The 115,343-nt window shown below is 56.3% G+C and carries 103 protein-coding genes and 1 pseudogene (2 of these 104 only partly in view); 29 read left to right on the plus strand and 75 right to left on the minus strand.

The features are described from left to right. From VXJ35_RS20180 to VXJ35_RS20260, 17 genes are all read right to left on the minus strand, one after another. A protein-coding gene (locus VXJ35_RS20180; RefSeq protein WP_064022940.1) for a nuclease-related domain-containing protein crosses the window boundary here: on the minus strand, positions 1-812 show its start. The gene continues 1,498 nt to the left of window position 1, outside the view; only the first 812 of its 2,310 coding nucleotides appear in the window; its start codon is at positions 810-812; the stop codon falls past the left edge of the window. 338 nt (positions 813-1,150) lie between these two features. Then, positions 1,151-1,408, minus strand: a complete 258-nt coding sequence (locus VXJ35_RS20185) for a hypothetical protein (RefSeq protein ID WP_157198241.1) — start codon at positions 1,406-1,408, stop codon at positions 1,151-1,153. 305 nt (positions 1,409-1,713) lie between these two features. Then, on the minus strand, positions 1,714-2,841 hold the full coding sequence (locus VXJ35_RS20190; RefSeq protein ID WP_231914794.1) for a sialidase family protein: 1,128 nt from the start codon (positions 2,839-2,841) through the stop codon (positions 1,714-1,716). 352 nt (positions 2,842-3,193) lie between these two features. Next, positions 3,194-5,971: a glycosyltransferase gene (locus VXJ35_RS20195; RefSeq protein WP_064022942.1), complete on the minus strand. Its 2,778-nt coding sequence runs from the start codon at positions 5,969-5,971 to the stop codon at positions 3,194-3,196. 307 nt (positions 5,972-6,278) lie between these two features. Next, entirely contained in the window at positions 6,279-6,476 is a 198-nt protein-coding gene (locus VXJ35_RS20200; protein WP_054761389.1) for a winged helix-turn-helix domain-containing protein, read from the minus strand. Between the two features lie 90 nt (positions 6,477-6,566). Continuing rightward, on the minus strand, positions 6,567-6,821 hold the full coding sequence (minE, locus tag VXJ35_RS20205; protein ID WP_054761388.1) for a cell division topological specificity factor MinE: 255 nt from the start codon (positions 6,819-6,821) through the stop codon (positions 6,567-6,569). Next, positions 6,821-7,633, minus strand: coding sequence for a septum site-determining protein MinD (minD, locus tag VXJ35_RS20210; protein ID WP_054761387.1), 813 nt, complete (start codon positions 7,631-7,633; stop codon positions 6,821-6,823). The genes minE and minD overlap by 1 nt, the downstream gene beginning before the upstream one ends. Before the next feature lie 21 nt (positions 7,634-7,654). Next, complete coding sequence (minC, locus tag VXJ35_RS20215; protein ID WP_331711081.1) at positions 7,655-8,362, minus strand: septum site-determining protein MinC; 708 nt, start codon at positions 8,360-8,362, stop codon at positions 7,655-7,657. Positions 8,363-8,466: 104 nt separating this feature from the next. Next, on the minus strand, positions 8,467-9,825 hold the full coding sequence (mgtE, locus tag VXJ35_RS20220) for a magnesium transporter (protein ID WP_064022944.1): 1,359 nt from the start codon (positions 9,823-9,825) through the stop codon (positions 8,467-8,469). Positions 9,826-9,859: 34 nt separating this feature from the next. Next, positions 9,860-10,717, minus strand: a complete 858-nt coding sequence (gene rapZ / locus VXJ35_RS20225) for an RNase adapter RapZ (protein ID WP_054761378.1) — start codon at positions 10,715-10,717, stop codon at positions 9,860-9,862. Between the two features lie 55 nt (positions 10,718-10,772). Beyond that, entirely contained in the window at positions 10,773-11,063 is a 291-nt protein-coding gene (gene hpf / locus VXJ35_RS20230) for a ribosome hibernation-promoting factor, HPF/YfiA family (protein WP_054761376.1), read from the minus strand. A gap of 39 nt (positions 11,064-11,102) precedes the next feature. Further along, on the minus strand, positions 11,103-12,539 hold the full coding sequence (locus VXJ35_RS20235) for an RNA polymerase factor sigma-54 (protein WP_064022945.1): 1,437 nt from the start codon (positions 12,537-12,539) through the stop codon (positions 11,103-11,105). Between the two features lie 13 nt (positions 12,540-12,552). After that, positions 12,553-13,278, minus strand: a complete 726-nt coding sequence (gene lptB / locus VXJ35_RS20240) for an LPS export ABC transporter ATP-binding protein (RefSeq protein ID WP_054761372.1) — start codon at positions 13,276-13,278, stop codon at positions 12,553-12,555. Next, positions 13,278-13,778: a lipopolysaccharide transport periplasmic protein LptA gene (gene lptA / locus VXJ35_RS20245; RefSeq protein WP_054761371.1), complete on the minus strand. Its 501-nt coding sequence runs from the start codon at positions 13,776-13,778 to the stop codon at positions 13,278-13,280. The genes lptB and lptA overlap by 1 nt, the downstream gene beginning before the upstream one ends. After that, positions 13,765-14,388 (minus strand): LPS export ABC transporter periplasmic protein LptC, encoded by a 624-nt coding sequence (lptC, locus tag VXJ35_RS20250; protein WP_231914795.1) that lies wholly within the window; start codon positions 14,386-14,388, stop codon positions 13,765-13,767. Before lptC ends, lptA begins: the two co-directional genes overlap by 14 nt. Beyond that, positions 14,328-14,861: an HAD family hydrolase gene (locus VXJ35_RS20255; RefSeq protein ID WP_064022946.1), complete on the minus strand. Its 534-nt coding sequence runs from the start codon at positions 14,859-14,861 to the stop codon at positions 14,328-14,330. Before VXJ35_RS20255 ends, lptC begins: the two co-directional genes overlap by 61 nt. Positions 14,862-14,874: 13 nt before the next feature. Further along, positions 14,875-15,795, minus strand: coding sequence for a KpsF/GutQ family sugar-phosphate isomerase (locus VXJ35_RS20260; protein ID WP_197496103.1), 921 nt, complete (start codon positions 15,793-15,795; stop codon positions 14,875-14,877). A 199-nt stretch (positions 15,796-15,994) separates the two neighbouring features. On the opposite strand from VXJ35_RS20260, the gene VXJ35_RS20265 reads away from it, so the two are divergent. From VXJ35_RS20265 to hisD, 7 genes are read left to right on the plus strand one after another with little or no spacing between them, the layout of a single operon-like run. Continuing rightward, positions 15,995-16,813, plus strand: coding sequence for an ABC transporter ATP-binding protein (locus tag VXJ35_RS20265; protein ID WP_064022948.1), 819 nt, complete (start codon positions 15,995-15,997; stop codon positions 16,811-16,813). Positions 16,814-16,831: 18 nt separating this feature from the next. Then, positions 16,832-17,614, plus strand: coding sequence for a lipid asymmetry maintenance ABC transporter permease subunit MlaE (mlaE, locus tag VXJ35_RS20270; RefSeq protein WP_064022949.1), 783 nt, complete (start codon positions 16,832-16,834; stop codon positions 17,612-17,614). Between the two features lies 1 nt (position 17,615). Continuing rightward, positions 17,616-18,080 carry an outer membrane lipid asymmetry maintenance protein MlaD gene (gene mlaD, locus VXJ35_RS20275; protein ID WP_064022950.1) on the plus strand — a complete coding sequence of 155 codons (465 nt, stop codon included), beginning with the start codon at positions 17,616-17,618 and terminating at the stop codon, positions 18,078-18,080. Further along, positions 18,081-18,392 (plus strand): lipid asymmetry maintenance protein MlaB, encoded by a 312-nt coding sequence (locus tag VXJ35_RS20280; RefSeq protein WP_064022951.1) that lies wholly within the window; start codon positions 18,081-18,083, stop codon positions 18,390-18,392. It begins immediately after the preceding gene. A 34-nt stretch (positions 18,393-18,426) separates the two neighbouring features. Next, entirely contained in the window at positions 18,427-19,692 is a 1,266-nt protein-coding gene (murA, locus tag VXJ35_RS20285; RefSeq protein WP_064022952.1) for a UDP-N-acetylglucosamine 1-carboxyvinyltransferase, read from the plus strand. A gap of 16 nt (positions 19,693-19,708) precedes the next feature. Then, on the plus strand, positions 19,709-20,335 hold the full coding sequence (gene hisG, locus VXJ35_RS20290) for an ATP phosphoribosyltransferase (RefSeq protein WP_064022953.1): 627 nt from the start codon (positions 19,709-19,711) through the stop codon (positions 20,333-20,335). Between the two features lie 5 nt (positions 20,336-20,340). Further along, positions 20,341-21,642 (plus strand): histidinol dehydrogenase, encoded by a 1,302-nt coding sequence (gene hisD / locus VXJ35_RS20295; protein ID WP_064022954.1) that lies wholly within the window; start codon positions 20,341-20,343, stop codon positions 21,640-21,642. 175 nt (positions 21,643-21,817) lie between these two features. Here the strand turns inward: hisD and aceF are convergent, their stop codons facing one another. Together aceF and aceE are read right to left on the minus strand one after the other, a co-directional pair. Next, complete coding sequence (gene aceF, locus VXJ35_RS20300) at positions 21,818-23,122, minus strand: dihydrolipoyllysine-residue acetyltransferase (protein ID WP_064022955.1); 1,305 nt, start codon at positions 23,120-23,122, stop codon at positions 21,818-21,820. Positions 23,123-23,147: 25 nt separating this feature from the next. Beyond that, positions 23,148-25,820, minus strand: coding sequence for a pyruvate dehydrogenase (acetyl-transferring), homodimeric type (gene aceE, locus VXJ35_RS20305; protein ID WP_064022956.1), 2,673 nt, complete (start codon positions 25,818-25,820; stop codon positions 23,148-23,150). Between the two features lie 246 nt (positions 25,821-26,066). On the opposite strand from aceE, the gene VXJ35_RS20310 reads away from it, so the two are divergent. Further along, positions 26,067-26,654: a hypothetical protein gene (locus VXJ35_RS20310; protein ID WP_064022957.1), complete on the plus strand. Its 588-nt coding sequence runs from the start codon at positions 26,067-26,069 to the stop codon at positions 26,652-26,654. 73 nt (positions 26,655-26,727) lie between these two features. Here VXJ35_RS20310 and VXJ35_RS20315 read toward each other — a convergent pair whose 3' ends face one another. Further along, positions 26,728-28,926, minus strand: a complete 2,199-nt coding sequence (locus tag VXJ35_RS20315; protein WP_064022958.1) for a retention module-containing protein — start codon at positions 28,924-28,926, stop codon at positions 26,728-26,730. 94 nt (positions 28,927-29,020) lie between these two features. Beyond that, a complete protein-coding gene (locus VXJ35_RS20320) occupies positions 29,021-30,625 on the minus strand; it encodes a YdiU family protein (RefSeq protein ID WP_064022959.1) in 1,605 nt (534 codons plus the stop codon). Positions 30,626-30,734: 109 nt separating this feature from the next. Here VXJ35_RS20320 and bamE point away from each other — a divergent pair, with 109 nt between their 5' ends. After that, the gene (bamE, locus tag VXJ35_RS20325) at positions 30,735-31,079 is read left to right on the plus strand and encodes an outer membrane protein assembly factor BamE (protein WP_054760962.1); all 345 of its coding nucleotides are present in this window, start codon (positions 30,735-30,737) and stop codon (positions 31,077-31,079) included. A gap of 50 nt (positions 31,080-31,129) precedes the next feature. On the opposite strand, the gene VXJ35_RS20330 is transcribed toward bamE, so the two are convergent. Beyond that, entirely contained in the window at positions 31,130-31,582 is a 453-nt protein-coding gene (locus tag VXJ35_RS20330; RefSeq protein ID WP_082881019.1) for a diguanylate cyclase domain-containing protein, read from the minus strand. 56 nt (positions 31,583-31,638) lie between these two features. Between VXJ35_RS20330 and VXJ35_RS20335 the strand changes: the two genes are divergently transcribed. Together VXJ35_RS20335 and VXJ35_RS20340 are read left to right on the plus strand one after the other, a co-directional pair. Further along, positions 31,639-31,830 (plus strand): hypothetical protein, encoded by a 192-nt coding sequence (locus VXJ35_RS20335; RefSeq protein WP_157198242.1) that lies wholly within the window; start codon positions 31,639-31,641, stop codon positions 31,828-31,830. A gap of 89 nt (positions 31,831-31,919) precedes the next feature. Beyond that, entirely contained in the window at positions 31,920-32,069 is a 150-nt protein-coding gene (locus tag VXJ35_RS20340; RefSeq protein ID WP_157198243.1) for a hypothetical protein, read from the plus strand. Positions 32,070-32,402: 333 nt separating this feature from the next. Here VXJ35_RS20340 and VXJ35_RS20345 read toward each other — a convergent pair whose 3' ends face one another. Next, on the minus strand, positions 32,403-33,602 hold the full coding sequence (locus VXJ35_RS20345; protein WP_064022962.1) for an MFS transporter: 1,200 nt from the start codon (positions 33,600-33,602) through the stop codon (positions 32,403-32,405). Between the two features lie 120 nt (positions 33,603-33,722). Between VXJ35_RS20345 and VXJ35_RS20350 the strand changes: the two genes are divergently transcribed. Beyond that, on the plus strand, positions 33,723-34,508 hold the full coding sequence (locus VXJ35_RS20350) for a dienelactone hydrolase family protein (protein ID WP_064022963.1): 786 nt from the start codon (positions 33,723-33,725) through the stop codon (positions 34,506-34,508). Between the two features lie 15 nt (positions 34,509-34,523). Here the strand turns inward: VXJ35_RS20350 and VXJ35_RS20355 are convergent, their stop codons facing one another. Beyond that, positions 34,524-37,415: an EAL domain-containing protein gene (locus tag VXJ35_RS20355; protein WP_082881020.1), complete on the minus strand. Its 2,892-nt coding sequence runs from the start codon at positions 37,413-37,415 to the stop codon at positions 34,524-34,526. Positions 37,416-37,742: 327 nt separating this feature from the next. Here VXJ35_RS20355 and VXJ35_RS20360 point away from each other — a divergent pair, with 327 nt between their 5' ends. Then, entirely contained in the window at positions 37,743-38,840 is a 1,098-nt protein-coding gene (locus VXJ35_RS20360; protein ID WP_064020044.1) for an IS5 family transposase, read from the plus strand. 201 nt (positions 38,841-39,041) lie between these two features. Here the strand turns inward: VXJ35_RS20360 and crp are convergent, their stop codons facing one another. Further along, positions 39,042-39,695 carry a cAMP-activated global transcriptional regulator CRP gene (crp, locus tag VXJ35_RS20365; RefSeq protein WP_054760982.1) on the minus strand — a complete coding sequence of 218 codons (654 nt, stop codon included), beginning with the start codon at positions 39,693-39,695 and terminating at the stop codon, positions 39,042-39,044. 128 nt (positions 39,696-39,823) lie between these two features. Here crp and VXJ35_RS20370 point away from each other — a divergent pair, with 128 nt between their 5' ends. Then, entirely contained in the window at positions 39,824-40,243 is a 420-nt protein-coding gene (locus VXJ35_RS20370; RefSeq protein ID WP_054760985.1) for an OsmC family protein, read from the plus strand. Between the two features lie 4 nt (positions 40,244-40,247). Then, on the plus strand, positions 40,248-41,027 hold the full coding sequence (gene speD / locus VXJ35_RS20375; RefSeq protein WP_064022964.1) for an adenosylmethionine decarboxylase: 780 nt from the start codon (positions 40,248-40,250) through the stop codon (positions 41,025-41,027). A gap of 54 nt (positions 41,028-41,081) precedes the next feature. Here speD and VXJ35_RS20380 read toward each other — a convergent pair whose 3' ends face one another. The 3 genes from VXJ35_RS20380 to apaG form a co-directional block, all read right to left on the minus strand. Continuing rightward, positions 41,082-41,399 carry a hypothetical protein gene (locus VXJ35_RS20380; RefSeq protein ID WP_064022965.1) on the minus strand — a complete coding sequence of 106 codons (318 nt, stop codon included), beginning with the start codon at positions 41,397-41,399 and terminating at the stop codon, positions 41,082-41,084. Positions 41,400-41,466: 67 nt separating this feature from the next. Further along, entirely contained in the window at positions 41,467-42,294 is an 828-nt protein-coding gene (locus VXJ35_RS20385) for a symmetrical bis(5'-nucleosyl)-tetraphosphatase (protein WP_064022966.1), read from the minus strand. Further along, positions 42,294-42,671 carry a Co2+/Mg2+ efflux protein ApaG gene (gene apaG / locus VXJ35_RS20390; protein WP_064022967.1) on the minus strand — a complete coding sequence of 126 codons (378 nt, stop codon included), beginning with the start codon at positions 42,669-42,671 and terminating at the stop codon, positions 42,294-42,296. The genes VXJ35_RS20385 and apaG overlap by 1 nt, the downstream gene beginning before the upstream one ends. A 67-nt stretch (positions 42,672-42,738) precedes the next feature. Between apaG and VXJ35_RS20395 the strand changes: the two genes are divergently transcribed. The 4 genes from VXJ35_RS20395 to VXJ35_RS20410 all read left to right on the plus strand — a co-directional run bounded on the left by VXJ35_RS20395 (position 42,739) and on the right by VXJ35_RS20410 (position 46,019). After that, positions 42,739-43,248: an ankyrin repeat domain-containing protein gene (locus VXJ35_RS20395; protein WP_064022968.1), complete on the plus strand. Its 510-nt coding sequence runs from the start codon at positions 42,739-42,741 to the stop codon at positions 43,246-43,248. A 14-nt stretch (positions 43,249-43,262) separates the two neighbouring features. Beyond that, a complete protein-coding gene (mpl, locus tag VXJ35_RS20400; RefSeq protein WP_064023621.1) occupies positions 43,263-44,612 on the plus strand; it encodes a UDP-N-acetylmuramate:L-alanyl-gamma-D-glutamyl-meso-diaminopimelate ligase in 1,350 nt (449 codons plus the stop codon). A gap of 6 nt (positions 44,613-44,618) precedes the next feature. Next, the gene (locus tag VXJ35_RS20405; protein ID WP_064022969.1) at positions 44,619-44,909 is read left to right on the plus strand and encodes a SelT/SelW/SelH family protein; all 291 of its coding nucleotides are present in this window, start codon (positions 44,619-44,621) and stop codon (positions 44,907-44,909) included. A gap of 333 nt (positions 44,910-45,242) precedes the next feature. Beyond that, positions 45,243-46,019, plus strand: a complete 777-nt coding sequence (locus tag VXJ35_RS20410; protein ID WP_064022970.1) for an N-acetylmuramidase domain-containing protein — start codon at positions 45,243-45,245, stop codon at positions 46,017-46,019. A gap of 214 nt (positions 46,020-46,233) precedes the next feature. On the opposite strand, the gene VXJ35_RS20415 is transcribed toward VXJ35_RS20410, so the two are convergent. Continuing rightward, positions 46,234-48,750 carry a hypothetical protein gene (locus VXJ35_RS20415; RefSeq protein ID WP_064022971.1) on the minus strand — a complete coding sequence of 839 codons (2,517 nt, stop codon included), beginning with the start codon at positions 48,748-48,750 and terminating at the stop codon, positions 46,234-46,236. A gap of 58 nt (positions 48,751-48,808) precedes the next feature. Continuing rightward, positions 48,809-51,688 carry a hypothetical protein gene (locus tag VXJ35_RS20420; protein WP_064022972.1) on the minus strand — a complete coding sequence of 960 codons (2,880 nt, stop codon included), beginning with the start codon at positions 51,686-51,688 and terminating at the stop codon, positions 48,809-48,811. A gap of 646 nt (positions 51,689-52,334) precedes the next feature. Between VXJ35_RS20420 and VXJ35_RS20425 the strand changes: the two genes are divergently transcribed. Next, positions 52,335-53,366 carry an IS5 family transposase gene (locus VXJ35_RS20425; RefSeq protein WP_064022973.1) on the plus strand — a complete coding sequence of 344 codons (1,032 nt, stop codon included), beginning with the start codon at positions 52,335-52,337 and terminating at the stop codon, positions 53,364-53,366. A 163-nt stretch (positions 53,367-53,529) separates the two neighbouring features. Here VXJ35_RS20425 and VXJ35_RS20430 read toward each other — a convergent pair whose 3' ends face one another. The 5 genes from VXJ35_RS20430 to VXJ35_RS20450 form a co-directional block, all read right to left on the minus strand. Next, complete coding sequence (locus tag VXJ35_RS20430; RefSeq protein ID WP_157198244.1) at positions 53,530-53,922, minus strand: hypothetical protein; 393 nt, start codon at positions 53,920-53,922, stop codon at positions 53,530-53,532. A gap of 13 nt (positions 53,923-53,935) precedes the next feature. After that, a complete protein-coding gene (locus VXJ35_RS20435) occupies positions 53,936-54,385 on the minus strand; it encodes a hypothetical protein (protein ID WP_157198245.1) in 450 nt (149 codons plus the stop codon). A 105-nt stretch (positions 54,386-54,490) separates the two neighbouring features. Next, complete coding sequence (locus VXJ35_RS20440) at positions 54,491-55,066, minus strand: hypothetical protein (RefSeq protein WP_157198246.1); 576 nt, start codon at positions 55,064-55,066, stop codon at positions 54,491-54,493. 1 nt (position 55,067) lies between these two features. Further along, positions 55,068-55,571 carry a DUF5675 family protein gene (locus VXJ35_RS20445; RefSeq protein ID WP_157198247.1) on the minus strand — a complete coding sequence of 168 codons (504 nt, stop codon included), beginning with the start codon at positions 55,569-55,571 and terminating at the stop codon, positions 55,068-55,070. Continuing rightward, positions 55,546-56,289 carry an RHS repeat domain-containing protein gene (locus VXJ35_RS20450; RefSeq protein WP_064022975.1) on the minus strand — a complete coding sequence of 248 codons (744 nt, stop codon included), beginning with the start codon at positions 56,287-56,289 and terminating at the stop codon, positions 55,546-55,548. The genes VXJ35_RS20445 and VXJ35_RS20450 overlap by 26 nt, the downstream gene beginning before the upstream one ends. A 119-nt stretch (positions 56,290-56,408) precedes the next feature. On the opposite strand from VXJ35_RS20450, the gene VXJ35_RS20455 reads away from it, so the two are divergent. After that, entirely contained in the window at positions 56,409-56,687 is a 279-nt protein-coding gene (locus tag VXJ35_RS20455; RefSeq protein WP_064022976.1) for a hypothetical protein, read from the plus strand. A 51-nt stretch (positions 56,688-56,738) separates the two neighbouring features. Here VXJ35_RS20455 and VXJ35_RS20460 read toward each other — a convergent pair whose 3' ends face one another. The 8 genes and pseudogenes from VXJ35_RS20460 to VXJ35_RS20495 all read right to left on the minus strand — a co-directional run bounded on the left by VXJ35_RS20460 (position 56,739) and on the right by VXJ35_RS20495 (position 66,377). Further along, positions 56,739-57,005 (minus strand): hypothetical protein, encoded by a 267-nt coding sequence (locus tag VXJ35_RS20460; RefSeq protein ID WP_064022977.1) that lies wholly within the window; start codon positions 57,003-57,005, stop codon positions 56,739-56,741. Beyond that, positions 57,005-58,564, minus strand: coding sequence for an RHS repeat-associated core domain-containing protein (locus VXJ35_RS20465; RefSeq protein WP_064022978.1), 1,560 nt, complete (start codon positions 58,562-58,564; stop codon positions 57,005-57,007). The genes VXJ35_RS20460 and VXJ35_RS20465 overlap by 1 nt, the downstream gene beginning before the upstream one ends. 182 nt (positions 58,565-58,746) lie before the next feature. Then, entirely contained in the window at positions 58,747-59,169 is a 423-nt protein-coding gene (locus VXJ35_RS20470; RefSeq protein WP_157198248.1) for a hypothetical protein, read from the minus strand. 147 nt (positions 59,170-59,316) lie between these two features. Continuing rightward, positions 59,317-59,751 (minus strand): RHS repeat-associated core domain-containing protein, encoded by a 435-nt coding sequence (locus VXJ35_RS20475; protein ID WP_082881021.1) that lies wholly within the window; start codon positions 59,749-59,751, stop codon positions 59,317-59,319. Between the two features lie 207 nt (positions 59,752-59,958). After that, positions 59,959-60,486 carry a hypothetical protein gene (locus VXJ35_RS20480; RefSeq protein ID WP_157198249.1) on the minus strand — a complete coding sequence of 176 codons (528 nt, stop codon included), beginning with the start codon at positions 60,484-60,486 and terminating at the stop codon, positions 59,959-59,961. A gap of 342 nt (positions 60,487-60,828) precedes the next feature. Next, positions 60,829-63,759 (minus strand): RHS repeat-associated core domain-containing protein, encoded by a 2,931-nt coding sequence (locus VXJ35_RS20485; RefSeq protein ID WP_231914796.1) that lies wholly within the window; start codon positions 63,757-63,759, stop codon positions 60,829-60,831. 702 nt (positions 63,760-64,461) lie between these two features. Further along, a pseudogene (locus tag VXJ35_RS20490) lies at positions 64,462-65,190 on the minus strand (DUF6531 domain-containing protein); the annotation flags it as partial. An 89-nt stretch (positions 65,191-65,279) separates the two neighbouring features. Further along, the gene (locus VXJ35_RS20495) at positions 65,280-66,377 is read right to left on the minus strand and encodes an IS5 family transposase (protein WP_064022980.1); all 1,098 of its coding nucleotides are present in this window, start codon (positions 66,375-66,377) and stop codon (positions 65,280-65,282) included. A gap of 786 nt (positions 66,378-67,163) precedes the next feature. On the opposite strand from VXJ35_RS20495, the gene VXJ35_RS20500 reads away from it, so the two are divergent. Together VXJ35_RS20500 and VXJ35_RS20505 are read left to right on the plus strand one after the other, a co-directional pair. Further along, positions 67,164-69,113, plus strand: coding sequence for a serine/threonine protein kinase (locus VXJ35_RS20500; protein WP_157198250.1), 1,950 nt, complete (start codon positions 67,164-67,166; stop codon positions 69,111-69,113). An 83-nt stretch (positions 69,114-69,196) separates the two neighbouring features. Beyond that, a complete protein-coding gene (locus tag VXJ35_RS20505) occupies positions 69,197-69,751 on the plus strand; it encodes a C40 family peptidase (RefSeq protein WP_054761025.1) in 555 nt (184 codons plus the stop codon). A 28-nt stretch (positions 69,752-69,779) separates the two neighbouring features. On the opposite strand, the gene VXJ35_RS20510 is transcribed toward VXJ35_RS20505, so the two are convergent. From VXJ35_RS20510 to VXJ35_RS20540, 7 genes are all read right to left on the minus strand, one after another. Continuing rightward, positions 69,780-74,219 (minus strand): EAL domain-containing protein, encoded by a 4,440-nt coding sequence (locus tag VXJ35_RS20510; protein WP_064022982.1) that lies wholly within the window; start codon positions 74,217-74,219, stop codon positions 69,780-69,782. Between the two features lie 5 nt (positions 74,220-74,224). Then, positions 74,225-75,154 carry an ABC transporter substrate binding protein gene (locus VXJ35_RS20515; RefSeq protein ID WP_064023623.1) on the minus strand — a complete coding sequence of 310 codons (930 nt, stop codon included), beginning with the start codon at positions 75,152-75,154 and terminating at the stop codon, positions 74,225-74,227. Between the two features lie 60 nt (positions 75,155-75,214). Next, positions 75,215-77,365 carry a TonB-dependent siderophore receptor gene (locus VXJ35_RS20520; protein ID WP_064022983.1) on the minus strand — a complete coding sequence of 717 codons (2,151 nt, stop codon included), beginning with the start codon at positions 77,363-77,365 and terminating at the stop codon, positions 75,215-75,217. Between the two features lie 253 nt (positions 77,366-77,618). Continuing rightward, a complete protein-coding gene (locus VXJ35_RS20525; RefSeq protein ID WP_054763479.1) occupies positions 77,619-78,290 on the minus strand; it encodes an NAD(P)H-dependent oxidoreductase in 672 nt (223 codons plus the stop codon). A gap of 3 nt (positions 78,291-78,293) precedes the next feature. Further along, positions 78,294-79,046, minus strand: coding sequence for a DUF5765 domain-containing protein (locus tag VXJ35_RS20530; protein WP_054763480.1), 753 nt, complete (start codon positions 79,044-79,046; stop codon positions 78,294-78,296). A 174-nt stretch (positions 79,047-79,220) separates the two neighbouring features. After that, a complete protein-coding gene (locus tag VXJ35_RS20535; RefSeq protein ID WP_064022984.1) occupies positions 79,221-81,422 on the minus strand; it encodes a primosomal protein N' in 2,202 nt (733 codons plus the stop codon). Between the two features lie 353 nt (positions 81,423-81,775). Continuing rightward, a complete protein-coding gene (locus tag VXJ35_RS20540) occupies positions 81,776-82,282 on the minus strand; it encodes a disulfide bond formation protein B (RefSeq protein ID WP_064023624.1) in 507 nt (168 codons plus the stop codon). A 300-nt stretch (positions 82,283-82,582) separates the two neighbouring features. Here VXJ35_RS20540 and VXJ35_RS20545 point away from each other — a divergent pair, with 300 nt between their 5' ends. Beyond that, positions 82,583-83,803 (plus strand): potassium/proton antiporter, encoded by a 1,221-nt coding sequence (locus tag VXJ35_RS20545; protein ID WP_064022985.1) that lies wholly within the window; start codon positions 82,583-82,585, stop codon positions 83,801-83,803. Positions 83,804-83,817: 14 nt separating this feature from the next. Here the strand turns inward: VXJ35_RS20545 and VXJ35_RS20550 are convergent, their stop codons facing one another. From VXJ35_RS20550 to VXJ35_RS20565, 4 genes are read right to left on the minus strand one after another with little or no spacing between them, the layout of a single operon-like run. Then, positions 83,818-84,531, minus strand: a complete 714-nt coding sequence (locus VXJ35_RS20550) for a TrkA family potassium uptake protein (protein ID WP_064022986.1) — start codon at positions 84,529-84,531, stop codon at positions 83,818-83,820. Next, on the minus strand, positions 84,528-86,129 hold the full coding sequence (locus tag VXJ35_RS20555) for an NAD-binding protein (RefSeq protein ID WP_064022987.1): 1,602 nt from the start codon (positions 86,127-86,129) through the stop codon (positions 84,528-84,530). The genes VXJ35_RS20550 and VXJ35_RS20555 overlap by 4 nt, the downstream gene beginning before the upstream one ends. Before the next feature lie 2 nt (positions 86,130-86,131). Next, complete coding sequence (locus VXJ35_RS20560) at positions 86,132-86,845, minus strand: SDR family oxidoreductase (RefSeq protein WP_064022988.1); 714 nt, start codon at positions 86,843-86,845, stop codon at positions 86,132-86,134. After that, the gene (locus VXJ35_RS20565; protein WP_064023625.1) at positions 86,833-87,825 is read right to left on the minus strand and encodes a spore photoproduct lyase family protein; all 993 of its coding nucleotides are present in this window, start codon (positions 87,823-87,825) and stop codon (positions 86,833-86,835) included. The genes VXJ35_RS20560 and VXJ35_RS20565 overlap by 13 nt, the downstream gene beginning before the upstream one ends. 433 nt (positions 87,826-88,258) lie before the next feature. On the opposite strand from VXJ35_RS20565, the gene VXJ35_RS20570 reads away from it, so the two are divergent. Beyond that, entirely contained in the window at positions 88,259-88,417 is a 159-nt protein-coding gene (locus VXJ35_RS20570) for a hypothetical protein (RefSeq protein WP_197488498.1), read from the plus strand. Between the two features lie 167 nt (positions 88,418-88,584). Here the strand turns inward: VXJ35_RS20570 and VXJ35_RS20575 are convergent, their stop codons facing one another. The 5 genes from VXJ35_RS20575 to VXJ35_RS20595 all read right to left on the minus strand — a co-directional run bounded on the left by VXJ35_RS20575 (position 88,585) and on the right by VXJ35_RS20595 (position 94,987). Then, positions 88,585-91,209 (minus strand): EAL domain-containing protein, encoded by a 2,625-nt coding sequence (locus VXJ35_RS20575; RefSeq protein WP_064022989.1) that lies wholly within the window; start codon positions 91,207-91,209, stop codon positions 88,585-88,587. Continuing rightward, positions 91,202-91,660, minus strand: a complete 459-nt coding sequence (locus VXJ35_RS20580; RefSeq protein WP_064022990.1) for a hydrogenase maturation protease — start codon at positions 91,658-91,660, stop codon at positions 91,202-91,204. The genes VXJ35_RS20575 and VXJ35_RS20580 overlap by 8 nt, the downstream gene beginning before the upstream one ends. Before the next feature lie 18 nt (positions 91,661-91,678). After that, a complete protein-coding gene (locus VXJ35_RS20585; RefSeq protein WP_064022991.1) occupies positions 91,679-93,196 on the minus strand; it encodes a nickel-dependent hydrogenase large subunit in 1,518 nt (505 codons plus the stop codon). Next, the gene (locus tag VXJ35_RS20590; protein ID WP_064022992.1) at positions 93,196-94,137 is read right to left on the minus strand and encodes an NADH:ubiquinone oxidoreductase; all 942 of its coding nucleotides are present in this window, start codon (positions 94,135-94,137) and stop codon (positions 93,196-93,198) included. The genes VXJ35_RS20585 and VXJ35_RS20590 overlap by 1 nt, the downstream gene beginning before the upstream one ends. A gap of 232 nt (positions 94,138-94,369) precedes the next feature. Beyond that, entirely contained in the window at positions 94,370-94,987 is a 618-nt protein-coding gene (locus VXJ35_RS20595) for a hypothetical protein (RefSeq protein WP_064022993.1), read from the minus strand. Positions 94,988-95,152: 165 nt separating this feature from the next. Between VXJ35_RS20595 and ribF the strand changes: the two genes are divergently transcribed. From ribF to VXJ35_RS20610, 3 genes are read left to right on the plus strand one after another with little or no spacing between them, the layout of a single operon-like run. After that, a complete protein-coding gene (gene ribF, locus VXJ35_RS20600) occupies positions 95,153-96,079 on the plus strand; it encodes a bifunctional riboflavin kinase/FAD synthetase (RefSeq protein ID WP_064022994.1) in 927 nt (308 codons plus the stop codon). Positions 96,080-96,090: 11 nt separating this feature from the next. Then, positions 96,091-96,309: a DUF1289 domain-containing protein gene (locus VXJ35_RS20605; protein WP_197495912.1), complete on the plus strand. Its 219-nt coding sequence runs from the start codon at positions 96,091-96,093 to the stop codon at positions 96,307-96,309. Continuing rightward, complete coding sequence (locus VXJ35_RS20610) at positions 96,306-97,169, plus strand: HDOD domain-containing protein (protein WP_064022996.1); 864 nt, start codon at positions 96,306-96,308, stop codon at positions 97,167-97,169. The genes VXJ35_RS20605 and VXJ35_RS20610 overlap by 4 nt, the downstream gene beginning before the upstream one ends. Here VXJ35_RS20610 and VXJ35_RS20615 read toward each other — a convergent pair. Beyond that, on the minus strand, positions 97,166-98,641 hold the full coding sequence (locus tag VXJ35_RS20615) for a polysaccharide biosynthesis C-terminal domain-containing protein (protein WP_064022997.1): 1,476 nt from the start codon (positions 98,639-98,641) through the stop codon (positions 97,166-97,168). The two genes, VXJ35_RS20610 and VXJ35_RS20615, sit on opposite strands and share 4 nt — an antisense overlap. A 55-nt stretch (positions 98,642-98,696) precedes the next feature. Continuing rightward, positions 98,697-99,284 (minus strand): TetR/AcrR family transcriptional regulator, encoded by a 588-nt coding sequence (locus VXJ35_RS20620; RefSeq protein WP_064022998.1) that lies wholly within the window; start codon positions 99,282-99,284, stop codon positions 98,697-98,699. 108 nt (positions 99,285-99,392) lie between these two features. Between VXJ35_RS20620 and VXJ35_RS20625 the strand changes: the two genes are divergently transcribed. Then, positions 99,393-100,043 carry a glutathione S-transferase family protein gene (locus VXJ35_RS20625; RefSeq protein ID WP_064022999.1) on the plus strand — a complete coding sequence of 217 codons (651 nt, stop codon included), beginning with the start codon at positions 99,393-99,395 and terminating at the stop codon, positions 100,041-100,043. Positions 100,044-100,496: 453 nt separating this feature from the next. On the opposite strand, the gene sodB is transcribed toward VXJ35_RS20625, so the two are convergent. The 14 genes from sodB to tssB all read right to left on the minus strand — a co-directional run. Next, positions 100,497-101,078: a superoxide dismutase [Fe] gene (gene sodB, locus VXJ35_RS20630; protein WP_054761057.1), complete on the minus strand. Its 582-nt coding sequence runs from the start codon at positions 101,076-101,078 to the stop codon at positions 100,497-100,499. A 250-nt stretch (positions 101,079-101,328) separates the two neighbouring features. Continuing rightward, a complete protein-coding gene (locus VXJ35_RS20635) occupies positions 101,329-103,323 on the minus strand; it encodes a type VI secretion system Vgr family protein (protein ID WP_064023000.1) in 1,995 nt (664 codons plus the stop codon). Between the two features lie 44 nt (positions 103,324-103,367). Next, positions 103,368-103,658, minus strand: coding sequence for a PAAR domain-containing protein (locus VXJ35_RS20640; protein ID WP_054761055.1), 291 nt, complete (start codon positions 103,656-103,658; stop codon positions 103,368-103,370). Positions 103,659-103,666: 8 nt separating this feature from the next. Then, the gene (locus VXJ35_RS20645; RefSeq protein WP_054761069.1) at positions 103,667-104,260 is read right to left on the minus strand and encodes a DUF6931 family protein; all 594 of its coding nucleotides are present in this window, start codon (positions 104,258-104,260) and stop codon (positions 103,667-103,669) included. A gap of 105 nt (positions 104,261-104,365) precedes the next feature. After that, positions 104,366-105,067: a hypothetical protein gene (locus VXJ35_RS20650; RefSeq protein ID WP_054761053.1), complete on the minus strand. Its 702-nt coding sequence runs from the start codon at positions 105,065-105,067 to the stop codon at positions 104,366-104,368. Between the two features lie 200 nt (positions 105,068-105,267). Then, complete coding sequence (locus VXJ35_RS20655; protein WP_157198251.1) at positions 105,268-105,870, minus strand: hypothetical protein; 603 nt, start codon at positions 105,868-105,870, stop codon at positions 105,268-105,270. Positions 105,871-105,985: 115 nt separating this feature from the next. Continuing rightward, on the minus strand, positions 105,986-108,676 hold the full coding sequence (gene tssH / locus VXJ35_RS20660) for a type VI secretion system ATPase TssH (protein ID WP_064023002.1): 2,691 nt from the start codon (positions 108,674-108,676) through the stop codon (positions 105,986-105,988). Between the two features lie 33 nt (positions 108,677-108,709). After that, positions 108,710-109,765, minus strand: a complete 1,056-nt coding sequence (tssG, locus tag VXJ35_RS20665; protein ID WP_231914797.1) for a type VI secretion system baseplate subunit TssG — start codon at positions 109,763-109,765, stop codon at positions 108,710-108,712. Next, positions 109,747-111,633 carry a type VI secretion system baseplate subunit TssF gene (gene tssF, locus VXJ35_RS20670; RefSeq protein WP_064023004.1) on the minus strand — a complete coding sequence of 629 codons (1,887 nt, stop codon included), beginning with the start codon at positions 111,631-111,633 and terminating at the stop codon, positions 109,747-109,749. The genes tssG and tssF overlap by 19 nt, the downstream gene beginning before the upstream one ends. Before the next feature lie 6 nt (positions 111,634-111,639). Then, positions 111,640-112,140 (minus strand): type VI secretion system baseplate subunit TssE, encoded by a 501-nt coding sequence (tssE, locus tag VXJ35_RS20675; protein ID WP_064023005.1) that lies wholly within the window; start codon positions 112,138-112,140, stop codon positions 111,640-111,642. After that, positions 112,140-112,946 (minus strand): type VI secretion system accessory protein TagJ, encoded by an 807-nt coding sequence (locus VXJ35_RS20680; protein WP_064023006.1) that lies wholly within the window; start codon positions 112,944-112,946, stop codon positions 112,140-112,142. The genes tssE and VXJ35_RS20680 overlap by 1 nt, the downstream gene beginning before the upstream one ends. Before the next feature lie 60 nt (positions 112,947-113,006). After that, positions 113,007-113,489: a type VI secretion system tube protein Hcp gene (locus tag VXJ35_RS20685; protein WP_054761039.1), complete on the minus strand. Its 483-nt coding sequence runs from the start codon at positions 113,487-113,489 to the stop codon at positions 113,007-113,009. A 165-nt stretch (positions 113,490-113,654) separates the two neighbouring features. Then, on the minus strand, positions 113,655-115,142 hold the full coding sequence (gene tssC / locus VXJ35_RS20690; protein ID WP_064023007.1) for a type VI secretion system contractile sheath large subunit: 1,488 nt from the start codon (positions 115,140-115,142) through the stop codon (positions 113,655-113,657). A gap of 3 nt (positions 115,143-115,145) precedes the next feature. Next, positions 115,146-115,343, minus strand: the end of a protein-coding gene (gene tssB, locus VXJ35_RS20695) for a type VI secretion system contractile sheath small subunit (protein ID WP_064023008.1). Its footprint extends 333 nt past the window's final position; the window shows 198 of its 531 coding nt (coding positions 334-531); its start codon lies off the right edge, out of view; its stop codon occupies positions 115,146-115,148.

A 115,343-nucleotide genomic window follows, 5' to 3' on the forward strand; every position in this document is an offset into this window, starting at 1 on the left:
AGGTATAAAAGACATTTCTCGGCAGCCCTCGCCGTGGATGCTGATGGAAATAATAGTGATGCCATATGCTTTTGAAGCGACTCACCGATGATACGCTCTGAAATAAAAAAATCGCTATGTGTGCTAGTTTTGAGCTTCGAAATAAGAATCTGATTTATGGCGTCGGTGATGTCCTGAAAATACTCAGCATTTACATCTGCGCGTTCCTTGTTAAATAACTCTGGCCTCAATTCTTGCTGACCGTGCCTGTATACGACATTTTTAAACGCAAATAAGCTGGCATAAGTCAACGTTTCCATTGGCGTCAACCGTTTCAGCTTTGCCTCTATTGACTGAATCGCGCTTTTAAATTTTTTATATTCATCCTGAAGAATTTCACAAGCTTTAATAAACTCGATGAGACCCACGGTATTTGCCAGCTCAAGGCCGATTATTTCCTTCCAGCGTATTTCAGTTGGTGACAAAAATACCTGGGAATATCGAATTGCTCGCCTGAGTGCATCTGGTGCGGTTGCAACTAAGTGTTGAAGCCAATCTGACCGGGTAGTTTTATTTTGCTGAAGGTAACGAGCCAACGCAAATGCAAACGCATCGCTTTCGAAAACTTCGGCGCTAACATCGTCCCAAAAACTTGCCAACCAAAAATCAGAATCTCGATCAACAGAGTTTAAATTTCGCTTACCTGCTTTTATTGGTTTTCCGTCTAGGTATCGGTGTATCAAACTTATGGCTGCATCATTAGCCGATAAGTCTTTCTCCAATAACAGTAAATATCTATCTTGGTAAGCATTGCTGGTGGGTTCTATTGCCATATTTCAGTTAATTAACTTATTCAGCCTGAGCGGAAATCCATTGTAACGATCATGAAGCCTGTGCAACACCCCGGCAAATGAAAGTCGCCATAATTTTGGTGTTATCTTTGCATCGTTTGATTGATGACTTTCAGAGTAAGCTGATTAAATAAACTGTCAGGAATAAAACCACAACCGGACCATCAAGTAGGACAAACAACGATTGTTCAAATGTCTCAAGTTGGCCGATCTGCACCACTGGCGGTTTCGATTGCAATACCCGTTGGTTTTGAGATTGGAACCGATGACCGATTTCACCGGAATGCGCGGCCGGCGTCTGCATTAGCAGCGGAGTCGGGTCAGAAGGAGATCAGCGACAAATTTAAAACGATACAAACGGCATTGGACAACGCGCCGTAAATCGCCAGCGAACTATTTAGTTTGGTTTTAACCATCGCAAATAGCGCCATGCAAAGTCCGCCGATATCCAATGCCAAAAACACAATAACGAAAATCATAACCCCGTCGAACAGATTAGTTCCGGGTGACGAGGCGGCTAGAGTGGCAGGCATTAAAATCAATAACCAAACAGCGCAACTCGAAGCCGAGATGATCAATGAAGCTCGGGCAAAGCCGTAGCTGCGGCGCCGGCTTTGCCGGCGATCGCCGCCCGGCCATTGCGATATAGGCTGGTTCAATTCATGCTCCCTGTTTCAGAAATTGTATCGGGACGTCACGATAAGCCAAAATCTATCCAGCGAGCTATTGCGCAACGTAGGATTTGTCCGACATAGCACAAAAAACCACGCGTCGGCCGGAATCAGGCTCCGTCAAGTGCACTACCGCGGCATTCCCGCCGGCACCGCCATCGCCTGCGCCACGAAGCACGCCGATTCGGCCTGCCCCCTTGGCAGATCGACGCTTAAAGCGCCCGAAACCGGTAGCCGCCGGCGGTTTGCCATGACAAATAAATTTTGCCGCCATGGCTCAACAAAAAGGCATCGTCGGCAGCGACCAGACTCGATTCCGCAGTTTCGGGTTCAGACCAGCGGCTACCGCCGTCGTCCGACTGGATCAATTTGACCAGATTATGGCTGCCGTCGAACTCGGACCAGACCACTACCACTCGTTGGCCCTCCGCCAAAACCTGGGGATGTTTGGCCCCGGGATTGCCGAAGCGGTGCGGGGCGGAAAATCCGGCCGCCGCATCCGACGCATGCCCGTAAAACAAACCTTGCCGGTCGGGCGCACCACTGAACCAAACGCCATGCACGCGCCCGTCGTCAGCGATCGACAACCCCGGCCCGTGATGCGGGCAGGCATCGATTTGCCAATTCTCGCTGCTGACCCGCTGCGCCGGCCCGGGCGTATTCCAGTCGCGGAATCGGGATAGCGCGTGGTCGCGAATGTTGCCGTCGTAAACATGTCGCCACATCACGACCGGCAAATTGTTTTGATCTATTTCGACGCCCAAGCGGCAACATTCGCAACTGTGCGGGGCGACGATCCGGTTGGGGTGGAAGCTCGCGCCGCCGTCGCCGGACCAGGCGTAATACACGGCAGTACCGTTAAACTCCTGCTTGGCGGCTTTAGCCTTTTCCTTATCGCGCGCATCCAGCCAGGCGATAAATACTTCGCCGTTTTTACCCACGGCCAAAGCATCGAAGCGATGGCTGATAACGTCGACGTTATCGTTCACCGTTACCGGCCGGGAAAAGCTTTTGCCGCCGTCGGTGGAGCGGCTGAAACGGATATGGCCGGTGTGGCGTTTTTCCAGACTTTGCGTCCAAGTCAGGTAGATATTGCCCTCCGGGCCGATTTTGATTTTCGGCCGGTATTCGCCGTGGGCGGCAACTGCCTCGGCTTCGGCATTGACCATGACCGGCGCGGAAAAATGCCGGCCGGCATCATCCGACGCTTGCAGATAAATATGCTGTTGCTGCACCCACACGATCCAGAGCTTGCCGTTATGGTCGAAGCTGGCGGTAACGGTATCCGAACAGTTTATCTGCGGCAAAGCTTGCGGACTGGCGCAATCGGCTGCGCTCACGGTAGCTTGCTGCAGCAAGGCGGAAGGCCGGCTCTGATCGAGCGGGACGGGATCGGTCGCACAAGCCGTGACGAATAAAGTTCCGATTACGGCCGAAAAAAGCTTGGATAGTTTCATAGGTCATCCGGCAGGTTGAAAGGTTACGGCCGGTTTGCGCCGTAAGCGTTGAATTGTTGTGGTTTGGACGATTAGCGCCTGCGTAAGCGCAGCGCGCGAATCGGGCGTCATGATACTGAAAAATCGCGGCTACGGAAGCCGATTTCGAGCGCCCCACCCCGCCGCTGCCGATCGCGCATAAAAAAGCCCCGGCCGTTGCCGGCCGAGGCTGCGCGTGCTCACTGGCTAAAAACCGCTATTCCGCATCCAATTCGTCGGCCGACAGTTTTTTTCCGGGAAAATAATTGGGCGCAACGCTGATCAAAATCGTGACGAAAGTAGCGATGTAAGGCACGGACTGTACCGCCAATACCGCAACCCATAACCGGCCGCTCAAATTATCGAAATATTCGATGGAGCGCATGGCGACGATACCGGCAACCAGCAGCGTCAGCAACAGCAACTCTTGCCAGATGATCAGCAGACCGGCAACCAACGGACCTTGCTGTTCGTATTTCGGCGTACGCATGAAGGGCTTGCCGGACGTAAACAAGCCCTGCAAGGTTCCGCGCGCCACGGTATGGGTCAGCGACAGGCCGGCCAGAGCCGCGCCCAAGGCCTGCAACATCGAACAAGCCACCCGCGCCTTGTACAACCATAAGCCACGCACGATCTTGAAGGCGAACAATCCTATCGTCGGCAGCAGGAAGGCGTTTACCGGCAACTCGCTGTGCTTGGGATCGGCGACGATCAAAGCTGTCAAAATCAAACTGGTGCCGGTAAACAGCAAGGCCAACGCATCGGAAAACCACGGCAACCAACCTGCGACAAAGTAGTAGCGTTGCGCCGACGTCAGCGAAGACCTCTTGTTAGGCAGGAAATGCCGCCAATGCTTTTTGATGATCTGCATCGCGCCGTACACCCAACGGAAGCGTTGCGTCATATAGCCGGAGAAGGTATCCGGCATCAAGCCGCGGCCGAACGATTCTTTGCAATACACCGAATCGTAACCGGCCTCGTACAAACGCAGGCCCAGTTCGCTGTCCTCGCAAATGCACCATTCGCCCCACGGGCCGACTTTTTCGAACGCCGATTTGCGCACCATCGTCATCGTGCCGTGCTGGATGATGGCATTGTATTCGTTACGCTGCACCATGCCGATGTTGAAGAAACCGGCATACTCCCAATAACACATATTTTTGAACGAACCTTGGTGGGCGTCGCGGTAGTCTTGGGGTGACTGGACGAAGCCGACATTTTCCTGGTCGAAGTACGGCACCATGGCTTTCAGCCAATCCGGCGACAAAATGTAATCGCTATCGATGACCGCAATAATTTCGGCGTCCTCTGCGGTATTTTCCAGCGCATAGTTGATCGCGCCGGCTTTGTACCCGGGCCAGTTATCCAAATGGAAGAAGCGAAACTTCTCGCCCAAGCGGTCGCAATCGTCGCGCACCGGTTGCCATACGGCCGGGTCCTTGGTGTTGTTGTCCATTACCAAGACTTCGTAATTGGGGTAGTCGACCTTGGCCAGGGCATTCAAGGTCTTGCGTACCATTTCCGGCGGCTCGTTATGAATCGGCAGATGGATCGAGACTTTCGGGTAACGGAAATCGGCCGACGGCGTCAACGGCTGGAAGGTGCGGCGGCCTTTTCTGTGCCAAATGACTTCCGCTATTTCCAAGCTTTCGGTCAATAGCACCAAAATCGCCATGGCCTGCATCATCAACAATATCGCCCAAAACACCACGGAAAAACCGGTTTGGTATTGGGCGGCGGCAATCGAGGCCGACCAGAACAATACCGAGGCCGCCAAGTTGGCGACGATGCCGAAAAAGAATTTACCGGGCAGTTTCAAGCTTTTCCGCGTGAACAGGAAGGCAGCCATCAGAATGATACTGAGTATGGCCGCGCCGCTGGCCCAGTTACGCCAGGTCGGATTGGCCAACACGTCGCCTTCCATAGGGAATTTGGGCTGGCGGTCGGCATTGAACAAGCCCCAGTAAGCGCCGGCGGTACCTTCCAGCTTGATTTTCCAAGGTTGGTCGAAGGCCTCGACCACGTAGTAAATCACGTTCTCTGCGGTGGCTCGGTTCAGGAATTCGCGTAAAAACTTGGCCTGATTCGCCAGCGATGCGGTAGCGGCTTTTTGCGGCGGACCGTCGGAAGGCCAACCCACCTCGGTAATGACGATGGTTTTATCGGGATACAGTTTTTGCAATTCGTAATAACGTTTGAACACGTATTCGACGGCGGTATCTCCTGCCGCGCCCTGGGGCAGTTCGACCGGAATGCCTTCCCAATAAGGCAGGATATGCACCGCGATATAGTCTACTTCGGCAGCCAATTCCGGATGGTCCACCCAAATATCCCAGGTCTCGGCGGTGCTGACCGGCTTCCAGGTGCGCTTTTTGACTTCGCGGATATATTCGATCAACTCGTTAGCTTTATTGGTAACTTCAAGATTGATCTCGGCCTTAATTTTGTCCTGCAGTTCCTGCTCGGACATCTGGCCGGCAAACTCGTCGCGCACGCGTTTGGCCACCGGTTCGCTGACCTTGTTTCGGACCCGCAACAGCGATTCGTTGCCCACCAGAGTCCGAATGATCGTTTTCGGATATTGGTTGGCCAGATTGATCAGACTCTCGACTTCGCGCTGGTTCTTATCCAACCGTTTTTGCCGGTTCTCCTCGCTTTCTTCGTCCTCGACCAAATCCACCCAGCAGCCCATCGCCAGATTCAACGCGCTTTTCGCGGTCAATTCCGGCACGACTTCCATCCCTTCCAGGGCGGTATAGGTCCTGATCGAATGCGCCTTACCCGACAACAGCTCGACATCGGCTTGGATTTGTTCGCGGGTCGGGAATATGCTGTCCTGCGGATTGAAATCGCGCTGTTTGGGGTTGAACGTCACCCCCATCATCGTGTCGCTCCAAGAAGGCAACTTTAACGGGTTATTGATGTATGACCAGATACCGAGGTTGATCAGCACCAACAATACCAAGGTGAAAAATGTGGCAATTTTGGCTTTCATTTCGACAGAAAGACTCCGCGTTAGTAGGTTTTTTGTGTATTTTTATATTTATTACGGCGTTACAAGCCAATCCTTCGGCGGATTAATCTCGTTTGCTGTGTCGTATCTGATTGCGACGAGGCGCAAAGGCGTCCAGTCAAGATGCGGGCCACACATTCCAGTCAGGCAACAAACTTACCTACAAAATATAGCGGCATTTGGAATACCCGCCTGAGACCGAGCCCTTGACAACCAATAACCGTAGTTTGCAGCGGCATTGAAAGCTGTCTCGCTTAGCCCTGTCTTAAGCGGGTATGCGGGAAAACTTTTATTTCAACGAAAGGGTTTCGACGCGTCCTTTCATTTCGATATTCAGTTTATCTTCTTTAGCCAACCAACCGATGGCCCGCTGCACTTCGTTTTTGCCCAGGCCGGTTTCGGTTGTAATCTTATTCACGCTGGCTTCGCCATTCGCGTTCAGAAATTGCCAGATTGCTCCGGCCGCTTCGCCAATTGTATCTACCATTTCAACTCCTTATCATTTGCACAACAAAAAAAAAAGCGGCTTTTCTCCGGCTAAAACGCCGCAAAAGCCCTGTTAAACAAGCAAACGCAACTAACGCTCGTCAGGCAACACAATGTTCAATTCCAATGTTTCCTGATTACCGTCTTGCTCGAAATTGACGGTAATAGCATCCTGCCCGACATTCACATATTTTTGGATTACTGCCAATAGTTCTTTTTGTAGTTCTGGCAAATAAGAAGGCTGGTTGCGCGAGGCTCGCTCGTGCGCCACCAGAATTTGCAGCCGCTCCTTGGCCAAAGACGCCGTATTGGTCTTCGACGATCTGAAGTAATCTAAGAGACTCATCACTTGCTCCCGAACAGCTTGCTAAACAAGCCCTTCTTCTCTTCCTCGATAAAACGGTGCGGCCTGTTTTCGCCCAAATAGCGGGCAACGATATCGGCGTAGGCTTGGCCGGCGTCGCTTTGCTCGTCCAATATGACCGGGGTGCCGGAGTTGGAAGCGTTCAATACCGATTTCGATTCCGGAATGACGCCCAGCAGGTGTAGCGACAAAATCTCCTGTACGTCGTCGACGCTCAACATTTCGCCCAGCTTAACCCGATCCGGTGCGTAACGGGTCAGCAGCAGATATTCCTTGATCGGTTCTTCGCCCTTTTCGGCGCGGCGGGATTTGCTGGCCAAGATACCTAACATCCGATCCGAATCCCGAACCGAAGACACTTCCGGATTGGTTACGACGAACGCGTCGTCGGCGAAATACATGGCAAGTGTAGCACCGCGCTCGATTCCGGCCGGCGAGTCGCAAACGATATATTTGAAATCTTTGGACAGCTCTTCCAGAATCTTGCCGACGCCTTCGGTCGTCAGCGCATCTTTGTCGCGGGTCTGCGAGGCCGGCAGAATGTACAACTGTTCACAGCGCTTATCCTTGATCAAGGCCTGGTTCAGAGTCGCTTCATTATTGATAACATTGACCAAATCGTAAACCACGCGGCGTTCGCAACCCATGATCAGGTCGAGGTTACGCAGTCCCACATCGAAATCGATCACGGCAGTCTTGTGCCCCCGCTTCGCCAAGCCCATCGCGATCGCGGCACTGGTCGTGGTCTTGCCCACGCCACCTTTTCCCGATGTTACTACGATTATTCTGGCCAAAATTATTCCTCCAAGAAAAGCTTAAAACTCTTTAATGATCAGCGCTTGATTGTCCAGACTGATCTGCAACGGCTTATGCGCCGGATATTTGCTCAAATCTTCGCTCAGTTGGTAAATTCCGGCGATTGAGATCAATTCGGCTTGTAGATCGGAGCAGAAGATACGGGCCGAAGTATCGCCCAACACGCCAGCCAGAGCTCTGCCACGCAGCGAACCGTAAATGTGGATATTGCCTTCGGCCATGATTTCGGCGCCGGCACTGACGGTGGCAGTAACGATCAAATCCCCTTTCGCATATACCCGCTGCCCGGAGCGGACCGGTTGCGTGACCAGTTTGTTTTCCAGCGTCTGGCTTTGTTGTTTCGGCGCTTCGACGACCGGCGGCGGCAATGTTTTTGCAGTGGGCTTACTGGCGGCGAGCGGAGCATTGGCGCCATGCAGGGAATAATGCGGCAGATTCATCTCCAGGGCGTCGTCGCTTTGCTTTTGGCTACCGCCGCGAATACCGATCGGCATGAAGCCGTGCTTACGCACTAATGCAACGATTTCAGAGAAATCCAGATCGAGATTTTGCGCGTTCAGTTTCTGCAAATCGATCAACAAAGGCGAGTTTTTGAAAAACTCGGGAGCTTGCGCGACTTTTTCCTGCAATTGCTGATCGATCAGGACCAAGTCGTTACCGGCTAGCAGCAATACCGGCACCGTCAGCGACGTGCTTTTGAACTCCAAAGCTGTTTTTTGCGTAATAGGTGCGCCGGTCGACATTTATTTTGGAAAATAAGCTGCTGTACGCCCGGAATACTACCATTTTCCGTAACAAAAAGCACAAACCCTTAAAGGAGAAACAAAGTCGCCAAACCCAAAAAGGTCATAAAACCAACCACATCGGTGACGGTGGTCAGCAATACGCCGCCGGCCAAGGCCGGGTCGATCCCCATCTTGTCCAACAACACCGGTATCGCGACTCCGGACAACGCAGCGCAAACCAGATTGATCAACATCGCCACGCCCAACAAAATACCGATATCCGGCCGGTGGAACCACATGCCGGCAACCACCGCAACGACGCCGGCCCACAACAAACCATTCAGCAATCCGACCGAAATTTCCTTCCACAACAACCGGCCGGCATTACTGCCGCTGACTTGGCGCAAGGCCAAGCCTCTGACCACCAAAGTCAGGGTCTGGCTACCGGCGATACCGCCCATACTGGCGACAATCGGCATCAGCACCGCCAGCGCGACAATCTGTTGGATTGCGTCTTCGAACAAATCGATTACCGAGGCCGCCAAAAACGCCGTCAGTAAGTTTACGCCCAACCACAACGCGCGGCGTTTGGCACTACTGACCACCGGCGCAAACATATCTTGCTCTTCGCTCAAACCGGCCATGCTCATCAGCGAATGGTCCGCTTCGTCCCTGATCAAACCGATAACGTCTTCGACCGTGATCCGGCCAACCACCCGGCCGTCGTCCGCCAACACCGGCGCGGATAGCAATTTGCGCCGCTCGAACATTCCGGCCACCTCTCGGCTCGGCAACCGGTAGGGAATACCGGCAATGCGCGTGTCCATCACCGCAGCCACTTTAGTGTGCGGATCGTGGCTCAATAATTGGCTGAGGGGCAATACTCCCTGAAAATGCTCCTTGCGGTCGACAACAATCAGACTGTCGGTATTGGCCGGAATATTGCCGCGCAAACGCAAGTAACGCGACACGACATCGAGCGTAACATCGGCGCGTATTGTCAGCACATCGTCGGACATGATGCCGCCGGCGGTATGTTCGCCGTAGCTCAAGGCTTTTTCGATCCGGTTGCGGTTATGTACGCCGATCGATTCCATGACTTGCGACAACAGCGGCTCGGGCAACACGTGCAACAGATCGACCATGCCGTCGGCGCCCATCGACTCGGTGGCGGCAATCAAGTCTTTGCGATCGGTGATTTTCAGCAAGGCGGCGCCGACTTCGACGTTCACTTCGACCAGAATCTGGCCTATCACGCCGGGCGGGATCATCGACCATAATTTTGCCCGCCGCTCGGGGTCTAAGGCTTCGAGAATATGCGCGGCTTCCGCCGGGTAAAGCGAACGCACCAGATTTCTGACGTCGATTTGCGAGCCGTTGGTCAAAACCTCTAGCGCCCTGTCCAATAAAGATTCCGCGTTTTCGAGCTTCGCTGCTGATGTCATAGGTATAAAACCAAAAAAGGGCCGGTGGCCGGGTTTAACGCAACTCCCGATGCCTGACGATGACGTTGGAGGTAATCGTTTGAAAATGTTTGCTAAGCGCCTCGACCAGATACACCGAACGGTGTTGGCCGCCGGTACAACCGATCGCAATCGTCAAATAACTGCGGTTATCCGATTCGAACCGGGGTGCCCAGCGACCGATGAAATAACCGATGTCGTGCAGAAACTCCTTCACCATCGGATCGTTCTGCAAAAAATCGGCAACCGCGGGGTTTTTGCCGGTTAAGCCTCGTAACTCAGGTGCCCAATACGGATTGGGCAAGCTACGGGCGTCGAATACAAAGTCGGCGTCCAACGGAATCCCGTATTTGAAACCGAACGACTGGAACAGAATCGACAACGAGTTTTTGCCTTTCTCGCCCAACCTGTTTTTCAATAAGTCCCGCAACTGGTGGTAATGGGTGTAGCTGGTGTCGATGACGATATCGGCCCTCAAGGCCAGCGGACGCAACATCTCCCGCTCGATTTCCAAGGCTTCGCGCAAGGGCCTGCTTTCGGTGCTAAGCGGGTGGCGGCGGCGAGTTTCGCTGTATCGTTTCAGGATGATGTTCTCATCCGCTTCCATATACACCAGCTCGCAGTCGATACCCTTGCTGCGAATCGAGGCCAGACTATCCGGAAAACCGGCCAGATTGTCGGAGCGGTTGCGAGCATCGATGCCGATCGCAGTCTTACTGTAGGTAGCTTGATTTTTCAGCATCACGTGATCGACAAAGTCGGCCAGCAATGCGACCGGCAGGTTATCGATGCAGTAATAACCGCAATCTTCCAGAGTATCCAAAGCGATACTCTTGCCCGACCCCGATAAACCGCTGACGATAACAAGCTTCATGACTGACTGGGCACGAGACGAAAGCCATTTTCATCCCGTGCCGCCGAATATCCGATTAACGATGGTTTTGCGATTTTTCTTTGTGCTTGACGATCTGGCGGTCGAGTTTGTCCACCATATTGTCGATCGCCGCATACATATCTTCTTGCACGTCTTCGGCATAGAGCTTGGCCCCGCTGACCTGTACCGCCGCTTCGGCTTTTTGCTCCAGTTTCTCAACGGTCAAAATGACATGGACATCAACGACGTTGTCGAAATGGCGCTTGATTTTGCCGATTTTCTCTTCGACATAAGCTTTCAACGCCTCGGTAACTTCTACGTGATGGCCTGTGATACTAACTTGCATGGAATACTCCTGTTTTTAAAAATTATTCTTCCCGATCGGTTAAATGTGCCTTTTCCGCTGGCTGGTTGAAGGGATGGACATCGCTTCCCGATATTTGGCGATGGTGCGGCGCGCGACGTTAATGCCCTTCTCGTTCAATAAGTCCGATATTTTACTATCGCTTAACGGCTTGGCCGGATTTTCGTTGCCGACCAACTCTTTTATCAGCGCCCGGATTGCCGTCGCCGAGCACTCGCCTCCGCCATCGGTACTGACATGGCTGGAGAAAAAGTATTTGAATTCGATCACGCCGTGCGGGGTGTGCATGTATTTCTGCGTGGTCACCCGTGAGATCGTCGACTCGTGCAGTTCCAATTCTTCGGCGATATCGCGCAATACCATCGGTTTCATCGCGATCGCGCCGTGTTCGAAAAAATCGCCCTGCTTTTCGACGATACTTTTCGCCACTCGCAACAAGGTGTCGTTGCGGCTATGTAAACTTTTGATAAACCAGCGCGCTTCCTGCAAGTGGTTCTTCATACTGACGTTGTCCGAACTATTGTCGGCGCGCTTGATCATGCCGGAATAGAATGGATTGATGCGCAGCTTCGGCGCGATATCCGGATTCAGGCTGACCAGCCACTGGCCGCTCACTTTCGCCACAAAAACGTCGGGCACAACATATTCGACGTCGACTTCCTGCAAACTGGCGCCGGGCTTGGGATCCAAGGTCCTGATCAAGGCCAATATGCCTTTCAGCTCGTCTTCGCTAAGCCCGACCCGTTTCATCAACCGCGCCTGGTCGCAACTGGTCAGCAAATCCAGGTGCCGGTGCACGAAATCCAAAGCCTCCGCCTTGTAACGCGTGCTATCCGGCAATTGCTGCAACTGCAACCGCAGGCAATCGGCCAAGTCCAATGCGGCAACACCGACCGGGTCGAAATTCTGAATCCGATGCAGAACGGCCTGGACTTCGTCGAATTCCAAACCTTCCAACTGCTCCTGCAAACCCTGAAAAATGTCCTGCAAATCGCTGGCAACATAACCGTCGTCGTTGATCGCATCGATGATCGCCACGGCAATCGCGTAATCCCGGTCCGAGATCGGAATCAAATCCAGTTGCCACAGCAGATGGTCGCGCAAACTTTCGGATTTGCCGCGAAAGGTTTCGAATTCAGGCGTATCGCTGTCATCGCCGCCGCTGGGCAACGAGCTTTCGTAGACGTCGTCCCAACTGACGTCAACCGGCAATTCGTCCGGCATATCGGTTTGCGAACCTTCGCTGGTGACTTGGTCGGTGTTGTCGAGTTTCTTATCGCGGAACTCCAAAGCCGGCAGCTCTTCTTCGTCCAATTCCAGCATCATATTGGATTCCAGTGCCTGCTGAATTTCCTGCTGCAAATCCAAAGTCGACATTTGCAGCAGCTTGATTGCCTGCTGCAACTGCGGCGTCATGGTCAAACTTTGACCGATGCGGAGCTGTAAGGATTGCTTCATGACTACTCGGATTTTATAAACTGAATTTTTCGCCCAAATACACTCTGCGCACCTCGTCGTTCTCGACAAGCTGCCGGGATTGCCCTTCGGCGATAACCTTGCCTTCGTTCAAAATGTAGGCGCGATCGCATATTTCCAATGTTTCCCTGACTTTGTGCTCGGTGATCAGGATACCGATACCGCGCTGCTTCAGATGCGCGATAATTTTTTGCAATTCCAGAACCGAAATCGGGTCGACGCCGGCAAACGGCTCGTCCAATAAAATAAACTGCGGCTCGCTGGCCAAAGCCCGGGCAATTTCGACCCGGCGCCGCTCGCCGCCCGACAGCCCCAGCGCTACTTGATTGCGCAAGTGGCCGATGCCGAACTCGGCCAGCAATTCGTCGATGACCAGCTCGATCTGGCCGTCGGTCAAATCGTCGCGAATCTGCAGCACCGCCCGCAAATTATCGGCGACGCTGAGCTTGCGGAACACCGAGGCTTCCTGGGCCAGATAACCTATCCCCAGCCTGGCCCGCCGATGCATCGGATGCAGCGTAATCCGCTGGTCGTCGAGAAAGATATCGCCGCGGTCCGCCTTGACCAAGCCCACCATCATGTAAAAGCTGGTGGTTTTACCGGCACCGTTCGGACCAAGCAAGCCGACAACCTCGCCGGTATCGACCAGCAAACTAACCCCGTCGACCACATTGCGCGAGTTGTAACGCTTGTACAACTCCTTTGCAACCAAGCGCGCCACTATTGCGCCTTCTTGGTTTTGGGCTGTATCACCGAGTGCACCCGCTTGCCATCGGAATTGGACTCGCCGGCCTTCAACAACGAGTTTTTCGTATCGTACTCGATGTATTCGCTGGATTGTTTGGCATCGCCCTGCCAAACCGAAGCGTTTTTCATGAAAATCAACAAATTCTTGTCTGGGTAAAACTCGTTGATCAAACCTTCGCCGTGCATTTCGTCCTTACCCTCGGCCGGCAATTGTTTGAAACGGGACGGTTTACCCGTCGCCACCAATTTGGTGATCGCCCCGTCTTTCAGATATACCACCAACTGGTCGGCGTCGATTCTGATGCTGCCCTGGGTCGCCACCACATTACCGGTGTAAGTGCTGACCTGGCTTTTCTCATCGTAGACGGCATTGTTGGAATCGATATAAATAGGCTGTTCGGAATCCGACTCCAAACCGAACGCAAGCCGCGCCGACAACAACAGGCCTACCCCGACTATTCTACTTAATTTCATAGCGACCTTTCACTTTGGACAACAATTTCAGGTGAATCGGACTGACAAAAGTCGCCTCCATTCCTATCCCTTCCGTTCTATTGGGAGGACTGATAATTTCCGCCCAAGCTTGGGTCTGTGCAAAATGACTGGCGAGTTTGACTCGCAAATCCGATGTGTTAATAGTTAAAGCCGAATTGGTTTTCGAAGCATCGCGGTTGATATAAGCCTTGCCGTTCAACTGCAAATTATCGCCGTCCGCCGCCATAATGCCGCTTTCGGCTTTGATCGACCACGGGTTTTGATTGGGATTGAACAGCGTCATGACCGGCTGCTGCAGATGCGTACTGCCGTCGGCCTTGTAGTGCTCCATCCGTGCGGCCGACAATTCGCTTTTCGGCAATCCGTCCAAATCCATCTCTTTTTTGTAATAACCCACGCTGAAGAAATCCGGACTATTCTCAGCAATTTTTATTTCGGCGTCACGCTGTTCGTTGAGCTGCACCAGCCACCAGGACAGCAGCGCGGCCAGCCCGACATAGACAAAGATCTGAAAATTCCTCTGCGATGTCATAAGTAGCTTTGCAGCACACCGGCAAAAGTACCTTGAACCTGCATGATCAAGTCGCACACTTCCCGGACCGCGCCCAATCCGCCGATGGTCTCGGTACGCCAATGCGCGTGTTCCAACACGGCGAAATTGGCATCCCGTACCGCTACCGCGAAACCGACCTGCCTCATCACCGGCAAATCCAGGATATCGTCGCCGACGTACGCCACTTGCCGCGGCTGCAAATTCAGGCGCTGTAATATATCGGCGAAAGCCGCCCGTTTGTTTTCATGCCCCTGGTAAACCAGCTCGACCCCCAAACCTTGCATCCGCAACGCCACCGAATTGGATTTGCGGCCGGATATGACCGCGACTTCGACCCCGGTTTGGCGCAACAACTTGATGCCGTGGCCGTCGCGGGCGTGAAAGCACTTATATTCCCGGCCGTTATCGTCGAAAAACAAGCGGCCGTCGGTCAGCACGCCGTCAACATCCAACACCAATAATTTGAGCTCGCGGACGATAGCCAACTGCTCAGAGCTTAATTCAAACATTTCCGTTCACGCTTCAGACGATACCGGCACGCAGTAAGTCGTGCATATTCAATGCGCCGAGCAACTTTTTGCTTTCGTCGACCACCAATAAGGCATTGATTTTTTGGGCTTCCATGATTTGCATTGCTTCGGCGGCCAGCATGCGCTCGTCGACGGACTTACAACCCCGAGTCATGACGCTGCCGATTGGGGTAACGTGCACGTCCAGGTTTTTTTCCAGCATGCGCCGCAAATCGCCGTCGGTAAAAATACCGGCCACCCGCCCTTGCGCATCGATTACCGCAGTCATACCCAATTTCTTGCCGGTCATTTCCAACAGCGCCTCGCCGACCAGCACGGTATCGGCCACCACCGGCACTTCGCCGCCGCGGTGCATAATGTCGCCTACCTGCAATAACAACCGCTTACCCAGACTGCCGCCCGGATGGGACAAGGCGAAATCGTCCCGGGTAAAGCCGCGGGTTTCCAGCAACGACACCGCCAGCGCATCGCCCATCACCAGCGCCGCAGTCGTACTGGCCGTCGGCGCCAGCCCCAGCGGACAGGCCTCCTGCTCCACCGCGACATCGATATGCACGGTGGCGAACTTTGCCAACGTCGAGGCGGGATTGCCGGTCAGGGCGATCAACGGCACACCCAGGCGCTTAATAATAGGCAAAATCGTCAGAATTTCTCCGGTTTCGCCGGAATTCGACAAGGCCAACACCACATCCTGGCGAGTAATCATGCCCAGGTCGCCGTGGCTGGCCTCGCCCGGATGCACAAAAAACGCCGGCGTACCGGTGCTCGCCAGCGTCGCGGCGATTTTCCCGGCGATATGGCCGGATTTGCCCATGCCGGTAACGACCACGCGGCCTTTACAGGCCAGTAGTAAGCGGCAGGCACTGACGAAATGCTGATCGATACGCTCGGCCAACGCGGCAACCGCTTGCATTTCGGTTTGAATCACTGCCAACGCCAACGATTGGATGTTCTGATCGCCGCCCACTAAAAACCGACTCCGCGCAGTTGAGTAAAAAGGAACCATTATTGCATGTTATCTGCCGACTTTTCACCCCAAGTCATTGACTTATTCTCGACCAGTCATAGAAAATAACCAGTTACCAATCCGGATACTCCTGTAAGTACAGCAGATGGCCAATAGCGCAAGCCCTGAAAGCAACCTCGTTTCGATTAGCAACTTGAGCTTTTCCAGGGGCGCCAGAAAGATTTTCGACGGCATCGATCTGGAAATTCAGCGCGGCAAAATCACCGCGATCATGGGCCCCAGCGGCACCGGCAAAACCACACTACTGAAACTGATCGGCGGACAACTGGCGCCGGAGCGCGGCCAGATCCACGTCGACGGCTTGAACGTCCACCGCTTGCCGACGCGGGATTTGTACAACTTGCGTAAACGGATGGGGATGCTGTTCCAAAGCGGCGCCCTGCTGACCGATATGAACGTTTACGACAATGTGGCCTTTCCGCTCCGCGAGCACACCCATTTGCCGGAATCGATGATCCGCACGCTGGTGCTGATGAAATTGCACGCAGTCGGTCTGCGCGGCGCCCACCGCTTGATGCCGAACGAACTGTCCGGAGGCATGGCGCGCCGGGTAGCTCTGGCCCGGGCCATCGCGCTGGACCCGATGATGATCATGTACGACGAACCGTTCACCGGCCAGGATCCGATCTCGATGGGCGCGCTGGTGCATTTGATTAAGGCCCTGAACACGACGCTGGGCTTGACCAGCATCATCGTCTCCCACGACGTGCAGGAAACGGCGGCGATCGCCGACTACATCTACGTACTGTCCGGCGGCCGCGTCGTCGGCCAAGGTACTCCGCAACAATTGGCGGCCTCCGATTCGGAATGGGTGGAACAGTTTATGAACGGTTATGCCGACGGCCCGGTGCACTTCCACTATCCGGCCCCGGATTATCTGGACGACTTGTTGTCCGGCAAATAAGCCCTATTTGAGAACGCGATGCTCGAATTACTGCAATCCCTGGGAAAAACCACGCGCAGCGCTTTCGCCAAACTGGGGCGCGGCACTTTTTTTCTGCTGCACACCTTGTCCGGCATCAGCGAAGTCGTGCCACGCCCGAATTTGCTAGTGAAGCAAATGTACTCGGTCGGCGTGCTGTCATTTCTGATCATCACCATTTCCGGCCTGTTCGTCGGCATGGTTTTGGGCCTGCAAGGCTTCAATATTCTGTCGGACTTCGGTGCAGAAGAGTCGCTCGGGGTCATGGTCGCCGCATCGCTGGTCCGCGAATTGGGCCCGGTGGTATCCGCCCTGCTGTTCGCTGGCCGCGCCGGCTCGGCACTGACCGCCGAGATCGGCCTAATGAAAGCCACCGAGCAACTGTCCGGCATGGAAATGATGGCCGTCGACCCGATCAACCGCATCATATCGCCGCGCTTCCTGGCCGGTTTTCTGGCGATGCCGTTGTTGGCGGCGTTGTTCAGCGCGATCGGCATCTTAGGCGGCCATCTGGTCGGCGTCGGCATGCTCGGCGTCGACGACGGCGCATTTTGGGCGCAAATGCAGGCCAGCATCGATTTTCACGAAGACATCGTCAACGGCGTGATCAAAAGCGTCGTGTTCGGCTTCGTCGTCTCCTGGATCGCCCTATTCGAAGGCTACGACGCCATTCCGACCTCGGAGGGCGTCAGCCGCGCCACCACCCGCACCGTGGTCAATTCGGCGTTTTCGGTACTGGCCCTGGATTTCATCTTAACCGCACTCATGTTTGGAGACATTTAACATGCAGCATTCCAAGACTCAGGATACTCTGGTCGGATTTTTTGTCGCCTCCGGCATTGCCGCGTTGTTTTACATGGCCCTGCAAGTCAGCAACCTCGGTAGTTATACCAGCGACGACAGTTACACGGTCATTGCCCACTTTCAAAACTCCGGCGGCCTGAAAGTCAAATCGCCGGTATCGATCGCCGGCGTCCGCATCGGCCGGGTGTCGTCGATCCGCTTGGACCGCGACAGCCACGAATCCGTCGTCGAAATGCGCATCGAATCCAAATACGACAATATACCGATGGACTCCGGTGCCAGCATTTATACCGCCGGCCTGCTGGGCGAACAGTACATCAGCATCGACCCCGGTTCGTCGGAAGAATATTTGCACGACAAAAGCAAGCTGGACATCACCAGCTCGGCCATCGTGCTCGAAGAAATGATAGGCAAATTCATGCTGAACAAGGCGGAAGGCAAATAAATGCCGAAACTGACCGTAACCGAGCAAGCGCCAGGCCATTACACCGTGGAAGGCAATTTGACCTTTGCCAGCATCGACAAGCAGTCGTTGAAATCCTTCAATTTTCTGAAAGGCATGGACAGCATCTGCATCGACCTGGCCAACGTCGGCACTACCGACAGCGCCGGCTTGGCGCTGATGATCGAATGGATCAAACAGGCCCGCAGCAACCGCGTCAAACTGTCTTTCAAAAACGTGCCGGCCCAATTGTTGGCATTGGCCAAACTCAGCGGCTTCGACGAAACCGAATATTTTGCAAACCGCACGCCTTAGGCGTGCGTTCTGCCCCACTTACCCGAGAGCATTCATGGATAAATTACTGATTACCGGCGGCCAACCCTTACAGGGCGAGCTGCGCATTTCCGGCGCCAAAAACGCCGCACTGCCGATTCTGGCTGCAACGCTACTGTCCGAAGTACCGGTCAGCGTAGGCAACATCCCGCATCTGCACGACATCACCACGACGATGGAACTGCTCGGCCAAATGGGCGTGGGCCTGACCGTCGACGAACGCATGAACATCGAAGTCGACACCAGCACCATTCATAAATACGAAGCGCCTTACGAACTGGTGAAAACCATGCGCGCCTCGATCCTGGTGCTGGGTCCGCTGCTAGCCCGCTTCGGCGAGGCCTACGTGTCGCTGCCGGGCGGCTGCGCCATCGGCACCCGGCCGGTCGACATCCATATCGACTCGCTGATCAAGATGGGCGCCGACATTACCGTCGAAGCCGGCTACATTCACGCCAAAGCCTCGCGGCTGAAAGGCTGCCGGCTGGTGCTGGATAAGATCACCGTGACCGGTACCGAGAACATATTGATGGCCGCCACGCTGGCGGACGGTATTACCATCATCGAAAATGCCGCAAAAGAACCGGAAGTCACCGATCTGGCGCATTTTCTGAATAAAATGGGCGCCAAAATCAGCGGCGTCGGCACCGATATTCTGACCGTCGAAGGCGTCGAAAAGCTCGGCGTTCCCGGCCTGCACTACGACATCCTGCCGGACAGGATCGAAACCGGCACTTATCTGGTCGCCGGCGCGATCACCCGCGGCCATGTCCGTTTGAAAAATACCGACCCGAACACGCTGGACGCCGTACTGGCCAAGTTGAAGGAAGCCGGCGCCGACATTACCTGCGGCGAGAACTGGATCGAATTGAACATGCACGGCAAACGGCCGAAAGCGGTCACGGTCCGCACTGCACCGTACCCGGCCTTCCCGACCGACATGCAGGCCCAATTTACTGCGTTGAATTCGGTCGCCGAAGGCGTCGGCCTGATCACCGAAACCGTATTCGAAAACCGCTTCATGCACGTGCAGGAATTGCAACGCATGGGCGCGCAAATCAAACTGGAATCGAATACCGCGATTTGTACCGGCAACGAAGGCCTGAAAGCGGCGCCGGTCATGGCCACCGACTTACGGGCCTCCGCCAGCCTGGTGCTCGCCGGCCTGATTGCGGAAGGCGAAACCTTGGTGGACAGGATTTACCATATCGACCGCGGTTACGACCACATCGAAGAAAAACTGTCGCAATTGGGCGCTACCATTCGCCGCGTTCCCAACTAAAACTTATCGCGAAGCCATGTTAACCATTGCCGTATCCAAAGGCCGAATTTACGAAGAAGCCCTGCCGTTTTTGCAACAAGCCGGCATTACGCCTATCGACGATCCGGACAAAAGCCGGAAATTGATCCTGCAAACCACCCGCGACGACGTGCAATTGGTCATCATCCGCGCCACCGACGTGCCGACCTTCGTCGAATACGGCGCCGCCGACCTCGGCATCGCCGGCAAGGACGTGTTACTGGAGCACGGTGCGGAAAGCCTTTACGAACCACTGGATTTGGGCATTGCCGGCTGTAGGCTGATGACGGCCGGTCCGGTCGGCGCCGCGCCGGTCAAAGGCCGTTTGCGCGTTGCCACCAAATACGTCAAAACCGCACAGCGCTATTTCGCCGATTTGGGCGTGCAGGCCGAGATCATCAAACTGTACGGCTCGATGGAGTTGGCACCGTTGGTTGGTCTGGCCGATTGTATCGTCGACCTGGTCGACACCGGCAATACCTTGAAAGCCAACGGCCTGGAGCCGCGAGAGCTGATCGCCAACATCACCTCGCGGTTGGTCGTGAACAAAGCGGCTATGAAAATGAAACATCAAGCCATCCAAGCTCTTATAGACCAATTCGAATCCACTCTGGCGCAGAGGTAAGCACCATGGCTGCGATCAAAATGTTACGCCTGGACAGTTCGTCCGCCGATTTTGCCAAACAATTGCAGGCCCGCCTGGATTGGGACGCCAGCGACGATTTGGAAATCCATAAACGCGTGCTGGACATAATCGCCGATGTCAAAAAGCGCGGCGACCGGGCTCTGTTGGAATATACCAACCGTTTCGACCGTACCGCATTCGGCAGCGGCAAGGAACTGGAATTGGCGCCGGAAGCATTAAAACTGGCTTGGGACACCCTGCCCAGCACGCAGGCCATTGCCTTGCAAACCGCGACGGATCGGGTCCGGGCGTACGCCGAGCATCAAAAATTGCAGTCTTGGCAATACACCGAGCTGGACGGCACGCTGCTTGGGCAGAAAGTCACGCCGCTGGACAAAGCCGGCCTCTACGTACCGGGCGGCAAGGCCGCTTACCCTTCGTCGGTGCTGATGAACGCGATTCCGGCCAAAGTTGCCGGCGTCGGCGAATTGATCATGGTAGTACCGACGCCCGGCGGCGAAACCAATCCGTTGGTACTGGCGGCGGCTTATGTCGCCGGTGTGGACCGGGTATTTACAATCGGCGGGGCGCAGGCTGTCGCCGCGCTGGCGTACAGCACCGAAACCGTGCCGGCCGTCGATAAAATCGTCGGCCCCGGCAACATCTACGTCGCGACGGCGAAAAAGCTGGTGTTCGGCCAGGTCGGCATCGACATGATCGCCGGCCCGTCGGAAATCCTGGTGATATGCGACGGCCTGACCGATCCGGACTGGATCGCGATGGACCTGTTCTCGCAAGCCGAACACGACGAAAACGCCCAGGCGATTCTGATCAGCCCGGATGCCGGCTTTCTGAAAAAGGTCGAAGCCAGCATCAACAAACTGCTGCCGGAGATGGAACGCGCCGCCATCATCAAAGCTTCTTTGACCGGCCGCGGCGCGTTTATCAAAGTCACCGACCTGGACGAAGCGGCTCAAGTCGCCAACCGTATCGCTCCGGAACATTTGGAGTTATCGGTCGCAGAGCCGGAGGCTCTGGCAGAACAAATCCGCAATGCCGGCGCCATCTTCATGGGCCGCTACACCGCCGAAGCCCTGGGCGATTACTGTGCCGGCCCCAATCACGTGTTGCCGACCTCCAGCACCGCTCGCTATTCTTCGCCGTTAGGCGTCTACGACTTTCAAAAACGTAGCAGTCTGATCAACTGCTCCGCAACGGGGGCACAAAATTTAGGGAAAATTGCCTCGGTATTGGCGCGCGGCGAAAGCTTGACCGCTCACGCCCGCTCTGCGGAATTCAGGATTTAAGATAAAGAGGGACGACCCGATTCGGCCGGAGCTGATTCGGTTCGTGCCGGTATACCGGGGATGGGGCGGCAAACTCGGCCGCCACGGGCAACCGCCCGTTAGCAAGATCCAACTATAACGGAGCCGACCAATGTGCGCCGACTGACAGCCAGACGCACACCGACTTCGATCAAGACTACAGCAATAACCGGCGGATGTCGGCCAAGTTGGCTTTCAACGCTTCCATGAAACGAGCACCTTCGGCGCCGTCGATGACACGATGGTCGTAGGTGATATCCAACGGCAACATCAGTTTGGGTTCGAATTCCTTGCCGTTCCAAACCGGCTGCACCTTGGAGCGGGTTACCCCCAGAATCGCCACTTCCGGCGCGTTGACGATAGGCGTGAATGCGGTGCCGCCGATGCCGCCCAGGCTGGAGATGGTCATGCAACCGCCCTGCATGTCGGCCGGTTTCAACTTGCCCAGCCGCGCCAGCTCGCTGACTTCGGCCAATTCTTGCGACAACTGAAAGATACCTTTTTTGTCGACGTCGCGAATCACCGGCACTACCAATCCGTTCGGCGTGTCTACGGCGATACCGAGATGGTAGTATTTTTTCAGGAATAGCTTGTCGCCTTCCGGCGACAGCGAGCTGTTGAAGGACGGAAATTTTTGCAGCGCCGCGACCAGCGCTTTCATGATGAAGACCAAGCCGGTGACTTTGATACCGTCTTTGCCTTGGCCGGCGTTGACCGCTTTGCGGAACTCTTCCATGCCGTCGATGGCGACTTCGTCGTGGTAGGTTACCAGCGGTAGATTGAGCCAGACCCGGGTCAAATTTTGCCCGGTCAAACGTTTGATTTTGCTCAAAGGCTTTTCTTCGATTTCGCCGAATTGGGTGAAATCGACCGCCGGAATGGCCGGAATGCCGGCCCCGCCGCTGGCCGTCGCAGCGGAAGCCATCGCCCGCTTGACGAAGTTTTTCACGTCCTCCTGCAAAATTCGCCCTTTGCGGCCGCTACCGCTGGGAATTTTACTCAGATCGACGCCGAGCTCGCGAGCGAACAAGCGGACACTGGGAGTGGCGTGAGGTTTGAAGCCTTCGCCACTAGCCGCGACAGAAGCCGTCGCTGCCGCCGCAACCGGCTGCGCCGGCTCCGCTTTCGGCGGCTCGGCAACCGGTGCCGGCGCAGCGGGTTCGGGCTCAACCGGAGCTGGCGCCGGAGCAGCCGCTTGCGCCGCCGGTGCGGCAGCCGCTTCTCCGACTTCGACGGTGACGATCAAAGTGCCTTCCGCCACTTTGTCGCCCGGTTTGATATGCACGCTTTTGACTATGCCGGCGGCGCTGGACGGTAAGTCCATCGTCGCCTTGTCGGTTTCCATCACGGCCAATGTCTGTTCGATCGCCACCACATCGCCGGGCTGGACCAAGACTTCGACGATATCGATTTCCGGCACGTTGCCGACGTCGGGGACTTTTACTTCAACTAAAGAACTCATCTATCGTTTTCCGTTAATTCAGCCGTTAAATCAACCAAGGAGCGCTGGCGTCGGGGTCGATGCCGTATTTGGCTATCGCCACGTCGACTTTAGCGGCTTCGAATTCGCCGGCCTGCGCCAGCGCTTGCAACGCGGCGACAGTCACGTGGTAGCGGTCGACTTCGAAGAATTTGCGCAGGTTAGCCCGAGTATCGGAGCGGCCGAAACCGTCGGTTCCCAATACCGTGTAAGGATTTTTCACCCAGGGCCGAATCTGTTCGGCAAAGGCGCGCATATAGTCGGTAGCGGCGATAACCGGCCCTTTGGCATCTTCCAGGCAACGTTCGACATGCGTGGTACGCGGCTTCTCGGTCGGATGCAACCGGTTCCAGCGCTCGCAGCTTTGGCCGTCGCGGGCCAGCTCGGTAAAACTGGGGCAGCTCCACAGATCGGCATCCACCCCCCAATCGTCGTGCAGCAATTGCGCGGCAAAAATCACTTCGATGAAAATGGTGCCGGAGCCCAGCAATTGCACGCGAGGTTTGTTGCCCTTATGGCCTTTGCGGAACAAGTACATGCCTTTCAGAATGTCGGCCTCCGAACCCTCGACCAAGGCCGGCTGGTCGTAGTTTTCGTTCATCAGGGTGATGTAATAGAAGATATCTTCCTGCTCGACATACATCCGGCGCAGGCCGTCATGGATGATCACCGCCAGTTCGCAGGCGAAGGTGGGATCGTAGGAATAACAGTTCGGTACGGTGGCGGAAATCAGATGGCTGTGGCCGTCCTCGTGCTGCAAACCTTCGCCGTTCAGTGTCGTGCGGCCGGCCGTGCCACCGAGCAGGAAGCCGCGAGTGCGTTGGTCGGCGGCGGCCCAAATCAAATCGGCAACCCGCTGGAAACCGAACATCGAGTAGTAGATGAAGAACGGAATCATCGGCGTGCCGTGCGTGGAATAGGCGGTGCCGGCCGCAATCCAATCGCACAGACCGCCGGCTTCGTTAATGCCTTCCTGCAATACCTGGCCGTGCTTGTCTTCCTTGTAGAACATCAACTGCTCGGCATCCTGCGGCGTATAAAGTTGGCCGACCTGCGACCAAATCCCCAGTTGGCGGAACATGCCTTCCATACCGAAGGTACGCGACTCGTCCGGCACGATAGGCACGACGCGTTTGCCGATTTGCTTGTCCTTGACCAAGGTGTTCAGGATGCGGACAAATGCCATCGTCGTCGAGATCTCGTGGCCTTCGCCGGTACCGTCCAGCAAGGCTTTGAATGCCGACAGCGCCGGAATTTCCAGCGAATAGGATTTGGCTCGGCGGGCCGGCAGATAACCGCCCAGATCGGCGCGGCGCTGGCGTAGGTATTTCAGTTCTTCAGAGTCTTCCGCGAAGCGGATATAAGGCAGGTTAGGCAGGTCTTCGTCGCTGATCGGCAGTTGGTAACGGTCGCGGATACCCTTGATCGACTCCAGACTCATCTTTTTCTGTTGATGGCTGGTGTTTTGCGCCTGGCCGGAATCGCCCATGCCGTAACCTTTGATGGTCTTCGCCAGAATTACGGTCGGCTGGCCTTGATGGTTTGCCGCCGCGTTATAGGCCGCGAACACCTTGATCGGATCGTGGCCGCCGCGGTTCAATTCCCAGATGTCGCGGTCGGTATAATCCTTGACCAGCTCCTTCAGTTCCGGGGTATTGAAGAAATGCTCGCGCACATAGGCGCCGTCTTTGGATTTGAAGGTTTGGTAGTCGCCGTCGACGCATTCCATCATCCGCTTGACCACCAGGCCGTCTTTGTCGCGCGCCAGAATCGCGTCCCAGCGCCGGCCCCAGATGACTTTGATGACGTTCCAGTTGGCGCCGCGGAAATTGCTTTCCAGTTCCTGGATGATCTTGCTATTGCCGCGCACCGGGCCGTCCAGGCGCTGCAGGTTGCAATTGATGACGAAAATCAGATTGTCCAGCTTCTCGCGGCCGGCCATGCCGATCGCGCCCAAGGTTTCCGGTTCGTCGCATTCGCCGTCGCCGAGGAAGGCCCAGACTTTGCGGCCTTCGGTATTGGCCATGCCGCGATCCTGCATGTAACGCATGAAACGGGCTTGGTAAATCGCCATGATCGGGCCCAAGCCCATCGATACGGTCGGGAATTGCCAGAAATCCGGCATCAGCCAAGGATGCGGATAAGATGACAGGCCGTTGCCGCCGACTTCCTGGCGGAAATTATCCATTTGCGCTTCGCTCAACCGGCCGAGCAAGAATGCCTGGGCGTAGGTTCCAGGTGCCGAATGGCCTTGCGAGAAAATCAAGTCGCCGCCGTGCTTGTCGGAGGCAGCGTTCCAGAAATGGTTTTGGCCGACGTCGTACAAAGTAATGGCCGAGGCGAAACTGGCGATATGGCCGCCGACATTGGTGTGCTTATTGGCCCGCAGCACCATCATCATCGCATTCCAACGCACGTAAGACCGAATGGTACGTTCGATGTCGGTATTGCCGGGAAATTTGGGTTGCTTATCGACCGGAATCGTATTGATGTAAGGCGTATTGGCGGAGAAGGGAATATCCAGTCCGGCTTGTCTGGCGGTGCTGAGCAGGGTTTCGATCAGGTAACTGGCGCGTTCGCTGCCTTCCTTTTCGATCACCGCTTGCAGGGCTTCCATCCATTCTTGAGTCTCTGCGGGATCAATATCGTATTTGGCGGCAATGTCGGTGTTGTTGGTCATTACGGAACCTAGGAAACATGGAAATAGCCTGAAAAGGATACCCGAAAAGGCCGGTTTGAGCATGTGTTTTTTACGCGGCGGAGCCGCCGGACAACTGGCTCAGGCCGTACCTTTCCGAGCCAATCGGCGAAGCGGCAAGACTCGTTGCCGCCGCCGTTTTTTAGCCGACCCGCCCCAAAAGTACAGTGGATTCGCAAGCCGGCATGCCTTAGAATTTGCATTGGTTCAAAATTTAGGGAAATTGCGATGGGTAAAGGCTTAATAAAACTATTCACGCTGCTGGCTCTGGCAACAACGGGCTTGCAGGCAAAAGCCGCTTTGCAGGAAGTGGTTTACACGTCGCCCATGTACTGGCAGACCATTGACGGCGAGAATTTCACGTTCACTATCGAAAACGCACCGTTGGCGGCACTGGCCGAAGGCGTATTTTCATTGCACGCGCGCGGCGATTATGGTCTGACATCCTCGACCGAGAGTATTTTGGTGCAGATTGAAGACGGCAACAGCGTCGCAGTGGACGTACTGTCCCAAGACGGTACGCTGATTAATGCCCACGATACAAACGATCTGATCGAATGGCGTTGGCAGATCGCATTAAGCGACCAAGATTTGGTCGACTGGACCCAAGACGGCCAAATAATCGTTAAATTGGACTTGGCCAGCGCGGTCAATGCCAATCTGGTTGCGGGCGGCTTGACCGATCAATTCCCGCCCTTCGTGCAAGCAAAACTGAGTTACTTCACCACTGCGGTGCCGGTACCGGCGGCGGCTTGGTTATTCGGCAGTGGATTGCTTGGCCTATTCGGCTTTAGCAAGCGCGGTCGAGCAATTTAAAAGCTTAAATTCGGCAGACATCAATAAAAAACACGGCTTCGGCCGTGTTTTTTATTGCCCGAAAACTTTGCAGTTAATGGGAAACAACGCTGTCGGGATGGTTTAACGGCGCCAGCGTGTCGGTCAAATGGGTCAAAGTCTGGGTACCGACCTGAACGCTAAAACTGCCCGACTTACTGTCGCCGTCGCCATCCGTCGCCACAAAATCGAAGGGCAACGGCAAGGTTTGCGTATTCGGAAAATTCGAGTACTTCAACCCGGTTACTTCGAAACTGCCGCTTATCACCTCGATTTTTAAAGTGTCGTAACCGCCGTCCACGACGATGGCCGGAGCATCTCCCCCACCGGGAGGCGCGCTGTAGCTGACTGCTTTACTGCCGACTTCGGCACCGCCGCGGTAAGCGGTCCATTTGAACGAGTCGGCACTGCCGCCGACGTTGATTTCGCTCAACCTGACGCCATTGACTAACTGCGGTGCGTCTACCCCGAAGTTATTGACCGTACCGAACTGGTAGGTAACGCTTTCGCCCTTGTCCATCACGCCGCCGTTGACGCCGACATGGCCATTATCGAGCACCAGGCCCGCGCCGGTAATCAGCAGCGAATTGCCAACCGCAATATTCCCCAGCGGGCCGACGGCGGCCGCAGCGAAATTCAAGTCGATAATCGCCGCCGCCGGCAAATCCAACACGCTTTCCAACGTCAACGTATAGTCGCCGACATTAGTGCCGTTATGCGTAGGCAGCAACGTAAACACCAGGCGATCTTCGGCGCCGAATCCGGCCGGACCGTTATCGACGTAGGCATACAATTCGTCCAGACCGTCGTTGTTGGTATCCAATACCGTAAACGATACGCTGTCGGATAACGAGGTTACATTTGCCGTAGGCTTTACCAGGGCGATGCCGCCGTTACTGCCAAAACCGTCGAAGCCGAGATCGTATTGAATCAAGCCCGACAAGCTTTCTCCCGCCGCATCTTTCATTTCGGCATTGTGTAATAACTGGCCATTGCGACCGCCAACCGTCGGACCGTCGTCGAACACGCTTGCAGTAAATGCCGTATTCGCCACAGCACCGTTCGTGCCGGTCAATACCGCGGAAATATCGTATTGGATCGGCGCCGAAGCGGCATCTGCCAAACCCGGGTGCGGCAATGCTTCTTTCAGCGCAAACTCGTAGCTACCGTCGGCATGCACCGTAATCCGATAGGTGCTGGCCTCCAAAGTCTTACTGGCCGCATCCCAAGTCGCTCCGGCAGCCGCCAAAGTCACGGAAACCGGCGCCTGGCCGTTGATCGACAGCGATCCGGTACCGTTGGGCTCCAGTAACACGGAATGCCCTGTCGTTTCCAATCTCCCACTGGTCTCGTCCAGCGTAGCGTTCGTCGCTGCCACGGTCGGGATATAGCCGACGCTGATCGTGGCTTGATTGGAGACCAAACCCAAATTGTCCGTAACCGTATATTTGATCGGTGTCGGATTGCCAAGGAAGCCCGGCTCCGGAGTGAAAGTGACATTGCCGTTCGTCGAGTCAACGCTCCACACCCCTTCCCCGGCAACTACCAGAGACTGGCCTGGGCCGGCCGAGCCGACTAATTGAATAGTTGAAGGCTCCGGTTTCGGGCCATCGGGGTCGAAGTCATCATCGTGCACTCTAAGTAATACAGCGGGCGTCCCCGGCGTTTGACCGCCGATGCTATTATCCCCGGCCACCGGCGGCAAATTTCCGCCGGTAATGGGCTCTCCGGGCAGGGTTCCGGGATTCAATAGCAACACTTCCGGGGCGATATCGTTGAACGCGACGCTGGGGCCGGTGGTGTCGAAACCGTTGGTGACCGGTGCGACCGGATTCAGATAATCGACGCTGACCGGGACATGGCCTTCGTTACCGGCAACGCCGCCGCCCGCGGGACCGGCACCCGGCGCACCCGCCGCTGTCGGATCGGCGATTTGGGTCGGATCGGCGCCAGCCAACAAGGCCGCTTGAATGTCTTCGGCCGAAGGCCCGGCGGACGTCGGATTCGGCGCAACGGCTACCGCTTCCTGGGATTGCTCCCGCAACGCGGCGCCGAGCGGCATGCTGTCGTTAGCGCCCATATCGACGCTGGAACCGTCTGCCAACTCAACGACAATGCTGCTGCCGGCGGCGGTTGCCAGCACATCGGTGTCGAACACCCTGTCGCCGGCTTGTAATGTCCTTATGCTGCCGTCGGCTGCAGTGGCCCTGGCCGAGCCGCTCACTGATTTGACGATACCGATTTCTCGAGCCATACCTCGCTCCGGGTAAGTTCAACCAAAGTGCACAATAGTATGCCAGCCCGGCAACTCAGTACAGTAGCCGCTACAAAAAACCGTGAACGCGCGATCAAGAACTGCAAGACAACATCGAACATCCCGCCCGCTGTTTGGCCCAATCCGGACGCTTCTCGGCGAAGCGCTCGCGGCCGGGTTGCTCGCTATACGGGTTGCGCAACACGTCCAACAATTCCGCCACCAAACCGAAATCGCCCTGCTCCGCCCGATCGATCGCCAATTGCGCCAGATAATTGCGCAGCACATATTTCGGATTCACCGCATTCATCCGCTGCCGCCTAGCCTCTGGATCGCCAGCCTCGCTCCGCGAGCGGCTGCAATACTGCCCGAACCAGGCCAGAGCCCGATCGCGCAACTCGGCGGCCAACGGCGCATAGCTGTTGCGCTCCAGCATCGCCACGAAATCGGCTGCCGAGCCGGCCGGAGCATACGGATCGAGATCGGCCAGTTGCCGGTAGAACAGCGTCATATCGGTTTCGGCAGCTTGTAACAGTTGCAACAAATCGCCGACCAGGGCTTCGTCTTTGTCCGGATCGAAACGGCTCAGCCCCAATTTGGCGGCCGTCGTAGCGCTCCAACCGTCCGCGAAGGTTTCGCTGAACACCGATAGCGCTTGCTGCAAGGACTCCGCACGCATGACCAACGGGTAGATCGCGTTGGCCAGTTGCACCAGATTCCAATAGGCGATCTTCGGTTGATTGCCGAAGCGGTATCGCCGTCCCTGAGCATCGGTCGTATTCGGCGTCCAGTCCGGATCGTAGTTCTCCAGCCAACCGTAAGGCCCGTAATCGATGGTCAAACCCAAGATGGACATATTATCGGTGTTCATCACACCGTGTACGAAACCGACCCGTTGCCAATGCACGACCATTTCAGCGGTGAGCCGACAGACTTCCTCGAACCAACGCAGATAGGTCTGCGGCCCCGGCTCGCCCAATTCCGGGAAATCGCTGCGAAGCGTATAGTCCGCCAATTTTTTTAACGCATCCAAATCGTCGCGGGCGGTAAAAATCTGGAAATTGCCGAAACGGGTAAACGACGGCGCCACTCGGCAAACAATGGCGCCCTGCTCCAATTGCGGGTTGCCGTCGTAGAACATATCCCGCACCACGGTTTCGCCGGTCAGCACCACGCTGAGCGCACGAGTGGTCGGCACCCCCAAATGGTGCATCGCCTCGCTGCACAAAAACTCGCGGATCGACGAGCGCAACACGGCCAGACCGTCGGCGCTACGCGAATACGGCGTGCGGCCGGCCCCTTTCAATTGCAGGGTTCGGCGCCGACCGTCCGGACAGACCGCTTCGCCGAGATTGATGGCTCGGCCGTCGCCGAGCTGCCCTGCCCAATGGCCGAACTGGTGGCCGCCGTAACACATCGCGAATGGCTGCATGCCTGCCGCCAAGCGGTTGCCGGCAAAAACCCGGCAAAAATCTTCGGACAGGCAATCCTGGTCCGAAAGCCCCAATTCCGCTGCCACTTCCGGCGAATAAGCCACCAAGCGCGGGCTTTTCACCGGCGTCGGCTGCACCAACGAGTAACAGGCACCGTAAACCTGGCGGCGAAAATTATCGGTTTCGGCGTCGCCCGGCAGTTCGCGGACGAAACGGTTATCGAATCTGAGGCAATCGAGGGTGGAACTATCGGCATGGGTCAGCATCTGGGCATCCGGGTTCTGGCTAAAAAGTTTACGGGTGGCAACCGGAAACGGCTAAGATAAACCGTTAAACGCTAGTTTAAAAACATCAATTTTCCTGAAGGCAATGCTTATGAAAAACCATTTCGTCAAACTCAATCCGCGCGCTTTAACGTTAACGTCGCTGTTGCTGGTTAGCGCCTTATCGACAACGCAATTGACCGGTTGTTTCACGGTCGGCCAGGAGTTTGCAGCAAATCATGTGCCGGAAATTAAAATCGGCCAAACCCGGAAGCAGGATATTAGCGAGCTGTTCGGCACGCCTTGGCGCACCGGCATGGAAGACGGCAAACCGACCTGGACCTACGGCATTTACAAGTACGCCTTGTTCGGCGGGACCGACTCGCAAGACTTGCTGATCCGTTTCGACCCGCAAGGCATCGTCCGTTCTTACACGTTCAGCACCACCCGCAAATAAGCGCAGTCCGTCACCTCGCCGGCCGGCCGCGGCCGGCATCCGCAATCGGGTTAAACCACGCCGGGAACGGCCGCATCCTCAGCGCGGTCGTCGCCGGCGTAAAACCGGAAGCAATCCCGACCGGCACATTTGGCTTGGTACATCGCGCTGTCGGCATGTTTCATCAGCGTGGCGGTATCGGCACCGTCGCGCGGATACAGGGCAATGCCGACGCTGCAGAAAATATCCAGCGCCCGGTCTTGAATCCGGAAAGCACGGCTCAGCACCTGCAAAATACTCTCCGCCACCAACGCTGCCGCTACGGGCTGTTCCAATTGGGTCAGTAGCGTGCGGTCGCGCCGCGCCTGAGCCATGGCCTGGTGCAGGTGGTCAGTCAGCGCATCGTGGCGGGCCAGATGGTGCAGATGGTCCTCTACAGTCTTGCGCGCAGTGATGTCCAGCATCGTCACCACGTAATGGGTCACGGCGCCGCCGGCGTTTTTACGGCGGTAATCGTCAACCATTCCGAGAACACTTTGCCGTTTTTGCGCCGGTTCCAAATTTCGCCTTGCCAGGAGCCTTGGCGCTGGATGCTGTCCCACATTTGCGCGTAAAAATCGGCGTCGTGTATCCCCGACTTCAGCAGCTTGATCCTGCGGCCGACGACCTCGCGCGATTAATCCAGAAAATTGCAGTTTTGCGGCGTTCGAGCATGGTCTTGGTCAACCGCAATTCGTTTTCGATGACCTTCAAAGCCGCGATGTCGTCGTAAACGCCCAAAACGCCGATGGTCCGGCCCTGGCTGTTACGCAACGGCGTCTTCGACCTACGCCGCAAGATACGCCGACCTTCCGACGTGGTTTGCCGCTCCCCGTAAGCCAACTTAGCGTAGCCGGTTTGTACAACCAGGCAGTCGTCGGCCCGTTATTGTTCGGCTTGCTCGTTCCAAGCCAATTGCCGGCCGACCTTGCCGACGATGTCGGCGGCTGCGCTCAAACCGCCGTCGGCTGACCAAGGCGGCGACGCTGAGCGACGCCACCAACCCGGTCAACAGATAATCGAAGCTGACCTCATCGTGCAGCAAACCGTCCATCGCCGCGACAATCGATCCGGTGAGCATGCTCGCCACTAGCACCGTTACAGCCAAAGCCGAAATTTAGAGAGGCGCAGCAAGCGCAGGAGAAAACGGTGGTTCAAACTTGCGGTTCGTGGAGAGGGGAAGACGGCGAACGGTCGATAAAGCAGATCGCTTCTTGGCAAAACCTGTAGGCATTAACTTACAAGACCACTCCTGTTTTGCAAAACATTTCAGGGTTTTCCTATTTACAGCGCCGCCACGCCACTTTAACGCTCGCGCCCACCCATGCGCCGCACCAGCAACAATGCCAGCGCCAACAGGCAAAAGCCGGCCCCGGCATGAAATGTCGCCGCTGCGCCGGCCCGGTCCCACAACAGCCCGGCCAGCACGCTGGCCAGCAGCATTGCTACCCCACTGACCAAATTAAAAAAGCCGAACCCGGTACCGCGCAAATCGTCCGGTGCGGTATCGGCCACCATTTTCGCCAGCAAACCCTGCGTCATCCCCATATGCAGCCCCCACAGACCGACGCCGGCCAGCATCGCCTCCCAGCGCGCGCTGGCAGCCAAAATCAAATCGGCGCCGACCAGCACCAGCAAGCCCCAGGCCAGCAAGGTCCGGTGCGGCATCCGGTCGGACAGCCGCCCGAACGGGTATGCGGTCGCCGAATAGACAATATTCATTGCCACCATAACCAGCGGCACCCAAGCGATACCGATGCCGCCCTGCTGCGCCCGCAACACCAAAAACGCTTCGCTGAAGCGGGCCAGAGTAAATACGGCGCCAACCATCACCACCCACCAGTATTCCCGGCCCAGGCGCTGCAAATTGCGGCGGCGGATCGGATTGCCGCGTTTGGCTCGCGCCAGGTTGGCCGGTTCTTGGACGCCGAAAAACAGCATCGCCACCGAAAGTGCGGCGGGGATCACCGCCACCCAGAACACCGCCCGGAAATCGTTGGCCCAGGCCAGCATCAAACCGACCGCCAGCAGCGGCCCCAGGAACGAGCCAACCGTATCCAACGACTGCCGCAATCCGAAAGCCGCGCCGCGTATTTCGACCGGCGTCACGTCGGCCACCAACGCATCGCGCGGTGCGCCGCGCATACCCTTGCCGACCCGATCCAACAAGCGCGCGCTCAACACCATATCGACGCTGGCAGCCACAGCGAACAACGGCTTGGTCAGCGCGCCTAGGCTGTAGCCCAGCAAGGCCAAGCTCTTGCGCTTGCCCAGATAATCGCTGAGCGTGCCGGAAAATACCTTGACGATCAGTGCGGTAGCTTCGGCCGCCCCTTCGATCAAGCCGATACTGAGGCTGCTGGCGTGCAATACCGTCGCCATGAACAACGGCAACAGGCTGTGGATCATCTCCGACGAAATATCCATCAACATGCTGACGCAACCCAAAGCCCAAACGCTGCCGGGAATTTGCCGCCACACCGGGCGCGAGCCGCTTTGTTTCATAGCATCGCCTCATTACCTTTGCTCGGAGCCGAACCGCGGCGGCGGCAACCTCCGCCAGCCGATTGACATTATCCGTTAGCGGTGTAACCGTAAGCGTTTTTACGCTAACAGGAGAGTTACATGATATCCCGCTTATTGTTTTTGGCTTTGTTTTTCAGTTCCGGGCTGCAGGCCGCGCTGCACGAACAGAGCGTCAGCTACCAGGCCGGCGGCACCACATTCAAGGGCTATCTGGCTTGGGACGACGCCAAGGGCGAGAAACAACCCGGCGTGCTGGTCGTGCACGAATGGTGGGGATTAAACGACTACGCCAAGCAGCGCGCGAAAATGCTGGCGGAACTGGGCTATACCGCACTGGCCGTGGACATGTACGGCGACGGCAAATTCAGCGAACACGCGGCCGAAGCCTCGGCGTTCATGACCAGCGTCGTCGAGCGGGCCGGCGTTTCCGAACAGCGTTTTGCCGCCGCCGAGGCATTCCTGAAGCGGCAGCCGAGCGTTGATCCGGGCAAAATCGCCGCAATCGGCTATTGCTTCGGCGGCGCCACGGTATTGAACATGGCCAGACAAGGTGCCGACTTGGCCGCCGTGGTCAGCTTCCACGGCAATCTGGTCAGCAAAACCCCGGCCCAAGCCGGCAAAGTCAAAGCCAAAATTCTGGTGCTGAACGGCGCGGCGGACGAGTTCGTCACGGGCGACAGCATTGCCGCGTTCGAAACCGAAATGGCCAAAGCCGGCGCCGACTACCGCTTCGTCAATTATCCCGGCGTCCGCCACGGCTTCACCAACCCGGATGCTGACCGGCTGGGCAAGGCCAATAACCTGCCTATCGCTTACGACGCCGATGCCGACCGCCAATCCTGGGCGGCGATGCAAGAGTTGTTTCGGCAGGTTTTCCGCAAATAAGGCTCCGCTGCTGACTTAAGCCGGCAGCGAATCGAGCAGGATTTTGAATTCGGCAATCGGCAGCGGTTTGCCGAACAAATAGCCTTGAAACGCCGCGCAGCGGTTGTCTTTCAAAAACGCATGCTGCGCGGCGGTTTCCACGCCTTCGGCGATCACGTTGAAGCGAAAATTGTTGGCCATATCGATGATGGTTTTGACCAGCACGGCGTCGTTCGGGTCGGATACGACATCGCGGACAAAAGTTTGGTCGATTTTCAATTGGTCTAGCGGCATCTGCTTCAAATACGACAACGACGAATAACCGGTGCCGAAATCGTCCAGCGACAAGCGCACGCCCAACGCTTTGAGCCGGTGCATTTTGGCGACGACTTCGCCGACGTCGTCGACGATGACGCTTTCGGTCAGCTCCAGTTTCAAGCGGTCGACATTGATGTTATGAGCCGAAATCGCCGTGCTGACCGCATCGACAAAGTCCGGTTGGCGAAACTGGTGGGCGCTGACATTGATCGCCAACAGCAGACCGCGGGTCGCTTCCTGCTGCTGCCATGCCGCCAATTGCCGGCATGCCGTGTCCAGCACCCAGGCGCCGATCTCCAAAATCAGCGAACTCTCTTCCGCCACCGGAATGAATTGGGCCGGCGAGACCATGCCGCGTTGCGGGTGCAACCAGCGGATCAGCGCTTCGGCGCCTAAGGGCTTGCCGTTACTGTCGATCTGGATTTGGTAATACAAGTGCAATTGGCCTGCGGCCAGCGCCTGGCGCAGATCGGCCTCCAATGCGGCGCGGGTTTCCACCGCCTGCTGCATTTCCGGGTCGTAAAACCGCACCGTATTGCGCCCGGAGTTTTTGGCTTGGTACATCGCGATATCGGCCCGCTTCAGAATGTCGCCGGTCGACAAGCCGTCGCCGCAAAACAGCGATACACCGATGCTCGGCGAGCTGTGGTAAACATGGTTCTCGATGTGGTAAGCCACCGCTAGCGCCGCCCGGATTTTTTCGGCGACCGCAATCAGCTTGTTCGACGCCTGCAACGGGTCTTCGCCCAACTCTTCGATCAATACCACGAACTCGTCGCCTCCCAACCGGGCCACGACGTCGCTGCCGCGCACAACAAAACCGATGCGTTTGGCGACCTCGATCAACATCAAGTCGCCGTAATCGTGGCCCAAGGTATCGTTCAACACTTTGAATTTATCCATGTCCAGGAACAGCACGGCGCCGTATTGCCCGCTGCGGGCCGAATTGGCCAACGCCTGGTTGAAGCGGTCCAGCAACAGGCGCCGGTTGGGCAGCTTGGTCAACGGATCGTAGAACGCCAGATTGCGAATCTCGGCTTCGGCGCGTTTGCGTTCGGTAATGTCGGTAAAGATCGCCACGTACCCGGTGGTAGCGCCGGACGGATTCTTCACGGCGGTAATCGTCAGCCACTTCGGGTAAATTTGGCCGCTTTTGCGCCGGTCCCAAATCTCGCCGGCCCAGGTACCGGTTTCCAGCAGCCGCGACCACATTTCGCTATAGAACACGTTATCGTGCCGGCCGGAACTGAGGATGCTCGGATTCTTGCCGGCGACTTCCTCGGCACTGTAACCGGTGATTTTCTGAAAGGCGTTATTGACCCGCAAAATATTGCCGCCGGGATCGCTGATCATGATCGCCGCGTCGGTCTCGAACGTGACTGCGGCGATCCGCATCTCCTCTTCGGCCTGTTTCCGCTCGGTGATGTCGATGGCAATGCCGAGCAGATGCGTGGCATTGCCGGCCGCGTCGCGCAAAGCCGTTTTTCGGACGTACAGGCAACGCAATTCGCCCTGCGCCGTCGCCACCAACGACTCCGGGATATCCAACGTTTCGTTTGCCGCCAAGGCCTGGCGGTCGCTATCGGCAAACAACTCGGCCTGTTGCGGCGGAAACAGGTCGGCATCGGTTTTTCCCAATACCTGTTCGGCGCGATAGCCCAACAATTCTTCGCCGGCCCGGTTGAACAATTCGAAGCGCAAATCCTCGGCCCGCTTCAGAAACACGACCGCCGGAATGTTCTGGATGACCGATTCCATCAACTGTTTGGCCCGGCGCAGATTCTCGGCGGCGCGTTGGCTGTCGCCCATGTCGCGCCAGACTGAATACATCGCCGGCCGACCGTCCCACTGAATCTGAGTCAAGGTCACTTCCACCGGCAACAGGGTTCCGTCCAGCCGCTTGTGCGTCCAGTTGAACCGGTGAATACCGGACCGGCGCACGATTTCGAACTGTTTGGCGGCTTTGCGCGCCGAAGCCTCACCGTCGGGCTGGAATTCCGGCGAAATATCCACCGGGTGTAGGTGCAACAGTTCCGGTTTGCTGCTTAAGCCCAGGGCACGTAAGGCTGCGGCGTTGGCTTCGACGAAGTGTTCGTCGCGGATCAGCCAGGCCGGGTCCGGCAATTGTTCGAATAGCGAGCGGAAACGGCCTTGACTTTCGTTCAGCGCGGCCAGGGCGGCTTCGGATTGCACCAGCTCGCCCCTGTAACGATCGCGGTAGCGGTGCATGGCCTCGATCGCCAACGAAACCACGATGCCGTCGAACGCAAACACCGAATTGGCCCAAAACGACAAGCGCAGGTTATCCGCCGTAATCGCAAAATAAGGCGGCGTGAAAAAATAGGTTGCCGCCAGCGCGCCGAGGCCGGTGGCTAGCAAGCCGGCCCGGTAACCGCCAACCGCGGCAGCAACCACCACTGCGGGAAAGAAAGTCAAATGCTGCAATTCGGCGCTGGCCGGAGCCCATCCGAGCCGCACCAGTAACGCCAGGACGGTCAACAGCGCCGCGAACAAGCAATGCCGCAATCCGCCGCGCCGGCCGCCGACCAAACTCGGGAATTTGGCGCCTAACCAATCCTGGCCGGCAACGGGCGTAGTATTTTCTGGCATGAATTCTCTCGCTGACGAATTCGGTTTGGCTGGGCGCTGGCTGCGGACCGCAGGTATCGCGGCGGGCGGCGGGCCAAATCAAGGGTAACTTTGTGGGGTATTTTACGCGTTTTGCCGGAGCCGGGGGGTGGCGACGCTGCAAAACGCGACCTGAGCCGAGAACTGCGTCCCGGCTCGCCGCTCGACCGCTCGGTTGCGGCCGGCCGGAATCCGGCGGAACGGGAAGTGCTCTAACAGGCTGGTGAAAAACTCCCAAAGCTGCAGTCATCAAGGCGCATAGCCTCAGCAAACAAGTAAAATAGCGCATCTAAATTGGAGAAGCCCTCCATGCGCGGACACGATGCCATTCAAAGTAGCTGGTTCAGCTACGTTAGCCTGGAAGAACGTATTCCCAAACAGCATCCGTTGCGTCGTTTACGTCTACTCGTCGATGGCGTATTGACCTCTATGAATGCCGTCTTTGCCGAGCGTTACTCGCACACTGGCCGCCCGTCGATTGCGCCCGAAAAACTGCTGCGCGCCTTGCTGTTGCAAGTGCTGTACACCGTTCGTAGCGAACGCCAGTTGATGGAACAGCTGGACTACAACCTGCTGTTTCGCTGGTTTGTCGGTCTGGGCATCGACGATGCTGTCTGGGAACGCAGCGTGTTCAGCGCCAACCGCGAACGGCTGCTGTCCGAAGCGCTGAGTCGCGAATTTTTTGAGCGGGTACTGGCCATAGCCGAATGGCAAAACCTGGTGTCCGACGAACACTTCAGTGTCGACGGCAGCCTCATTGAAGCCTGGGCCTCGCACAAAAGCTTCGTTAAGAAAGACGGCAGCGGCCCGGACAAACCCGCCGGCCGCAATCCCGAGGTCGACTTCAGCGGCGAAAAGCGCAGCAACGCCACCCACCAAAGCACGACAGACCCGGAAGCGCGGCTCTACAAGAAAGGCGAATACACCGAGGCCAAACTGCGTTACATCACCCATGCCTTGTCCGAGAATCGCAACGGCCTGATTGTCGATGTCGAAACCACTCAAGCCACCGGCACCGCCGAAATCGAAGCCGCGCAAACAATGATCAAACGCCGTGTGCCCAAAGGCGGTAGCGTCGGTGCCGACAAAGGCTATGACCAACCGGCGTTCGTCAACAAACTCAAGGCGCAAGACATCAAAGCCCATGTGGCCCGGAAAAAGACCGGCAGTGCCGTCGATGGCCGCACCGCGCGCGGCAAAGGTTACGCCCAAAGCCTCAAGCGCCGCAAAATCGTCGAAGAAGCCTTTGGCTGGGTCAAAACGGTCGGCGGCCTGCGCAAAACCCGTCACATCGGCTTAGCCAAAGTCGCTGGCCAAGCCTTGTTTTGCTTCGCCGCCTACAACCTGACGCGCTTGCTCAACCTATTGGTGTTCACGCCGAAACCGGCGTGGAGTGCGCCCACCTAGGGTGAAGTACGCCTGAAAACCGTCCACAGACGGCTTCAGGCGAATAAAAAGCCCTTGAAACAGGGGCAAAACGGTTGAAACTCGATGTCATGACCGATTTCAACACGAAAAAATCACGGAAACCGTGGGTAAGGGGAAATATCGGTGGGTTTTTCACCAGCCTGCTAACAGGTGCCGAGTTGGTTTCGGCCGGGCCGGGCGTTAACGGGTGCCGAACACGACGATGGTTTTGCCGTGCGCGGTAATCAAGCCTTTGTCTTCCAGCTCCTTCAACACCCGTCCGGCCATTTCCCGCGAACAACCGACGATACGGCCGATTTCCTGGCGGGTGATATGCAATTGCATGCCGTCGGGATGGGTAATCGCATCCGGTTCCTTGCACAAATCCAATAACGTCCGGGCAATGCGGCCTTCCACGTCCATGAATGCCAAATCGCGGTATTTGCGGCTGGTGATCAACAGCCGGGTCGAGAGTTGTTCGCCCAGTACCGTCAAAATTTCCACGGCATGGTCGCGCAAGTCGGTGTTCAACAGCAGCTTGAAACGCTCGTAGCCGATTTCGGCCATCTGGCATTTGGTCCGGGTTTTTACCGATACGCTGCGGGTTTCGGCGTTTTTGAACACGCCGATCTCGCCGACGAAATCGTGCTTATTCAAATACGCCAATATCAGTTCGCGGCCTTCTTCGTCCTCAACGCTCACACTTACCGAACCGTCGACAACGAACAACAATTTATCGCCGATGTCACCCGGGCGAACGATGGTTATTTTGGCCGGATAACTTCTAACGTGGCAGAAACGCAGAAAGGCATCCAGGGCGGCGGGAGATATTTTATTTTGTTTAACAAAGCTCATAAGTTGTAATAATTTTGTGAACTAGTTTGAGTACTTTACCAAGGTGCAGTAGTTTTAGAAAAAAATCAAGACATTTGACAGGTTCGTTGTAAAATCCGCGCCAATTTTGTTTTTGGTTAGGATTGATTATGCAGGCAACGATCAAGTGGGTCGACGGCCGGTTGTTCGTCGGAGAATCCGGCAGCGGCCACACCGTCGTGATGGACGGGCCGCCGGACCATGGCGGCCGCAATCTCGGCGTGCGGCCGATGGAAATGTTGTTGTTGGGCGTAGGCGGTTGTTCGTCGTTCGATGTGATCGATATTCTGCAAAAAGGCCGCCACGACATCGTCGATTGCACGGCCGAACTGACAGCGGAACGGGCCGACAGCGTCCCTGCGGTATTCACCAAAATCCATCTGCATTTCAAGGTAACCGGCAAGAACCTGCCGGCGGCGGCGGTGGAGCGGGCGGTAAAACTATCGGCCGAGAAATACTGTTCCGCGTCGATCATGCTCGGCAGAGCGGGCGTGGAAATAAGTCATGATTTTGAAGTTATAGAGGGTTGATCGGTTGAGCAAATTACAGTTACACGGGTTTAACAACCTGACCAAATCGCTGAGTTTCAATATCTACGATGTCTGCTACGCGCCGAAAGAGCAGGAAAAAGCCTACATCGAGTATATCGACGAAGCCTACAACGCCAAGCGCCTGACCCAGATCTTGAAGGACGTCGCCAACATCATCGGCGCCCAGATTCTGAACATCGCCCACCAGGATTACGATCCGCAGGGCGCCAGCGTGACGATGCTGATATCGGAAGGCGCGGTGATTCCGGCCGGCATGAATTCCGAATCGCCAGGCCCGTTGCCCGACACGATTCTGGCCCATCTGGATAAGAGCCACATTACCGTGCACACCTATCCGGAAAGCCATCCGGACACCGATATCTGCACGTTCCGCGCCGATATCGACGTATCGACCTGCGGCCAGATTTCGCCGTTGAAAGCGCTGAATTACCTGATCCACAGTTTCGAGTCCGATATCGTCATCATGGACTACCGGGTGCGCGGCTTTACCCGCGATATTTCCGGCCAAAAGCACTACATCGACCACAAGATCAACTCGATCCAGAACTACATCGCCGAGAGCACCAAAGAGCTGTATCAAATGATCGACGTCAACGTCTATCAGGAGAACATCTTCCACACCAAGATGATGTTGAAGGAAACCGAGCTGGAAAATTACCTGTTCGAAAAGGAAAGCAATTTCAGCGACGAAGAGAAACAGGAAATCCAGGAAATGTTGCAGGACGAGATGGCCGAAATCTTCTACGGCCGCAATTTCTCGTAACGGCTATCACGCAGAACGGCCGCTACGGTTTGCTACCGTAGCGGCCGTTTTCGTTTAGCGGGCCGACTTTTGCGCGTCTTCCTGCATCCGCTCTTTGTGTTGCTTACGCAATTCGTCCATTTTCCGCATCTGTTCCGGATTCAATACCTGTTTGATCCGGCTATGCGACTCTTCGTGAATGGCACGAAACTTTTCGTGCTGTTCTTTGAAAATCGCTTCCAATTTGGTTTTTTGCTCCGGCGTCAGTTGCAGCAATTGCGTCAGACTTTCCAGCTTGTGGTCGACCGGCTGGCCGTAATCGTTCTCGCCGGTGTAAGCGAACGCCACCAGCGGCACCGCCAAAAATGTCGCGAACAGCCATCTTTTTTGCATCGTGGTATTTCCTATAGAGTGGATTGAAAGTGCGGATTCCGCCAAAGCAAACCGCAGCAGAAGGCGCTCAGAACGCCAGCGGATCCTGCACCGGGTGGCAGTCGATGCTGAAGCGTTGCGGCATCTCGCCCAAGCGCAACGCGGTCAATTGGCCGCCCCACAGGCAGCCGGTATCGATCGAATAACAGTTGTAGCCTTCGTAATAGCCCAAGGTCGACCAGTGGCCGAAAATGATCCGCAAATCGCGGCTTTTCCGGCCCGGAACCTGGAACCACGGCAACAAATGCGCGGGCTGTGTGCCCGGCGCGCCCTTCTGGCCGAAATCCAGCTCGCCGGCGAGCGTGCAATAACGTAGCCGGGTAAAGCAGTTGACCGCAAAGCGCAGTTTTTCGTTCTTCGGCAAATCGTCCCGCCAAAGCAAAGGCTTGTTGCCGTACATCGAACGGAAAAAACGCTCGTAATCGCCGCCCTGCATGGCTTGCTCGGTCTCGCGCGCCATCTGCTCGGTCGTGGCCAGATCCCATTGCGGCGGCAGACCGGCATGCAGCATGCAGTAATCGCCGTCGCGGTAAAACAAACGCTGGTGGCGTAGCCAGTGGATCAGCTCGTCGCAATCCTCGGCTCGCAACACCGCACCCAAGGTGTCCTTTTTGCCGGCCTTGCTTAAAGACACCACGGTTGCGATCAGGTGCAGGTCATGGTTGCCCAGCACAGTGATCGCCGACTCGCCCAAGCTCTTGACGAAGCGCAATGTTTCCAGCGACTTGGGGCCGCGGTTGACCAGGTCGCCGGCCAACCATAAGCGGTCTCGGCCCGGATCGAAGGCTATCTGGTCCAGTAATCTGCGGAATTCGTCGTAGCAGCCCTGGATATCACCAATCGCATAAACCGCCATCAGTGCAGGGTGCGGGGAATTGACAGGGTGAATTTAGGGATGGCTGCATTGAAACTTTCGCCGCTGTCGGCTTGCATCTGGTATTTTCCCTGCATCACGCCGACCGGAGTTTCGATCATCGCGGCGCTGGTGTAACGGAACGAATCGCCCGGATTCAAATGCGGATGTTCGCCGACCACGCCTTCGCCGTTCACTTCCTGGATTTTGCCGTTGGCGTCGGTGATAAGCCAATGCCGGGTCAGAAGTTTGGCCGGCGTGGAGCCGACGTTGGTAATCGTAACGGTGTAAGCGAACACGTAACGGTTCTGTTCCGGCGAAGATTGCGCCTCGACGTAGTAAGGTTGCGCTTCAACTAAAACTTTGTTTTTTTCGCTCATTGATGGATCATGTAAATCGTACTTTCGTTTATTTCAACCCAACTGGTAGCCAAACGCAAGCAATCCCATGAACATCCGCAGATTTTGGGGCGCGGCCCTGTTGGCCTTGCCCTTGGCGGCGTTTGCCGAAGACGCCAAAGATCTGTTCGCCGCTGCCGCCGCCGGCAAAATCGAACGGGTCGAATCGTTGTTGGCCCAGGGCCTGGATGCCAACGGCAAAATCGAGCAAGACCGTACCGCATTGATGGCGGCCAGTTTCAACGGCAACATCAGAATCGTCAAAACCCTGCTGGCTTACGGCGCCGACGTCAATCTGGCCGACAAACTCGGCGCCACCGCGCTAACGGATGCGGTCATGTTCGGCAACCCGGATCTGGTCGGCGTGTTGATTGCCGCTGGCGCCAACGTCAATGCCGCCGACGCCCAAGGCGTAAAGGTCCTCGACAAAGCCAAAAAACTGGGCCGCGACAATATCGTCAAAATACTGGAAGCGGCCGGCGCCAAAGTGCAGGAAGCCAAGGCCGAGGAAGTAGTCCCAGCCCCAACCGAAGCAAAATCCGAAGAACCGAAAAAATGACCCAAGCAAAACCTCTGCACATCCACATCCTCGGCATCTGCGGCACTTTCATGGGCGGCTTGGCCCTGATCGCCCGCGAACTCGGCTACAGCGTCAGCGGTTCCGACCAGAACGTCTATCCGCCGATGAGCACCCAACTCGAACAGCAAGGTATTCGCTTGATGAACGGCTACCGGGCGGAAAACCTGGATTGCAAACCGGATCTGGTCGTGATCGGCAATGCGATGTCGCGCGGCAATCCGGAAGTCGAAGCGGTGTTGAATCTGGGCCTGCCCTATATCTCCGGCCCGCAATGGTTGGCCGAACACGTGTTGCAGCACAAATGGGTGTTGGCCGTGGCCGGTACCCACGGCAAGACCACCACCACCAGCATGTTGAGCTGGATATTGGAATTCAACGGTTTCAAACCGGGTTTTCTGATCGGCGGCATACCCTTAAATTTCGGCATCTCGGCCCGGCTGGGCGAGTCGGATTTCTTCGTCATCGAAGCCGACGAATACGACTGCGCTTTCTTCGACAAACGTTCCAAGTTCGTCCACTACCGGCCGCGCACCGCAATCCTGAACAACCTGGAATACGACCACGCCGACATCTTCGAAAACCTGGACGCGATCAAAAAGCAGTTCCACCATTTGGTTAGAACCATACCCGGCCAGGGATTGATTATCGCTCCCGACTGCGAGAAACACGTCGCCGAAGTGCTGGAAATGGGCTGCTGGACCCCGGTACAACTTACCGCCATCGACGCGCCGGCACCGTGGCAAGCGCAATTGCTGGCCGACGACGGCAGCCGCTTCGCGGTGCATTTCGAAGGCCAAGAGCAAGGCACGGTCGCATGGCCCCTGACCGGCAAACACAACGTCTACAACGCCCTCTCGGCCATCGCCGCGGCCCGCCACGTCGGCGTGTTGCCGGCCGACGCCATTGCGGCGTTGGCCCAATTCCAAAACGTCAAGCGGCGGATGGAAGTTATCGTCAAAAAGAACGGCATCACCGTTTACGACGACTTCGCCCACCATCCGACCGCGATCCAGACCACGCTGGACGGCTTGCGCAAACAGGTCGGCAACGAAAAAATCCTGGCCATCGTCGAACCGCGCTCCAACACGATGCGCCTTGGTGTGCATACCCAATCGCTGGCCGAATCGCTGCACCAAGCCGACCGCGCCATCATTTTTCAGCCGGACGGGCTGGGTTGGGATTTGAGCCAATTGTTGAAATACGCCGACAACATCGAAATTTGCACCGACCTAGACGCCATCGTCGAAACCATCCGCGCCGAAGCCGACGGCGTGTGCCACGTCTTGTTGATGAGCAACGGCAGTTTCGGCGGCATCTACCAGCGGCTGCGCGACCTTTTGTAAAGCGCTATGAGCCATCGCGTCGAAATCCGCTACTGCACCCAATGCCGTTGGCTGCTGCGCGCCGCCTGGATGGCGCAGGAACTGTTGACCACCTTCGATAGCGAATTAAGCGAACTGGCCCTGCAACCCGGCACCGGCGGCATTTTCGAAGTAACCGCGGACGGCGTCCCGGTCTGGTCGCGCAAGGAACGCGGCCGCTTCCCCGAAATCACCGAATTGAAGCAATTGGTCAGAGACGTCATCGCGCCGGAAAGGGATTTGGGACACATCGACCGTAAACCGTCGCCGCAGCCTTAAGCCGGCAGCGCGGACAATGAAACAGCCCGCTCTTACCCGGTAGCACAATCCGAGCCCCCGCTGCAACTGTTGGCGGCCCGGATCGGGCATATACTCATCCCTGCCACCGGGCAAGGCCGAGCTACCGGACCAATTACCGGCCCTAACCCGGGCGGTTAATTCGCCTGCCGCTTCATAAACCTGGCTCTGCCGGAACCCAGTGCCATTTAGCCCGGCAGGGCAAACCGGTGCTGGGCAAAGCGGCAACATGGGGAGTGCATCGGATCGGCTAGTCAAATTGTTGGCGGGTTTTCTGCAGCCTGGCACTATCAATTCAATCAAAGGGGGTACAGCATGAGTTTTCAAGGTCAAGGCCGCCCGTTAAGCGGCGCCGGTATCGAACAGGTATGCAGCACATTAGGCGTCGCCCAGCCCGAAGTGTGGGCGGTGCTTAGCGTGGAAACGCGCGGCTTCGGTTTTTTAAAAGATCGCCGCCCGCAGATACTGTTCGAACGCCACATTTTCCACAACCAAACCGGCGGCCGCTTCGACGGCAGCGCTCCGGACATCAGCAACAGCAAGGCCGGCGGCTACATCGGCGGAGAGGCGGAATACGACCGCCTGAACACGGCAATCGGCCTGGACCAGGCCGCGGCGCTGAAAAGCGCGTCCTGGGGTATCGGGCAGGTGATGGGTTTTAACTTCGCGGACGCCGGGTTTGCCAATGTGGCAGACATGGTGGCCGCATTCGTTGAAGACGAGAACGCACAACTGCTGGCGATGGCCAATTTTATCAAAGCCAACGGACTGGCCGGCGCCATGCAAAAGGGCAAATGGGACGCGTTTGCCCGTGGCTATAACGGCCCGAGCTTCGAAAAAAACCAATACGACACCCGCCTGGCCGCCGCCCACGCTCGTTACCGGGTGATGCTGCCGGACTTAAGCTTGCGCACGGCACAAGCGGCGCTGCTATATCTCGGTTTCGACCCCGGCACTATCGACGGCGTAACCGGCAAGCGCACCCGCTCGGCAATTATTGCGTTTCAAGAAAAAGCCGGCCTGCCCGAAACCGGGGAACTGGACACCGACACGGAAAGCACGCTGCTTGGCGAGGCGTTTAAGTCTGACTAGGCGCATCCGCGCAACAGCAATGTAGACCAACCGAATTGCTGTAGATCGAGCAGCATCCCTGTTCTTTGGTCGCAGTCGGCCCGGATTTGCAAAAACCTACGACCCTGCCGATTGCGACTTACCGCCATGGCCGCTCTACGCGAAAAGTAGCAGGATTTTTCACTTAACCAGCTGTTCAATTTTTCGGTGTCACCTCTGCCCAACATTTCGACTTTTACGATAGCTCCGCCCGATGGAGGATGTTGCGGCGCGACTTGGCCAGTATGCCCAGCAAACCGCCCAGGAACAGCCAAGCCGTAGTCGGCAGCGGCACGGCGGCGACCCGCAGACTGCCGTTGACGGCCAAGTTGGAAAAGTCGAGTAGCTTGCGATCTATGCCGGCGACGCTGATGCGGTCCGGGTTGAAACTGCCGCTGAAGCTGCTGAAATTAAACAGGTTGAAACTGCTGCCCGCCGTGGGAGTGAAATTGCTGCCAAACACCAGCGCCAGGGTGCCGTTAAAATCCAGATGATCGATATTTAACAACTGGTCGTATTCGCTGCCGGGGCTGTTGCCAAAGATTTCCATGGTCAGCACCGTCGTTGAATTAAAGCTGACGTTGCCACCGTGAAAATCGATGGCCGCCGGGCTGTTGCCGGGTTTATAAGCCCCCTGAAAGGCAATGTCGCCGCTAAAGCCGCCGCCACCGTTGACGTCGTTCAAAAAGGTCAGCGTGCCGCCGGTGCCACCAACCTGACCGTTATTGGTGAAGTTACCCAAAATGCTGGCGTTGCCGGTATAGTTCAAGGTTTCACCGCTGCTCAGATCGGCGCCGTTGATGGTACTGAGCTTGCCGCCATCGGCGATGTTGGTACTAACACCCAGATTGGCTTTGTCTTTGTCCAGCAGAGTGACTTGGTTGTCGCCGACGTCCAGTTTGCCACCAAAATCGAAACCTGTATTGGAATTGAGGTCACCCAACGCCAAACTACCACCATTGGTTTGAATAACATTCTTCGCACTGCCGCCGGAGATGGCTGCGGCAACCGTGCCGTAACCATTCAGCATACCGATGTCGTTCATATTCAGACTGGTCGTGGAGTTGGCGGCAATACTGCCGCCCGTCAATGCCAGCGTACCGGCCTTGACCTGGCCGCCATTCAGCAACAGAAAGTTGCCGTCATTGACGCTTAGGGTATTGACAACTGCCAGGGTTTTGCCTGCCGTTAGAGAAGTAACCGCACCTAACATCGGGTTGTTGCCCAGGCTGACGCCATTGCTGCCGGTAATATTCAGGGTTCCGGACAACCAATTGAATTGACCACCCGCGCTGGGAGTGATGTCCGGGGTTTTGACGCTGAGCGTACCGCCATTCAGGTTCAAAATGCCCTGATTGCCGATACTCAAGGTGTTGCCGACTGACACCTCGCCATTGTTTTCGATATTCAATGTCCCCTGGCCATCGTTACCGATGCCACCGACCTGCAAATCAACTGCATTCTCCCACAGCGAATTAGCCCCTGTAACCGTAACGATACCGCTGCTGCCCGCAAAGCTGCCCATCAAACCGTTAAGGTCGGTGACTTTACCGCCATTTTCGATGTTCAAACTGCCTTTGCCGTTATTTCCAACTAATAACTCGCCGCTGTTCTCCCACAACGAATTGGTGCCCTTGACGGTAGCTACGCCCGTACCTGATTGTGAAAGCCCCAAGAATCCCGAAGCATTGCTGACTTTACCGCCATTTTCGATGTTCAAACTGCCTTTGCCGTTATTTCCAACGAGTAAATTGCCGCCGTCAGTCCACACCGAATCGGCGCCGCCGATCGTTGCTGTACCGATGCCTCTCTGGCTTCCCAAGATACCGAAAGTACTATTTACATGGCCACCATCCTGCACGATAAGTGTTCCGACGCCATCATTACCAATATCCACGGCTCCACTGTTGGCCCACAGTGAGTTTGCGCCAGTAACAGTAACAGTGGCATTGCTACTGGGATTGAAGCCAATAAGACCGCTGCTATCGCTCACTTTGCCGCCATTTTCGATGTTCAAACTGCCTTTACCTGATTTTCCAACGATTAAATCGACGCTGTTCTCCCACAACGAATTGCTCCCCGTTACGGTGACGCTTCCTTGTCCGTTGAGCTGATTGCCTACAATGCCTGTTTGATTACGTAGTGTGCTACCCGATTGCAAGACCAGATTGGCCGTGCCGCTGTCGCCGACGACGAAATCGACATTACTGTTGTTGATAGCGGTTTTATTGCTCAAGCTTAGGCTATGGTCGCCAAGCGTTACCGCCCCATTGACGGCCATGCCTGCCGTGCCCCCATCCCAGGTTTGATCAATACCTATGGCAATCGGCAGATTAATGGTTTGTAGCTTGCTACTTAAATTGCTGATGTTGCCGGCACTGGTAATGGCATTGCCGCTTAATGTAAAAGCCCCGGCACTCGGCGCAAAGCTTATCCCGCCGACCACAAAGCCCGGCGCCGCGTCGTTGTCGGGCGTTAAACGGGTGTTGCCGTCAAAGACCAGACTGTCGCCTGCAGTGGGCACCACGTCGTTGTTGGTCCAGTTGGTATTGGGGTTGAGGAGATTATTGTTGGCATAAAACCAACTGTCGCTGTCGCCGCTGCCGTCCCAGACCAGTTCGTAGGCGTGAACGGTTGGCGCGAGTACTGCACTTGATAACAGACTGCTGAGAGCAATGGCTAAAGGATGGCGCTTGAATGACGACGGTTGCATGGGTATTCTCCTGGAAAAGTAGGTTGGCTAAAGCGTTAACAAACAATGCGCAGGCTGCTTAGAAGGCTTGGCTGCCGTGGTTTTTGCGACGACTCACCAGCAAGGTGGTCATCAATCCGGATAAAAACAGCCAGATTGTCGCCGGTAAAGGCACCGCCGCGACTTGCAAAGTGCCGGTGCTGGCCAGCTTAGTAAAATCCAGCAAATTGCGATCAAAACCGGCGACGGTAATGTGGCTTGGGTCCAAACTGCCGCTGAAGCTGCTGAAATCGAACAGCTTGAAACTGCTGCCCGCCGTGGGCGTGAAGTTACCGCCGAACACCAGCGCCAGGGTGCCGTTAAAATCAAAATGGCCGATGTTCAACAACTGGTCGTATTCGCTGCCGGGGCTGTTGCCAAAGATTTCCATCGTCAGCACCGAGCTGGCACCAAAGCGGGTACTGCCGCCGTGGAAGTCGATGGCGGCCGGACTGTTGCCGGGATTGTAGTTGCCGCGAAAAACAACGTTGCCGCCAAACCCACCGGCGCCATTCACATCGTTCAGGAAAGTCAACCTGCCCCTCGATCCAGTCACCAGGCCGTTGTTGGTGAAGTCACCCAAAATGCTGGCGCTACCCGTGTAATCCAGCGTTTCGCCGTCGCCCAAATCGATGCCGTTGATGCTGCCCAGTTCGCCGCCCTTGCCCAAACTGGTGGAGACACCCAACTGGGCTTTATCTTTATCCAGCAACGTCACTTGATTTGAGCCGACATCGAGCTTGCCGCCAAATTCGAAACCTTGAGTGGAATTGACGTTGCCCAGCACCAGTTTGCCGTTATTGGCGCGGATGGTGTTGGCCGCCGTGCCGCCGCTCACGGTCGTTGTCAGCGTGCCGTAACCGGACAAGGTGCCGATGTCGTTCATATCCAGATGGCTACCGTTATGGAAGACCATTTGTCCGCCGTTCACTGCCAGCGTGCCGGCCTTTAGTGAGCCGCCGTTTAGCCATAATAGACTGCCGCTGTTGACGTTCAGGCTGTTGGTCACCGCCAAGGTTTTACCGCTGGTCAGGGTGGTGAACGGGCCAAAAATCTCACTGTGGCCCAAGGTCACGCCGTCGGCACCGGTGATGCTCAAGGTGCCGGCGAGCCAGTTAAACCGCCCGCCCGGCGCAGGGCGAACATCGTCTTGATTGACGACTTTTAGCGTGCCGCCGTTCAGATTCACGAGGCCGGTGCTTAAAATGCGTAAGCGTCCGCCAACCGAAACCAGGCCCTGGTTTTCGATATTGAGCAGCCCCTTTCCACCCCGGCCGATCAACAGATCGCCTTGGTTCCGCCATTGCGAGCCGTCGCCGTTGACCATCACCGTGCCCAAGCCGCCGAGGGCATTGCCGATGACCGCGCTGGCGCTCTCCACTTTTCCGCCATTTTCCACATTCAGCGTGCCGGTGCCTTGATTGCCTACCGTTAGGCTATCCCGGACAGTCCATGTCGACCCTTGGCCGTTGATGCTTGCTTCGCCCGCACCGCCACTAGCGTTGCCAATAGTTGCTCTGTCGCTTTTCACGCTGCCGCCGCTATCGACGACTAAGCTGCCTTTACCCTGATCGCCGACAAACAGCTCGTTTTTGTTAAGCCATTGGGAGCCAGAACCCAGCACACTGACCCGGCCGATACTTCGCGAGCTGGCGCCGACGTAACCGAACTGGCTACTGACGGTGCCGCCATGGCGGACGAGTAATTCGCCTCTACCGTCGGACAGGTATCCAACCGACAAATCGCGCGTGCTCAGCAGGGAGCCGGAGTCCTCGATTAACACCCTGCCGATGTACCGATTGCCGATAATGGTTAAAGCACTTTCCATGCTTCCGCCCTTGACGATATTCAATTCGCCCGAGCCTTGATCGCCGATGATACTCTCGGCGCTAATCACGGCCCCGCCGTTAGCGATTTTCAAACTGCCTTGTCCAGGCGCTCCAATAGACAGGCTCTGATTCGTCCACCGCGATCCGGCGCCGTCGATGGTGACTAAGCTGGGATGCATGGAGTTACCGCCACCTATGGTGCCTAGGCCGGAGTTCAACGCACCGCCATTGGTCACGCTCAGCGTGGCTTCACCTCGAGAGCCCACCGTGAGATATTCGCTATTGGTCCAACTCGATCCCAGGCCATTGATAGTCACTTGGGCACCGTTGCCGATAGACGCCGTCTTACTGATCACCGAGCCGTGATCGAAGATATTCAGGATGGCTCTGCCGTGCGTGCCTATGTTCATGTTCCCGCTATTGGTCCATTTCGATCCCCAGCCGTGGACGGTCATTACCCCCGCACTTCCCCTGCCGGCGCCGATGTCGGCCGAGACACTGTCCAGCTTACTCCCGTCGTTCACCAGCAATTGTGCTTCTCCGGTTTCGCCGAGAATCAATGGGTTATTGCCAGCGGAAACCCTGGCGTGGCGTAACAAGGTCAGGGAATGGTCGCCCAAACCGGCGAACTGATTCACTTGCAAAGAGCCGCCGGGTATATTGCCGCCATCCCAGACCTGATCGGCGCCGATGGTGATCGGCATATTGATGGTTTGCAGATTGCGGCTGGCGTTGACGATATTGCCCGTGCTGATGATGCGATTGCCGTTTAGAGTAAACGCCATGGCGTCGGCCGCAAAGGTCATGCCATTGATGGCTAGGCCTTCCGGGCCGTCGTTAAGCGGCGTCAACCGGGTCTTGCCTTTGAAAACCAAGGTATCGCCAGCGTTCGGCAGTAATAACGGGTCGTTATTGAGCCAGTTGGTATTGGAATGAAGGAAGTCGTTGTTCGAGTAAAACCAACTGTCGTTGTCGCCGCTGCCGTCCCAAACCAGCTCGTAGGCACGGGTGGGTGAGGTCAAAAGGCCGTTGGATAGGATGCCGGCCAACGCCAGCGCTAATGGGTGAGCTTTGAAATATGGGCGGTACATGCTGCTGCTCCAGAGTAAACGATAAAAGTGTTGTCTCGGAGGCGGTTTGTCGCTAACCGATGTCCGATGGTTGGCGTTTACTTGTCATTTCTTGTGCCAATTGCCGGGTGCTTGCTGTCGATGACCTGCAAGCGATTGTTTTAATGTTGTTTTGGTCTTGGTGTTTAAGGCATTTCAGGTTGGCGGCAATGAGCCGGCGAGCGGAAGCGGCGACGATATGTCGCTCAATTCACGATATATCGTCTATTTTCAGGCCGATCAGGGCCTGTCGCCGGCAGGTGCATGGCCGCAAAATAGCGGCGGGCGATTCGCAATAAACGGCGCGGAGGCTGTTCAATGCCTATGGACAGGCCCGTAGGTCCGATTAGCGATAGCGTATTCGGACGCATGTTTGACCTCGTTCCTCCGATTACACTTCGCTAATCGGAGCTACGCGGGCAGGATTATTCCCCACATAGGTGTAAGTATTAACGCCCCCAGCTAGCCTTTATGGCATCGTAAATTCAATTGATGCCCCCATGCCGGAACCAAATGACTCAGCCAAATATTTAACGCCAGATAAAAGCTTTTTTGCCTTTAGGGAACCTCTAAAAATTGCGCCCGGCGAGTAAAATGAGTCGGAGCTAAAGACCTTTGGAGAGCAGAGATGACGGTGGCACAAGACGACCTTTTCGGTTCCCTGTTTGAACATCGAGATCGTCGGATCGATCGGCTGGGCAATCCGTTGTTGGAATTGGACGCGCAAGTGGATTGGGAAGCGTTCCGTCCTTTGCTGGATCAAGTGCGTCACAAAGTCCGCAAATCGTCTGCCGGGCGTAAGCCTTGGGATGGGGTGTTGATGTTCAAAGCGTTGGTCATTGGCAGTCTCTACAATCTGAGTGACGAGCAACTGGAGTTCCAAATCGAAGACCGGCGCAGTTTTCAGCGATTTATTGGGTTGTCGGATGCCAAGCACGCGCCGGATCGCAACAGTTTCTGGCTATTTCGTGAGTCACTCAAAGAACTGAAACTCACCGAGACGTTATTCAACGAATTCAACCGACAATTGGACCGTGCCGGCCTGATCGCCCGCAAGGGTCAACTGATTGACGCCAGCTTCGTCAAGGTGCCGGTGCAGCGTAATACGCCGGACGAGAACGCCCGGATTAAAGCTGGCGAAACCGTCGAAGACTGGTCAGCCTCCAAACGCAGTCAGAAGGATACCGATGCGCGCTGGACCAAGAAAGGCGACAAGAGCTATTACGGGTACAAGAACCACGTCAACGTTGATAATGCCCACAAGTTAGTGCGCAAATACACGGTCACCGATGCCAGCGTCCACGACTCCCAAGCCCTGAACGGCTTGCTTGATAGCGGCAACACCAGCCGGGATGTGTGGGCCGACAGTGCCTATCGTTCCGAAGCGGTGGAAGAACTGTTAAAAGTCCAAGGCTACCGCAGCCGGATTCACCGCAAAGGGGTGCGCGGCAAACCGCTGACTGACCGGGAAAAACAAGGCAACAGTACCCGCTCCAAAACCCGTTGCCGGGTCGAGCACGTGTTTGCCTGGATGGCGCAATGGGGCGGTAAGGCGATCCGTTGCATTGGCCTAGCCCGCGCCGAAGTACGTATCGGCTTCATGAATCTGGTGTACAACATGCGACGTTTTTGCGCCATTCGCAGGGTAGCTGCGTCTTGATGCCGCCCATCGGAGCTGAAAAGGCTTCGAGTTGAAGGTAGTCCGCTTGGAAATGCCAGCTTTCGAGCACGTTTTACGCCCCGAATCTGATTAATCGTGGATTTTTAGCAGGTTGGTGAAAAACCATATTCCAGCCACTAATTTAGCTAGAAGAAGCCTTTATTTAGTGCTGAATCAATCTTGTAGTACTAAATATAGGTCTGATTGGTTGCAAAAAAGAGTTTTTCACCAACCTGTTAGAGGCTCCCTTTACTCTTTCATAAAATCCTGCTGGAGCTTCTCCGTATTTAAATTGTTTAACTTCTAAATCCTTTCCAGGCTCAAGCTCAAATGCCCAAAGAGGATTTATCTCATCCCAATTTCCATTCTTCTTTTCTACAATTACAAAACTATTTATTTCAACTGAGCTTGCAAGTCCTGTAATTGGATTTCGCTTTTCAAGCACAAATGAAGGCTGTTCAGACTGAGTATTCACAACAATATTAAATGTTGACGAAAAGCCAGTAACCGAAAAAAAGAAAACAATCCAGAATATAAAGTGCAATATTTTTTTCATGAGTAAATTCAAATCATTTAGCACACATACCGAAACCTTTTGGATTCAGTATTTTTTGAAACTGACCCAAAGAGGATGAATTTCGCTTCATAGCAATATAATAATCTTGCAAAATCCTGGCTTGCTGTTCATAACGATAATCATCAAAAGACATTCCAGGATTAAGCGAATATTTATATGTATCACTTCTTAAGCCTTCGGCAACAGCTTCCACCCAGCTATAGTCAGGGTTATTTTTATATTGATATATATGACCTACTTCATGAACCAACCATGCTTGAGACTGTAAATTTGCTGTAGAAAAATCTGATTGATAACCATCTGAAGGAAAATAAATAGAGTTCTCTAAAGTCACAGCATTGTTTGTAGCGATTGGCTCATAAGTGCGCGGATCAATACCGGCGCCTGAGTTAATATCAATTAATCCGTAATCAACGGCATTACCGAAAACAGGATTTAACATCGCCGTCTCGCCTTGAGCTGGCGGTCTTAACCCACTTGGATCAGTCCATTTCAATGGATTGTTATTTACATAGGCATAGGTATTAATGCCCCCTTCAAAACCACTCTACTTTGCTTGATCAGCTTTTATTTTTTCAAAGTCCTGTAGTCTACTTTCTAATGATGTTGATACGGCTGTCGTAGTTTCATTTATAGCTGGTTTTATTTTTATTTTTCCAAGCAAATCAATGCGATACTTAATTACAGAAATCTGTGCATCGAGATCATCAACCAAGTCAATTGGAGTCATCGTAACCATATAACGCAAATTCTGCTCGTCAACAGCATTATTTTTTATCGTCATTAGAAACAACTTTGGTTCTTTTTCAAAAAAACTGCCAGTGCTACGAAAAAAATCTTCTTGCTCACCGGTTCCAATACATTTGAAAATTAAAACTCCGATTCGCAATGCAAATAAATTTCCTTGCCGGACAAGGTTAAACAATTGTTTCAATTGATAATCACTTGGCAAATATATTTGGCTACATTGTTCCGTCACATTTGCAACCAAGGGATTTAATTTATGAAATGCATTTTTGTTCGGATTGGTTAGAAAATTATCCCAAACCGAACCATGAACAATCTCATTTGAGCAGTTATTTAATGATGTAATAAGCAATAAAACCATCAAAAGTATTTTCATTTTATTGCCCCGATGTTGGTGCTGATGTTGCACCATTGACGATTACAGTAATGTTTCCCGTTCCATCCGCAGAAATTATGTTATTGATTTGATTCATAGCATTACCGCTACCACCAACAAAATTTGGTGAAGTAGATGTTCCTGCTGCAAAGCACCCTACAACATCGTTAGAGGTATTTCCTTTATGTATTTGAACTCCGGATGCCAGTGGAACATTGTTTAGTTGTATTCTGTTAGGCGTGTAATCAGTTCTGACAGACGCTGAGTATATTCCTGCCGGAACAGGTAAGTTTTGATTTGGTGGTGCAGCATTCTCCAGTGTGTTACCAGAAAAAGTTTGATTTGTAACCGTACTTGAAACATCAATTGTCCCAACGATTGATGTTGGTGTATAGGTCGTCCTATTTATATTAATTGTTACGTCAAGACCGAGCGGATCGATATATCGTAACGGGTTATTTAAAACATAGGCATAAGTATTAATCCCCCCCCCCCGCCAACCCAATCGGGTCCGATTGCAGATAGCGGCCGAGTTCGGGCGAGTAGTAACGAGCCATATTGTAGTGCAGGCCGGATTCGGCGTCGAAGTACTGGCCGGGGAAGCGCAGGTTTTGGCTGATGGCGTTCGTGGTGGTTTGCATCAGGCCGAAGGGTTGGAGTTGGGCAGCCCAGACGGTTTGCCCGGCGGTGTTGCTGGCTTTTAGCGGCACGCCCAGCGGGTGGTTGTGAAAGTAGTAGATCGGGCTGTTGGCGGCGCTGCCGTCGATGCGAGCCAGCGCTTGGCCGTCCAGGTAGGCGTAGTGGCTGGGGGTACCGGCGTTTTCAGCCAGTAGCTGGCTGCCGGCGTAGGCGAAGGTGTGCGACGGCTTGCCCGGCCGGATTTTGCCGACCCGGCGACCGAAGGCGTCGTAGGCATAGCCGGCCAGCAGGCTGCTGCCGCTGTTGATTTGCACCAAACGCTGATCTGCGGCATAAACGTAATTGATCGGCGTGCTGAGCACATTCCAGAAGGCCGATTTCAGTTCGGTTTGCGAGCGGTCGATTGCGCCGCGGGCGTCGCTCCGGAAGTGGTTGAGTTGTTGGCCGGTCGCGGGAACGCCCATCACCGTCCCCAACAATTGCTGGCTGTCCGGATCGTACCGATAATCCGCCGTGCCGCCGCTAGGGCTGGCCTGCCGGGTACGGTTACCGACCGCATCGTATTGGTAGCTCTGGTTTTGCATTGGGTTGGCATGGTTCAGGGCGGTTAGCTTTCGTTCCTCCGATTACGCTTCGCTAATCGGGAGCTACGCGGGCTATCGAAAAGCTCGGCCAAGCGAAAGCGCAGATCGAGCGCGAGTTCATGCTGTACCACCAAAAACGGCAACGACAACTTCAAGCGCAGTATGGCGTCAATGTAGATCAGGACTTCGCTAACCTTGCAGCGGATAGCGCTCTCTTAATGATAAAAAAAGAGGCGTTACAACGCGAGATCGAGACCTTGGAGCTTGAGAAACGGCAGCAGCTGGGAGAGGATGCGGCAGTTAGCGATATTGGGCCTTTGGAGTCCAGCAGTCCGGCGGGCAACGTGAGAACCTTGGTGGTGGACAGAGGACGGCAAAGGCCGTCCTTGCGGATGTAAAGTCAGCGGATGGCGGAACCTGTGGCCGGTTCCGCCTTATGGCCTTTTTATTCAAGAACAAAGTAACCTTTCTTCTATACGCTCAACAATGACTAAAGTTGAATTGAATATTTTGCTATCGTCAGTGGTGTACTGAATTGAATCGAGTTCAGCTTCAGCGGCTTGCAAAAACGCCCTTAACTCTTTTTCCTCGATTGCAATAATTTTACCAACCGCAGACCAAATCTCTGATTTATAACTATCTAGGGTAATTTCACCATGTTTGTAGCGATTGCTTGACACTAATAGCTGTTGAATCACATCGGGATACAATGACATTACTGTCCCCCTCGAAATGGATTCACCGTTATAACTATTCGGCCGCCTTGCTCAGTAACGACTTCAGCCGTACCAGATGAGTAAATTGTTCTCTCAACCCCGTTTACTGTTACTGACCTAGATGAACCGTTACTAATTACTTCATCTATCAAATTTGGTGAAAAACTTCTACCTGGACCATCACCACCAGCGGGAGTACCCAAGCCACCAGGCTGCATACGATCAACAGCATGCCGAGTATACAATCGATCACCAACTTGAGCGTATTCACAACCATTAGCACTGATTTTTTGATAGTCCTTCCATGACCCCCAAAGTAGACGATCCGAGCTTTTTGATAATCCAACACCGCGTCCAACCGGACAAGCCGCTAATCCTGCTTCAGCAGCAGTTGCTGCTATACCGACAGGACTCAATGGACCATTGATAGGGGTTCCTTCAGGCGGTGGACGCATTCCAGTCGTGCAAGTAGTGCCTTGTCCATTTGGAGCGCAGATTTGATTAAGTCCACTATCCTCAAGTCCTTCAGGATCAATGCGGTTTAGCGGGTTATTCCGAACATAGGTATACGTATTAATCCCCCCCGCCAACCCAATCGGGTCCGATTGCAGATAGCGGCCGAGTTCGGGCGAGTAATAACGAGCCATATTGTAGTGCAGGCCGGATTCGGCGTCGAAGTACTGGCCGGGGAAGCGCAGGTTTTGGCTGGTGGCGTTCGTGGTGGTCTGCATCAGGCCGAAGGGTTGGAGTTGGGCGGCCCAGACGGTTTGCCCGGCAGCGTTGCTGGCTTTCAGCGGCACGCCCAGCGGGTGGTTGTGAAAGTAGTAGATCGGGCTGTTGGCGGCGCTGCCGTCGATGCGAACCAGCGCTTGGCCGTCCAGGTAGGCGTAGTGGCTGGGGGTACCGGCGTTTTCGGCCAGTAGCTGGCTGCCGGCGTAGGCGAAGGTGTGCAACGGCTTGCCCGGCCGGGTTTTGCCGACCCGGCGGCCGAAGGCGTCGTAGGCGTAGCCGGCCAGCAGGCTGCCGCCGCTGTTGATCTGCACCAAGCGCTGGTCTGCGCCGTAAACGTAATCGACCGGCGTGCTGAACACATTCCAGTAAGACGATTTCAGTTCGGTTTGCGAGCGGTCGATTGCGCCGCGGGCGTCGCTCCGGAAGTGGTTGAGTTGTTGGCCGGTCGCAGGGCTGCCCATCGCCGTCCCCAACAATTGCTGGCTGTCCGGATCGTACCGATAATCCGCCGTGCCGCCGCTAGGGCTGTACTGCCGGGTACGGTTACCGACCGTATCGTATTGGTAGCTCTGGTTTTGCAATGGGTTGGCATGGTTCAGAGCGGTTAGTTCGCCGACGGCGTCGTAGGTGTAATTTTGTTGGGCCAAGCTGGCGGTTTCGTCGTTGCTCAAGGTCATGTTACCCAGGCTGTCGTAGTCGTATTGCTGGCGGAACAGGTTGCCGGCGGTCTGCCGGGTCAGGCGGTAATCCAGATCGTATTGGCGGCTGTCGCTCAGGCCGTTGCCGTAGGACCTTAGCAGGTTGGTGAAAAACCATATTCCAGCCACTAATTTAGCTAGAAGAAGCCTTTATTTAGTGCTGAATCAATCTTGTAGTACTAAATATAGGTCTGATTGGTTGCAAAAAAGAGTTTTTCACCAACCTGTTAGGGCGTTTTCGCGATAGCAAAACGCCGGAGGCTCGAGGTTTTGGCGGATTGTCGCTACCGCTCCGAATCCGCCTTACGGCCTTATTTGTATTTTGTTTTAAGCTCGGCACTATTTTTATTAATATCCACCAAATATCTTAAAACACCACCACTCCCCATAATAAAACCAAACCTTTCGCTCGGTTTTAGCCTAAATTCTACCCAAAACTTATCAGGCCATTTATTTGATCTTTCTACTGCAACAGTATAATTATTTTTATTAGCAGCATATACTGAATAGCTGTTTTCACCATATTTTTGTATATCTTCTCCTATATAATCATTGCGTATGCGGTCGGAAAATAAACCAAATGCAAGAGCATAAGCTGCTAATTCATTTTTGTTAAGCTGCTCACTCATTACATCGCTAATCTCAACAAATCTAGGCGAACATATTGCAGCTGAGAAAAATAAAGGCACGCTTATAAATAAAATAAATATCTTATTTTTTGCAAAACGGGACATTTATGCCCCTCCTTCCATATTTTGGTTTTTTGGGATCAAATTTTTGAATATTCCAATCAGGATTTATCATGACATTAGGCTTGCGAATGTCTGTTGATATTTTCATGTCTTCTGGAGAAAATATATTATTTCTATTCTCCCCATTAACTATAAAATCTGGACAAACCCTGCGTGCGTATGGAAAAGCTCTACGATCGCATATTCATTGTTACCAGGTACATCATGCAATAAAGGTGAGCTATCTTTTGTTCCTGGCAATGTTTCTGTATACCTATAAACGTTTTCCCCCTCTATCTGATAAACTGATCCGCTATATTCTCTATTTTCTGATATAGATTGAGCATTGATTTCCAACAATGCTACAACAGCAGCTTCATCAGGCGAACGATAAGTATCGACATTTGGCCTTAATCCTAGCGAATCGATGTAATTTAATGGATTGTTACCAACATACGCATAGGTATTAATCCCCCCCGCCAACCCAATCGGGTCCGATTGCAGATAGCGGCCGAGTTCGGGCGAGTAGTAACGGGCAATATTGTAGCCCGTAGGTCCGATTAGCGATAGCGTAATCGGACGCATGTTTGACCTCGTTCCTCCGATTACACTTCGCTAATCGGAGCTACGCGGGCTATACGGCCGTAGGGCGTTTTCACGATAGCAAAACGCCGAGTGGTTTCGAGGTTTTGGCGGATTGTCGCTACCGCTCCGAATCCGCCTTACGGCCTTGCCTAGCGGCGAATTCACCTTACGGTCTTTATGGAGAAAACAGGCCAAGGAACGAGATAGTTATTCCCATTTTATTGGCTCATAGCAAGCGTTACGGATTAATTTATTTTCTGGATTTTCAGATAAAAATAAGTCTTTGGATATTTCTGTCTTTAATTTTAGTGCCTTGTAAAGCCTTGATTCATTTTCAACCTCAAGTAGAAAATAGCCGTATAAGTTAGGTATTAAAATAACGCCACTTTCTCCCATGACCCCAAAAAACATTTGATCTTCACCTTTAGGAAAACTAATTGCTGGGTCTGGTCTTTGCGAAGTCCAAGTACACAGTACTTGTTTATTGTTTTGATGAAGATTACCCCGATAAACTTCCAAAATTTCAACTTCTATGACCGCTGCATTAGAATTATCCCCATCGGAATAAACAATGCCGTTTGGGATTGTTTTTGTTCGCAATACCCGCCCCTTAAATATTGTATCTGTTTTTACAGCCACTCTATTTAAGACTTCTTGTTCAGTTTCGTGAGGACGTGTCCTAGCAATAGCCACGCTTAAGTAGGAACTTAAAATAACAAAAAGAATGGTTTTCATCTTTTAGTCATATCATTTTAGATAAGGTAAATACATGTTGTAATAAAAATCGTCATAACGATTAAACATTTCTTTGTCTGCTACATGATCATAATATTCTTTCCTAAACCAGTCTGGATTGACCGGTTTTCCTCCAAATAATGCATATTCAAAGATAAATGCCGAGTCCTCGTTATAATTAAAAGGCGGGCTATGAGAGACTTCATGTCCAATCACGCGCTCTAGCAGGTTGGTGAAAAACTCTTTTTTGCAACCAATCAGACCTATATTTAGTACTACAAGATTGATTCAGCACTAAATAAAGGCTTCTTCTAGCTAAATTAGTGGCTGGAATATGGTTTTTCACCAACCTGCTAGTGAACCGCAAAGTTTTTTATTAAACCCATTTATCAAATATATGGTGTTGTTGTGGTTCACGCCACAATCTGAATCAAATTTTTCATTTGGGGATGAACAATTGAAGGTGGTTTTTTCCAAAATCTCAGAAAAGGTTTTGCCAACTCCCGCTATATCAGCTTTATGTTGGACCACTGGACACGCTTGGTCGATTTGAGTTTTTTGTTTCTGTTTACAAGTTGGACTAAATTCATACAAGCCAAACGGATCCACCGCATTGACCGGATTATTCCGAACATAGGTATAAGTATTAATCCCCCCCGCCAACCCAATCGGGTCCGATTGCAGATAGCGGCCGAGTTCGGGCGAGTAATAACGAGCCATATTGTAGTGCAGGCCGGATTCGGCGTCGAAGTACTGGCCGGGGAAGCGCAAGTTCTGGCTGATGACGTTCGTGGTGGTCTGCATCAGGCCAAAGGGTTGGAGCTGGGCGGCCCAGACGGTTTGCCCGGCAGCGTTGCTGGCTTTCAGCGGCACACCCAGCGAGTGGTTGTGAAAGTAGTAGATCGGGCTGTTGGCCGCGCTGCCGTCGATGCGGGCCAGCGCTTGGCCGTCCAGGTAGGCGTAGTGGCTGGGCGTGCCGGCGTTTTCCGCCAGTAGCTGGCTACCGGCGTAGGCGAAGGTGTGCAGCGGCTTGCCCGGCCGGGTTTTGCCGACCCGGCGACCGAAGCCGTCGTAGGCATAGCCGGCCAGCAGGCTGCTACCGCTGTTGATTTGCACCAACCGCTGGTCTGCGGCGGAAACGTAATCGACCGGCGTGCTGAGCACATTCCAGAAGGCCGACTTCAGTTCGGTTTGCGAGCGGTCGATTGCGCCGCGGGCGTCGCTCCGGAAGTGGTTGAGTTGTTGGCCGGTCGCGGGAGCGCCCATCACCGTCCCCAACAATTGCTGACTGTCCGGATCGTACCGATAATCCGCCGTGCCGCCGCTAGGGCTGGACTGCCGGGTGCGGTTACCGACCGCATCGTACTGGTAGCTTTGATTTTGCAGCGGGTTGGCATGGTTCAGGGCAGTTAGTTCGCCGACGGCGTCGTAGGTGTAATTTTGTCGGGCCAGACTGGCGGTTTCGTCGTTGCTCAACGTCATGTTGCCGAGGCTGTCGTAGCCGTATTGCTGGCGGAACAAGTTACCGACGGTCTGCCGGGTCAGGCGGTAATCCTGGTCGAATTGGCGGCTGTCGCTCAGGCCGTTGCCGTAGGTCAGGCCGGCGACCGGGCCGAACGGCAGGTGGACGATGTTGTCCGCCAGCAGCCGGGTGGTGGTGGTGCCGGACACGGTGTCGGCGACTTGGATGCGACGGACTTGTCCGGCGGCGTCGTATGCGTATTGCAGGCGGCGGCCGCTGCCGGGCTGAGTTTGCACGATACGGTCGTCGGCATCGTAACCAAAAGCCAGCTCGCTGAGTACGCTGTTATTGGAAGGTTTGCGCACCGTGGCGGTAAGCAGGTTGCCGCGCAGGTCGAATTGGTGGCGGGTGGCGATGTCGCCGCGGCGGGCATCGGTCAACCGGCCCTGTTGACCCGCGATATTGCCGGCGCTACCGTCGTAACCGTATTCGGCGTCGGCCTCGCTGCCGGAATAATCGATACCGAGCAGGCGGTTGAGGGCGTCGTAGCGGTAGGTGGCCGTGACGTCGGCGGCGTCGGTGGTTTGGGCCAGGTTGCCGGCGGCGTCGTAGGCGTATTGCGTCGCGCCGGTGTTGGGGCTGTCGAGGCGGGTCAGGTCGCCCAGGCCGTTGTAGCGGTATTCGGTGTTGTGGCCGGCGGCGTCGGTGACTTGGGTCAAGCGGTCCTGCGCGTCGTAGTAGTAATCGGTCTGGCCGTTCAACGCGTCGGTGCTGCGGATCAGCCGGTCCAGGCTGTCGTATTGGCGCTGGCTGACGTTGCCGGCAGCGTCGGTGGTTTGAGTCAGGTTGCCGTTGGCGTCGTAGGCGTAGCTAGTGGTTTGGTTGTAGGCGCCGATGTCCTGGGCCAGGCGGTTAAGAGCATCGTAGACGCGGCGATGGCTTTTTACCACAGTACCGCTGCTGTCGAGTATCTGTTCCTGGGTACGGTTGCCCATGGCATCCAGGGTGTAATGAATCTTGCCGCCCAGGGCGTCGGTAATGTCGGTCAGGCGGTGGGCGGCGTCGTAGGTGTAGCTGAAAAACACGCCGCTGGGTTGAGTCACTTTTGTCAAATTGCCGACCGGATCGTAGTCATAGCGGGTGATGTTGCCGCCGACGTTTTTTTGCGTCAGCCGACCGCGGGCATCGTAGCTGAATCCAACCGCCAAACCGTTAGGGCCGGTCAGGCCGAGCAGGCGGCCGTTGGCATCGTAGCTGTTAAAGTTGGTGGTGTGGCCAAGGGCATTGCTGATCTGCCACAGGTCGCCGACATGGTGGCCGGCTGTGGTATCGGTGTAATAGCGGTAGGCGGTGACGTCGTTAACGTCGGTGCGCGGGCCGTCGGCGGTCAGGATTTGGCCCAAGCTGTTGTAGGTATAGGTCCAGGTCCGGCTTTGCTGGGTCGCGGTATCGGTGACGGTTTTGTTCAGCAGGTTGCCGCCGGCGTCGTAACTGAAGGTTATGCGGCGGCCGGCTTCGTCGATTTGGGTGGGCAACCGGTAATTGGCGTGCCATTGGCTGACGATTTTGCGGACATTGCTGCCGGCGGCCGGAGTATGGCCGGCCAGGTTGGCCGGACAGCTCGAGCCCGGCGGCAAACCTTCGAGGCGCACAGTCTCCAGATTGCGGCTCAGGTCGTAAGCGTAACAGCTCAGGTTGCCGTTGAAGTCGGTTTGGCTGGCAAGGTTGCCGTTGGCGTCGTAGCCGATGTTACTGGCGGAAGCTGCGCAACCGGCACCTGCGGGTTGGCTGTTGCCAGTACTTTTGACCACACCCAATATGGTAGTGAAGTTATATTGACGAACAGTGCCGAGTGCATCTTTCAGTACTGTACTGTTGGGGTTACCGTTGGCTGCCAAATTATAGGTTAAGTGGTTGTGCTCGGTATTTACATTCAGATTGGGAGCCAGTTGCTCATCATATGCACGTCCTGCCGCATCATAACGATAGGAAGCAAAACGGCTATTGTTTTCGTCTACAATGCCGGTTAAACGGTTAGCGAATTTGACACCACCGTTCGGGGTTGCCGAGATGTAAGCGGGTTCGCCATAGAAATACGTTTTTACCTTGCCATCGGGATAAGTGATAGATTTGAGGTTATTATTTGTATCGTAAGTATATCTATACAGCTCATTGGCAGTATTGGAAATGGTGCTAGTACGGTTAAAGGCATCATAGGTGAAATCTAGGCTGCGCCCGAAAGTGTCGCTCACTTTGATTAGCAACCTGGGAACGCTTGCGATACTTGCGGAAGTAGTACTGTTACTATAGGTCATGGTTTGAGTGTACCCAGAACGAGCGACCAGCGTTATCAGGTTTCCATCGACATCATAGTGTTCTGTCTGATCCTGATCATTGACATAAGTCCAGCCATTTGCCACTCCCGCCGCTGTAAAGACTTGGGCCAGGTTGCCATTCACGTCTCCATCTTTGATCCAATCGGTATTTGCTCCTGTTTGCGTGAACTGAAATTGCTTACCATCTTCTCGGGTAAGTGTGACAACGCTAATGAGTCCAGAGCCACTGCCGCCATTGGTCGACACAAAAATACTACGCCCCCATAAACCATTCCAACCAGCCCCGAACGTAGAGCTTCGTAAGGTATTACTGTTATACGTTCGTTCTATGTTCAGTGGAAAAGCTCCTTGGCCAACAAAGTCCACTTCATGCAAGTGTTTGTTGCCCAAAGCAATGTTGATGGGATACGAGGTATCAATGCAGCTTTGACCTCTGTTTTTGATTGACGATGGCAAGCTGGGGGCGACGGTACATGCCAAAGTTGAGGATATACCAGTGGACGTGTCGTAAGACGTCCCTTCAGCATGAGAAGGCGACTCTATCCATGTGATAAAACATCCGAATCCATCTGGGGTGGGTCTGACCTCTGAAGGTAGTGGATAGAACCCGCATCCCCAATGGCTTCCGCTAGAAGCAACACAATTGGTTTCCAGGGATTTAACGTAAGCTCCAGCTTGGTCGCACTGGGCTTGAAAAGCTTGTAATTGGATCATAGTGCAAGCGGATGGAGTTGCTTTAACAGCTTGTCCTACACCAAACAGATTGACAATTACCAGAAAACACAGAGCTTTGAGACCGATTCGATCAGACCTAATTAATTTTGAATCTAACAGGCTGGTGAAAAACCCACTGATATTTCCCCTTACCCACGGTTGCCGTGATTTTTTCGTGTTGAAATCGGTCATGACATCGAGTTTCAAGCGTTTTGCCCCTGTTTCAAGGGCTTTTTATTCGCCTGAAGCCGTCTGTGGACGGTTTTCAGGCGTACTTCACCCTAGGTGGGCGCACTCCACGCCGGTTTCGGCGTGAACACCAATAGGTTGAGCAAGTGCGTCAGGTTGTAGGCGGCGAAGCAAAACAAGGCTTGGCCAGCGACTTTGGCTAAGCCGATGTGACGGGTTTTGCGCAGGCCGCCGACCGTTTTGACCCAGCCAAAGGCTTCTTCGACGATTTTGCGGCGCTTGAGGCTTTGGGCGCAACCTTTGCCGCGCGCGGTGCGGCCATCGACGGCACTGCCGGTCTTTTTCCGGGCCACATGGGCTTTGATGTCTTGCGCCTTGAGTCCGTTGACGAAAGCCGGTTGGTCATAGCCTTTGTCGGCACCGACGCTACCGCCTTTGGGCACACGGCGTTTGATCATTGTTTGCGCGGCTTCGATTTCGGCGGTGCCGGTGGCTTGGGTGGTTTCGACATCGACAATCAGGCCGTTGCGATTCTCGGACAAGGCATGGGTGATGTAACGCAGTTTGGCCTCGGTGTATTCGCCTTTCTTGTAGAGCCGCGCTTCCGGGTCTGTCGTGCTTTGGTGGGTGGCGTTGCTGCGCTTTTCGCCGCTGAAGTCGACCTCGGGATTGCGGCCGGCGGGTTTGTCCGGGCCGCTGCCGTCTTTCTTAACGAAGCTTTTGTGCGAGGCCCAGGCTTCAATGAGGCTGCCGTCGACACTGAAGTGTTCGTCGGACACCAGGTTTTGCCATTCGGCTATGGCCAGTACCCGCTCAAAAAATTCGCGACTCAGCGCTTCGGACAGCAGCCGTTCGCGGTTGGCGCTGAACACGCTGCGTTCCCAGACAGCATCGTCGATGCCCAGACCGACAAACCAGCGAAACAGCAGGTTGTAGTCCAGCTGTTCCATCAACTGGCGTTCGCTACGAACGGTGTACAGCACTTGCAACAGCAAGGCGCGCAGCAGTTTTTCGGGCGCAATCGACGGGCGGCCAGTGTGCGAGTAACGCTCGGCAAAGACGGCATTCATAGAGGTCAATACGCCATCGACGAGTAGACGTAAACGACGCAACGGATGCTGTTTGGGAATACGTTCTTCCAGGCTAACGTAGCTGAACCAGCTACTTTGAATGGCATCGTGTCCGCGCATTGAAAGGCTCCAAATTTAGGTAGCCTATTTTAACAGTTGGCGGCTCATCTATGCCTTAGCCTACTTGGCTTTTCGAGTTTTTCACCAGCCTGCTAACTGCTTGCGCTGTTTAGGCCCTTCCAATTTAGGTGGGAGAGGATATAAATACCGTACCCAGTTTGTATATAAATCCCGATACCAAGTCAATAACAGCCGAAAACCCATGGCAAGATCCTTAATCAAATGTTTGTGTTCCTCGGCATGGCAAGGCCTTGCTCAAGATAAATAGCGGTGATTAGGTTGAGCCAGTCATTACCGTTAAAGTCCAAATAACGCGACAATTGGTTATGTGAAATTTAACTAGTCCTGGCAACTCCTGGTTTTGACACCTCAGCATAGACGTAAACGCTAACTATAGGCGCTAGACTGGCGACTAAGGGCTATTTTTGAGAGCTGGTCCAAAAAAAAGAACAATCGGATACGTGAAAAACCCTGCTACTTTTGAACAAAACAAGAGATCAGGTCTAGAAATACATCAAAGCCTTTCAAGGACGCTTAATTACTAGACTGGTGGCCATTTAAAGCCACCTTTACGGATAGCCCCCCCCACTCTAAGCTCCAGGTAGATAGCTGCTCGGCCGACATCTCCGCCAATTCCTCTGTCGAAGCACCCACAACGCAACCCCGATCTAAACCTATCAAATCCGCCGCGTAATCCAGCAAAAATCGTCATTTTGCCGACCATTGCGAAACACCGCCAACCCAGCCGCCTATACTTACCAAGTCAAAATTTTGCAAAGCGCGACCATGGCTCCTGAAGACGATATTACCCGTATGCTGCCGCTGGACGACGTCACCATTATCCAAACCCGTCGGCAAAACCGGCCTTTGGGCGACGCTCCGGCAGCGGACGACCTGTACGGCGGCGATTATTCGTTGCGCGGGGCGGTCGGCGCCGGTGGCGTCGGCCGGGTGTTGCTGGGCTTCGACCAGCGTATCGGCCGGGAAGTAGCGATCAAGGAGATGCTGGACCAGGCCGCCAACGAAGACATGGCTTTGAATGCGCGTTTTCTGCGCGAAGCCCGCATTACCGGCCGGCTGGAGCATCCGAGCATCGTCCCGGTCTACGATCTCGGCGTTAAACAAAGCGGCGCGCCGTATTACGTGATGCGGCTGGTGCGCGGCGATACGCTGGCCAAGGCCTTGAAAGAATGCAACAACGAGCCGTTGGCCGAGCACGCGCTGTCCAAACGCTTGGCCCTGCTGGACCGGCTGATCGATGTCTGCGAGGCCCTGGCCTATGCCCATTCCAAGGGCGTCGTGCACCGCGACATCAAACCCGGCAATATTGTGCTGGGGCCTTTCGGCGAAACCATCGTGCTGGACTGGGGCTTGGCCAAAGTCGAAAACGAAGCGGAAACCCCGCTGCCGACGCCGCACCAGCAAGGCGGCGACGCCGAGCTGACCCAATTCGGCGACATTCTCGGCACGCCGGCCTATATGGCGCCGGAACAGGCCGATCCGGAGTTCGGCCCGATAGATGCCCGCTCCGACGTATTCGCCCTCGGCTGTATTCTGTATTACCTGCTGAACGGCCGGCCGCCGCTGCAAGGCAACGCCGACCAGATCATGTCGCAGTTGGTTGCGGCGGCGCCGATGCCGGATGCGCGCAATCCCAAACTGGCCGCCCCGGCCGAATTGATCGCGATCTGCAACAAGGCCCTGTCCAAACGGCAAAGCCTGCGTTTCAAGGACGCCGGTGCGCTGGCCGACGAGCTGCGCGCGTTTCGCGACGGTCGCCTGGTCAATGCTTACGCCTATACCCGCGGCGAATTGCTGCGCCGCTTCATTGCCCGCAATAAAGTCGCCTTGGCCGCATCCGCGGCGGTGCTGGTTTCGATCCTGGCCGGCGCCGGATTGGCGTTTAAATTCGGCGTCGAAGCGCATCAAGCCCGGCAATTGGCCGAAGCCGAGGGCGAGGTCGCTAAACAGCAGCAGCAACGCGCGGAACTGGCCCTGGCCGACGTGACCCGGATTTCCAACGCCAACCTGGCCACTGCAGACTCGATTGCCGCCAAAATCGGCGCCGAATTCGAGAATACCCGGGCTGGCTTGGCGCAAATCGCCGCGCGTTTCAAATCCGCCGCCGAATTGGCCGGTTCTACGCCGTTACTGGACAGCTTGCTGAGCCGGCTGCCGCACCTGACCAGCGTTGCCGCCACCCGCGCACCGGGGACTATCGTCGCGGTCGCGCCGGCGCAATACCGGCAAGCGATCGGCAGCGATACCTCGCAACTGGAACACAACCGCTTGACGCTGCAAACCGCGGCCCCGGCCTTGAGCCGAGTCTATCCGGCGCCCGAGGGCTACCAGGCCATCACGTTGGTGGTACCGGTCAAAATCGGCACGGCAGTACCCGGTTTCATCTCCGGCCGTTTCAAGGCCGCCGAACTGTTGGGAGCCCTGTTGGCGCCGGAATTGCAAACCGCGAACCGAACCATTTGGGTGATCCAGGACGACGGCTTGATTTTGTTCGATACCGACAGCGACGAAATCGGCTTGAACCTGTTCCGCGAGGAGCGTTACGCCGAACTGCCGGAATTGCGCGAGCTGGCCCGGCATATCTCCGCGCAGGACGCCGGCGTCGGCTACTACCAAAACCCGGCCGCTTACAGCGGACGCCGCATCGCGTCTTGGGTTAGCTTGCATCCGATTGCCAACCGGGAATGGAAAGTCGTGGTTTTGGAAGCCTGGTAGGCCGGGACGGATCGAATCGGCGAGCACGCGGCGTCCGGACCCACTATACTAAGCCCGCTTCGCTTACGCCGTTGACCATGCCGATGTTCAGTTCTTGTTCGAATTACCGGATTTGCCGCTTAGCCGCCCCATGGCTGCTGGCGCTCGCGCTCGGCCAACTGGCCGGTTGCGCCAGCACCGAAAAGGCGCCGCCGATTTATCTGCCGCAAACCGAAGGCGGCAACCGGATGGCAGTGGCCGAGGCGCTGCAGTTGCAGGGCGCCCCTTACGTTTACGGCGGCGAATCGCCCAGCGAAGGCTTCGACTGCAGCGGTCTGGTGTATTACGTTTACTATCGGCAGGGATTGCGTCTGCCGCGCGACACCCAATCGTTGGCCCGGCAATTGCCGGCCGTGGCACCGGAACAGCGCCTGCCCGGCGACCTGTTGTTTTTCAATACCGAACGGCCCTATTCCCACGTCGGCATCTATATCGGCGGCGAACAATTTGTCCATGCCCCCAGCGCCCGCACCGGCCGGGTCATGGTCTCCGACCTGCGCCAGCCCTATTGGCGCGAGCGTTTCATCGGCGTGCGCCGGCCGCTTAACCGCCAAGCCTTGTCCTTCAACAGCCTCGATGCCGGCTGCGGCGTCAACTAAGCCCGGCAGCATAGGGCTCGGGAAGCTGTCATAGCCCGTCCCGACCGCTGCCGCCGATGAATGCCGAAAACTCCTCCGCCGGCATCGGTTTGCCGAACAGATAGCCTTGTGCCTGTTTGCAATGGTTTTGCCGCAAATAGCTGGCCTGCTCCGCGGTTTCCACGCCCTCGGCGATCACCTCGAACTTTAAAATCCCGGCGATCGAAATGATCACCCGCACGATCGCCGCGGCATCGGCGTCGTGCATGATGTTGGCGACGAAGGATTTGTCGATTTTCAGTTTGTCGAATACGAAATGTTTCAGTTGGTTCAGACTGGAATAACCGGTGCCGAAATCGTCGATCGATATCTGCATGCCGGCGGCTTTCAAGCGCGTCAGAATTTCGCGTTTCTGCTCCGGATGGCGGATGAACAGGCTTTCGGTCAATTCCAATTCCAGATATTCGGCCGCCAGCCCGGACTCGTGCAGAATGGCAATCACCTGATCGGCAAAACCGTCCCTGTCCAACTGTTTGGCCGACACGTTGACCGCGACGACGAAAGGCGGGTGGCCGTTTTGTTGCCACAGCCGGTTCTGCCGGCAAGCCTCGCGCAACACCCAGGCGCCGATCTCGTCGATCAAGCCGATTTCCTCGGCCACCGGGATAAACTGGTCGGGCGAGATCATGCCCAATTCCGGATGCCGCCACCGGATCAAGGCCTCGGCGCCGATGACGCGGCCGGAGTCCAAATCGATCTGCGGTTGGTAATGCAGAAAGAACTCCCGCCGCTGCAAGGCCCGGCGCAAATCGCTCTCCAGGCGCAATTTGCTGGACACCGCATATTCCATGCTCTGTTCGTAAAAACAAAAGGTATTGCCCTGCTCCTTGGCCCGGTACATCGCGGTGTCGGCGTGCTTGACCAGCAGGCCGCTGTCCTTGCCGTCGTAAGGGTACAAGGAAATGCCGATACTGGAGCTGATGTAAAACTCCTGCCCCATCAACGCGAACGGTTTGGCAATGGCATTACAGATTTTTTGCGCCACCGCTGCCGCAGCCTGCGGATTGCCGATATGCTCCAGCAACAGGATGAACTCGTCGCCGCCGAAGCGCGACACCATGTCTTCGCGGCGGACGCAACCCTGAATTCGCTCGGCGGCGGCCTTTAACATCATGTCGCCGACGTCGTGGCCCATCGTGTCGTTGGTCAATTTGAAACGGTCCAGATCCAAAAACAACACCGCATGCGCTTGCGGCTGCGCTGCCGGCTTTGCCAGCACCCGGTTCAAGCGCTCCATAAACTGCACCCGGTTGGGCAAATTGGTCAAGGTATCGTGGTAGGCGAGCTGGTTCAGGCTGCGCTGGCTTTGGCTGGCTTTCAACAGATGGGCGATGCGCTTGCGCAACACCGTGAAATGAATCGGCTTCGGGACAAAATCGTTCGCGCCGGTGGCAAAGGCCAATTCGACCGAATGTTCGTTCTCCAGTGAGGTGATCATCAGAATCGGCACCTCCGCCCCGTGCGGCAAGGCGCGAATGGCTTTGCAAGCGGCGAAACCGTCCATTTCCGGCATCATCGCGTCCATCAAAATCAGATCGGCCATTTGCCGGGCGCACAAGGCCACGGCCTGCCGGCCGGTAACGGCCAGATCGACGCTATAACCGTCCTGCTGCAGGATGTCCTGCAAAGCCACCCGCAAAACCCTGTCGTCGTCGGCCACCAACACCCGCGGCCCGAGCGGGGCCAACGCACTGTCCGCGGCCGGCTCGGCTTCGATTTCCGCCCGCAGCAGCGGTTCCAGCGCGCGAAATTCGGCGAGCAAGCCCTCGGCCAACGTGGCAGAACCCTCGGCCAAAGCGCCGGTTTCGGCCGCCAATTCCAATTGCCGGGCCATTGCGGCCAGTTTTTCCGCACCCACATTCCGGGCGGCACCTTTCAGACTGTGGGCCAGCTCGCGCAAGCGGCTCAGGTCCGTGTCCCGCAGGGCCGGAGCGATTTGCTCGATTTGCGCCGGCGCATCCTCCAAAAAGAAACTGAGCATTTTGCCGTATGCACCGCCGATTTCGGCGCGCAGTTGCGCCAGTTTGTCGGGGTCCAGAGTAACCGGCCCGGCAGCGGCAGGCGCGGCATCGCTGGCCGCAGCAAGCGGCAACGGCCGGTTTTCGAGGCGGCCGATTAATTTTTGCCGCAACGCCTGCAACTTGATCGGTTTCGGCAGAAAATCGTCCATGCCGGCAGCGCGGCATAGTTCTTCGTCGCCGCGCAGGGCGTTGGCCGTCATCGCGATGATCGGTATCCGGCCCAACGGATCCGGCCACGCCCGGATCCGGCGCGTGGCTTCGAAACCGTCGACGCCGGGCATATGGCAATCCATCAATACCACGTCGAACGCGTCGGATGCCAAGCGCTGCAGCGCTTCCGCACCGGAAGCGGCAATTTGGTAACGGCAGCCCAAGCGCTCCAGCATGCCGGCCGCCACCATTTGTCCGGCGCGGTTATCCTCCACCACCAGCACATCCAGCGCCAACGCCGGCAGCACGGCTACCGGTGGCGCCGCGACGCCGTCCGCCGCATTCCGGCCGCAACCGACATTCAAAATCAGACCGTATAAATCGGTTGGATTTACCGGTTTGGCCAAGCGTGCGGCGAGATTGGCCAAATCACCGAGCCGGGATTCGTACTCGGAATCGTGCAACAGAATGATTTTCGCGTTCACCTCAGCCGCGGCAGCGGCGACGGCTTCGAGCCGTTCCCAATCGGCTTCCGTGTCGATATCGGCCACGATCAAGCGGTAGGTTTGGCCTTGGCTGGGCGCCGGGTCGGAAACTTGGTTCATGCGGCCGGTAAAACCGGAATGTCGGTACTCGACTTGCCACTCGTCGAAATGGCTCGCCAGCACGCTACGGGTTTGCTCGTTGTCGGTAACCAGCAAAATGCGCAGTTCGGCGAAACATTCCCGCCGCGCTGCGGCCAGGGCGGCGCTGCCGCGCGGGGTGGCGAACGGCACGCTAAACCAGAACCGGCTGCCGTGGCCGAGCCGGCTGTCGACGCCGATGCGCCCGCCCATCAACTGCACCAATTGCCGGCATATGGCCAGCCCCAAGCCGGCGCCTTCGTAATGCCGAGTGCTGGAACCGTCGGCTTGCACGAAAGCATCGAAAATCCGGTCTTGGAGCGTTGCCGGGATGCCCAAGCCGGTATCGGCCACGCTGAAGCGCAACACCAGTGGGTCTTGGCCGGCCGCTTCCGCTTCGACGCCAAGCTCGATAGCCCCCTGCTCGGTGAATTTCAGCGCGTTGCCGACCAGATTGATCAGTACCTGGCGCACGCGGCCGGCTTCGCCGTGCAACACGGCGGGGACGCGCTCGCCGATGGTATAGCTTAAACGCAGGTTCTTGCGCCTGGCCTGAGCCGCCATCAGTTCGACGACTTCGTCCAAGGTTTCGTGCAACACAAAATCGGTCGGTTGGCACTTCAACATGCCCGCCTCGATCCGGGAAAAATCCAGAATATCCTCGATCAACTTCAGCAGCGCCTCGCCGGCATTGCGCGCCACCGTCGAATATTCCAATTGCTTGGGCGTCAGTCCCATGTCTTGCAGCAATTCCAGCATGCCGAGTACCGCATTCAGCGGCGTGCGCAACTCGTGGCTGACGTTGGCGGCAAATTCGCCTTTCAAACGGGCCGACTCCAGGGCTTTGTCTCTGGCCTGCTCCAACAATTCCTCGCGGGTTTCCAACACCTGCATCATGGCGTTGAATGCCGCCCCCATGTCGGTAATATCGCGCGGCCCGGCCAATTTGGCCCTGACCTTCTTTTCGCCGGCGGAGGCCCGGCCCATCCGCTTCGCCAATTGCTGGATCGGCAACGTCAAGCGCCGGGCCATGGCCAGTAAAAACACGAAAAACACCAATGCCGCACCGCCCGATACCAGCAACGTCACGAATTGGATCTGCCGCTTCATCGCCAGCAACGATTGCTTGCCGATCGCCAACCTGACGTAGCCGATCAATTCGGGGCTGGGGGTTTGCGCTTCGAACGGCGATGCCTGTTCGCCGCCGCTACGGGCAAAAACCGGCGCGGCAAAAAACCAGGCCTGCTCGGTTTCCTCCACTAACTGCAGCGCTTCGGGCCAAACCGAAGCGGCCGAGCCGGCCGGCTGGGTCGATTCGCCCAGCTCGAGCAAGGCCTCGCGGTTAGCGTTGTAAATCGCGACTCCCCGCACGTCGGGCGAGGACAGAAACCGCTTGGCCGGCTCTTCGGCATTTTCCCGGCTGGCGTAGAGCAAGGCCAATGCGCTTTGCGCGGCGAAGGCTTCGGTCGACTGCCGGCCCTGTGCCAGCCATTTATCGCGGACCACGCCGTAAGACAAGGCCGATATGCCGAACGAGGACAATAACGAGATTACCAGCAGACCGCAGGTAAACGTCACGGTCAGTTGTTGCAGAAAACTCGTCCGCCCGAGGCGGAAGCTCGGTAGCGACGCCATCGGCCCTACGGGGTGGGGAAAACCATCGCGAATTCCCGCCGCGTTTGATTCGAGAACTGCAGCCCCAGATGCTCGGCCGTGCGTAAATTGACGGCCACCAGCAAATCACGGAGTAATTTGACCGGCTCGAGCTTGCCGCCCGGTTGCATTTGCTGCACGGCCAGATTGGCCAGACTGCGGCCCATGCCGAAGTTATCCGGGTATAACGAAAATAGCGCACCCTTACGGACGTGGTCCAGGTTGCTGGAAAACACCACGAAGTTCTTTTCCCAGGCCTCGCGCAGCACTTCCGGGAACAAGGCTTGCTCGTCCAGCGCGGCATTTTCCCGCGGCAGCCACAATGCAATCGAATTGTCCTTAATATCGATCATGATCTGCCGGAACGAATCCGACGCATCCCGCAAGCTGGCGGTGGGCTGCGCCTGCAACACCAGGCCGCGGTCCTGCGCGGCGCGTTCGGCCTGCCGGATCTCCCAGGCGGTTTGGCGAGGATCGTAAATCACCGTGATTTTCTTGACGCTGGGCACCAGTTTTTTCAGTTGGTCGAACATCGCTTCCGGTGCCGGCGTCAGGCTGATTCCGGTCAAGCCCTGCGGCGCTTCCTCCGGCCGGACGATGGTGGCGCCGATCACCACCGGTAACACGCCGACCAGGCCCTTGGCCATGGCCAGCCCGGCCCGGCCCAGCGTCACTACCACGTCGATGCGGTCGTTCTTCAAATCGGCGATCAATCGGTCCGGCGAGGTATCGCGCTCGCTCAGTAAATAATGGGCAACCGGCCGGCCCAGTTCCTGCTCCATGCCGCGGGCGATTTCCAAGAACACCGAACGGTAGGGCTCGCGCACTTCCGGATACACGATGCCCACCGCCGGCGTTTGCGCCAACGCATTCGTGAAGCTGCACGCCAAAACCAGCGCCAGCCAAATCGGTAACATTACTCGGTCCAACAAAATCACTCCTGGGTTATGCATTCGGGCGGTCGGGATTGCGGCCGCTCAAAAATTCACGCTGATTTCGCCGTAGAAACTGCGCGGCGCCAACGGCAAGTCGTTGGGGATGCCGGGCTGCGGGCTGCCGGCCAAACTCGGTTCGCGGGCGCCGACGTCGAATAAATTGCGCACCGAGAACGCCAGTTCCACATGCTTGGCCAAGTTTTGCCGGCGCAGGGTCAAATCGACCCAGGTATAGTCGGCCACCGGCTCGCGGGTATCGCCGAAACTGCGGCTGCGGCCGACGATCAATTTGGCCTGGGGACTAAAAGTCCAATCAGGCAAAAACTGCCAGTTCGCCCGCAAATAAAGCTGGTGCTGCGGTGCGTAACCGGCATCGTGGTGCAGGGTTTCGTCGCGGCTGCGCTGGTAGGCGTAGTTGCCGATTAGTTTCAAACTATCGGCCGCCTGCCATTCCGCTTCGAATTCGCCGCCGTAACCCTGTTGTACGCCCCGGTTTTGGGCGGTGGCGGTAGTGGCATTGCTATCCGGCACGAAGCGAATGATGTCCTTCCACCAATAACCGAAAAAATTCAGCCCCAAGCGCAAGCCGTCGGCCGGGCGGTAATCGAAGCCCAATTCCAGATTCTCCATGGTCTCGGGCTTTAGTTGCGGATTGCCGATCTGGGCCGGATTGTTCAGGATATACATTTCCTGAAACGACGGCGCCCGAAAGGCCGAGCCGTACATCAGCTTGGCGGTCAAGTCGTAATCGGCCTGCCAGATCAAGGCCGCCCTGGGATTGAAGGTGTTGCCGAAATCGGAATAGCGGTCGTAGCGGGCGCCGGCGGTCAGGGTCCAGTCGTTAGCAAAATTCCACTGGTCCTGAAAAAACAGGTAGGCGATTTTACGGTCGACTTCCGGGATGAAGGTGGACGCGGTGCCGGACACGTCGATCAGCGGAATCCCCGGCAACGACGGTATCGGCAGCCCGGAGCCCGGATCGATGCCGAAGTTCTGGCTGACGCGGGCCTGGAACAGGCTGTCGTAGTTGAAGCCGACGCCGCTGCGGATTTGGTGCCGGCTAAAACCGTTGTAGGCCAGCATCTGGCTGATGCGGACGTGGCGTTCCCAGACTTCCGGATTGCCGATGTAACCGTTGGGAAAGGTCACCGGCGCGCCGGCGCCGATTTGGCCGTTGCCGCCTATCGGCAAGGTAGTGCCGGGCGGGAACAAGGTCAGGTTGCGTTCGATTTCCTGGCTGGTTTCGAAATAACTGGCCTGGCTGGTTAATTCCCAATTTTCGATATCGGTATTTTGGTAGGTGATATCGGCGTTCCAGCGGTCACTGCCGTAGCGGGCCGTCGAATCCAGCGCCTGAGCCACGCCGGAGCCGATCCCGAAATTGCCGCGGTGTTGCAGGCCGCCGCGAAAACGCCAACGGCCGCGCGCCAAATCGACCCGGGCGTCCAGGTTTTCGCGCGACAGGCTCAGCGGCCCCGGCGCCAGCGAGGCGCCGGTACCGAACAGCCGGTCGAACTGGCTCTGCAAATCGGCATCGACCACCGCGTTTTGGCCGGCGGTATTGTGGTACTCCACGGCCAGGGCCACGTCGAAGCCGGCCCACTCGGCGCCGTGCAATGCCCAGCCGTCGTAGGTATCGAAACTGCCGACGCGGCCGCCGATTTCGCTGCCGTCGATGTCCTGCCGGGTTTTGGTGATGATGTTAATTACGCCGGCAAAGGCGTCGGCGCCGTAAACCGCGGAGCCCGGCCCGCGCACCACCTCGATCCGGGCGATATCGCGGAGCGGCATGCCGCCCCAAACTTCGCTGCGGCTGCCGGTATAGGAATTGGTGATCGGGATACCGTTGACCATCATCAACACCTGTTGATTGAACTGCGAGAAGATACCGCGAAAGGTATAGATCGGATTGTAGCCGATGGTGTTGCGTTGCACATGCAAGCCGGGCACGGTTTCCAAGACTTCGTCGATGTCGGTGGCGCCGATGGCCTTGATATCGGCGGCGCTGATCACCGTGGCGATAGACGGCGCTTGCGAAATCGGCTGTTTGTAGCCGGAGGCGATGCTGACCATTTCCTCGCCGCCGTATATTTGCGACAGCGCCCGCTCTTCCTCTTCGGTCGACACCGGTTGCGCCTTGGCAGTCGAGCCAAGGCAAGCGGCGCACGCAGCGAAAAGCAGAAAGCGGGACATGGCTAACTCCTGGGTGAAATCTTTTTTGAATTAATTGTTATCGATCACCACGGCAAGCGAGGATACAACAAAGATCCCGCCGATTGTACGTTCGGCCAATTTTAGACTAAATCGGCCGGGTGCCGGCCGATATCGGAGAACTGGTGGCGGTTTGACCGGGATGCGCCGCCAGCGGCGGCGCTGGCGGCGAATTAGACGCCGGACGGAACGGTCGGCCGCCGGGCGGGAAAGGTGCGGGCGCAGCCGGGGCGGCTTATTCGAGCCACTCCACCACTTGCGCCAAGCTTTGCCGGGTTTTCGGCCGCGGCGGCGGATTTTTGCGGTAGCCGAAAGCCACCATGTAAGCCGCCGCCCAGCGTTCGAGATCGACGCCGGCCTGTTCGGCCAGAATCCGCTCGATTTCGGCGCGTTCGAAACCTTCTATCGGACAGGAATCGATGCCGATCATCGCTGCTGCCGTCATCATATTCGCCAGCGGCAGATAGGTTTGCCGGGTGGCCCAGTCGGTCAGCGTGCGTTCCGATCCGAGCAGATCGAAATCGCTGCGCTGGAATTTTTCGATCAGGCCGCTGCGCAACTGAATGATGTCTTCCGGATAGTGCTGAACTTCGCGCATCATGTATTGCAAATAAGCGCTGTCGTAACGCATGAAATGGCTCTTGCGCACTAGGGTCAGCACCACGTGGCTGGCTGTCGGCAATTGCTTTTGCCCGCCCCAGGTAAACTGGCGCAGCGTTTCGCGCAATTGCGGATTTTGTACGACCAGAAACCGCCACGGCTCCAGTCCGAACGAACTCGGCGACAGCCGGGCCGTTTCCAGAATAAACTCGAAATCGGCGCCGGCGATTTTGCGCTCGGCGTCGAATTCTTTACAGGCGTGGCGGAATTGGAAGGCGTCGAGAATGGCCTGTTTGGCTATCGTCATGGCTTACAAGCTATCGCCGACTTCGCGTTGGTAAAACGGCCACTTGGTGACGTGCAGATGTTTGCGGATCGGCGTCTTGATCACCGACACGCACAGCGCAATCGAAAACAAACACCAGACCGCGCAATACTCGTTCGGATCGTCGGTGGTGATGTCGGAAATCCACGGCCCGATCAAATAATGGAAGGCGACGAAACGCCAGGAGCCGTAAATAATCGGCAAATAAAACGCCGCCAGAATATAAGCAAACGCGTGCAACCCCCAGTTAAAGCCGAGCAGCCATTCCACCGGCTGCGACATCAGCCCGTTCAACGGCATTTGCCAGGCGATATGCCAAGCGCCGGAAACGGAGCAAGTTTGGGTGCCGCAGAAGCCTTCGGTACCCGGTACGCAATCGCCGGCCCAGGCGAACGGGTACATTTTGATCAGCATCGCCAGCGAACTGATCGCGCACAGCGTATAGACCGTGGTTTTGATCTTTAACTTGACGCTTTCCGGCACGAAATACATCGCCACCATATTGACGAAAAACGGCTGAAACGCGATATGCAGATAGCCGAGCAAGGTCAACACCTGGTTATTCGGGTTATCGCATAAATCGATATAAACGTACGTCGCCGCTTGCAGCAGCTCCATCAACGCAAAATAAGTCAACGGAATCCACAGCTCTTTGGATTCGCCCTTGTACGCCACGTAAACGGCGGTTGCCAAACCCGCGGCAGCCAAAACACCTGACGCCTCTCCACTCCAGCACATCGGAAAACACCCCTTTTTTATACTTTATAGTTATAGGTATGGATACCTGTTCCAACTCGGCGCCGCGCGGCGCCGAAACGGCCAAGATAGCCATGGCTTTAATTGTGAACGGGTCACAAAGGGGCGAAATTATTACATAAAACCGTAGCCGTTAAGCCGGATTTTGCCGGCGGCTCAGTACAGATCCAGCGGGTCGACGTCCAGCGACCAACGGACTTTTTTAACCTCCGGCAATAGGTAAATCCGAGGCAGCACAAGGTCCAACAAGCGATGCAGATCCTGGCGCCGCGGACTTTGCAACAGCAATTGGTAACGGTAAGCGCCGGCGCGGCGCGCCATCGGTGCCGCCACCGGCCCCAAGACTTGGGTGCTGCCGGCGCCCAGCTCGGCAATCGCCGCGCAAACGGCTTGCAGAAATCGGCGCGGCGCATCGCTGCCGCCGGCTTGCGCCCGAAACAGGGCCTGATAGCTGTACGGCGGCAAGCCGGCCTGGCGCCGCTCCTGCAAGGCACTATCGGCAAAGGCGCGGTAACCTTGCCGTAACAACGTGTTCAGCAACGGATGTTGCGGCTGGCGGGTCTGCAAAATCACCCGGCCCGGCCGTTCGGCCCGGCCGGCGCGGCCGGCCACCTGCACGATCAACTGCGCCAGGCGCTCGGCACCGTGAAAATCGATGCTGAACAGGCCGCTGTCGATGTCCAAAATCGCCACCAGCGTCACGCCCGGAAAATGGTGGCCCTTGGCCAGCATCTGCGTGCCGAGGATGATGTCGGCCCGGCCGTCGTGGATTTGCTCCAGATAACCTTCCAACGCGCCTTTACGTTGCGTCGTGTCCTTGTCCAGCCGCACCACGCTCCACTGCGGAAACAATTCGGCCAGGGTCTGTTCGATGCGTTCGGTGCCGAGCCCCAGCGCCTGCAATTCGCCGGTGCTACAAGCCGGGCAAAGTTTGATCAACGGATGCTCGGCGCCGCAATGGTGGCAGCGCAACAGACGCTCGGCGGCATGGATCACCAGATTGGCGTCGCAGCGGCGGCAACGCGACACCCAGCCGCAACCGTGGCAGATTTGTACCGGGGCGTAACCGCGCCGGTTCAGGAACAGCAATACCTGCTGCCCGTTGTCCAATGCAGCGCGGATTTCCGCCAACAACGGTTCGGACAGGCCGGATTGCAGGCGCTTGTTGCGGATATCCAGCAATTGAAAGCTCGGCGCTACCGCCGCGCCGGCCCGGTTCGGCAAATGCAGCAGGCGGTAGCGGCCTTCGCCGACATTGGCCAGACTTTCCAGCGACGGCGTGGCCGAACCCAGCAACACCGGAATATCCAGCATCTTGGCTCGGGCCACGGCCACGTCGCGCGCCGAGAAGCGGAAGCCCTCCTGCTGCTTGAAGGAGCTGTCGTGCTCTTCGTCGAGAATGATCAGGCCCGGCCGTTGCAACGGCGTGAACAACGCGGAACGGGTGCCGAGCATGATCGCCGCCCGCCCTTGCTGCATGCTCAACCAGGCTTGCAGGCGCTGGTTGTCGGTGAGTTTGGAGTGGGTCGCCACCATTGCCACGGCGAAGCGGCGGCGGAAACGCTGTTCCAATTGCGGCGTCAGGCTGATTTCCGGCAGCAGCACCAACACCTGTTTGCCTTGCGCCAGGACGCTGGCAATGACCTGCATATACACCTCGGTCTTGCCGCTGCCGGTCACGCCCTCCAACAGCGACACCGAAAACCGGCCGAGCCCGGCGGCGACGCTGGCTATCGCCGCCTGCTGCTCGGCGTTGGCGGCCAAGGCCGGTTCGGCTTCCGTTACCGCAGCGCTTGGCGGCAGCTCGCAGCGTTCGGCCAGACCTTTGTCCAACAAGGCCTTCAACGCCGGCCGGCAGTCGGCCAGATCCGCCTCCGCCAAGATCCCGGCCTGTAAGCGCGCAAGCAATGCCCGTTGCTTCGGCGCCCGGCTTAATTGCTGCAAATCGGTTTGCCGGCCGGCCGAAGTCAGCTGGTAAGCCTTGGGCAGCTCCAACACGGCCGGCCGGCCTTGGCGCAACGCGACCGGAAACGCGGCGGCCAGCACTTCGCCGAGCGGATGGTGGTAATAGCGGGCAGCCCAATGCAGCAGCTTCAGATCGGTCTCGGACAACAGCGGCGCCGGGTCCAGCACCGCAAGCGCCGGTTTCAAACGCTCGACGGCCACATCGGAGTCGGATGCCACCGCCAACAGCACGCCGACCTGGCGCCGCCTGCCGAACGGCACCAGGACTCTGCTGCCCGGACGCAAATCGGCAGCGTCGCAACCTTCCGGAGGCAGGTAATCGAAAATGCGTTCTAACGGAACGGGGGTTGCAACTTTCAGAATTAATTTGCCGGAAACGTCACAGTTGGACATATTTGATGAGGCGTTTTTGATATTGCACCGCTAAGTGTTTAACGGCATTGAAAAATCCCGAGTTACCCACAAAATCTGTGGATAACTCTGTGGATTAGGCGTATCCGCCGCCGCTTAGTGTCGGTTTTTATTACAGATTCTTTAAATTGGGCAAATTTCAGCCAGCTTTATTTGCCAGTTAAAATCAATGACTTACGCCACAAATTAATCTGTGTTATTTCTCGGCGGCCGCGAAAACCGGCGGCTGCGGCGCTTGCTCCGTTTTTGTGCATAACCTGTTGAAGGACAGTGTCGATACGACGCGATCAAGCAACACCTGCCGCTCGCGGCGGCGGCAACGCCCGGCGCGGCACTTATTCCCTGTCCGGCTGCCCGCCGCCGTTAACGAATTGCAATCCGGCCCAGGCCGCCAACAGCAAAAACGCCAGCAAGGTCCAGGCCGGGATACTGAAGCCCAACAGCGTCCAATCCACTTTCGCGCATTCGCCGGTCCCGGTCAGCATCAGTTTGATGGTGTCGGCCAGCGGAAAATGCTGAAACACGTATTCCAAACCGGGACTGCATTCCGGCACCTCTTCCGGCGGCAAATGCTGCAGCCAGACATGCCTGGCGGAAATACTGGCACCAACCAGAGCCACCGCGGCGGCGGCTACGGCATATATGCGGCGGCCGCGATTGTGCAGGCCGGCCAACAGGAACACGACGCCGGTCGCCAAGATTGCCAATCGCTGGGAAATGCACAGCGGGCAAGGCTCCAGCTCTTCGACGAATTGCAAATACGCGCCGACGCCCAGTAGCCCGGCGCAAGCGGCAAAACCCAGCAGAAAACCCAGGCGGGGGCTTAGTCTTTCAAAATTCATACTCAAATTTATTCCAATAAAGTGAACGAATCGGTTAAGGTGCGGCCTGGCCGGTTTGCCCCCGGCAGGCCCAATGCCGTTTTGAAGCCGCCGGCGCGAGAAGCGCGGTTGCCGTTTAAAACTTAATGGCAGTGCCCGGGCGCCGAAACCATTTTCCGCAATCCGGCCGGCGCCCATTTCGCCGGCCGAGCCAGGAAGTGCGGCTCCGAACCCGAATTGCGGATAACATTATCCGCCAATTACCCCGGCTTATTGGCCGCGTTTTATTCGTCAGAACACCCGAAATACAGGATACCACCGATGCCGTCAGTTGAATTAGCCAGTCTGATTGGCGCCTGTTTGTTGTTAATCAGCGTTTTTTCCAGCAAGTTGGCGTCCAAGGTCGGCATTCCGTCCTTACTGTTCTTTCTGTTGATCGGCTGGCTGATCGGCGAATTCGGCGGCCCGGAATTGCGCAGCCCGGAAATTGCCAAGTTTATCGGCGATTTCGCGCTGATATTTATTCTGTTCACCGGCGGCCTGGATTCGCATTGGTCCAACATTCGGCCGGTGTTGTGGCAGGGGCTGTGCCTATCGACGTTTGGCGTTTTTATCACGATGCTGTTGCTGGGCAGTTTTGCCTGGTTCATTTTGGGCTCGTTTAGCACCTTTTCGCTGGGGGTGCACGGCATTAGCCTGCAGCAGGGCTTGTTACTGGCGGCTATCGTCTCGTCCACCGACGCGGCGGCGGTGTTTTCGGTGCTACGCTCCAGCCACATTGCCCTGAAAGGCAAATTGCAACCGCTGCTGGAACTCGAATCCAGCAGCAACGACCCGATGGCGGTATTGCTGACGGTCAGCTTGCTCAATTATTCCACCGGCGGCGAGGCATCGCTGCTCCAGGGAGGCAGCTTTTTGGCGATCCAATTGACTATCGGCGTCGCCGTGGGTTACGGCGCCGGCCATTTCATGGTCTGGCTGCTCAATCGCTTGGGTTTGAGCTCGGCCGGCCTGTATGCCATCGCCTCGATAGCCCTGGTATTGCTGACTTACGCGGTCGCCACTTTTATGCAAGGCAACGGCTTTTTGGCGGTTTACGTCGCCGGCATCGTCGCCGGTAACCGCAAGGTCATCCACCAGCATTACATCAATGCCTTTCACGACAGCTTCGCCTGGCTGATGCAAATCATCATGTTTTTAACGCTGGGCATGCTGTCGGTGCCTTACCGTGCCGAACTGCCGGCCTTAGCCAGCGTCGCCGTGGCGATCAGCTTGTTTTTGATGTTTGTGGCGCGCCCGGCCAGCGTATTCATCAGCCTGTTCTGGGCCAAAGTCAGCTTCAAGGAAAAACTGCTGGTGTCTTGGGTCGGCCTGCGCGGCTCGGTGCCGATCGTGCTCGCGACTTTTCCACTGGCGGCCGGCACCGACGAAGCCGGCGAAATCTTTGTGTTGATCAGCTTTATCGTGGTGATGTCGGTGCTGATCCAGGGCTTTTCGCTGGCCGCGTTTGCGCGGTGGCTGGGCTTGGCCGAGAAGCGCTAACCGCAGGCCCCTGGCTACTTGGGATCCAGGTGGCAATACTCGTTTTCGACGTCTTGCTTGAAGGCTCTAATTTCCCGCGAAGGCCCCAAAATCACCAAAATGTCGCCGACGTTGAGCCGGCGGTCGATGTCCTCGCCAACAAAATGCAAGCGGTCGCCGATCCGTTTATTGACGATGCCGATCAGCAGCAAACCGTATTGCGAACCCAGTTCCAACTGGCTGGCGTGCATGTTTTCCAGAAAGCTGTTCTCCGGAATCGCTACTTCGGCCAGGTGTAAATCGTGGCGGCCGAACACGGTATGGTCGAAAAGTTCGGCAATATCGGGCCTCCTCAACATGTCGTGTATCTTGCGGCCGCAGATTTCGTAAGGGTCGATGATTTTGTTGGCGCCGGCCGCAATCAGCTTTTCGGCCGATTCCGGGCTATCGACGATGGCGACGATGTTCAGATTCGGGTCCAGCGCCCGCGCCGACAGCGTCAAGAACACGTTTTCCGAATCGGTATCGAAAAAACAAAACAAGGTATCGATATGCCCGCCGATGCCGGCCAACCGCAGATCGTCGTCGCTGCGAAAATCGATATTGGCGGTCTCGAAGCCGTTTTCCCGCGCCAACGCGGCCTTGGCCGGGTCGTGGTCTATGACGACGATCCGGTAAAACTCCTTATCCAGCCGGCTGATAGCTTCGAACGACAGCCGGTTGTAACCGAACACGGCAATCTGTTTCATGCCGGCTTCCTGGCGAATAACCGGCGTCGTTCGACCTGGTCGCGAAAATGGTCGATGCCGAATTTGCGCCCCAGCAACACCAGAATATCGCCGTGGCGCAAGATGAACTGTTCGGCCGGGTTGAAATAAAAATGCTGCTGGTTCACTTGGTATTTGTTCTTGTGTTTCAAATGAATCGGGTTGGCGCTGATCACGCCGAGCAGGGTTAATTTGCGTTGTTCCAGATCGAGCTGGCCGATATTTTGATCCTCCAACGGCGATTTCTCGCTAACCAATACCGACTCCATGACGATATCGCTCTGGCTTTGCAGAATGCCGGAAATGGCCTCGAACGCCACCGGCTGGCCGACGAACTCGGCGGCCAACATGCCGGCGATTTCGAACGGCCGGATTACCTGGTTGGCACCGGCCTGGTACAACTTGTTGACGTTGTCGTGGCGGTTGGCGCGGGAAATGATGCGCAGCCCCTTATTCAAGTGCCGGCTGGTCAGCGTGATGTAAACGTTGACCACGTCGTCGCCGGTAATGCACAAAATGACCGAAGCGCCGCGGCAAATGCCGGCATTCAACAGGACGGCGTTATTACTGGCATCGTTTTCTATCGCCAGGTAACCGCGCAATTTCGCCAAGGCCACTTTCTCCGGCGATTTGTCGATGACCACGAACCGGTTTTGCTCTTCGTGCAAATGGCGGGCGATTTCCTGGCCGACTCGGCCGAAACCGCAAATGATGATGAAGTTGTCGAAATGCTCCAATGCGGCATAGGTGCGGCTCTCCCGTACCGACAACATTTTCTCGCTGAAGGCGGCGATCAGAATCGAGGTGAAGAACGACAGCACGCCCAAACTGGCCAGAATCAGAAAAATCGTCACCCAGCGCCCGCCGGCGGTTTGCGGGGTAATGTCGCCGAATCCGACCGTGGCCAGCGTGACGATGGTCCAATAAAACGCATCGAACAAGGTGTTGATGCCGGCGTTGTTCCGGTACTCGAACATATAGATCGACACGCTGGCGATGAATACCAAAAAGCAGGTAAAGATCAGCAGCGTAGTCAGTTCGAAGCGTTTGCTGGCCAAGGCGTCGGCGAACAATTTGGCGCTGTCGGAATAGCGGAACAGCTTGAACAAACGGAAGATGATGAAAATCCGCAGAATGTCCAATGGCCGGTAGCTGGGCAGAATCGCCAACACATCGATCACGGCAAAGGCCGAGCTGACGTACTCCAGATCCTTGGCGACCAGTTTTTTGTAAATCCCGGACAGCTTGAACGGCAGGTTCAGATACAGGGCTTTTTCGTATTCTTCGATCACGATCTTGTAGGTGTCGGAATAAATCCAACCCCTGACCAGGTATTCCGCGATGAACACCATCAAAATCGCCAGTTCGAAATAGCCGCCCATCTTGCTGTCGGCATGTTCGATGTCGTAGATCAAAAAGATCACGCTCAACACCAGCAACAAAATCATCGTCGCATCGAAGTATTTTTTGCGGTGGCTCTGCCGGTTTTCCAATAGCTCGAAAAAGAAGGCTTTGCTGGCCTTGTACCAGTGCGCCGCTTTCAGGTAATACGCGCAATAAACGACGAGTTTGGCGAACATGCTTATTTTTTAAATTCGATGACTTTGCTGGCGGGATTCAGATTGATTTCGTCGATGACGCAATGCGGCCCGGCCTGCAGGATGTATAGCACGGCATCGGCCACATCGTCGGCACGCAGGGCTTGGCCGGCCTGCTTGCCGGGCATGAAGCCCAAACGCTCGAAGAACTCGGTATCGACCATACCCGGATTGACCAGCGACACCCGCACCGAACTCTTGCCGCATTCGTCGCGCAAGGCCTGGCTGAAGCCGCGCAACGCGAATTTGCTGGCGCAGTAAATACTGCCGTTGCGGCTGCCTTTCAGGGCCGCTTCGGAACCGATGTAGACCAGATTGGCGAACGGCCGCCGTTTCAGATTCGGCAACAGCAACCGGGTCAGACAGGCCTGGGCCGTGAAGTTGACCGTCATCAGCCGTTCGATCTGCGCGGCGGAAAATTGCTCCAAGCCGCCGAACTGGCCGTAGCCGGCGGCAAATATCGCCGTGTCCAGTTCCGGCGCCTGCAACTGTATTTGTTTGGCGGCGGCCGGTAGCCGTTCCAGCTCGGCCAAATCCAGTTCGACCGCGGAAAAACCGGGGTGCTCGGTCGCAAACCGCCGGCAATCGCGCGACACGCCGACCACGCTATGGCCTTGGTCCAATAGCCGCCTCGCCAGCGCACGGCCGATGCCGGAGCTGGCGCCGGTGACCAGCACGCTGCGCTTTACGGGCTGCATGGAAAAAACCGTTCTTGCGGCATGTATTCCAGCAACATCCGGCTGCAGTCGGCCATCATCGCCTGCTCCAGATCGGCCCGGTAGCTCACCATGCCGGCGGCGGTTTGAAACGGGCTGGCAAACAATTTTTCGTCCGGGTACAGCTTATGGATTTTCTTGAAGTAGTGCTCCGGTAAGCGGAACAGGCCCAGACTGGCAGAATGCAGTTTGGACGCATCGAGCTCGGCAAACACCCGGTCGAATAACTCCCGGTAAAGCCGCCGGTAGTCGTGCTGGTAGATCACCGGATCGAAACGCAAACCGATAGGCCAGCCCTGCCGCTGCAATTTCGCCGCCGCCTCGATACGTTTGGCGACCGGCGGTGCTTTGGCTTCGACTTTGCCGGCCACGGCATCCGGCGCCAGACTGAACGCCACCACGCAACGCGCCAACGGTTGCCGATGCAGCAACGTCCTGATCTGAGTGCTCTTGGTGCGCAGTTCCAACCAGGCGTTCGGCAATTCGGCGAATGCCGGCAAGAACTGTTCGGCAAAACCGGTGACCGGCTCGAAGGCCAGGCTGTCGCAATCGTAGCCGGAGAAAAAATACACGTCTTCATCCGGCGTTTCGGCGCAAATCTCGCGAATCCGCGCCTGAAAATCCTCGTAATTGACGAACAACACGTAATTGGCCGACTGGTACATGCCCTGCAGAAAGCAATAGCGGCAGTCGTACAGGCAATTCAGCATGTGGGAGAAATAGTAATTGCGCCGGCCGCCGATGCCGTAGCCGGCTGGCGCCGGCAACGCAAACTTCTGGAATTTCTCGGCCAAAATCAGCGCCGGGCGTTGTTTTTGCAACCGAAAATTCTGCGCCTTGGGATTGAACACCTCGCCGAAGCGCTCGCAATATACGGTTCGCGCCTTCGGAAAACGGGCCCGAATCGCCTGAGTACGCGGATGAAGTTCGACAGCGGATTCGATGTACAAGGTGTCTATCATCGGCAACGGCAAGCAGGCGGGATTGGCCGGACATTATAAAGGATGCGCGGCCTGCCGGTTACGGCCGGCGACCGGGAACGAACTTAGCGGTCGGCAGCGCCGGAGACAATAGCGCATGCCATACAGACGTGTTCTGTCCGGACAGCAATACGTTGTCGATCCATCGAAAAAAAAGGCGGTTGGAGAAAAACCAATGCGTTGCCGGATTCGAGCCGCCGGCAACGGCAAACACGACGAAAACGTTGCAACTGAAGGGAGCGGGTGCCGGCTAACTTTTGAATCTTACTCCAAATAACCGGATCTGCAACAGCGGACTTGTTTCTCTAAAAGAAATAATAAATGAATTTTTTGCAGCATTGTAAACCGAAAAAACAGGACATATAGTTAACCCAACGCCGACATTAACCGATCCCGCCGATCGAAGGAGCCAAAAATGAATACCCCGACGTTCTATCGCGATATTGCCACCGGCTTGTTTTTTATCGGCGGCGTGCTGAGTTTCGTTTCCGGACAATTCATCTTGTCCACCATGCTGTTCGGCACCGCGTCGTTGACAGCCAACCTGCGCCCGGCCAAACCGGTACGCATCTGATTTTGATGTGCCTCCTCGTTGTGAAGAAGTAAGCTCTATGGCCCCCACTTTTGCTCAAAGTGGGGGCTCTTTTTGACCACTCCGCCAGGTCTTATCAAAAGCCATTCCCGGTTCGATTTCCTATCCGACCATTGACGGTTGCGCCGGCCGCATCGCCTCCATCGCGCTCAGCCGGATAACAACCCAGCGAAACTCGCCGCATCCAGCGGCCGGCTGAAGTAATAGCCTTGCGCCTCGTCGCAGGCCAGTTCCTGCAAAAACGCCAGTTGTTCGGCGGTTTCGACGCCTTCCGCCAATACCGTCAGCCGCAGGCTGTGGCCCAGGGCCAGTATCGAGCGGGTGATGGCGCTATCGTTGGCGTCTTGCGGTATGTCCATCACAAAGGAGCGGTCGATTTTCAATTTGTCGACCGGCAAGCGTTTCAAATAGCTCAACGACGACTGGCCGGTACCGAAATCGTCGATAGCCAGCGTCAGGCCGAGGTCGCGCAGGGCTTCCATGACCTGAATATTGCGCTCAGCCTGGCGCATGATGTAGGTCTCGGTTATTTCCAGCTCCAGATGCTGCGGCGCCAGGCCGGTTTCCGCCAAAATCCGCCCGACCGCAGCCAACACGTCGCTACGCTCGATCTGCGCTCCCGACAGATTGACCGCCATCCGCTGAAAACCTTTGCCGGCTTCCGCCCAAATCTTGGCCTGGCGGCAGGCAGTGCGCAACACCCATTCGCCGATCGGTACGATCAAGCCGGAATCTTCGGCGATCGCGATGAATTTGTCCGGCGGAATCATGCATCTGTCCGGATGGCACCAGCGCAGCAATGCCTCAGCTCCGATCAAGCGGCCGTCCGCCAGCGAATACTGAGGCTGGTAGTGGACTTGCAATTCGCCCTGGTTCAGCGCCTCGCGCAATTCGCCTTCCAAAAACAGGCGCTCCCTGGCCCGCTCGGTCAAGTGCGCTTCGAAAAACTGAAAATTGCCGCGGCCGCGTTCTTTAGCCTGGTACATCGCCAGATCGGCATGCTTGATCAGCGTCGTGTAGTCCTCACCATCGTCGGGATAAAGGCTGATGCCGATCGAGGTACCGATTTCCAGCTTATGCCCCTGCACCGGAAACGGCCGGGCCAAGGCCTGCAAAATCTTGGCGGCGACTTTTTCGGTATCGCTGATGCTGGGATGGTTTTCCAGCAGAATGATGAACTCGTCGCCGCCCAGGCGCGCCACAGTGTCGCCCTGGCGCAAGCTATCTTTCAATCGTTGTGCAGTCATCCGCAGCAGTTCGTCGCCGACCGGATGCCCGAGGCTGTCGTTGACGTGTTTGAACCGGTCCAAGTCCAAAAACAGCAAGGCCAGCGTTTGTTGGTCGCGGCGCGCCCGTTCCAGGCTATGCTCGCAACGTTCCTGGAAATGTTGCCGATTCGGCAGATCGGTCAAGGCGTCGTAATACGCCAGATAATGGATGTGTTCGGCGCTTTGTTTTTGCTCGCTCAGATCGTAAAACACGCTGATATAGCGAATCACCCGGCCCTCGCTGTCGCGCACCGACGATATGTTCTGCCACAGCGGAATCAGTTCGCCGTCTTTGCGCCGGTCCCAGATCTCGCCTTGCCATTTGCCCTCGCGTTTCAGCGAGCTCCATAGCTCCTGGTAGAAGCGTTTGCCGTGGTGGCCGGACTTGAACAGGTTGGGCTTGCGGCCGATCACCTCGTCCGGCTTGTAGCCCATCACCTCGCTGAACACCCGGTTGACTTTCAAAATATGGGCCTTGGCGTCGGTGATCAAAATCGCGTTCAGGCTGTTGTCGAACACACTGGCAGCCAAGCGCAGTTGTTCGTCGACAATGTGTTGCTCGGTAATGTCCTGCACCGTGCCGACCGAACGCAGCGGCCGGCCGTCGGCCGCGTAATAATTCTGCGAGCGCTCGTGCACCCATTTGATGCTGCCGTCGGCGAATTGCAGGCGGTGTTGGATATCGTAAGGCTGGCTGTTGGCGAGCGAAGCTTGGTAGGCGCGATCGACCTGCTCCCGATCCTCCGGATGCACCAACGCCAAAAACGCTTGGTAGCTGTGCGGCGGCTCGGTCCGGGTCAATTCGAAAATCCGGTAGACCTGCTCGGACCAGGTCAGGCGGCCGCTGGCCAAATCCAGCTCCCAATGGCCCAGTTGGGCGATGTGCTGGGCCTCTTTCAACAGGCTTTCGCTGCGGCGCAAGCGCTCCTGCTGTTGCTTCAACACCGTGATGTCGGTGGCGCAGATCACGGCGCCTTCTTCCTTACCCTGCGGATTATGCTGCACGCTGCCCTTGAGCCAATAATGCCGGTAACGCCCGTCGCGGCCGCGCAAACGGTGCTCGGCCGCATAATCGCCCCGGCAGCGCACCGTCTCGAATAACGGCGAATGCACCGGCCAAGGCAGGCTACCCAGCTCTGCGGCCAGGCTTTGGCGTTCCGCCGGATGCAGCCAAGCGTCGGCAACGGCCGGTTCGGGCTCCGCGTCTACAGCGGCCAGTTCCTGCGCACATTGCTGATTGATCCGAAGTAAGCGCCCGTCCGGGCCGAGTACGATCATCAAGGCGCCGGTGCTGTCCATCACCCGTTGGATGAAATTGCTTTGGCTCTGGTAACGCTGGTTGGCTTCGCGTAACGCATTGCCGTGCGATTCCAGCGCCCGCAGCATCTCGTCGGTACGCTCGGCATCCCGGCTCATTTGCTGCTCCAACGCGGCGTTGGCCAGGCGCAAGGCTTCCAATTCGGTCCGCAACCGCGCCAGTTCCTGCTGCAATGCCGCTTCATTCATGGTGTTGCGGAGCGAAATAAAAGCTGAGCAAAGCCACCGCGCGTTCCACGGCCGCGGCGACCGGTGCCGACAAGCCCGGCCGGAAAGGCTCCACGGCGGCGACTTCGACGCCGACAATGCGCACCGTCGGCGCCGGTTCCGGCATTACCGCCAACGCCGCCAGCAGATAGCCGACACCGTGCCCGTGGCCGGCCGCCGACGACTCCAGCGGAATGGCTGCCGCCGCCAGCTCCAACAACCTGCCGGGATGGCCGGCCGGAGCCAGCGCATCGACGACGACCGCCTCGGCGCAATCCCGGAACAGCGCCAGCGCGGCAAGGCCGGGCGTACCGGCATCGAACAGGCGCACGTCCGCCGCCAACGGCAACTGGGCCAAGCGCTGGTAAACGGCCGGCCCGAAGCCGTCGTCGCCATGCAAGGGATTACCGAAACACAGAATGTGGCGCATCATCGCGGCAATAGGCGGGAATCAAGGCGCGAAACGCAACTTTTTTCCGCTGTCCAACATATGCACGGTACAGACCAGGCAGGGATCGTGGGAACGGATGATATGGCCGATTTCTATCGGATCGTCGGGGTCCTGCACCGCCACGCCGACCAGACTCTGCTCCCAGTGGCCGGGCAGGCCGTTACTGTCGCGCGGCGACGCGTTCCAGGCGGTGGGCGTGACGATTTGGTATTGGGCGATGACGCCGTCTTCGATTTTCAGCCAGTGGCCCAACGCGCCGCGGGCAGCCATGATAAGGCCGAAACCTTCGCCGTCGATTTCGGCGGATTTTGCCGGATTCAGGATATGCGGCTGGCCGATGTCGGCAGCCAATTCTTCCAACATGCGCCGGGCTCCCGCCAATTCGTAAGCGATGCGGCGCACTCTGGCGAACTGGCGCAGCCAGGCATTGCCGCCTTCCGTCGCATGCAGCGACCGAATCAGCGCATCGCCGCCGATCAGCAGTTCCGCCAGCGGCCCGGTCTGCACCGCCTTGTCGCCGTAGCGCGGCGCCTTGGCCCAGGTATAGCGGTCGCTGTTGGGCTGAAAATCCGGCACCGTTTCGCCGTTCAGCGGATGCCGGCCGCCCGGGTAAGGCCGAAACCAGGAGTGGCGCACGTGTTCGTTGACCAATTGTTGGTCAAAGGGGCTCTGCGTGGCGCTGTCGCCGTCGTAGAAGCCGCCCGGCAGCAGCCGGCCCGACGCCTGCTGCGGATCGCACCACGCGCCGAAACTCAACATGTGCCGGGTCCCGGCCGCCATGCCGTGCAACCCGAGCGAGCGGGCGCAACGGCTCAACAAGCCGAGCGCGCTATCGGCATGGGCCGGCGTTTCCAGCCATTCGAAATAGGCATCGGCACTGTCCAACGCCAACCATTCGTCGAGCGGCGCACCGACGATAACCTGTTCGTACCAATGCTGGATATCGTCCAACACCGCGCGGCAGGCCAAAATCCGCCGCAAATCGGGCGGTATCGTGACGCCGCCCGGCAGCATGTAGGAGGAATGCGGCCATTGCCCGCCGAATTGGGCGACGATCTCGACCGCCTTGCGGCTTTGGGCCAGAGTCTGCCGATAAATCGAGCCGCGGAACGGTTCGAAACGCTCGGTCAACTCGGCAAACCAGGCCCGGTCCCGGTAACGCGGATTGCAAAAATCCGGCGCGAAAAACAGAAAGGTCTGGCGCAGGTCGTTTTGTATGCCCTCGGCGATCAGGCACAGGTTGCGGATCCGCACCGCATTGGGCGGCACCGGCACCTGCCAGATTTGCTCCAGCGCCAGCACCGCCGAATAAAGATGCGCCGTGCCGCAAATGCCGCAAACCCGCGGCGTGATCACCAAGCTATCGCGCGGCGCCCGGCCCAGCATGATTTGTTCGAAACCGCGGTACAGCGTGCCGACGGTGCGGGCTTCCGCGACGACGCCGTCCTCCAACACCACGGCAATTTCCAGATCGCCTTCGACCCGGTTCAGACTCAGATTGAGCTCGACTCTAGCCATCAGACGTCCATCTTTTTATCGCGCACCCGGGCCGGCGCCGCGGCCCGCGCCAGATTTTTGTAGGCCATGTAGCGGGCGCGCTCGACTCCGAGCGGGAGCCGCACCGGAATATCGCCGATTTTCGGGGTACTGAACAAATCGGCTTCGCGCGGAAAGGTCGGCGACGTGCAACCGAAGCACGGCACGCCGGCCCGGGTCTTGCTGCTGACGCCGTTCCACAGGTCGCTGTTGCAAACCGCTTGCGTCATCGGCCCCTGGCAACCCAAATTGAAAAACAGACAGGCGCGGCCGCCGGGCTCCAGTTCCTCAATGTCGTATTCGTGGTATTCGTTGCGGGTGCAGCCTTGATGGACGATGGTGTTGAAAAACGCCTGCGGCCGGTTCAAACCGTCCAACGGCAGCGGCCATCCGGCGGCCAGACCGGCCAGGGTTTGCGTCATCGTATGCGGATGGGCCGGGCAGCCGGCAACGTTGACTACCGGTAAACCGCGCCGGGAGCGCCATTCCGGCGGCAGCAAACCGCCCGGCCGGTCGCGGTCGAATTGCAAGCCGGTACAGTCGCTGGGATTGGGCGCCGCCGCATGCACGCCGCCGAACGCGGCGCAGGTGCCCATTGCCACCACGACGCCGGCCTGTTGCGCCAATTCGCGCACCATCTCCATTTTCGCTCGGCCGCGGTAGCTGTCGTACAGTCCGGTACCGCGCGGCGCCGTGACGATACTGCCTTCCACACATAAAATATCCAGCGTTTGCTCGCCGCTGGCGATGCGCTGGTAGATCGCATCGTGCTGGCGCATTGGCTGGTGGGATAGCGAGGGGTGCCAGAGGAGTTCGACGCCGTGGTCGGTCAACAACTGCTCCAAGCTCGGCGTTTCGGCCGACAAAATAGCCAAAGAATCGCCGCCGCAGGCGCCGGTCTGCAACCAGAATAATGTAGCCATCGTTCGCCTCCAGCCCGATTTCAAAGACCCATCTTAATAAATCGGGCATTTGAGCGCCAACGGAAACGCAACGGCGCCGACGAGCAGGCCTACAAAAAGCGCTCGCAGCCTTGGCCGGCACTATCCGAACCTTGCCGGGGCCGCTATCGCGCTTAAGAATTTTGCCGGCGGCGACAAAACGCAGCAGCGCCCGCCGGAAAGACGGCTTAATTTGCCGGCATGGCTGCCGGCGCTAGCCCTTCAGGACCCAAGGAAAATAGGTCAGCACCAGTTCGGCGATGGTTTTGTTCAATTCGGTATTCTGGGCGTTGACGTATTCCACTTTCTCGTACAGTTTCAACGAGTCGCCAACCGCCGGCATACTGAATTCGCACATCGTAAACAGCGAATAACACCAGGCATAAATCACCGGGATATTCGATTTCAGGTGTTTTTGGGTTTCTTCTTGCAGCCATTTAGCCTGATCGGTTTTGCTTTGCTGGGTATCGATGATGTCGACCGTGATATCGGTAAACTCTTTCAGCGCCTTGGCTCTGACCCGGTTGTCCTCGTCGATATGCTCTTTGGCAAAAACGTTCAGCGTCATACCCTTTCTATCGACGATATTCGGGATGTCGCCGTGGCGCCCGGAAAACACTTTGAAATGTTTGTGGCCTTGAGAGCGCAACAACGCGACTAGCGGCAGCCAGGAGTTTTCGCCGGTTATCGTCACCGACAGGTATAGCTGGCCGACCTGAACCCAGGGGCAATCTTCGTCTTTGACGTCACCCGATAACAGATTCTTACTGATCACGCTCGGCTTGGCGGTCGAGTTGTGGTTGTACAAGGTATTGGTCGGTTTGGTAGCCATTCGGAAGCCCCGGAAATTGGTTAAGGTGGTTCAAGTCTAGCCGCAAGCCTCCGAAAAGCCAGCGCGGCGCAAACCGCTGCCGTTGCAGGCAGACAAGCGGCCCAAGCGATGTAGGCCGGCACCGGTGCATGCTGGTAGAATAGGCCTTTTGACTCGTTTGCGATCATGCGTCTAATCCGTGGGCTGAACCATCTCGACCCGTTGCGCAACGGCTGTGTCTTGACGATCGGCAATTTCGACGGCCTGCATTTGGGCCACCGCCTGGTGATCGAAAAACTGGCCGAGCACGGCCGCCGGCTGCAACTGCCGACCGTGGCGATGGTGTTCGAACCGCAACCGCTGGAATATTTTTTGGCCGACCACGCGCCTTCCCGCTTGACCCGCTTACGCGAGAAAGCCATCCAATTCGCCAAACTGCCGATCGACGAATTATTGGTGATGCCGTTCAAGCGCAGCCTGGCCGATTGCGACGCCGAGCAATTCATCGCCGACATCCTGGTCCGCCGGCTGAACGTCAAGCATTTGGTGGTCGGCGACGACTTCCATTTCGGCAAGGCCCGCCGCGGCAATTTCGCGCTATTGCAGCATCGCGGCGAAACGTACGGCTTTAGCGTGGAAGATAGCCATTCCTTCGAGCTGGCGGGGCTGCGGGTCAGCAGCACCTTGATCCGCGACGCGCTGGGCGAAGGCGACCTGGCCCAGGCCAAACTGATGCTGGGCCGGGATTATTCGGTCTGCGGCCGGGTCGCCCACGGCGACAAGCGCGGCCGCGAGCTGGGTTTTCCAACCGCCAACGTGCGCATGCAACGCAAGAATACGCCGATCGTCGGCGTCTACGCAGTGACGATGACCGGACTGGACGGCAAGGAATACCAGGGCGTCGCCAACGTCGGCTCGCGGCCGACCGTGGACGGCGGCGCCAAAGTGGTACTGGAGACGCATTTGTTCAACTTCAATAAGGACATCTACGGCCATTACGTCGAAGTACATTTCAAACACAAGCTGCGCGACGAAATCCGCTTCGACTCGCTGGACGCACTGAAGCGGCAAATCGGCCTGGATGTGGCGCAAGCCCAACGGTTTTTCGGATGAAGGCTGAGACGATGCTCGACAATACCCCCGTTCCGTCCCCTTGCATCCGAAATTGCTGCCTGGACGACAGCGACATCTGTCTGGGCTGTTTCCGCTCGCTGGACGAGATCCGCAACTGGAGCAACGCCGATAACGCCAGCCGCGAGCAAATATTGCACCGGGCGGCAGCGCGGCGCCAATCCCGCCCCTCCCCGCTTTTTTTAACGAACAAGGACCCATCGCCGCAATGACAGAGGATGCCGAAGACGAATTGGTCCGCAAAGCTTTAAAAAACATCAAAATCCCGCCGGCGCCGCACGTATTGGATAAGCTGCACAAGGAATTGCAGAAAGACGAGCCCGAGCTGGAGACGGTCGCCGAGATACTGGCGCAGGACATCGGCTTGTCGGCGCTGGTATTGCGCAGCGTCAATTCGCCGTATTTCGGCTTACGCACCAAAGCCGTGTCGATCCAACACGCCACCTCGCTGTTCGGCCTGCGCAATATCGTCAATATCGTGGCCGGCCTGGCGTTGCGGCGGGTGTTCGAAGAGACAGAAGGCGCCAATCCGCCCAATTTTTGGGATTCGCCGCTGAACGTGGCGATGGCAGCGGCCGCGATCGCCCGCGCGGTGTTTTATTCGCGGCCGGACGAGGCCTACATGCTCGGCTTGTTCCATAACGCCGGCCACCCTTTGCTGACCCAGCACTTTGCCGGCTATGCCGAGTTCATGTCGCAACACATCAACGCGGCGGACCAGTCGATCTGCGCCGCCGAAGACCGCCAATACCAGGTTGAGCACGCCGTACTCGGTTATTATCTGGCCAGAGCCTGGGGCCTGGATAAACGCATCGCCAATGTGATCCGCGACCACCACCAGGTCAAGGAGCGCTTCGCCGCGCGCGACCGCGGCGATCCCAGCGAATTGAGTCTGCTGGCTATCCTGAAAATGGCCGAGCATATCGATAAGTTGTTTTGGGGCTACCAGCCCGATTACGAATGGCTGGAAATCCAAGACCTGATCCTGAACTTTGTCGGCCTTAGCGAGCAAGACTTCGCCGAACTGCACCAGGACATCGCCGACAACGTCCTCGGCGGCTTGACCCGTTAATTACGCCGCTTGCGCAGCACCGGCTGCAGATCCAGCCGGTAGGCTAGCGCCAGATAAATCAGCATGCCGAAACTGCCGCAGAGCCAGACGTCCCATCGGTACTGCGCCACCGCGTAACGGTCGGCGAAATACAGGCTCAAACCCAACGCGAAGTAAAACCCGATCTTGGCCAGAGGGTAATCGACCGGATAGTAAATCCGGCCCAAGCCCCACGACAGCAGAACCATAAACCCGTAGCAAACCAGCGTGGCCCAGGCGGCGCCGATATAGCCGTACTGCGGAATCAGCAGGATATTCAACGCCACGGTGACGCCGGCACCGGCCAACGACACCCAGGCGCCCAGCCCGGTGCGGTCGCTGAGTTTGTACCAAACCGATAGATTGACGTAGATGCCGAGCAACAAATTCGCGATCAATAGAATCGGCACGACGACCAAGCCCTCGCGAAATTCGGCGCCGATAAAATATTTAAACAGGTCGATGAATAAGGCCACCAATAAAAAAATCGACACGCCGGCGATGACGAAATACTGCATCACCAGCGCATAGGCGCGTTTGGCGTCGGCCCGGCCGGCGTAAGAGAAGAAAAAAGGTTCGCCGGCATAGCGAAAGGCTTGCACGAACAGCGTCATCAAGATCGATAACTTGTAACAGGCGCCGTAGATGCCCAACTGCTGCAGATTGGTTTGCAGATCGTACGGCAACAGTTGCTTCAATATCGCCCGGTCCAGCATCTCGTTGACCATACCGGCCAGACCGATCACGATCATCGGCAGCGAATAGCGCAGCACCGGCGCCAGCACCGCCCGCTCCAGGCCGAACGGCACGGCACGGAATTGCGGCAACAACATCAACAACTTAGCGGCACTGGCCGCCAGATTGGCGATAAAGATATAACCGACGCCGACTTGCGGGTCGTAGTAACCGGCAATCGCGCTATCCGGCCACAGCACCGCGAGTTTCGGCCACAGCAGTAACAACAGCAAATTCAAGCCGATGGCGACCAGAATCTCGGCCATTTTAATCCCGGCAAAACGCCAAGCCCGGTTCTCGGCGCGCAGTTTGGCGAACGGCAAGGCCGACAACGCATCCAGCGCCAGTATCCAGGCAAACCAGACCGCATATTCCGGATGCTGCGGGTATTGCAACCAAGCCGCCAACGTCTCTTGCCAGTACCAGACGGCCCCGACCAAAGCCAAATTGGCGAGCAGCAACAGACTCAACGCATTACGGTAAACCCGCTCGCCGTCGAACTCCGGCCGCTGCCGAAAGCGGAAATAGCCGGTCTCCAGCCCCAATACCAACAACACCGCAAAAAATCCGGCATAGGCGTAAAACTCGGAGACGACGCCGTATTCGCCGGTGCCGAAGGTATAGGTGTAAAGCGGCACCAGCAAGTAATTCAGGAACCGGCCGACGATGCTGCTCAGGCCGTAGACCGCGGTTTGGGAAACTAGTTGGCGTAAAGACATGGATCGATTGTGTCGACGAAGGCCGCGGCGCGGCCGGTGGGATTATTGTATGCGTTTAAGCCGGTTCGGCGGGACCGGACGGCGCACAGGCATGGCCGATCAAAACTTCGGCGGCCTCGCGGGCCGAGCGCATCGGCGCCGAGCCTCGCTGCATCTGCTCCCGCACCAGCGCGCCGGCAATCAGCATGGATAAATGCTTGGCCAGACTGTCGGGGTCGCGGGCGCCGGCCTCGGCGGCCAGCGTCGCCAACAAGCGGCGAAAGCCTTCGGAAAAATCGGCCGCCGCCTGCTGCACCGGGCTGCCGGCGTCGGCGAATTCGGCCGAGGCGTTGATGAACGGGCAGCCGCGAAACGCCGGACTGGCTTGCAGCCGTTCGAACACATCGAATACGGCCAGCAATTTCCGCCGCGGATCGGCGCCGGATTGGGCCAGTTCCGCCTCGATGATGCCCTGCAACTTGACACGGCTCTTACTCAAATGCGCGACCACCAAATCATCCTTGGACGGAAAGTATTTATACAGGCTCATCTTGGTCGTGCCGGCGGCCTTGACGATGGCGTCGACGCCGGTGGCCTTAATCCCCTGGCTGTAAAACAGCTCCGAAGCGACGTCGAGGATATGTTGCTGAAGATTACGGGCCATACGCGGTTATTTGCAAAAACGGAGTTGAAACTATACCGACCGGTCTGTATTATTGCAACAGACTGACCGGTCTGTTTTAAAGCACTTTTACTTGATGGAGATAATTCGATGATTACTTTATACGGCATAGCAATCAGCAACTATTACAACAAAGTCAAACTGGCCTTGATGGAAAAGGAAATCGCCTTCGTCGAAGAAGCGGTGCGCCCGAGCCAAAACGAAGCGGTGTTGAAACGGTCGCCGCTGGGCAAAGTTCCGTTCATCAAAACCCCGGAAGGCTATTTGTCCGAATCGCAAGCGATATTGGAATACCTGGAAGATGCGTTTCCTGAACACCCGCTGTTTCCTGGCGACGCTTTCGAACGCGGTAAATGCCGCGAGTTTATCCAGCATATCGAACTGAACGTTGAACTGATTGCCCGCCGCCTGTATGCCGAAGCGCTTTTCGGCGGCAGCGTGTCGCAAGAAACCAAAGACGAAGTCCGGCAAAAACTCGACACCGGTTTGACCGGCTTGGCCAAATTGTTGAAGCTGGCGCCTTACGCGCTGGGCGATTCGTTTACCGCCGCCGACGTCGTCGCCTGGCCGCATCTGCAACTGGTCGGTTTCGCCACCCAAAAAATTTACGGCGAAAACTTGGTTAACAGCCATATCCCCGGCATCGAAAGCTATATGCAACTGATCGAAAGCCGGCCTCATGCGCAAACCGTAGCCGCCGACCGCGCTACGGCGCTGGCAGCGTTTTTCGCCAACCAGTAACCGTTCCGCAGCCGCCGGACTCGAGCAATTCGAAGCCGGCGGCGTATGCCTTAGCGCGAATCTGGTGCGGAAATTGGCGTTTATTTTTCGCCGGATTGGCTATCTCGAATCGCGGCAAGACGGCTTCACCGTCGAGCTTATTCCCGCCGATGAAAAGGCGGGAGCCGCACGCCCTGAATTAAATCTTTCATTTACCGCTGCGTCTACCCGTTCGTCGATATCAAACTGGTGGAACAACGCTTGTTGTTTTTGACCGAGAAAGCCCTACGGCCGGACGATTTTTTACAGACCGGTTTGGAGAAAGTTTGGCTGAAGCGGTAAGCCGAAACCAGGACCGACGCTAGTCGTCCGGCTTGAGAAAGGTTATGGAAGGGAAATTTGGCGCCGGTAAACCGGGTTCGAGGGTCGACGCGGGCGGGCCTGTGAGGACGCCGGTCCGCGCCGGGTTAAAGCTTAGGCTTCGTAGTTGGCGCTGGCGAATTCCCAGTTAACCAAGGCCCAGAACGCTTCCAAGTATTTCGGACGCAGGTTGCGGAAATCGATGTAATAGGCGTGCTCCCAAACGTCGCAGGTCAAAATCGGAGTTTTGCCGTCGGTCAATGGGCAACCGGCATTGCTGGTGCTGACCAGTTCCAGACCGCCCTTGTCGTTTTTCACCAGCCATGCCCAGCCGGAACCGAACGTGGTAACGGCGCATTTGGTGAATTCTTCTTTGAATTTCTCGAACGAACCGAAGCTTCTTTCGATCGCGTTTGCCAAGCCGCCGGTAGGTTCGCCGCCGCCGTTGGGAGACAGGCAGTTCCAGTAGAAAGTGTGGTTCCAGACTTGCGCTGCGTTGTTAAACACGCCGCCGGACGATTTTTTGACGATTTCTTCCAGAGACAAACCTTCGAACTCGGTGCCCGGAACCAGATTGTTCAGGTTGGTCACGTAGGTTTGGTGGTGTTTGCCGTAGTGGTATTCGATGGTTTCGGCGGAAATGTGCGGCGCCAAAGCATCTTTGGCGTACGGTAATGCAGGTAATTCAAAACTCATCTTTAATTCTCCAGATTGATTGAACAGCAGCAGTGACTAGGTGCGGACCGGGTCCAACCTAATTACCTAGCATTATAATAAAGAATTATTCCGAATTTAAAAGCACATTTAATTCAATGGCTTAGTATTTTTTGCCGGGACGCGGCCGCATCCCGGCGCCCGATTGAGCCAAGCAAGCCAAAAACCTTAAAAAATCAAAGCATTATAAGATCGTAACCAATCGGCTAAAACCGGCGTCGGAAGTGGTGCGTCAGTTGATCATGACCACACCGCCCTTCAGCGTCAACGTGCCGTCGCCGTTGACGGAAGTCTGCAAGCCTTTCAATTCCGCTTGAGTATCGGCTTGGATTTTGACGGTCATGCCTTTGATCGTCACGCCGCTTTGATCGAGCTTGATACTGCTCGACCCGACTCTGAGTTCTATCGATTGCTCGGCTTCTTCGAGAATGGCGCCTTTATCCAGCTTTACCGTCAGATTGCCCGATCCTAAACTAACTGTACGGTTACCGGAACTGACGGTCAATTCGTCATTACCTTGTTTGATCTCGACGGTACGATTGCCGGTCTTGACCGTCAACTTGTCGTTACCCTGATCCAGCGTCACGGTGCGGTGGTTATAAATATCTATGGTTTGGTCGCCGGGATCTGCCCTCTCGAAACCTATTTTCTGTACGTCGTTGTTCTTGACGATGCGGGTAAAGTTCTTTTCCGCTTGCATATAGATTTCTTCTTCGTCTTTTTTATCTTCGAAGCGTAATTCGTTGAAGTTCCCGGCCTCACCGTTTGGCGTGCTGCGCGTCTTGATACCGCTTTGGGTCTTGTTGGCATCCAGCCCGTAAGGCGGCATGTTGACGCTGTTATAGACCCGGCCGGTGATGATCGGATTGTCCGGGTTGCCTTCCAGAAAATCGACGACAACCTCCTGCCCGACTCGGGGTATGAACATGCTGCCCCAATTTTTACCGGCCCAAATCTGCGCAACCCGAACCCAGCAGGAGCTATTCTCGTTTTTAGTTCCGAGCCGGTCCCAATGGAACTGGACTTTGACTCGGCCATATTGGTCGGTCAGGATCTCGTCGCCCTCCGCTCCTACCACGACAGCGGTTTGCACGCCCTGCACCACCGGGACCCTGGTCAACCGCGGCGGCCGGTAAACATACGCAGTTTTGATCACCGAATAGGTACACAGGTACTCTTCTTCGCCGCCGGCGCCGGAATCGAAACCGTTGTTGCGGATACTGATATCGGTCGACAACACCATGTATTGGCAATTTTGGTCGGCGCGGGGATATTCGGCTAGAGTAAAGGTCAGACCGGTTGCCAATCCTCTGACATTGCCGCCGGCGAATATCTGTTCGTGCTCGGAGCGAACCTGCTCCATGCGCAAGCGAGCGTAGCGCTCGCCCTGCGTGGCGGTTTTATATTCGCCCGGATAATCGTAAATTTCCTTGCCGGATTCCGCGTGCTCGCCGTCAATCAACGACGCCACCTTCAAGTCAGACGTGACTGCTTCGAAATCGTATTCGTTCAAATAGTAACCGCCGGATTGAATTTGCCGGCTGAAAGTCCAGTCGAAAATATGCTCTTCGTCGCGGACGCCTTGGTTATCGGGCGGGTAATACTTGACCGTGGCATTGCCGGCAAGCGCTTGGTGCGCCTGCATGTTGTCGCATAACACCATGGTGTGACTGCCGTTATGGTGCTGGAAGTAGTAGTAGATACCCTCCTCTTCCATCAACCGACTGACCAGATTGAAGTCGGTTTCCCGGTATTGCACGCAAAATTCGCGTTCGGGGTAGGTTTCGTTCAGATTCAAGGTCGGCACGATGCCGTAATTGCCGAGTATGCTCTTGACGATCTCGGAAGCGGTAGTAGGTGCCGCTTGGTTGTTTTCGCCGACAGAAGGCGACAAAACTCGGCAATTGCTGGATCGGGTCATTAACCAAGCCTTCGGATGCAGCCAGACCCGATAGTTGTACAAATCTCCGAGCATGCCAAGTTGATTGACCCGGGTAACGATACCGTTAAACCAACGGCTCCCGCCGTTCTCCAACGCCAACTCCACGGTCAGGCCGGTGCCGAGCAAGGCTTTCAAGTCGACGGTTCCGCTTTCGCTCAACAATTCCAATTGGTATTCGAACAAGCGGCTGACGGCCTCGCTACCGGTCATCCGATACAGCACGAAAACACCGTCACCCAGTGCCGTGGTCACCTTAGCTACCCGCTGATCTTGAGAGAGGGACATGTCGAAATCCTAAATGAAACTGTTGAATAACTAAGCCAGGCGGCTCAACCGATCAATACCGTCGGATAGCCGACAATAATGGTGCCGCCATGGGCGCAACTGTCGCCCATCCGGGCCGCGGGCATATTGCCGATCAATACCGTCGCCGACCCCATCGCGATGGTATCGGGCGGCCCGACGCAGACGGCCATGTCGGTGGCTCTTGCGGCTGGCATACTGCCGATCAAAACCGTTGCCGCACCCGGACCTGAAATCGGCCCGCCGACGTGAGGTACCGGTCCGTTGAACATCGGGCAAACATGCATGTCGGTCAAGCGTGCAGCAGGCTGTCCCATCCCCCCCCCTAAGCCGCTTGCCAGACGCGGCCGTTACCGCCGTTGGCGATATCGATGCCTTGCTCCAGAAAGAACTGGTATTTGTCCTGGGATTTGTCCGGCTGCGTCAGTACCGCGGCCAGCATCACGGCCCCGGCCACAGCCTTACCGGTCAAATTGTCGGCCGGCGGCACGGCCGGCACGTTTTCCGGTGCCATACTGCCTTCACTCCAGAACGCCGCCATCGCCGCCCAGGCAGCCGGATTTTCGAACGACGCATCGTGGGCGGCGCTATTCGCCAAGCGGCGATTGGGTTCGGTAGGTTTGAATACCCATAACTCGGCTGCCTCCAAGGCTTTCACCACTTCCGGCTTGGTATCCGGTCCGACCACGCTGCGGGCGCTGATGCAGGCCCACCAGGTTGCTTCCCGCTTGGGTAAGGCTCTTGCCAGAAACCGAACGGCATCTGGGAACAGTTTGAGTTCGATCAGGTTGCGCAAAAATGCCGCCGGCGCCAAGTCGTCGGCCAAACAACGTAACGCTTCTGGCTCCAACTGAATGTCCCGGCAAATTTGCGCCGCCGTAGGCATCGTCACTTTGCGTAAACTTACCGCAGTTGTCATGCTATCTCCCATCTCCAACGTGTCTGATTTCGGATTTTCTCTGTCGCGATTACGAATCTGCCAAGTAAAAATCTTAACCGTTGCACGCCGAGTTAGCTACCCGATTCACAACGCTTCGAATGGGTCTATATTGGCCCAATCCGTTTGCAAAACCGCCTGCCAACAATTGCCTTTTCCGTGCGCACCGCCGCCGGTGGCATTCGGCAAATCCACAACCATGCCGACATGGTCGCCCGCCACCCCCTCGACACTGACCAAATCGCCGGCGATTCGGAAATTGACGCCGGGGCAATCGGATGCGCTTTTCGATTTCCAGGTCCGCAGCATCATTTGCGGCTTGAAGATATTGACATGGGCTGCTTTGATAACCTGGGCCATCGCCGGCGCGTTAAAGGTGACGAACGGCACGCCTTCCCAAACGCCGACCACTTGAGCCAAGCCGCCGCCTAACGAATGCCCGGTCACCGATATTCTTCTGCCGTTGGCAATTTGTTTGGCGGCCTTCAGCATTTGCCGCGCCGACGAAGATTGGTTGGGTAGAATACGCAAACCGATTCTCAGGTCGGCCCCGATATCCGAAAATAGCTTTCCCGCTTGCCCCGGATTCGTGCCACAACAACCGACCACGACGTCCGAGCTGTTGCACCATATACCGCCTTGAAAACCGTCTCCGTACCAGGTCCCCGATTCCCACTTCTGCACCTGCCAATCGTCGACCATATGGCCGGGAGGATCGGCGTAATACTGGTTGGCGCGTTTGTAATAAGCAGCTATTGCGATTTTTGCGTAGTCTAGACAAGTTGCCATCTAATTACTTTTGAAATGTGAATTAAAAACTGGTCTTTTTCTCTAAAACATAAGAAATCAAACGAACCAATACACGCTAGAAATATTCTTTTCCGATTCCAGCTATAAGTAGTCCCAGCGAAAAAATCACCTATGAAGTGAATTGCGAAAAGCTCAATTTAAAATGTTCAGCGAAAATCTTTAACCAGGGTAAGTGATATTCATCTAACAGGGTATAATGTCTGGACATGGATACCATCCATTGGAAGTTTATCCACAATCATTACCGCCTGACTAAAATCTTCCAAGTGAGTTATATCCGAATCTTTACTGGCAAAATTCATTTTAAATGCATTCTCTCTAACAAACTCTAATCTATCTAATGATTTAGAAATCTTCACTCTATTCGAGGCTCCATCCAGTTTTGCCAATTCGACTTGCCCTTCATCAGAATTAAGCAAAAACCAACCCACAACAACCGCCTGTTGTACGTCTAGAAACGAACCTGAATTATCTTTTGAGTTATCAATAAAACTACCGAATGCATTTTTCGCTTGCTGAGTGTTCATCCCTGGATTAAGAGCCTTCCAAATTTCACGATGTTCAGACTCAGGCCGAATTGATCCAGTAGGCCCCATAATGATGGGGTGGGTACTATCGCTCTTTAAAGTTCCCATTAAGCGATCAGATATTTGCAAGCCACTTACACCAACATGCAGACTTAGAATATGACTAGGTTCGTTGCTAACTGGACTTAGTAGCCCTTCTCTCGTAGTTAAAATCGCATGGACCTCTTGTTTAGAATATTTTCTTGCTCTAGCCATCTTAAAATCTCCACTTTCAAAGAAAATTTTTTGTTACCCCAAAAACACAGCCAAAACGAATCCCCATCTATTTGATAACGCGAAATAGTTGAGTATTCAAAGCATCACATCACGCTTAGAACTCATAACCAAACTCACCATCCATAACCTTTACCTGTACCCTTTCGATCGGCGCCCCTTCCATCATCCGGGTCAAAAACTCCTCGCTGATTTTCGGTAACACGGTGTTGGTCAGGATCGCGTCTATCATCCGGCCGCCGCTTTCCAGTTCGGTGCAGCGGCTAGCGATCAGTTTGATCACGTCGTCGTCATAGCTAAACGGCACTTTGTGGGTTTCTTCGACGCGTTTTTTGATGCGGTTTAATTGCAAGCGGGCGATGGCGCCTATCATTTCGTCGTTTAGCGGATAGTATGGAATCACGACCAGACGGCCCAGCAAGGCCGGCGGAAATACTTTCAGCAACGGCTCGCGCAAGGCTTTAGATATGCCTTCCGGTTCCGGCATCAGATCCGGGTCCTTGCACAGATTGGCGATCAAGTCGGTACCAGCGTTGGTAGTCAACAAAATCAGCGTGTTTTTGAAGTCGATGACCCGGCCTTCGCCGTCTTCCATCCAGCCCTTGTCGAACACCTGGAAAAAGATTTCGTGCACGTCGGGATGAGCTTTTTCGACCTCGTCCAGCAACACGACGCTGTAAGGCCGGCGCCGCACGGCTTCGGTCAATACGCCGCCCTCGCCATAACCGACATAGCCGGGAGGCGCGCCTTTCAATGTCGACACGGTATGCGCTTCCTGGTACTCGCTCATGTTGATGGTAATGACGTTCTGCTCGCCGCCGTACAAGGCTTCGGCCAAGGCCAGAGCGGTTTCGGTCTTACCGACGCCGGATGTACCGGCCAACATGAACACGCCAATCGGTTTATTCGGATTGTCGAGACCTGCGCGCGAGGTCTGAATCCGTTTGGCGATCATCTCCAGCGCGTGGCGTTGGCCGATAATGCGCTGCTCCAGATTGTCGGCCAATTTCAGCACGGTTTCGATTTCGTTTCTGACCATCCGCCCGACCGGAATGCCGGTCCAATCCTGTACCACCGCAGCGACGGCCTGATGGTCGACGGTCGGCAGGATCAGCGGCGATTCGCCTTGTTGTTCGTGCAATTGCGCTTGCAGCGATTTAAGTTCGGTCAGCATGGCATCGCGATCCTCGTGTTCCGTTGCCGATTCGTCAGCCGTAGCGTTCGCGCCATCCACGGCATGGCCGGCCGAGCGCAATTTACCCCGGAGCGCCAGAATCTTGCCGACCAATTCTTTCTCGGCGTTCCAGCGCTCCTCCAGACCCAGCAAGCGCTCGCGTTCGGCCGCCAATTTTTCGTTGGCCAACTCTTCGCGGCCGACCACTTCGACACCGACAGCTTTTTCGCGGCCGATGATGGCGAGTTCGGTTTCCAAGGCTTCGATACGCTTACGACAATCGTCGACCTCGGCCGGCACCGCGTGCTGGCTGACGCCGACCCGGGCACAGGCGGTATCCAACAGACTGACCGCCTTGTCCGGCAGTTGCCGGGCCGGAATATAGCGGTGCGACAGTTTCACCGCGGCTTCCAGCGCCTCGTCCAAAATCAGCACTTGGTGGTGTTTTTCCTGTACCGAAACCACGCCGCGCATCATCCGGATCGCCTTGGCTTCGTCCGGTTCGTGGACCTGTACAACTTGAAAGCGGCGGGTCAAGGCAGGGTCTTTCTCTATATGTTTTTTATACTCGGCCCAGGTTGTTGCGGCGACGGTACGCAATTGGCCGCGCGCCAACGCCGGCTTCAACAGATTGGCGGCATCGCCGGTGCCGGCCGCACCGCCGGCGCCGACCAGGGTGTGGGCTTCGTCGATGAACAAGATGATGGGTTTCGGCGAAGCTTGGACTTCTTCGATGACCTGACGCAGGCGGTTTTCGAATTCGCCCTTCATGCTGGCGCCGGCCTGCAGCAAACCGACGTCCAAGGTGCGCAAACTGACGTCGCGCAAGGACGGCGGTACGTCGCCGGCGACGATTTTCAAGGCAAAGCCTTCGACGACGGCGGTCTTGCCGACGCCGGCCTCGCCGGTCAAAATCGGATTGTTCTGGCGGCGGCGCATCAGAATGTCGATCATCTGGCGGATTTCCTCGTCGCGGCCGACGATAGGATCGATCTTGCCTTGGCGGGCCTGTTCGGTCAGGTCGACGGTGAACTGTTTCAGGGCGTCCTGCTTGCCCATCGCCGCCGGCGCCATCGCACCGCTGGCTTCACCCGGCGTCGCGGCAATGTGGGTACCGTCGGTTGCCGCCAAGCCGTCCTCCGGAGAACCGGCAATTACGCTTGGCAACTCGTCCGATAGGCTATCCGGTTTAAGTTTTTCGAATTCGCGGGAAATGCCGATTAGCTCGTTGCGCAGGCCTTTGGTTTTCAGCATGCCGACCAGCAAATGGCCGCTACGCACCTGGTTTTCGCCGAATAACAGCGTGCCGTAAACCCAACCGCGTTCGACGCTGTCTTCGATGTGCGGCGAGAAATCGGAAATCGAGGTCGAGCCGCGCGGCAATTTGTCCAGCGCTTCTGTGACTTCTTTCGCGATCCGCGACATGTCCAGGCCGTAATGCTTGATCGCCCGATGCAGGTCGGAATCGGGCAATTGCAGCAATTGGCTCAGCCAATGCACCAATTCGACATAAGGGTTGCCCCGCAGCTTACAAAACACCGTTGCGCTTTCGACGGCTTTGTAACAAACCCGGTTTAATTTCCCAAACAGCTTGACTCGGCTAATTTCTGCCATCGCTACATTTCCTGTTCAAAAGTTAAGGTTGGTTTAACAGTTCGCCCCAACGGCGATAAATGGGTCGAGCAATAAATCGTCGGCATCGCGTTCGCTGTGGCGCGGCCCCAGCCACATACTCCAGCCCAGTTGCGCATAGCCATTCATACTGCGTTTATCCTGTTGCTGCGGCACACCCAACGCCAATTCCGCCGGCACTTCGGAGTGTTTCAAAACCAATTGTGCATCCCAGACATATTCGTCGCCGACATAATTGCGCACACTGGCTTTCAGTTGTTCGAACAACACCGCGCCCGGTAACAGCGCCAGATAATCGGTCAGCGCCATCGGCCCGAGTACGACCTTGAATTTGTGCTGGCAGCCCCATACCGAAGCGCCCAATAAGGCGGTTTGGCCCAAGCTGGCTATATCGGCACTGGCACCCAATCGAGTTTGTTCCGACGGCTGAATATCCATCCATTCGCCGACGAATTCTTCGATTCTGCCCCCCAGCCCCAGCACATCGGCGATCACCGCGCGCAATCCGTCCGGATGCTTGGTTTGGGCGGAAAAGTGGCCGGCGTAAAACAGTTTCGCCCGATCCGCCAGCGCATCCCGCTGCTGGAAAGCCTCTCCGGCAACCCCCAACAAGCTACCGACGTAAAAAGCGAAGCGGTCGGTTTGCGGCCGATCGTAATGCACTTCCGGCCGAGCGTTGGCCCAAGCCCGGTAAAACAGGCTGATCATGCGATGGTGAAACACATCGGCAAACCGGGCCAGGGTCGGATCGTGATGGTGGCGAGCACGTTGTCGGGCATATTCGGTCAAATGCAACGGCAACGGGCCGTGCGGGCCGAACAGCCCCATAAAGTTCACCGCCAGGCGCGGCGTCGCGGATTTGCCTCCCGCCGCAACGTAGGCCGAAACGGCGGACGCCGGAAACTCCAGCTCGGGCTCCTGCGACAAGCGAATCGCATCGTCCCCTGCCTTAAGGCTTTCGCCCAGGCGCGGTTTGTCTGGATGCAGGGTTTCGATCAAGCGCAAGGCTTCGAAAAAATCGAAGCGGTAAGCGGCTTGTTGCAACTCGTCGATCAGAACGTGTGCCGACATCCCATCCTCACCGGCCATCTGGCCACTTCGCCGCGATCGGTAGTACGAATCGCGGTTTCGACGAAGGAATTGATCGACACGTAGCGGGCAAAAAATTGCTCCAGCACGGTACCCATCAAAAAGTAACCGCCACCCTCGAATGCCGACTCGTCGAGCAATACCGAAATTTCCAGGCCGCGGCCGAACACCATCGGTCCTTTCGAATCGATGCGCCGGACCACATTTTTCGAAGCGACCGAAATCACGCCCTCGATTTGTTTTTTGATCGCCGGCTCGCGGCCTTCCGCATAAAGCCCCAACAATTCGCGCAACGCGGCGGCGCCGGTTTTCTGGTCGCTGTCGATCAAGGACAAATAATTCAGCGATAAATGGTTGATCAGGCGCCACACCGTATCCGAGTCATAGGCTGCTGGTAACGGCCGGGTCGGTCCGGCAATGCAACGGATCGATTTGACCGGGGCGCTGATCTGGAGCGTAAAGTCGGTCTCGCCCAAGCCGACCGGCATTACCAACGGCAAATCGCGGTTGGTACATAACGTCTCTATGCCCAACTGCGCCAATTTAGTGGAATACGGGGCCTCGGCCGCGTCGACCAAAGCGATAAACACTTCGCTGCCGATGTAGCTGGAGCGCACGCCTTTACGCCGCTGTTTGGACGACAACACCCGCTTGGTCCGGCGGAGGGCGTAAAACGCGGTTTCCGTTTGGTTCTGGTAAGCCGACTTGGAACCGTAGAACGGTAGAAATGCCTGTTCGCCGGCCTGGTCGTTGCCGTAACCGCAAACCTCGTTAACGCTGTACACCTCGTAGTCCATCGGCCGGCTGCGGTCGACTACCAAATGGTATTCGGACTGGCGGTGGTCGACGTGGATCCGGTCGGCGCGCTTCGGGAACAAATTGATGGCCGGCGCGCAAAACAGCGCCAAATTGTTCTGGTCCAGCGCATTGACCAGTTGCAAATCGCTGCGGTCCAACAGCACGAACAGTTCCAGTTCCTCGCTGTCGCAAACCGCCGTCAACTGGTTCAGCCGCTCCAGCTCGACGAACAGGTAGCGCTCCGGAAAGGCGAAATATTCCTGCAAGATCCGGTAACCGTCGAACGAGCGCGGCGTTTGCCTGAGCAGCGCTTCGTCCTGATTGAAGCCCATGCCGTGCGCCACCCGACCGTTAGCATATTCGAAAACATGGGATGCGCCGGCTTTGAACTTGCCGGCCAAACCGACCGCGTTGGCCAGAAACTGCTCGTACAAGCGGTAAGGAATATTGCCGGAACCGCGCAAAAACAACGGCAAACTTTGCAGCGGCATCTTGCTGAATTTAATGCCGCCGACCGTACGCAACACGATACGGAATGCCGCCTTGACCGTCGGCGGATACTTGCCGGGCGCCAAGCCGCTGCTGGAAATGGCCGCCAAACTGGGCAGATATTCCAATTGCGCCAGTTGCAGCGGCCAAAGTTGCACCGCTTGCGAAGTCCTGTATTCGCATGCGGTTTGTTCGCCTTTAGCGATCAAACTGCGCAACACCGTATCCCGCGGAATGGTCAATCCTTCCGCCAACGCCGCTTCGGCGAAATCCGGCTTGAATTCCACCACTGCCATCGACGGCGTCGCCGACAAATAATGCGGATAAACGATTTGCAGCAGTTGCTGGGTGAAATTCGGAAATTCGGCGTCGACTTTGAGCTGTACCCGTGCCGCCATGAAGGCAAAGCCCTCGAACAACCGCTCGACATAAGGATCGGAACACTCGAAGGTATCCAGGCCCAGCCGGCCGGCGATCTTCGGAAATTCGGCAGCGAATTCGGCGCCGACTTCCCGGACGTATTGCAATTCGCGGTTGTAATATTTCAGCAGTTTCGGATCCATGGCCGCTCAATCCAATTCCTGAATGGTCATTTCCCCGGTCTCCAGATCGAGGTCGCTGCGGATAAACAAATGAATCGGCAACGGCTGCGCCCATAGATCGCCTTCGATGGTAAAAGACAGGGCTTTGTTACTCATCTGCTCGTCGTCCTTCACCAGCTCCACCGACAGCGAATCCGGCAAGATGCGCGGTTCGAAACTGGCTATCGCCTGCTTAACCTTTCTCTGGATCTGTTTGGCATCGATGCCGGTTACCGAAACGCCGGAAAACACCGGCGAGCCGAAGTTCAACACCGAATTCGCCACGAACGGGTAATCGGCAAGATCGGTCATGCTTTCCAAAGCCGCCGTGTTCAGCAGCCAGCTTAAATCGCGTAGTACGCTTTGCCGGAGTTGACGCATCGACATGACGCGTTGTTCGCGGCTTTCTTTTTGGTTCTCCGGCGCATCGTCGGTCAGTCGGTCCAATAAGGACGGCTGCAAGCGCTCGGAGTGAAGCAAATCGGCCATTACTGCGGTTCCGCTACGCCGGCCAGTTCGATGCTGCGCACATCCAACAGCGCATAATCGTCGACATCGGTTGCCAATAAACGCTGGCCAAGGCCGTGTGCGGTATCTGCCGCCACCGGTTGCCAGTCGGTCAGCCGCGACAGGCGAATCCGCGCATCGTCGGCCAGTTCCGAACCGGGATAACGCGACGGGATAAAGCCTTCGGCTTCGCCGCCGTTAATCCAGGTGAAATGGGCGGGGAGCCAGACCAAATCGCGCAAGTCGGTCGGTTGTTCCAACTGAATCTTGCTGATTTGCATGAAGGGAATCCAATAATAGCGGCCGTTGATAATGGCTTCCAGACAGGGGCCGAGCCGAACGTCGGCGTCCGCGATCCAGGCGAACGGGGTACCGTCGATGGAACCGGGCGTAGCCGGCGCCTGTTGCATGGCGAGATTGCGCAATTCCGCTGCCTGCGGGTGGTTGCCGTCGCTTTCCAGTTTCAAAGCCTCCAGCATCAGGGCCATCCACTCCTGCGGTTGGCCGAAAACCAGCGGCGTCTTACGGCCGGCAAACACTTCCTTGCGTAAGGCCTCGCACTGTAAGACCTGTTCGTAGGTACTGACCATCAGCAGAGTGGATGCATCCAGATCGCGCAACACGTTGAGTTGATTGAGGGCTTTGTCCCACAGGCCCGATATGCAATACAACTGGAACAATAAAACCCGCAGTTTGGCGTCCGCCGGACTCTGCCGAATCTGTTGCTGAGTTTGCTGCAACGCGGGCTCCAATTCTCCGTTTGCGATCAGTTGCGAAACAGTGAGCATGACTTCTCCAATAGGTCGGAAAGATATCCCCGGCAACGTGAACGCCACCGGGGACGGCGATTAAAGCGCTTGGTTTTTCTTCAAATCCCAGCCTTTGAATGCACCGGCGGTGGCCGACTTGCCTTCGCCGAAGGTGCTGTACTTCATTTTGGCCTGGTTGAAGTTGATGGAAAGCGATTCAGAGGGACGTTCGCCGCCGCTGCTTTGGCTGTAGCCGCTGACGATGGCTTCCGACAGCTCGATTTCCAAATAGACTTGCTGTTTGGTATCGGCGCCTGCGGTTTGAATGAAATGAATCGTCGCAGTGCCCAAGCTCTTGCCGCAAATGGCCTGCATCCACAAGTCCACGGACGCAACGTCCATGCTTTTGGTCAGGGTCACTTCCGAAAAAGACGGATTGCTGGTATCCCGGTCTTTACCGGCACCGCTGGTGCTGATCGCACGGCCGACGCCCCATTGCAGCGAATCGATCGTGATCCAATCGGCGTGGCCCTCGACGGTGCTATCGCCTTTAATTTCGGTTGCAAATTTCAATAAAATCATACTGCTCTCCTTTCCACTTTGGTCATTAAAACAAACGGGTATGCCACCCGGGATTTATAGGTCCCGGCGATCCGGGATTTATAAAATTTCTTGCCGCTTGCCGCGGCGGGCCGAATGCCCGGCATTGCCAACCGAACGGCATCCGGCATGATCGAATAACGCTATTTATCCTTTCTGCGACGGCAATTTGGAGGTCAGGCGCAAAGACACCGTCAAACCTTCCAATTGGTAATGCGGCCGCAGGAAAAACTTGGATTGGTAATAACCGGGATTACCTTCCACTTCCTCGACCACCACTTCGGCGCCGGCCAAAGGCCGTCTGGCTTTGTCCTTCTCGGTGGCGACGGCCGGATTGGTCAACACGTATTGGCTGATCCAGGTATTCAACCAAGATTCCATATCCTCCCTTTCCTTGAAAGAACCGATTTTGTCGCGAACGATGCATTTCAAATAATGGGCGAAACGGCAGGTCGCGAACAGGTAAGGTAGGCGCGCGGCCAAGTTGGCGTTGGCGGTTGCGTCCGGATCTTCGTATTCGGCCGGTTTTTGCAAAGATTGCGCCCCGATGAACGCGGCAAAGTCGGTATTTTTCTTATGCAACAACGGCATGAAACCGCTTTTTGCCAGCTCCGCTTCGCGGCGGTCGGTAATTGCAATCTCGGTCGGACACTTCATATCGACGCCGCCGTCATCGGTCGGAAATGAATGCACCGGCAAGCCTTCCACCGCCCCGCCCGACTCGACGCCGCGAATCTGCGAGCACCAGCCGTAGTATTTGAACGAACGGTTGATGTTAACCGCCATCGCATAGGCCGCGTTGGACCAAGTGTATTTGCTGCTGTCGGCTCCGGAAGTATCCTCCTCGAAATCGAATTCCTCGACCGGGTCGGTTTTGGAACCGTAAGGCAAGCGGCTCAGGAAGCGCGGCATTGCCAATCCGATATAGCGGGAGTCTTCCGATTCGCGCAACGAACGCCAAGCGGCGTATTCCGGCGTCTGGAAAATTTTGGTCAAATCGCGCGGATTGGCCAATTCCGACCAGCTTTCCATTTGCAGCACCGACGGCGCCACCCCGGAAATGAACGGCGTATGCGCGGAGGCGCTGATTTTCGCCATCTCGCCCAACAATTCGACGTCCTGCGGACTGTGGTCGAAATGGTAATCGCCGACCAAGCAGCCGAAAGGTTCGCCGCCGAAAGTGCCGTATTCTTCTTCGTACAGCTTTTTGAACAGCGGGCTTTGGTCCCAGGCGGTACCCTTGAATTTTTTCAGGGTTTTGCCCAGTTCGTTTTTCGAAATGTTCAACACCTTGATTTTTAACATCTCGTCGGTTTCGGTGTTGTTCACCAAATAGTGCAAGCCGCGCCAGGCCCCTTCCAATTTTTGAAAGTCGGGGTGGTGCAGAACCAGATTCAATTGTTCGGTGATTTTTTGGTCGAGACTGGCGATGATGGACTGGATCGACTTTATGGCATCGTCCGAAATTTTGGTGACGTCCTTCAAGGCGTATTGGGCCAGTGTCGCTACGGCGGTGTTGACTTGATTCGCCGCCTCGGTACCCGGTTTGAACTCCTTGGCCAGCAAGGCGGAAAAATCGTCGAACTCCAGGGTTTGGGTTGCCCCTTGCGCGCTTTGCGATTCTAATTCTGCCATGGCTTATTCTCCTTGCCCTTCGGTGGTTTCGCTTCCGGATTCGGCCGGTTTGGCAGATGCCGCCAAGGTTTGCAGCAAAGCCGGATCGTTGATCAGTTTAGCGATCAACTCTTCCGCACCGGTCTTGCCGTCCATGTAAGTAATCAGGTTAGACAACTGGGTTCTAGCCTCCAGGATTTTGTCCAAACCGGCCACCTTTTT

Source organism: Methylomonas sp. DH-1, assembly GCF_046097555.1.
Taxonomy (GTDB): domain Bacteria; phylum Pseudomonadota; class Gammaproteobacteria; order Methylococcales; family Methylomonadaceae; genus Methylomonas; species Methylomonas koyamae.

Bases quoted from the DNA above. Each gene is read 5' to 3' on its own strand.
- VXJ35_RS20470 (WP_157198248.1), bottom strand. From the start codon at position 59,169: ATGTCCCGTTTTGCAAAAAATAAGATATTTATTTTATTTATAAGCGTG.
- VXJ35_RS20500 (WP_157198250.1), top strand. From the start codon at position 67,164: ATGGCTCCTGAAGACGATATTACCCGTATGCTGCCGCTGGACGACGTC.
- VXJ35_RS20260 (WP_197496103.1), bottom strand. From the start codon at position 15,795: ATGCAAGCGGTTGCCGCGTTGGCCGAGCGTATCGATCAGCATTTCGTC.
- VXJ35_RS20560 (WP_064022988.1), bottom strand. From the start codon at position 86,845: ATGCAGCCCGTAAAGCGCAGCGTGCTGGTCACCGGCGCCAGCTCCGGC.
- VXJ35_RS20360 (WP_064020044.1), top strand. From the start codon at position 37,743: ATGCGCGGACACGATGCCATTCAAAGTAGCTGGTTCAGCTACGTTAGC.
- hisG (WP_064022953.1), top strand. From the start codon at position 19,709: ATGTTAACCATTGCCGTATCCAAAGGCCGAATTTACGAAGAAGCCCTG.
- rapZ (WP_054761378.1), bottom strand. From the start codon at position 10,717: ATGAAGCTTGTTATCGTCAGCGGTTTATCGGGGTCGGGCAAGAGTATC.
- aceF (WP_064022955.1), bottom strand. From the start codon at position 23,122: ATGAGTTCTTTAGTTGAAGTAAAAGTCCCCGACGTCGGCAACGTGCCG.
- VXJ35_RS20520 (WP_064022983.1), bottom strand. From the start codon at position 77,365: ATGTCCCGCTTTCTGCTTTTCGCTGCGTGCGCCGCTTGCCTTGGCTCG.
- hisD (WP_064022954.1), top strand. From the start codon at position 20,341: ATGGCTGCGATCAAAATGTTACGCCTGGACAGTTCGTCCGCCGATTTT.
- crp (WP_054760982.1), bottom strand. From the start codon at position 39,695: ATGAGCTTTGTTAAACAAAATAAAATATCTCCCGCCGCCCTGGATGCC.
- VXJ35_RS20405 (WP_064022969.1), top strand. From the start codon at position 44,619: ATGAGCCATCGCGTCGAAATCCGCTACTGCACCCAATGCCGTTGGCTG.
- VXJ35_RS20625 (WP_064022999.1), top strand. From the start codon at position 99,393: ATGATTACTTTATACGGCATAGCAATCAGCAACTATTACAACAAAGTC.
- VXJ35_RS20430 (WP_157198244.1), bottom strand. From the start codon at position 53,922: ATGAAAAAAATATTGCACTTTATATTCTGGATTGTTTTCTTTTTTTCG.
- VXJ35_RS20655 (WP_157198251.1), bottom strand. From the start codon at position 105,870: ATGGCTAGAGCAAGAAAATATTCTAAACAAGAGGTCCATGCGATTTTA.
- VXJ35_RS20370 (WP_054760985.1), top strand. From the start codon at position 39,824: ATGCAGGCAACGATCAAGTGGGTCGACGGCCGGTTGTTCGTCGGAGAA.
- VXJ35_RS20330 (WP_082881019.1), bottom strand. From the start codon at position 31,582: ATGGTTGACGATTACCGCCGTAAAAACGCCGGCGGCGCCGTGACCCAT.
- VXJ35_RS20280 (WP_064022951.1), top strand. From the start codon at position 18,081: ATGCCGAAACTGACCGTAACCGAGCAAGCGCCAGGCCATTACACCGTG.
- VXJ35_RS20650 (WP_054761053.1), bottom strand. From the start codon at position 105,067: ATGGCAACTTGTCTAGACTACGCAAAAATCGCAATAGCTGCTTATTAC.
- VXJ35_RS20410 (WP_064022970.1), top strand. From the start codon at position 45,243: ATGAGTTTTCAAGGTCAAGGCCGCCCGTTAAGCGGCGCCGGTATCGAA.
- VXJ35_RS20415 (WP_064022971.1), bottom strand. From the start codon at position 48,750: ATGCAACCGTCGTCATTCAAGCGCCATCCTTTAGCCATTGCTCTCAGC.
- aceE (WP_064022956.1), bottom strand. From the start codon at position 25,820: ATGACCAACAACACCGACATTGCCGCCAAATACGATATTGATCCCGCA.
- VXJ35_RS20640 (WP_054761055.1), bottom strand. From the start codon at position 103,658: ATGGGACAGCCTGCTGCACGCTTGACCGACATGCATGTTTGCCCGATG.
- VXJ35_RS20685 (WP_054761039.1), bottom strand. From the start codon at position 113,489: ATGATTTTATTGAAATTTGCAACCGAAATTAAAGGCGATAGCACCGTC.
- VXJ35_RS20310 (WP_064022957.1), top strand. From the start codon at position 26,067: ATGGGTAAAGGCTTAATAAAACTATTCACGCTGCTGGCTCTGGCAACA.
- VXJ35_RS20525 (WP_054763479.1), bottom strand. From the start codon at position 78,290: ATGACGATAGCCAAACAGGCCATTCTCGACGCCTTCCAATTCCGCCAC.
- VXJ35_RS20385 (WP_064022966.1), bottom strand. From the start codon at position 42,294: ATGGCGGTTTATGCGATTGGTGATATCCAGGGCTGCTACGACGAATTC.
- minE (WP_054761388.1), bottom strand. From the start codon at position 6,821: ATGAGTCTCTTAGATTACTTCAGATCGTCGAAGACCAATACGGCGTCT.
- VXJ35_RS20645 (WP_054761069.1), bottom strand. From the start codon at position 104,260: ATGACAACTGCGGTAAGTTTACGCAAAGTGACGATGCCTACGGCGGCG.
- VXJ35_RS20480 (WP_157198249.1), bottom strand. From the start codon at position 60,486: ATGAAAACCATTCTTTTTGTTATTTTAAGTTCCTACTTAAGCGTGGCT.
- VXJ35_RS20475 (WP_082881021.1), bottom strand. From the start codon at position 59,751: ATGCGTCCGATTACGCTATCGCTAATCGGACCTACGGGCTACAATATT.
- VXJ35_RS20355 (WP_082881020.1), bottom strand. From the start codon at position 37,415: ATGCCAGAAAATACTACGCCCGTTGCCGGCCAGGATTGGTTAGGCGCC.
- VXJ35_RS20435 (WP_157198245.1), bottom strand. From the start codon at position 54,385: ATGTTAAATCCTGTTTTCGGTAATGCCGTTGATTACGGATTAATTGAT.
- VXJ35_RS20200 (WP_054761389.1), bottom strand. From the start codon at position 6,476: ATGGTAGATACAATTGGCGAAGCGGCCGGAGCAATCTGGCAATTTCTG.
- VXJ35_RS20455 (WP_064022976.1), top strand. From the start codon at position 56,409: ATGCTGTACCACCAAAAACGGCAACGACAACTTCAAGCGCAGTATGGC.
- VXJ35_RS20425 (WP_064022973.1), top strand. From the start codon at position 52,335: ATGACGGTGGCACAAGACGACCTTTTCGGTTCCCTGTTTGAACATCGA.
- VXJ35_RS20505 (WP_054761025.1), top strand. From the start codon at position 69,197: ATGTTCAGTTCTTGTTCGAATTACCGGATTTGCCGCTTAGCCGCCCCA.
- VXJ35_RS20585 (WP_064022991.1), bottom strand. From the start codon at position 93,196: ATGGCTAGAGTCGAGCTCAATCTGAGTCTGAACCGGGTCGAAGGCGAT.
- VXJ35_RS20395 (WP_064022968.1), top strand. From the start codon at position 42,739: ATGAACATCCGCAGATTTTGGGGCGCGGCCCTGTTGGCCTTGCCCTTG.
- VXJ35_RS20575 (WP_064022989.1), bottom strand. From the start codon at position 91,209: ATGAATGAAGCGGCATTGCAGCAGGAACTGGCGCGGTTGCGGACCGAA.
- VXJ35_RS20605 (WP_197495912.1), top strand. From the start codon at position 96,091: ATGCTCGACAATACCCCCGTTCCGTCCCCTTGCATCCGAAATTGCTGC.
- tssH (WP_064023002.1), bottom strand. From the start codon at position 108,676: ATGGCAGAAATTAGCCGAGTCAAGCTGTTTGGGAAATTAAACCGGGTT.
- mlaD (WP_064022950.1), top strand. From the start codon at position 17,616: ATGCAGCATTCCAAGACTCAGGATACTCTGGTCGGATTTTTTGTCGCC.
- VXJ35_RS20540 (WP_064023624.1), bottom strand. From the start codon at position 82,282: ATGAATTTTGAAAGACTAAGCCCCCGCCTGGGTTTTCTGCTGGGTTTT.
- VXJ35_RS20195 (WP_064022942.1), bottom strand. From the start codon at position 5,971: ATGAAAGCCAAAATTGCCACATTTTTCACCTTGGTATTGTTGGTGCTG.
- sodB (WP_054761057.1), bottom strand. From the start codon at position 101,078: ATGAGTTTTGAATTACCTGCATTACCGTACGCCAAAGATGCTTTGGCG.
- VXJ35_RS20460 (WP_064022977.1), bottom strand. From the start codon at position 57,005: ATGTCATTGTATCCCGATGTGATTCAACAGCTATTAGTGTCAAGCAAT.
- VXJ35_RS20635 (WP_064023000.1), bottom strand. From the start codon at position 103,323: ATGTCCCTCTCTCAAGATCAGCGGGTAGCTAAGGTGACCACGGCACTG.
- VXJ35_RS20555 (WP_064022987.1), bottom strand. From the start codon at position 86,129: ATGTTCGCCAAACTCGTCGTTTATTGCGCGTATTACCTGAAAGCGGCG.
- VXJ35_RS20610 (WP_064022996.1), top strand. From the start codon at position 96,306: ATGACAGAGGATGCCGAAGACGAATTGGTCCGCAAAGCTTTAAAAAAC.
- VXJ35_RS20380 (WP_064022965.1), bottom strand. From the start codon at position 41,399: ATGCAAAAAAGATGGCTGTTCGCGACATTTTTGGCGGTGCCGCTGGTG.
- VXJ35_RS20550 (WP_064022986.1), bottom strand. From the start codon at position 84,531: ATGAAACAGATTGCCGTGTTCGGTTACAACCGGCTGTCGTTCGAAGCT.
- VXJ35_RS20535 (WP_064022984.1), bottom strand. From the start codon at position 81,422: ATGTCCAACTGTGACGTTTCCGGCAAATTAATTCTGAAAGTTGCAACC.
- VXJ35_RS20420 (WP_064022972.1), bottom strand. From the start codon at position 51,688: ATGTACCGCCCATATTTCAAAGCTCACCCATTAGCGCTGGCGTTGGCC.
- VXJ35_RS20615 (WP_064022997.1), bottom strand. From the start codon at position 98,641: ATGTCTTTACGCCAACTAGTTTCCCAAACCGCGGTCTACGGCCTGAGC.
- VXJ35_RS20440 (WP_157198246.1), bottom strand. From the start codon at position 55,066: ATGAAAATACTTTTGATGGTTTTATTGCTTATTACATCATTAAATAAC.
- VXJ35_RS20255 (WP_064022946.1), bottom strand. From the start codon at position 14,861: ATGTTTGAATTAAGCTCTGAGCAGTTGGCTATCGTCCGCGAGCTCAAA.
- lptA (WP_054761371.1), bottom strand. From the start codon at position 13,778: ATGAAATTAAGTAGAATAGTCGGGGTAGGCCTGTTGTTGTCGGCGCGG.
- mgtE (WP_064022944.1), bottom strand. From the start codon at position 9,825: ATGACATCAGCAGCGAAGCTCGAAAACGCGGAATCTTTATTGGACAGG.
- tssC (WP_064023007.1), bottom strand. From the start codon at position 115,142: ATGGCAGAATTAGAATCGCAAAGCGCGCAAGGGGCAACCCAAACCCTG.
- VXJ35_RS20235 (WP_064022945.1), bottom strand. From the start codon at position 12,539: ATGAAGCAATCCTTACAGCTCCGCATCGGTCAAAGTTTGACCATGACG.
- VXJ35_RS20350 (WP_064022963.1), top strand. From the start codon at position 33,723: ATGATATCCCGCTTATTGTTTTTGGCTTTGTTTTTCAGTTCCGGGCTG.
- VXJ35_RS20320 (WP_064022959.1), bottom strand. From the start codon at position 30,625: ATGCTGACCCATGCCGATAGTTCCACCCTCGATTGCCTCAGATTCGAT.
- VXJ35_RS20315 (WP_064022958.1), bottom strand. From the start codon at position 28,926: ATGGCTCGAGAAATCGGTATCGTCAAATCAGTGAGCGGCTCGGCCAGG.
- bamE (WP_054760962.1), top strand. From the start codon at position 30,735: ATGAAAAACCATTTCGTCAAACTCAATCCGCGCGCTTTAACGTTAACG.
- tssE (WP_064023005.1), bottom strand. From the start codon at position 112,140: ATGGCCGATTTGCTTCACTCCGAGCGCTTGCAGCCGTCCTTATTGGAC.
- VXJ35_RS20545 (WP_064022985.1), top strand. From the start codon at position 82,583: ATGCCGTCAGTTGAATTAGCCAGTCTGATTGGCGCCTGTTTGTTGTTA.
- VXJ35_RS20565 (WP_064023625.1), bottom strand. From the start codon at position 87,825: ATGATAGACACCTTGTACATCGAATCCGCTGTCGAACTTCATCCGCGT.
- VXJ35_RS20620 (WP_064022998.1), bottom strand. From the start codon at position 99,284: ATGGCCCGTAATCTTCAGCAACATATCCTCGACGTCGCTTCGGAGCTG.
- VXJ35_RS20530 (WP_054763480.1), bottom strand. From the start codon at position 79,046: ATGTGCTGGAGTGGAGAGGCGTCAGGTGTTTTGGCTGCCGCGGGTTTG.
- VXJ35_RS20510 (WP_064022982.1), bottom strand. From the start codon at position 74,219: ATGGCGTCGCTACCGAGCTTCCGCCTCGGGCGGACGAGTTTTCTGCAA.
- VXJ35_RS20345 (WP_064022962.1), bottom strand. From the start codon at position 33,602: ATGAAACAAAGCGGCTCGCGCCCGGTGTGGCGGCAAATTCCCGGCAGC.
- VXJ35_RS20680 (WP_064023006.1), bottom strand. From the start codon at position 112,946: ATGCTCACTGTTTCGCAACTGATCGCAAACGGAGAATTGGAGCCCGCG.
- tssG (WP_231914797.1), bottom strand. From the start codon at position 109,765: ATGTCGGCACACGTTCTGATCGACGAGTTGCAACAAGCCGCTTACCGC.
- VXJ35_RS20580 (WP_064022990.1), bottom strand. From the start codon at position 91,660: ATGATGCGCCACATTCTGTGTTTCGGTAATCCCTTGCATGGCGACGAC.
- apaG (WP_064022967.1), bottom strand. From the start codon at position 42,671: ATGAGCGAAAAAAACAAAGTTTTAGTTGAAGCGCAACCTTACTACGTC.
- mlaE (WP_064022949.1), top strand. From the start codon at position 16,832: ATGCTCGAATTACTGCAATCCCTGGGAAAAACCACGCGCAGCGCTTTC.
- VXJ35_RS20450 (WP_064022975.1), bottom strand. From the start codon at position 56,289: ATGCAAAACCAGAGCTACCAATACGATGCGGTCGGTAACCGTACCCGG.
- VXJ35_RS20265 (WP_064022948.1), top strand. From the start codon at position 15,995: ATGGCCAATAGCGCAAGCCCTGAAAGCAACCTCGTTTCGATTAGCAAC.
- ribF (WP_064022994.1), top strand. From the start codon at position 95,153: ATGCGTCTAATCCGTGGGCTGAACCATCTCGACCCGTTGCGCAACGGC.
- hpf (WP_054761376.1), bottom strand. From the start codon at position 11,063: ATGCAAGTTAGTATCACAGGCCATCACGTAGAAGTTACCGAGGCGTTG.
- tssF (WP_064023004.1), bottom strand. From the start codon at position 111,633: ATGGATCCGAAACTGCTGAAATATTACAACCGCGAATTGCAATACGTC.
- VXJ35_RS20570 (WP_197488498.1), top strand. From the start codon at position 88,259: ATGAATACCCCGACGTTCTATCGCGATATTGCCACCGGCTTGTTTTTT.
- murA (WP_064022952.1), top strand. From the start codon at position 18,427: ATGGATAAATTACTGATTACCGGCGGCCAACCCTTACAGGGCGAGCTG.
- VXJ35_RS20495 (WP_064022980.1), bottom strand. From the start codon at position 66,377: ATGCGCGGACACGATGCCATTCAAAGTAGCTGGTTCAGCTACGTTAGC.
- VXJ35_RS20595 (WP_064022993.1), bottom strand. From the start codon at position 94,987: ATGGCTACCAAACCGACCAATACCTTGTACAACCACAACTCGACCGCC.
- VXJ35_RS20515 (WP_064023623.1), bottom strand. From the start codon at position 75,154: ATGTTACCGATTTGGCTGGCGCTGGTTTTGGCGTGCAGCTTCACGAAT.
- VXJ35_RS20590 (WP_064022992.1), bottom strand. From the start codon at position 94,137: ATGGCTACATTATTCTGGTTGCAGACCGGCGCCTGCGGCGGCGATTCT.